A 113,797-nucleotide genomic window follows, 5' to 3' on the forward strand; every position below is an offset into this window, starting at 1 on the left:
CTCGCCGACCGTACGGCGGACACACACCTCGCTCTGGTGCACGGCGACGTCAGCCCCAAGAACATCCTCGTCGGCCCGTCCGGGCCCGTACTGCTGGACGCCGAGTGCGCCTGGTACGGAGACCCGGCCTTCGACCTGTCCTTCTGCGTCAACCATCTGCTGCTCAAGAGCCTGGTGGTGCCGGAGCGCCGGGAGGATCTCCTTCGCTCGGCCCGGGTGCTGGCCGAGGAATACGGCCGGTGCGTCGACTGGGAGCCCCGGCCGGCCCTGGAGTCACGGGCCGCGTCACTGTTGCCGGCGCTCCTGCTCGCGCGCGTGGACGGCAAGTCCCCGGTCGAGTACCTCACGGACGAACGGCACCGACTGTTCCTACGCACCGTGGCATCGGCCCTGCTCCGCGCGCCCGCCGCCACGGTGGCAGACGTCCTGGACGCCTGGGCGACGGCACTCGGGGCCCCGACCGGGGCCGGCCGCGGCCGACCCGACTGACCTACCGACCCGACCGACGCCCCACCGACCGACTGGTTGGACGGAACGACCGAGGAGAGACGAATCATGCGCAGAGTCGTCACGGGCCATGACGAGAGCGGCCGGTCGGTCATCGTAAGCGACGGCCCCGTCCCACGCAGCCGGGAGTTCACCAGCCTGCCGGGCTGGGTGTCCCGACTGCCCTGGGCCACCGAACCCGGCGAGCCCATCAGTCGGAGCGGAGAGGACCCGACGCCGAAGGTCACCAGCCTGCTCCCGGCACCCGGCGGCACACGGTTCGTGGTCCTGACCTTCCCGCCGGACAGCGCGATGGCCGACCCGGCGTTCGACCCCGTCGCCTTCGACCGCGAGCAGCGGGCCGATTCACCGGGCATCGCGGACCTCATGGAACCCGACGGCATGCACACGACGCCGACGGTGGACTACGGCATCGTGCTCCAGGGCGAGATCGTCCTCGAACTCGACGACGGCCGCTGTACACAGCTCTCGGCAGGAGACCTCGTGATCCAGAACGGCACCCGGCACGGCTGGCGCAACCGCAGCGACCAGCCCGTCACGATGGCCTTTGTCCTGGTCGGCACGGAAAGTGACGGCTGAAACGCTGCTGGGCCGCCATCGAAATGCTGGTGTCGCCCGCCTCATGGGCCATGTCTTCCGGGTGAAGCGTGAGGACCGAGAGCTCCCGGGGCGCTGGAACCCGAGAAGCTGACGCAGGTCCTCACCTCATGGCTGCCTTGAACGAAGACGTCGTGCCTCTGATCCGTCGGCCGGTCAGCTCAGGTCGTCCGGCGCGGAGCAGGCGTGTAGTCCCCGATGGGCTGCCCGCAGTAGTCCAGATTCCGGTGGTTGCCAGCCCCCAGGTGTTCCAGAACGGCTGTCTGCATCGGGGTGGTGGGGGTGAGGCGGAGGGCTGTCCGACGGTCCGCAGGCGATTGGCCGAAGACGTGTTCCAGGGCGTCCCGATCGCTGGGTGTGAGGCCCGCCTTGTCTGCCGGGCCGCCTTGTCTGCCGGGCCTGGGCCGTTGTGGTTGATCTGTTATCAGTGCAAGCACGACCAGGACGCGCTCCAGCCGGCGGATGCGTGGCCGGAGATCGGCAGGATCTGCGTGGCGAAGATACTCGGCGTAGAGGCCGTGGCGCCGCTGACCGCGCGGCGCCGGCGTCACGGTCGTTCGCGCATCCTGGGAACGTCGTGCGGCTGGCCAAGCCGAAACCGCGCACCAGTCGGTACATCAGGCGCCCCAGCGAAATCCTGGTCGGCCTCCGCCTTCTTTCGTGCACGAAGGGTACCTGCCACACTTTTTGTGCAGTGCTGATGCCGTGTACGTATCCCCGTGACGGCATCAGCACTCGCCTCGCGATACAGGGGAGTGCCTTGCCGGTCACCAGTCCCGTCTGGATCGGATAGCCACCTCTGACAACGTCCCCTGGCATTGCAGCGACACTGCTGGCGAATCTGGTCGGCGGCCAGCATTTGGGTGCCCCGCAGCTGAGGGATCGGGACCGGCCCCTGCTCAATAACTGGCAGGGCCGAGGCGGGGAGCGCGTTGGTCAGGCGGGGAGGAGGGAGTCGTCCTCGGTGCGGACTCCGGGCAGTTGGTGGCGTGCGGCGATGAGGGCGGCGTCGATGTCGCGGGTACCGGTCGATACACACCGGGGGTAGGCGACGTCGTCCATCCGCCGGTGGGCCTCCTCGCTGCCGTTCTCGGCGTGCAGGACGCGCAGGGTCTCGTACTGCTCGATGAGGTTCCTCAGTACGGCCGGGTGCGCCATGAGCATCGGGAGCCTCCCAGGTCGCCACTTTTCGCATGGGTCATACACGCACCCGTCTGCCCCAGGTCCTGGCGGCCATTCCCCCGTCTTCGGCGGGCAGCCGGGACCACGTCCGGGGCGGTTGTTGGCGGTACGGAGCGGGAGTGGGAGCGGTCGTGCGGGCGACTCGGTGGGTGAGGGGTTGGGGCGACAGCCGGGCTCTTCGTCGACGACGTACGGGGAAGAGCCCGCCCACCCTTCATGTGATCTTCTTACCAGCGTCGGGCGTGTCTTGCCGTTGCGGTCCGGGGCAGGCGTACGGGAAATGTCCGCCCCCGTATGGAGTTCCGGCCATGACGACCTCGTCCCGTGTACCGCGGCACCTGCCCGACGACGGCACGCGCAACGCCGCGGTGGCCGGCTGTCTGGAGCAGGAGAATGCGCAGCTGCGGCACGCGGTTTTTTCCCACGCGACGGTCGACCAGGCCCTCGGTGTCCTCATAGCGGTCCACCGGATTGCGCCGGCCATCGGGTTCGAGGTGCTGCGTGAGGTGTCCCAGCACACCAACATCAAGCTGCACACGGTCGCCGAGATGGTGATCGGCTGGGCGCTGGGGCAGCAGCCGCTGCCGGAGCTGGTGGGCCATGAGCTGGGTGAGGCCGTGCAGCGCCGCTCGCGGCACGACGATGCCCCGGACCCGCCTCAGTAGGACCCTCAGGGGTTGAGGGCCTGCTCGAGGGTGGTGTGGCAGGTGATGACGGCGTCGATGCCGACCAGCTGGAGGACATGGAGGACGGGTTTCTGTGCGGCGGCGATGCGCAGCCATCCCTCAGTGCTGCTGACGGCTTGGTGGGCGGTGACGAAGACGTTGATGCCGCTGGAGTCCATGAAGGTCACGCCGCTGAGGTCCACCACGATCCGCGACGCCTGTGCCACGCCGTCCTCTGGGAGCAGGGCGTTGCTGAAGGCGTTTTTGACGTCGTGGTCGATCTCGCCCTGCACGGTGACGACGCGCACGCCGTCGACCGTGCGGTGTGCGACGGAGAACCGGTCGGGCCGGTCCGCTTGCTCGATGCCGCTCACCGTCTCCTCGAATGCGCTTGGGCCTGCCCCGGGACGGGGCGTGCACGGACGATTCTGCCCCACCTCCAACACCCCATGCCCCCGGATGGCCACGACGAATAACATGGCTCAGACATGTAGGACGGGATCGGGGGTAGTGGCGCGCTCGTGAAGAGTGAATGAGGGCGCGCCCAGAGGCATCCCATAACGGCGGCTACGGCTGTCCGGCGCCGGATGAGTACCTGATCCGCGCCGGCTACGCCCTCGGTGGTGGCGACGGCTGCATCGCCGACGCCCGCCGGCACGCCCTTGCCTTCCTCGACCAGGCCGCAGCCGACTATCCCCTGTCGGTGCCCGCCCCCACGAGGGACCTGACCCAGCTGGTGGTCAGCGAGCTGGTCACCAACGCCTGCAAATACGCCCCCGGCCCGGTCCTGGTGGAACTGCGCATCAACACCTACGCCGTGGACGTCGTCGTGTGGGACAGCGACCCCACCGTTCCCGCGGCCCGGGCCGCCGACCCCGGCCGGATCGGCCAGCACGGCCTGGAGATCGTCAAAGCTGTCGCGAAGGACCTCGTCGTCGAGCAGCAGCCGGTCGGCAAACGCATCACCGCCCGCATCCCCCTGCTCGGCCCGTCGGCAGCGAGCCCGGGGCCCTCCGTCTGACGGGCGGAGGCAGGGTGGCCGGGGTGATCCGCCCCGGCCGGCCTGAGGCGGTGCCGCAGGGGAGGTGCCATGGGTAGTCCGGTGCCGTGCGGGTACCCGCGGCCGGAAGCCCGCCGCCGGCGGCGGGCGCACGCCGGAAGCGTCCGTCAGAAAAGTGGGAGAAAAACATTGGGGTTCCGCGAGTCGGGTTTCGCACTGGCTTCTCGGTGCTCCGCCCGGATACTGGCCGGCCGGTACCGCCTGGACGCGCTCATCGGTTCGGGTGGTGCCGCGGACGTCCATCGTGGCTTTGACTTGAGACTGCGTCGGCCGGTGGCCGTCAAACTCTTCCGGCCCGACACCGGGTTCGACACAGAGGAAGCCTTCCTGAGCGAGGCCATGATTCTGGCCCGGTTGCAGCATCCCGGACTGGTGACCGCCTATGACGCGGGACGGCACGACGGTGACGCATATCTGGTCATGCAACTGATCGAAGGCCACACCCTCAAGGCGCGTATCGCCGAGGGCCCTCTGTCTCCCGGCGCCACCGCCAGGGTCGGCGCCGGTCTCGCCGATGCCCTGGCCCACGCGCACGAGGCGGGAATCGTCCACCGCGACGTCAAGCCGTCCAATGTCATCCTGGACGCATCCGGTCATGCCCATCTCACCGACTTCGGTATATCCCGGCTGCTCGACACCACCACATGCACCGCCACCGGCACCCTCATCGGCACGGCGGCCTATCTCTCGCCCGAACAGGTCCTGGGCCGGCCCGTCGGCCGGCCGGCCGACGTCTACGCCCTGGGGCTGGTACTCCTCGAATGCCTCACCGGCAGGCTCGAATACGACGGCGGTCCCCTGGAAGCGGCGATAGCGCGGCTTCACCGCGCCCCCCGCCTCCCGGACTTCCTCCCCACGGAACTCGCCGCCCTGCTGCGGGACATGACCGCCCTGGACGAGCAGACACGCCCCACGGCACCCCACTGCGCCCGGACACTGACCGCCCTGTCCACCCTGTCCACCGGCACGGACCGCACAGACCTCACGCCCCGCCTGCCCGCAGCCCGTGTCACGAGCATCGCTGCGGGCCGGCAGCCTGCCGATGGCACCACCGGTACCCGCAGGAAGCCGCTGCCCGCCCCGGAGCAGCCCCTAGCCGAAGCGGCCCCCCGAGCCGCTTCGGCACCTGCTCGCACCCGGAGCCGCTTCCTGATGGCCGGGGCAACTGCCGCACTAGCCGCCGCCATAGCCGCCACCCTCGCCGTAGCTGACGGTTCCTCGCAGCACGGCGCTGACAGCAAGGCTGCCCGCCCCGCCGACGGTCCGGCCGCGACCTCCCCTTCCCCCGGCACCCCAGAAGACGGCAACGGCACCCCCGTCACACCGGCGCCACAGCCGTCCGCCGGCCACACCAGTTCCGCCCCCGCACACAGCGTCCGCCCGGTACCGGGAAACCTCACCGCGACACCGGGCACCGCCGCCGACACCACCGTGAGCCCCGGGACCAAGGCCGTGAGCGGACCGCCCGGTCAAGCAAAGAAGGAGGCGACCACAGGTCAGGACAACGCACAGAGCGCAAAAAAGGCGACGAAGAACAAGAAGCGGTAACTGCCCACCGGCGCCCCCCCCGCAGGGATGCTCCCCGGAGGAGCTGTACGCTCCGGCGGCCGGGTATTTGTTTGAGTGCACCGTGTTGGTCGGCTTGAAGTACGGCAGTACACAGGCCGGAGCCGATCCGGCCGCCCGGTCGTCGCAGCGCGGCGCGCTCTTCTGCACCGATGTACCTCTTGTGGTGTACGCCATACAGCTTTGACCTGCGCCTGAGTGCTGGTCATGCGCCCACTGGACGGCGGGCTCAGTGTCCAGTCGTGCAGACGCGACTCCATCCGCTGTTGACACTTGCCGATGAACCGGTGGTGATCGCGCCTACGGATCGTGACCCGTGCCCACACTTGTACCTGCTGCGGGCCGGCTATGCCCCACCTGCTCGCCCCCAGAGACGCCTGCCGCTGAAACGTCGCCGCCCGGCAGAGCGGGGCCGTTCGGGTGACGGGGTTCGTGTCCAGGACGCGTGGCTGCTCACTCGCCGCCGGGGGGATGATCCATGCGGCCCTGGGAGGAAGGGGGTCAGCCTTCGCGGCTGGGGAGCATGGCCAGGGCCTGGGAACGCTGTGCGACGAGGTCGTCATAGGTGCCGTCGCGCTCGGCCCAGCGGTGCATGAGGACCCCCTTCACCAGGATTTCGCGGGGGGTGGGGTCCTCTGAAAGCAGTTGCATGACCTCGGTGGCGAAGTCGTCGAGCGGCAGCGCGTGCGGGTTGACCTTTTCCTGGCCTGCTGTGGCGACGGCCGGCGGGACGAGTTCGACGACGCTGACGCCGGTGTCGTCGAGTTGCGCGCGCAGTGCCTCGGAGTAGGCGTGCACCGCGGCCTTCGAGGCGGCATAGGTGGGCATGGGCGGGAAAGGCAGGAAGGCGATGCCGGAGGTGACGGTGATGAAGGTGCCGGCGCCCCGCCGGACCAGGTGCGGGGTGAAGGCGTCGATCACCCGGATGGTGCCCACCAGGTTGGTGTCGATCGTCTTCTCTGCCGCCTCGAAGTGCGCGGGGTCGCGCAGGTCCTCCAGGAGCATGACGCCCGGCATCGTCACCACGGTGTCCAGCTCGGGGTACCGGGCGAGCACAGTGTCACGGGCAGATGTGACGGAGGCACTGTCGGTGACATCGATGCTGATCGTGCCGAAGCCCTCTTCGGCGAGTTCCGATAGTGCCTCCGGGCTGCGGCCGCCAACGGCCACGGTGCTGCCCGCTGCGGCGAACCGGCGGGCCAGCTCTCGCCCGATACCGGAGGTCCCGCCGACGATGAGAACGGTGCGGTTGGAGAGATCCACGAGATCTTCCTTCAGTCCAGGACGCCGACGGCGTTCAGGCCCGCGGCGCATTCAGTGATGTTCTCTGTCCTTTGTGAACAGTGCTACCGCAGTCTTGGCGGCATCCGCGGGGTGCAACAGTGCCCCCGTCTTCCCTGGTCCTGCCAGGGCCCCCTCTGAGTCCCGCACACCGCATTACGGTGTCGGTATGAAGGATGAGGAATCCGGCAACCGGCTCGGCAGCTACCTGCGCGCCCGGCGCGAGCTGATCTCACCGGCACAGGCAGGAATCCCGCCCGGCGGCAACCGCCGCGTGCCCGGCCTGCGCCGTGAGGAAGTCGCCCTGCTCGCCGGAATCAGCCCCGACTACTACCTGCGACTGGAACGCGGCCGCGACAAGAACCCCTCACCTCAGGTCCTCGAAGCACTCGCGCGTGTCCTGCGCCTCGACGACGTCGAGCGGACGTATCTGCTCGGCCTCACGGCAGCACGCCCCAGGGCTCCGCGCCGCAAGCGACCCGAGCACGTACCGGCACGGGTGCACCAGCTCCTCGCCCACCTTCAGATTCCCGCGTTCGTCGAAGGGCGTGCGTTCGATGTCCTGACCTCCAACCCCATGGCCGTCGCGCTCTCCCCGCGCCTGCGGCCCGGCCAGAACCGGCTTCGTTCCCTCTTCCTCGATCCCGAGGAACAAGCCTTTCACCAGGACTGGGCCAAAGCCGCCGCCAGCTTCATCGCCGCTCTTCGCACCACCATCGGGGACGACATCGACAACCCCCGGTTTGTGGAACTCGTCGGAGAGCTCGCACTGTCCAGTCAGCGGTTCCGCACCCTGTGGGCCCGACACGATGTCCGCAACCTCGACGGAGGCACCACCACCGTCCACCACCCCATCGTCGGTGATCTGCGGCTCCACCGCGACAAACTCCCCATTGACGACGTCATCCTCGTTGTCTACTACCCCGACAAGGACAGCGACAGCGACGAGAAGCTGCAACTCCTTGCCGCACTCGCACAGACCGAACCCGCCGACACAGCACACAGCAGTCCGGCAGACGCCCCGCACCCGAAAACACCCTGACGAACACCGGCCTCCCGGCAGTACAGCCAGAACGGCCGGGCCACGATGTCCGCCATCCGCGGACCGCCTCGGCGCCCGGTCAGTAGTCGTCGGTGGGGGCCGCCTTGCGGGCGGTGGCCTGAAGGCGGTCACCGGCCGCGCTCACCGGCCCGCCCGCGTGCCGGTGCCGTAGGTGTGCGGGTCGACGGGCTGCTCGGCCTTGGGCAGGTGGGAGACGACGAGCAGGTAGGAGTCGGTGACGAGTTCCCTGACGAGCTCCTCGTCGACGCCTGTCCCGCCCTCCAGCGTGATCCAGTGCTTCTTGTTCATGTGGTAGCCGGGGGTGATGTGGCTGTTGTGTTCCCGGAGAGCCTGGGCCTCGCCGGGGTCCGCCTTGAGGATCACGACGGGGCGCCCGGGGACGTCGGTCATCAGCATGAACACCTTGCCGCGTACCTTGTAGACCTCCCAGTCGGGGCCGAAGGGGTGCTCCAGCTTGGCTCGGGAAGTTCCTCCGCGCACTCGGCGGCGAACGTCTGGTCCAGGAGGGGTAGGCCCGAGGCGTCCTGGTCAGGCCGCCTCGGGCGGCGAGGGGCGGGACGCGGGCCTGTCACCGGTGCTGTGCGGTGCGCAGCTCGTCGGTGAACCGGGCGAGGACGTCCTTGGCCGTGGGGACGGGGCCGAACAGCTGCTCCTGGCGGCGGGAGTCGGCGACGTAGCGTCCGGTCTCGAACCAGCCGAACATCGCGGCCATGTCCTTGACGACCGGATAGAAGCGGCCGACGACGGCTCCTACGGCGCGGACGACGACGGAGGGGACGGCCCACACCTTGATCTTCTTTCCGGCCCGGTGGCCCATCACGTCGGCCACCTCGCGCATGCTGACCGGACGGTCCCAACCGATGTCGATCCGCTCACCGGCCTCGGCCTCGGCGTCGACCGCGGCCGCCAGGTACGCCGCGAGATCGGAGGTGCGGACGAAGGTCAGCGGAACGGTGGCCTTGGACATCCAGATCAGGCGGCCCTTGTCGAGCGGGTTGCCCGCCATGGTCGCGACCTGGTCGAGGAAGGCCCCCGGACGCAGGGCGACGAACGGGACGCCGAGCTGTTCGAGTTTGTCTTCGGCGAGCTTCTTGTGCCAGAAGTGCGGGACTTGGGGCGTCTGGTCGCTGGTGAGGATGCTGGTCAGGACGAACCGCCGGATGCCGGTGCGGTGGGCGGCCTCGGCGAGGTTGGCGTTGCCGATGGTGTCGATGTCGTTGGCGTTCTTGCCGCCGCGGGTGTAGCCGGCGGCGGTGGTGATGACGGCGTCGGCGCCGTTCATGGCGGCCACGAGCGAGTCGACGTCGAGCATGTCGCCGCGGGCGATCTGAACGCCCCGGCTTTCGAGCCGGCTGGCGTCGCTGGCCGGCCTCACCAGGGCGCGGACGTTCTTGCCGCGCCCCAGGAGTTCGTCGACGACCTTGCTCCCCAGGGAGCCGGTCGCCCCGACGACGAGGACCGGGAGAGTGGTTGAGTCGGTGGCAGGCATAGGGGTTTCACTTTCCGTCAGGTCGTCAGCGAGGGGTTTGGTGGGCGGGGCGGGAGTGGCCGCAGACGTAGGCGTCTGAGTGCTGGGCGGGCGAGTGGAGGCGGGCCGTGGGGGAGGATCCGCAGTGCGCCTCGCCGCCGGAACGTGCCGCGTCCGAAGGCAGCCGGAACGGGGTGGGTGAATGGCCGGCCTGGAGGTGGTCGCGTGGCCTGCGGGACGGTGTGCCCCCGGTTCGCATGCGCCTTTTCACGTGTGGTGTGGCGTATGGGGGTCTGGGGTGCACACCGGGGAGTCAGGCGGACTCTTCTTCCGGCAGCGCGCGGCTGCTGATCGCCTCGGTGATGGCGTACGCGGTCTCGACGAAGGACTCCGCCTGCTGCTCCGACAGATTCCGGGCAGTGGTCTCCTCCAGGGCCTGCCACAGGGCCGCGATGGGCTCGCGCATCGCCCGCCCCTTGTCAGTGAGGTGGACCACCATGACGCGCCGGTCATGTGCGGCCGGCTCGCGGATGACCAGGCCGGCGTCCTGCATGCGGCGTAGTGCCTTGGAGATGGTGGAGTGGTCCACGCCGAGGCATTCGAGCAGCTCGGACTGGGACTGGCCGTCCCGGTCGAAAAGGTGCATCAGCACCAGTTCCTGTCCGGGATGCAGGTCCATCTCGCGCAGCAGGGCGGCGGCGAAGGCGCGGTGGGCGCGGGCGAGTTGGAAGATCGCGTAGCTCATCGGTCCTGCGTCAGCCGTCGTGGGGATGTGGAATTCGGGGGTGGGCATGGTTCGGTTCCTCAGCCAGTGGGGGTGGGGTAGTCGGTGTAGCAGGCCGCTCCGCCGCCTGGGGAGGCGGCGGGCAGCCGTGCTCAGGCGACGGTCAGGACCGCGCTTGCCCCGCACGTGCCCGGCGTCGCTGACCTGCTGGGCGGTGGCCGCTTGGTCGAGCGGGCAGGTGGTGACGGTGGTGACGGTGGTGACGAGCTTGCCGGCTCTGGGAGCTTGCGACTCAAGCCGCTCACTGTGCGGGGAGTCGGACGATCGCCTGGCTGCACGGCTTCCGCCGGCTGCGGATCCGCGGGGGAACGACGCGACGACATCCAGGAAGCCTTGCTCGGCCTCGCCACCTGCCTCATCACCCACCGCCACGTCCAACGCCCAGCTCCGTGAGATGTCCTTGTCAGGACCTCTTGAGCCAGCGTTGCAGCGCCTCGGGCACGTTCGTTGGATGTGAGCTGAAACTCAACCGGATGTCGGGCTGGAGGTCGATGAGCACGTTGACGATCCGTTCGAACAGGACGGTGTACTCCGGGACATTCTTGATGCCGCCGCCGATGAGCACCACCCCGAACGAGTGCCCGTCGAACAGTCGGCGCAGCTCGGCCTCAGCCTCGTCGGGGTCCAGGCTGACATAGCCCGCCTCGCCGTCGACACCTGTGGCCTGAAGCGCAGCCCAGCTGCGCTTCCTCATGGCGACCAGCTCCTCGAGCGTCTCAACCCCCGGGGGAAAATCGTCCGGCGAAAGCGCATCAGGGGTGATGCCGAGGGTCAGCACGCGTTGATTGATCGGAGGCTTCACTTGAGAGTTCTTGTGGGACATGAGGTCGCTCCTCCAAGGCAATACGGCCCCTCTGATGGCACACCCATGGGGTCTCCTCAGTTCTGTGGGGGAAGTTCAAGAGAAAATGTGGCTGGCCACATGAATAACGTAGCACCAATCATGTGGCCAGCCAAGTATTCGCGGACGTGGGGGCGAAGGTAGCCACCTCGGCTCGCTTCGGGGTGCGGCGACCACTTGCGTGGCCGGCCAGGCAAACGTGCGCGGCGACCGCCAGGGTGTGCCCGTATCGCTCGGCCGTGGCCTTCTCCAGGGCGGTGAGGACGTCCTGGTCCAGGTGGATACCAGCGGGGTCGTGGTGAGCGCGCGGTGGTGGAGTCGATGCTGACCAGGGATAGGTCCACCTCGCCCCGCTTCACCGCTTCCGCGATCTGGCCCTCGAGCAGGGCCTCGAAGACGCCCGTGTCACGCCGCTGCCGGAAACGGTTGTGCACAGTGGACCAGGCGCCGAACTCCTGCGGCACCTCCCGCCACTGCCTGCCGGTCTTGAACCGCCAGATCGCGCCTCGAACTGCTGTCGCAGCCGCTCCGGGTACGGGCCGTACTCTCCGATCGGCAGGGACGGCTCGATGAACTCCCATTCCTTGTCAGTCAGTTGCGCTCGCGTATGCAAGGAGATCTACCGGTGCTGGCTCCGCCGCGAGGGCGATTCCCGCAGATGGATCACGGCCCGATATGCGCGATCAGCCGAGACCACGATGGGCGGCCCACAACGCCCCGGCACGGCTGGCAGCGTCGGAGACCAGGGCCGCCAGTTCGGGCTTCGGTCCTCCACAGAGGAGGTCATCGAACCGCGGCGCCGCCCTGCCTGCCGCCTCTGCATGGCCCGGCGGCACGTCCACGGGCTCGTCGTCCGCAGCACCCCGCACCACGAAGGTGTCTGCCACCGGCACAGCCGATGGCTCCTCGGAGCAGAGCAACACGATCTGACGCTGCTGCCCGAGGGTTCTGCGGGCCAACCTCCGGAACCACCGGATCGTCCGCCGGGGCGCCCATCCCTTCACCGAGCCGGCCTTCATCGACGCCCGCGACTGCCTGACCGGGTGGTTCACCGGTGAGCAGAGCGGAGAGCCTCTTCGGCAGAGGTGGAACCGCCGACTCGAAGTGCTGGGCGAGGACCCGTTCGGTGATCCCCACCGCGCCTCCGAGCCCCGAATCGAAGTGGCCACCCACCCTGAAGTCATCGTGCTCACCGGCCTGCTCACCTCCCCGTACTTGCGCGACCACCCCCAACTGCCTGCGGAAGCACGCCGTTTTGGCGTTGCTCAGACCCAGCTCGGGCCGGGACTGGTCCGGAAACTGCCACCTTCACTGCGAATCCTGGAGCAGGGCGTCTCACCACCCTGACTTCAGTGAAGATCCGACTGGACCTCGGTCAGTCGATGCCTTCGACGATGCGGAAGTCGCGCTCGACGCCGTCGGAGAGGGCGACCAGCGCCTCCTGGTAGGCCGCACTCTCGTGCGCCGCGACGGCCTGCTCGAAGCTGTCGAACTCGATCAGGACGGTGCGCTCGGCGATTCCGGCGTCATGCGCCACGACCCGACCGCCACGGGCGAGGACCCGACCGCCCCCGGCCTTGACGGCCGGAGCGGCCAGCTTGTTGTAAGCAGCCAGCTTCTCAGGGTCTGAAATGGTGCGGTAGGCGCTGACCCAGTAGCCCTTGGGCATGGAACCTCCAGTGTTGGGATGAGTGCATCTGACTTACGGGTTGGTCTCGGACGAGCGTCGGCGGGCGAGAGCGAGGCTTGTCAGCGTCGTGATCGCCATGGCGCCGATGCCGATCAGCGCCGCGGTGGTGTAGGCGCTGTCGTCGGGGAAGAGGTGGCCGGGGCCGGTGCCCGCGGCGAGGATCAGGCCGCCGATGGCGCTGCCCAGGGAGTACCCGACGCTGCGGACGACGTAGTTGAAGCTCATGGCGCTCGACGTCTCGCTCTTGGGGGTGACGGCCAGGATGACGCCGGGCATCGCGGCCGAGAAGCCGCCGACGCCGAAGCCGAGCACGCCCATCGCCGCGAACAGTTCGGCCAGGTCCGACCGGGCCGCCGCGAACAGGGCGAACCCGCCGCCGACCACGACGGCGCTGCCGGCCAGGAGCAGGGGGTCGGCGATCCGCGTCCGGACCCGCGGCGTGAGCTTGCCGGCGACGAACCCCAGCACCGAGAACGGGATGAGGACCAGCCCGGCGACGAAGGTCGTCAGCCCGAAGCCGTAGCCGGCGCCGTGCGGCGTCTGCGCGTACCGGGTGATGAGCGTGAGCAGGAGGTACATGCCGATCCCGCCGACGAACATGGCGAGGTTCGCCCCGGCGACCGCCGGGTGCCGCACCGCCCGCACATCGACCAGGGGCTTCGTGCTGCGCAGCTCGATGACGGCCCAGACGCAGAGCAGCACCACCGCGACGACGGCGAGGCCCGCCGCCACGGCGAGGTGCCGGCTCCACAGATTCCGTTCGCCGGCGAGGAACAGCACCAGGAGCAGCGCAGCGGCCAGGACGACCGCGCCTGCCACGTCCACGTGGGCGGAGCGGCCTTCGGGGGCTTCGGGCATGGAGCGCCACGCGGTCAGGAGGGCGGCGGCGGTGACGACCAGGCCGAGGCCGTAGGCGGCCCGTACCCCGCCGAGCTCGGCGAGCAGTGCGGCCAGCGGGTAGCCGACGCCGGCCCCGATGATCGAGACCACCGAGATCAGGGCGATCACGGCCGCGCTGCGCTCCTCGGGGAGGTGGTCCCGGGCCACGCCCATCATCAGCGCCGTCAGCCCGAGCCCGACGCCCTGGGCCGCCCTGCCGACCAGCAGCCACGCGAACGGCAGCGGCAGCACGGTGAGCGCGCTGCCGGCGACGACGACCGCCAGAGTGGCGAGGATCGTGGCCCGCCGGTGCGGGCCGGCTCCGAGCCGGCCCAGGACCGGCGTGGCGACGGCGCCGCTGAGCAGTGCGACGGTCAGCGTCCACTGCGCGCTGCCGAGCGAGACGTGGAACGAGGTCGCCACGCTGGTGATGAGCGGCGTCCCGAGGCTGGCGACCGCCGCCACGACCAGAGCGATGAACATCAGGGCGGGGACCAGCAGCCGCGCCTCGGAACGCGCCACCGGGAACGCCTTCACCGCGACCCCGCCGACCGGCTGCCCGGTCAGCGCTTCGGCCCTTCCCGGTCCTGGCTTTCGAGCTCTGCCAGATGCTTCAGCGCCGGAAGGGCCGCCACCAGCGCCTCGACCTCGTCGCCGGTGAGCTCGCCGATCAACCGCTCGAACGCGTGGACGCCCGCCTGGCGCCGCGTCCGGACATAGGAGGCGCCGGCCTCGGTCAGGCAGACCATCGTGACCCGCTTGTCGGACGCGTCGCCCCGCCGCTCGACCAGGCCGGACTCCTCCATCACCCGGACCAGGGCGGTCATCGCGGGCTGGGTGACGCCCTCGACCGCGGCCAGATCGGTGATGCGCCGCGGGCCGGTCCGGTCCAGGGTGGCCAGGGTGGCGGCGGACGTCAGGCTCATGTCCCGGGGCAGGCGTCTCGCGGCCCTGGTGGCCAGGCCGTAGAGGGCTGCCCCGATGGCGGCGGACGCGCCAGGAGCGGTGTCTTGACGACTCATGCTCGAAGCATAGCAATTTTATATTCATAGTTTATGGAAATGGTCGACTGCGCTGTGGTGGCGCCAAGGAAAGTGACCCCGGATCTCAAGATTCCCGACAGGGTCGCGGAGAGCCTCTTCGGCAGAGGTGGAACCGCCGACTCGAAGTGGCCACCTACCCCGAAGTCATCGTGCTTACCGGCCTGTTCACCTCCCCGCACTGGCGCGATCACCCCCAACTGCCTGCGGAAGCACGCCGTTTTGGCGTTGCTCAGATCCAGCTCGGGCCGGGACTGGTCCGGAAACTGCCACCTTCACTGCGAATCGTGGAGCAGGGGCGTCTCACCACCCTGACAATGCCCAGCTCAGGAACCACCGGTCTCGCCATGATCGATGAGACGCGAACCCGGCACCGCGCTCAGCCCGCCCCGAAGCCCGGGCCTCCGTCACCCGCGGGGCATATGGCCCGTGACTCCCGGACGGGCGCTCAGCGCCTCGTCTCGTACCTGGTCAGGATCACGCCGCAGGGAAACGTCCGCGTCTCCACCAGGTTCAGGTTCACCCAGTTGTCCAGCGCGGTGAAGAACGGCGTGCCGCCGCCCACCAGGACCGGCGCGGTGGCCAGCACGTACTCGTCGATCAGCCCGGCCCGCATGGCCGCCCCGGCCAGCGTCGCGCCGCCGATGTCCATCGGGCCGCCGTCCTCGGCCCTGAGCCGGGTGATCTCGGCGACCGCGTCGCCGGTGACCAGGCGGGTGTTCCAGTCGACCTTGTCGATCGTCGAGGAGAACACCACCTTCGACATGTCCCGCCAGCGGCGCGCGAACTCGATCTCCGCCGGGGTGGCGTCGGGCTGCTGGTCGCCGGTCGGCCAGTAGGAGCTCATCGTCTGCCACAGCTTGCGCCCGTACAGCGACAGGTTGGTCGCCTGCAACTGGTCGGACCAAAACTGGAACAGCTCGTCGCTCGGCACGCTCCAGCCGATGTCGTCGCCGGGCGCGGCGATGTAGCCGTCCAGGGTCAGGTTCATGCCGTAGATCAGTTTCCGCATGGCGCCAGCCTTCCGTGAGTCGGTCTCACGCGTACAGACCGGCGCGGCGCGGGAAACTCATCGGTGCGCGATCTGAGCTCACATGTAGTCCTCGTGCTCGGTGGCTCAGCCGCAGACTCATCGTTCCGCCGAGGAAATGGCATCGATCTGAGACTGATCTTGGGTGGGATCACCTGGGGGCGGGGCTCGGAGACGAGGGCCGCCCGAGCGGCCGCCTGCGCGAGGGATGCGGGAAGGCGGCATGCTCCTGAGCCCCCGTGCACGGCGGTGTATCGGGGGCTCAGTCTGGTGGCAGCCGCTCAAGGTCTTGCTGTCACAGAACAGGCGTCATGGAGGGGGAGTGGGAGGTTCGGCCGGCTGTTGTGTCTGTGCCGGGCCGCGGGATCCGGTGGCGGGGGAGGGGCCGCGGCCTGCCGGATGCGGGTGATGTGGTTCAGACCTGCCGTCGAGCTCGACACCGCAGCGACTGCCTCCCGGATCGCCGTTCTGGACGCACGCGCGGTACCAGCGGGCCGACGACCCCCGGCAACGGTCGCGCGGGGTGCGCTGTGGAAGAACATGAGTGCCGCTGTCGATCCATTCCCGTCCCGTTCGACATCCTGGTGGAGGACGCATCGCCTACGAGGATGCGACAGGACCTGATGAGGGAACTCATGGATCAGCTGCTGCGAGTGCAGAACTTCACGATCTCCAGCGATGGTGTCGCCGCTGGCGAGGACCAGAGCCTGGAGCGGCCTTTCGGCCACCACATCGATCCGGGAAAGCTCTTCGCCTGGGCCGGCGCCACGGCGAGCTGGCCCAACCGCACCGAGCCCGGAGGAAGCCGGGGCCTGGACGACTACTTCACCCGGGACTTCAGCCACAAAATCGGCGCCGAGATCATGGGCCGCAACAAGTTCGGACCCCAGCGCGGCCCGTGGCACGACAACGAATGGCGCGGCTGGTGGGGTGACGAGCCGCCCTTCCACACGCCGGTGTTCGTCCTGACCCACCACAAGCGTCCATCCTTCAGGCTCGGCGACACCACATTCCATTTCGTGGACGGCGACCCCGCCACCGTTCTCGCGCAGGCGCGAAAGGCCGCGCAGGGCATGGACGTCCGGCTCGGCGGCGGCGTGAGCACCATCCGGGAGTTCCTCGACGCCGACCTTGTCGACACCCTCCATGTGGCCGTCGCACCGGTGAAACTCGGATCCGGGCTACGCCTGTGGGACTCGCCCGACCAACTGCTCGACCGGTTCCACATGGAGGTCGTGCCCAGCTCGAGCGGTGTGACACATCACCTCTTCTGGCGCAGATGACACAAGAGACGACCCGGGACCCTCAATACGGCCGACGCGAGCGTGCGACTGTGCCGGCGGTGCAACGCGCCCGCACGAGAAGGCTGGGGACTGGTCGTCCGCTTCAACGGCACCCGCACACAGGCCGGCTGACGGGGCGGAACCTGCTGTGCGCTGTCCTCGGGACCCACGACGCCAGCCCGGATCTTGTCTGGCTTGCCGACGGCGGTCACCCCCTTGCGTGACCGTCAGCGTGTGGCTCACCCGCAGCCGCGCCGTGACCGGACCGCCCGCGCAACTCCGGCCACTCTGGCAACCCGTCGCTGGATTCGACGCCTTTGCGTGCGAAATATGCCCCCGCCCGGTATCCCCCGGGCGGGGGCATGGCACGGCCGGGCCACATCACGGGCCGCGATAATTGATGGTTACCGCGTTGCGGTGACCAGTGCACCGCGGATGGCGTCCTCGCCGACCTAATGCGGCACGAGAGGTGGTAGCAGGGGTGCGCTCAGCCGAGAAAGGTGATGCCGAGGGAGAAATTGGTGTGCTTGACGGAGTGGCTCATGAGGCCCAACTCCAGCAGGCCGACGTTCTCCAGTGCCCGCGCCATGGACAGCTCCCCGGTGTCCCAGGGGCGCAGCCCCAAGCTCTCGACGAACGCCGACACGCGTGCCTTCGCCTGCGCGTCGTCGCCGGCGATGAACACGTCCAGAGGGCGGCCCTCGACCGGGCCGGCCGCCAGAACGTGGGAGAACACAGTGTTGAACGCCTTGACGACATGCGCGTCGTCGGGAGCCGCCTTGGCGATCTCCTGCGCGCCGGAACTGCCGTCGGGGACGACGAAGCCCCGCAGGTCGGGGGCCACGGGGTTGGTGATGTCGACGATGACCTTGCCGCGCAGTGCGTCCCCGTACTCCCTCACCACCGCCCCCGCGCCGGCGTACGGCGCGGCGGGGATAACGATGTCCCCGGCCGGGGCGGCCCCGGCCGTGCCGTCCGTGGCGCCGCCGAGCGTGGCGGCCAATTCCTTGGCCTTGGCCGGGTCGCGGCCGATGATCTCGACGGCGTTACCGCCGACGAGGGCCCGGCCGGCCAAAGCACGGGCCATGTTTTTCAGTCCGATAATGCTGATGCTGCGGGGCCGGCACCCGGACGTGGTCGTGGACGTGCAGCGGATCGAAGGGAACGACCAGGCTGCGATGCTGCTCGACGGCCGCATCGACGTCGGCTATGTGCGGCTGCCCATCGACGAGGCCGGCCTGCGCGTCACCCCGCTGTACACCGAGCCGCGGGTAGCGGTACTGCCCGCCGGACACCGGCTTGCCGGCAAGGAGGAGGTCACCGAGGCCGACCTGGCCGGCGAACCGCTGGTCTGGCACGGTGGCCCGAGCACGCAGCCCACCAAGCGCCCGCTGCGCAATGCCGGGTACCCGGTGCTCGGGGTGGACGAGACGCTCGAGCATGTCGCGGCCGGACGGGGCATCTCCTTCCTGGCCCGTTCGGCGTCCGTGTTCTACTCGCATCCAGACGTCGTCTATGTGCCCATACCGGATCTGGCGCCCGCCCAGGTGTGCCTCGCGGTGGCGGCATCGCACACCTCGCCGGTAGTGGATGACTTCGTCACTGCGGCTCAGTCGACGGCCGAGATCACGGCAGAATGTGGAAACCATGAGATGTGGCAGCTTGGAGGCGATGCCGTCACAAGGCACGCTTGAGCAGTTCGACTGACCCCCGTTCATCATGCGCTGAAGAGTGAAATGGCCTGACGGAGTGGTGCTGTTGCGGCTGACCTCTGAGACGGTTCCGTTCTTCGGCCAGCAGTTGTCTGGGGCCCGGAAGCACCTGAGACCGACTGGAAGTACGTGCTGCGGACGCGGCTCACGTCGGCTGATCGCTCTGTCGTCGGAGCGGAGCCGTTCACCGACGGTCTGCCGTTCGTAGCGTCGGGAGTCGGTCCCTGGGATCCAGAACCCGACAGCGGGTTTCAGCCGGACGTGTTGGCTGCCCGCCTGTTGGCCTTCGTTTCGGGCTGGCGTGGCCGAGATGGCCGGCGTGAATGGTTCAGCTGGCTCGGTCCAGGAGTCAACGCCGTGCGGCCCCGCGAGGAGAGCGCCGCGGTGGAGTGGATGAGGGGGTGGCAAGTCTCCGGCTCGTAGAGGTTCTGAAGCTGCGTACGAGTTCTTCGGGCGCCACCGCGTACGGACGTATGCGATCAGCCGTCTGTTCGAACCGGCGGCGCGTCAGCACCCTGGGCCGAGACGACGGCCTCGAACCCCTGCAACTCTTCGAGGGTCGCCATCCTCCCCGGCGGCTTCTGCTGCGGCCTTCAACGGGCGGGCGGGGCGGCCAGTTCCGTAAAGCCTGCAATGCCAGGTGCCGGGCGGCTGGTATCGCGTGCCAGCCGGCGCAGCCGCGTGACCGGTCTCCGCGCGGACTGCTGGTCGCCGCTCTGCGAGCCACGGGCCGCAAGGTCCATGCGATCAACCCCTTGGCCGCCGTCCGCCATCGGGACCGCGGCAGCGTCTCCCGGGCCAAGTCCGACGCCGCTGACACCCGGGTAGGCCAACATTCTCCGCACCGACCGGCACGCCCATCGCCCACTGCCCGCGGACAGCGAAGCCGGGCAAGCCGTTGCCGTCCTCGCCCGCGCCCACCAGGACGTGATCTGGGATCGACAGCAGGTGGTCAACCGGCTCCGCTCCCACCTGCGCGAGTACTACCCGGCCGCCCTCACCGCCTTCCACGGATCGGGCAAGCCCGGACTCGACACACGGGCGGGCCGCCTGCGCCGCGGCATTGCCTGACTAATTGTCGTCGCGACACAGGCAGAAGGGGTGCCCAGCAGGGTCGAAGAGCACTCGTACGTTTTCCTGCGGCTGGAACTCCGCCACGATGGCGCCCAGGGCGACCGCCTCGGCGACCGCCGAGTCCAGGTCGCCGACCTGGAAGTCGAAGTGCATCATCGGGCGCTGGTCACCGTCGGCCGGTGGCCACACCGGAGCCCGATAACCCTCCGCCTGCTGGAACACGAAGAACGGCCCTTGCGGGGAAGCGGCCACGATGGCTGTTCCCGGCTCTTCGTGCGCGATGTGCCAATCGAGGAGCTCGGCATAGAACCTCGCCAAGCCGCTGGGATCAGGCGCTTCGATCGTGGTCCCCCACCACATGCCGCCTGTTCGAGATCGCATGCTTGAGCCTATCCGAGGCCCCAGACACCGATGCCACCCGGAAGCGTCGCAGTGACTCAGCCCGCGCAACACGACCGGGCACGTTGCCTGATGCGGCACTAGCCGAGATCGGCGACGACCGCTCCCGGTTCTCCGACGCGCGGGTGGTGAAGGCATACGCCGGCGCGGCACCCGTCACACGGGCGTCAGGCCGCAGCCACGTCGTCGGGGCCCGGACCGTCAAGCACCAACGACTGGCCAGCGTCGGCTACATGCGGGCCTTTGTCACCCTCCGCACCGACGCTCCACGCGCCCACCACGACAGGCGACGAGCCGGCGGAGAACGCCACACCGCCGCACTGCGGAACCTGTTCAACAAGCTCCTGGGCTGCCTCCTCCACTGCCTCCAGAACCGAACGACATACGACCCCGACCTAGCCTTCCCGGCCTGCTCGACCCTCGCCGCCTGAGTACTGGCCTGACCCCTCAACGACATGAGATGTCTTGGACTGCTCGGCCGCCGTGTGGTCGCGGGTAGGCACCAGGGTGCCGTCCACGACGAGGACGGTGTCCTTACGGAACCGTCGACGCGGCCGAAGCGCGAGAACGGGCCCAAGATGGTCGATGACGCGGTCGGCGGCAGACTTCGATATCCAGAAGAGTGGGCCGAGCTGACGCAACGTCAAGTTCGTCCGCCAGTAGGCCGCGACCAGCAGCACTCGGTCGTGCTGGACGCCCTCGACGTTCCGGAAAAGGCGCGCTTCGACGCGGCCGGCACGCTCGTGAACTATGTCCTCGGTGTCGCCGCGCAGAACGCCGCGAACGCACGGCTCCGCGCAGGCAGCGACACGGACCGGGAAGCCTTCCTGAAGAACGCTGCCACGCAATGGGCGCAGCTCGATCCCGGCCGGTACCCGTTCGTGCGCGCGGCGGCGACTCGGCTGGGCGAGCACGACGACCGCGAGCAGTTCCTCGTCGGGATCGACATTTTCCTCGCCGGTATCTCTGCCTTGGGCTAGGTGTTCTGCCCACAGAGGTTCGTGACAGGACGCAGTTCCAGCGGGTCCTGGAGGGTGCTCAGTGAGCGGTCGGGGCCCGGCTGTGCCATCGGGGCAATGGGGGTCGTCCGCACGGCAAAGGGCGAGACCCGGGGTGCGGCATGGGCCGTCTACCCCATCGCAACACTGTCTCGATGAGGCGGCAGCCCGCTTCCATCACAGCCCGGGCTTGATCACTGATGTTCCCGGAAGGCCCGCAGGCTCGCGGTGGCGTACCCGTTACCCGTCGGCCGCGATACGGCCGAGCCATTCGTTGAGCAGGTGCTGCTCTGCGCTGCTCAGGGCTGTCTGTTCGGGCAGTGCGGCGCGCAGGGCCCGGGCCGCACCGGCCGCGCCCGGGTCCTGTACGTCGGGCTTCTGGTTGGTGACGGCGGTGACCATGGCCTCTCGCAGAGACGTGAGCAGGGTCGGGTCGCGTTGATCGTCGGACATCGACAGCCAGGTGAGCACGGCCCCCCGCGCGGTCGCGTGGATGATCGCGGCCGCGAGGTGCTCCTCGACGCGTAGCCAGCCGGCCGCGGCGAGACGGCGAATGCGGCCAAGCAGAATCTCCATGCCTGCCTGGAAAGCGGCAGAGGTCGTGCCGCGCCTGGGCTCGCCGTACATCATCGCGTACAGCGCGGGGTTCGCGAGCCCGAACTCGACGGCAAGGTCCCAGCCGGCGCGCAGGTCCTCGAGCGGGTCGCTGGGGTTGGGCTCGGCGTGCTTGGCCGCCAGGAACGTGGCGTAGCCGTGCTCGGCCACCGCATCGAGCAGTGCGTCCATGTCAGCGAAGTGGCGATAGATCGCCGGGGGCTGCAAACCGGCCGCCGCTGCGACCGCACGGGTGGTGACCGCTTCGCGGCCCTCGCGCCCCAGCAGGTCCGCGGCGGCCTCGATCACGCGGCGGCGGGTGAGCTCGCGCCCGCCGGGGCCGGGGGTGACGTCGTCCTTTGTTCCTCGAGGCATGAATCGATGATACCGCGGCGATGGATCGGTGCCAGTATCAATGATACCGTTTAGGTGTTGCCGATGGAATCCATCGAATGGGCGCCGCTTGGCGCCCCAAGCCGGCGAGCAGTCCGGGCCACGGATTCGGCGAACACCGGCGTACGCGGCAGCACGTACCGCGAGTCGTCTCGGCAAGGCCCCAGGCCCGGAGGGCATCGGCCGTCCGTGCCCGCCCGCGCTTGCCGCGAAAGACACCACTGACAACAGGAGTACGCAATGCCGGACAAGATCAAGATCGTGGCTCTCGAGGAACACGTCGCCCTGCCTGGGCTGCTCGACGCGTGGGCCAAGGCGGGGGTGCCGCAGATTCCGCAGCTCGGGTTCGGCGACGAGCCGTTCGCCCGGCGGTTGCGGGACTTCGGCGAGCAGCGCCTGGCCGACATGGACGACCAGGGCATCGACGTCGCGGTCCTGTCCCTGGCCTCGCCGGGCGTGCAGAACCTCAGCGCCGCAGACGCCGTCGTCGCGGCCCGCGAGGCCAACGACACGCTGGCCGACATCGTCGCCGGGCGGCCCGACCGCTTCCAAGCCTTCGCCGCCATCCCCACCGCGGCGCCCGAGGCCGCCGCGGCCGAACTGGAGCGCGCGGTCACCCAGCTCGGGTTCCCCGGCGCGATGCTCTATGGGCGCACCGGCGACAAGCTCGCCGACGCCCCGGAGTTCGACGACCTCTACGCGGCCGCCGCGGGACTGGGAGTTCCCCTGCACTTCCACCCGCAGACCCCTGTCAAGCCGGTCCTCGACGCGTACTACTCAGGCTTCGACGACGGAGTCGGGATGGCGCGCAGTACGGGCATGGGGCTCGCGACGGCGGGGCTGGGCTGGTACTTCGACCTGGGCATCCAGTACCTGCGGATGATCTTCTCCGGGGTGTTCGACCGGCACCTCGAGTTGCAGGTGATCGCCGGACACTGGGGCGAGGTCGTCCTGTTCTATTTGGACCACACCGGGATCATGGCGCACAACGCGAAGCTGGAACGCCCGCTGGCCGACTACTTCACGCAGAACTTCTGGGTGTGCGGCAGCGGCACGGTCAGCGAGCGCTACATGCGGTGGACCTCGGAGGTCGTCGGGACCGAGCGAATGATGTACTCCACCGACTACCCCTACACATTCGGGACCCGGCCCGGCGGATTCCCCTTCCTCGACACCGCCAACGGGGTCGCCCGCTCGTTCCTCGAGCAAGCGCCGTTCAGCCACGAGGAAAAGGCCGCCATCGGATCCGGCAACTGGGAGAAGCTAACCGGGCACGTCACGGCCAACCGCTGACCACAGCGATCGGCTGGATGTTGCGGGTCAGGACGTTGGTGACGGCGCATAGTGGTGGGCAAGACTGGTGGCGAGGTCGCGGAGGTGAGCCCTGGCTTCGGTGGGGCCGTGCACAGTGATGGCACTCCCGAACGGCAGTAGTGCTCGCACGTCCTCCAGATGCAGGAAGCGGATCGTTACCTTGCGGCCAGTGGCGGAGTCTTCGTGGTCGTCCGGGACGAGTCGTAGGCCAAAGATCCGTTGCGCTCGCTCGATCTGGGCCTGGTCGATGGTGGCGCTGACCTCTATCGCGTGGTTGTGCTCCCACTGATCAATGAGCGCGGCAGCGACGGTGGCCAGGGTCTGACTCTCGCGGATCCGTCGTGGCTGGTCGACTTCTTTCCACGTCGTGATCCGTTCGAGTCGGTACATCCGTGGCACTCGGGCACGGTCGGCGACGAGATACCAGATGCCGGCCTTGGCGAACAGCCCGTAGGGATCCACGACCAGGTCGCGTGGGCATGACTCGCGTGGGCTGTCGTACTCGATCCGTAGCCGGCGACCTCGCCGCACTGCGCCGATCAGCGAAGCCGGAGTCGTGCCGCAAGCTCGTGCCTGACGCCAGGGACGGCTGTCCACGTGCACTACGTCGGTGAGCGGCAAGAGCTCATGAACTCGACGTGGATGTGTAGCGACGATCTTGGAGAGCGCGCGCCGGCTTTCGACCGATGCGTTGAGCTCCGCACGTTGCTTCTCATCCAGCCCGGTGAGCGACAGATGATCACGCTCGCCCGGTGTGAGTCGCGTGAGGTCGAGCCCGGACCCGGGCAGCATGGCCACGCCTCCGAGGCGGCCCCGGTGTGCAGTCACCGGCAGACCGGCGTCGCGGAGCCAGTTCAGGTCTCGGGTGATGGTTCGAAGGGACACTCCGAGCGCTGAGGCAAGTTCCTGTGTGGTCACGGCATCCCTCGATTTGAGGAGCAGCATCAGGGTGAAGAAGCGATCTGGGGTCACACACCAATTTTTTCAGGAATTGCGACACGATGCGGCGCATATCCCGGTCAGGCTGGTGGACGCGTACCTACCACCTGGGAGAAGGAACAACCATGACCACATCCGTCGTGTCCATCGTCTACGTGAACGACGCTCCCGCCGCAGCTCGTTTCTACGGCGACCTCCTCGGCATGAGCCCCTCGGTCGAGACTTCGGGATACATCACCTTCGACCTCGGGCCGGGCGCTGACCTCGCTCTGTGGTCTGGCCAGTTCGAGGATCTGTCACCGGACGTCCCGCGCACCAGCGAGGTGTGCCTGGCCATCGACGGTGGACCCGACGAGCTCAACGCGACCTTTAGGCAGTGGAATTCCAAGGGGGTCACGATCCTGCGCGAGCCTCATGATGAGGGGTTCGGGCTGACCTTCCTCGCAGCCGATCCTGACGGGAACCGTATTCGTGTCGCACCGCAGGACTGAAAGGCCGCAATGCGGCAGGCGCGCACGACAGGTGTCGCGCCTGCCGTCGTCTGACTTCGAGAGGACGACGAGTGCCCCACGCGATGCGCCCCTGAGCGTCGAGGGCCGTAGGTGGCTCGTGAAGCGGTGCCAGACACGTCCCGTCGCCCACGTCGCCACTGAGATGGGCATCTCTCGCGCATGCGCCGGCAAGTGGGTAAATCGCTGGCGGCTACACGGTGACGCGGGATTGCAAGACCGGCCGTCGAGTCCGCACCGGAGTCCGAACACGACTCCAGCATGGGTCATCGAGCAGATCGACTCCTGGCGCCGCGAGCACAAGTGGTCCGCGCAACGGATCACCGACGAACTTGTGAGTATCGCTTCTGTGATCAACCGGCGAACTGTCAGCCGACACCTGACCCGGCTCGGCCTCGGCGAACGCCGCTTCATCGACCCAGGCGGTGAGAACAACCGGAAGCCGGGGAAGATCATCGCCCGCTGGCACGGACACACAGTAGGGGAGCCCCCTGTCTGCCCCACCACCGGGCAACTCGCGGCCCGGTACCTCGCGCGCTGCGGCTGGCCCCTGACGACCGCGAATCGAGCGACGCGCTCGCCCGGCGCGGTCACAACGTCTCCGCCGCACAGTTGGAGCGGGACATGCAGGACCATGCCGCGTTTGTCCGCGCCTCCGGAGACCTGCGGACCATCCACCGCCCAGCGGGCTCGCCGCACGGTCGCCGGGCTGTGGTGCTGCCTTCTGTAGGCACTGGTCGGCAGTCTTGTTTCAAAGGCAAAAGGTAGGGAACCGGCACAATAGAAATATATGGTGCACCCGTGAGGGGGTTGCTCATGTCGACAGGGACACTTCTGGCAATCATCGTTGCCGTCGTGGTGGTGATCGCCCTAATAGTCGTCGCGGTTTCGCTCCTCAGGCGCCGCCGGAAGCTGCGTGAGCGCTTCGGCCCGGAGTACACGCGCACGGTGGAGGACGCCGACAGCCGCATGGCCGGCGAGCGGGAGCTCCGTGCCCGTGAGAAGCGGCATGACGCACTGGACATCAAGCCGCTGGACAGCAGTGTCAGGGATCGGTACACCCGGGACTGGACCACTGTGCAGGACGAGTTCGTGGACCGCCCGGAAGACGCTGTGCACGACGCTGACCGCTTGGTGACCTCTCTGATGCACGAGCGCGGCTACCCGACCCAGGACTTCGAGCAACAGCTCAAGGACCTCTCGGTCGAGCACGGCCGCACACTCGAGCACTACCGGGCCGCCCACGATGTTGACGCGCTCAGCACCCGCCACGAGGCGACCACCGAACAGTTGCGGGGCGCCATGGTGCATTACCGCGCCCTGTTCGACGAGCTGCTCGCCGACGGCGGACAACCCCGCCACGCCCGGGCCTGAACGGCTCGGCGAACAGCCCGCCACCTGCACCGGGACGCCGCCCAGGCGTCCGGGAACGGAGGAGACATGCGACGCGAAGACACACCGGGCACCGCCGCCGCGAGCGGCCTGTCCACCGACGACCTCGCCCGGCCGCGCGACCGGTCCACGCAGGAGGGCGCGCCCGGCCCGCAAGCCGATGTACCGACCTTCCCCGGTGAAAGCACGGCCACGCCGAGCAAGCCGGCTGAAGAGGAGCCCGTGGAAGCCGCCGCAGCAGGCACTCCAGCCCAGACCACGGGCCAGGACGCCCAAGGCGAGGACGACGTCCCGCAGCTCCTCACCACAGAGGACGAGGAAGGGTTCCGCACCCGCTGGCAGGAGGTGCAGGACAGGTTTGTGGACGACCCGCGCGACGCCGTGCACACCGCCGACGCCCTCGTCGCCGACGTGATGCAGAGGCTGGCCGCCACATTCGCCGACCACAAACAAGAACTCGAAGGACAGTGGAACAGGGGCGAACAGGCCGACACCGAAGACCTGCGCCAGGCACTGCGCCACTACCGTTCCTTCTTCAACCGCCTGCTGGTCACCTGACACAACACGGCGGCACGGCGACAGAGGACCGGACTGCACACACCCAATCCGCCCTGCTCATCCGGCCGCGGCAACCACAACGGACCGAGCGCCGCCCAGGACCAGCTGGCACCACAACCAAGCGATGATCGGCATGGTCAAGCTCGATCCGCACGACGCGGAGAGTCCGGGGCACGTTCGTCCGGATGTCGCATGACGCTGCCCTGACTGACCACAGCCTCAAGGAGATCCTCGCTGTCGCCTCGGCGGATCGGCTCCATCACAAGCCTCTGGGTAGACAGAACGGGTCCACTTATAGACCGCAAAGACTTGTTCGCGAAGACTCCTTTGCGAACAAGTCTTTGCGGTCTAGGCGGCCTTCGCTGTGCCACTGCTCATATACGTCCTTGAGTCATCGGCGACGAACGTGCCTCGTCTACCGAGCTGCGCCGCCTGAGACACCTTGGGGCTGAGACACCTGTACAGGTCGCATAACCCCGTCCAGGCCGGTGTCGCCGGGCAACTGTGCGGCCGCTGCCCGGATCTCGGGGAACGACGGCGTCATGTCGGCGCCGCGGCGGGAGCGCAGGCGCGCACGCGGCCGTCGGCGTAGCAGGCAGGCGAGCTGGGCGCGGTAGCCGTCCCACTTCGGTTATGCGCTGTTGAGCTGTCCGCGGGATGGGTTGCTGTTCCACGACACGGTCGCAGGGCGCAGGTCTCCAGCTCCAGTTGCTTGGCTTTGATACGGCGAGGTGCGGCTGGAGAGCTTGTATGCCTCATCGCCACCGCGTCACATCGAGGGCGAGCGGGCGCGGTGGCGAGAGGGTGGTCAGGCGGCGAAGGAGGCGAGCAGTTCGTTGTACTGCTTGGCGGCGGTGTTCAAGTCCTCGTCGGAGAGGCCGAAAGCCGTGCCGTACACCTTGACCATCGGCTGCTGGATGTCGAACTGGCACAGCCGCAGGGTCGCGTGCCAGTTGCTGAGGAGGGTCTCGATGGTGGCCTGGTTCGAGCCTTCGGGGGTGTAGTGGTCGGCGGGGACGCCGGCGGTGACGGCGACGACGGCCTTCTTGCCGGCCAGCTGCGAGGCAGAGCCGTCGATGGTGAAGGCCCAGCCGAAGGTGAAGACCTTGTCCTGCCACTGCTTGAACAGAGGAGTGGTGTTGTACCAGAACACCGGGTGCTGGAAGACGATCACGTCGTGGTCGGCCAGCAGTGCCTGCTCGGCGGGGACGTCGATCTGGAAATCGGGGTAGGCGGCGTAGAGGTCGTGCACGGTGACATGGGGCAGATCGCGGACAGCGTCCACGAGCGCCGCGTTGGCCTTCGACTGGGACAGGTCGGGGTGGCCTACGACAAGGAGAACCTTGGACATGATGAAGAGCCTTTTCAAGTGATCAATGAGTTGGGTGGATGGTGCGGTTGGTCGGGTGTGACGGGTCTGGACTCCGCCGAGGGTCATTCGCGATGTCCAGATGTGCGGCCGCCGAGCCGGGCTCAGCGGCGTCAGCGGCGTCAGCGGTCGATGCTGGCCATGTTCGCCTCGTCGTGGCGCTCGCCCGCGGCCGGTGTGAGGTTGTTGAGTCGGTCGAGCTGGGCGGCGCTGAGTTCGATGCCGTCGGCGGCGGTGTTCTCCTCGACGCGCGAGACCCGCCGAGTCCCGGGGATGGGGGCGATGTCGTCGCCGCGGGTCAGCAGCCACGCCAGCGCGGTCTGGGCCGGAGTGGCGCCGATCTCGGCGCCGATGGCCTGCACTTCGTCGACGATGCGCAGGTTGCGCTGGAAGTTCTCGCCGGTGAAGCGCGGGTTGGTCTTGCGCCAGTCGTCGTCGGCGAAGTCGTCGACGGTGCGGATCTGCCCGGTCAGCAGGCCGTGCCCGAGCGGCGAGTAGGGAACGAACCCGATACCGAGCTCGCGCAGCAGCGGGAGGATCTCGGCCTCGACGTCCCGGGTCCACAGGGAGTATTCGGTCTGAAGCGCGGTCACCGGGTGCACGGCGTGCGCCCGGCGGATCGTCTCGGGGCCGGCCTCCGAGAGTCCGATGTGACGTACCTTGCCTTCGGCGACCAGATCGGCCAGCGCGCCGACGGTCTCCTCGATGGGCGTGTTCGGGTCGACGCGGTGCTGGTAGTACAGGTCGATGTGGTCGGTGCCGAGCCGCTTGAGCGAGCCTTCGACCGCGACCTTCACGTTGCCGGCGCTGCTGTCGACGACGCCGGGGCCGTCGCCTGCGTGGGAGACGAGACCGAACTTCGTCGCCACGACGACGTCGTCCCGGCGGCCCTTGATGGCCTTGCCGACGAGTTCCTCGCTGTGGAAGGGCCCGTAGATCTCGGCGGTGTCGATGTGGGTGACCCCGAGGTCCAGGGCCCGGTGGACGGTGCGGATCGACTCGGCGTCATCCAGCCCCCCGCCCGTCGTGTAGACGCCTGCCATGGTCATGGCTCCCAGGCCGATGCGGGAGACATCGAGCCCGCCCAGGGATACGTGCTTCATCAGGTACTCCTTGTTGTCGTGGCCGTCAGGCCCGGCAGGCGGTCATGGCCTACGAGCGCCATGACCACGCCGCTGGCCAGCGGACCGCTTTGAGGGGGACTTCGGACACCGAAGTTGGTAAGCGACCGGGCGCGCAGTGGACGTTCAGAGGGATTCGAGCTGCCCGCTGCCCGCCGGGGATCGACTGGGGAGATCCGTAGGCTGGATCGGCTGTGCTGTCAGTGCTCCTGGGCCGCCGACTCCAGAACGAGGACCGGGATCTCACGGTCTGTGTTCTTCTGGTACTCGGCGTAGTCGGGGAACGCCTCGACGGCTCGGGCCCACCACAGGGCCTTCTCGTCCCCGGTCACCTCGCGTGCCAGCATGTCCTGGCGCACCGGGCCGTCCTGGAGTTCGACTCGGGGGTCGGCCACCGCGTTGTGGTACCAGACCGGGTGGTTGGGGGCTCCTGCCATGGAGGCGACCACGGCGTAGGAGCCGTCGTGCTCCACCCGCATGACCGGGGTCTTGCGGATCTTGCCGCTCTTCGCGCCCAGGGTGGTCAGGATGACGACGGGCAGGTCCCGGAGCTTCTCGTCTTCTTCTCGTGCGACCAGGACACTCAGCGTCGTTCCCTGCGTACCGCCGGAGCTCTCGTACAACTCCACCTGGTCACGTACAAACTGCGCCTTGCTCGGCTCGTACTCGCCTTTGAGGGGCATGTTGATTCTCTCCGTGCTGTCGAAAACGCACCCGGCAGCGGTCCTCCGTCCCGGGCGGGGCGTGGTGGTCAGGCGTGGGCGTCGTCGTAGGCCAGGCTGTCGCCCAGTTCGCGGGAGGCGTCGGCCTGGGCGAGGAGTTCCTTCGCCTTGGTCTCGGCGGCCTCGATGGCGTCCGCGCCGGCGACGAAGCGCTGTAGGGGCTTGTCCTGGCCGGCGATGGTGAGCAGGGCGCGGGCGAGCTTGGCCGGGTCGCCGGGCTGCTTGCCGTTCATGCTCTTCATGCCCTCGATCCTGGGGGCGGTGCGCGGTGCGTAGTCGTCGATGGACAGCTCGGGCCAGTTGGTGGAGCCGTCCACGAGGAGTTCGGTGCGGAAGTAGCCGGGCTCCACGATCGTGGTGTGGATGTTGTACGGCTCGACGTCGTAGCGCAGGGACTCCATCCAGCCCTCTTCGGCGAACTTGGAGGCGGCGTAGGCGGAGGTGAACTCCATACCGACCAGCCCGGCGGTCGAGGTGATGGTGATGACGTGGCCGGCGCGCTGCTTGCGCATGATCGGCAGGACGGCGCGGGTGACGTTCATCGGGCCGAAGAGGTTGGTCTCGAACTGTCGGCGCATCTGCACGGGCGAGATCTCCTCGAAGTAGCCGGTGAAGAGATTCCCGGCGTTGTTGATCAGGACGTCGATGCGGCCGAAGCGGTCGACGGCGGCCTGCGCGGCGGCCTCGGCGTCCTCCAGGCTGGTGACATCGAGCCTGGTGACCAGCAGATTGTCCTGCGGCCCGCCCAGGGTCTCCTCGACCTCTTCGGGACGGCGGCCGGTGGCGACGACCTGGTAGCCGGCGGCGAGGGCCTCGCGGGCGATGTCCGTGCCCAGACCGCGTCCGGCACCGGTGACGAGAATGACCTTGCTCATGAGGGGTTTCCTTCCAGGCGCCGTGATCCGGCACCCGCTGTGTGCGGGGGGAAGCATGCAGCACCGACGGCGCCGCAGAGGGGGCTGGGACCGGCGGCACAAGCGCCGCCCTGTCCGGGCCACTCACACCGCGGGGCGGTGCACCACCAACAAAAGCGGCTGTCACGCGAGGGTGGGAGTCCCTGATGAGGGGGTCACTGACAGGGACCCCCAACCCGGCGAAAGCGCTCGTAGAGTGAAGCGCATGGCAGGCAGAAACGACCCCAACGGCAGAAACCGCGACATCCGTGACGATTTCCGTACGGAGATCCGGGAATTCCTGGGCACGCGACGGGCCAGGGTCACCCCCGAGCAGGCCGGACTGCCCCTCTACGGCGGAGAGCGCCGACGGGTCACCGGGCTGCGCCGCGAGGAGGTCGCCCTGCTCGCGGGCATCTCCAGCGAGTACTACACCCGGCTGGAACGCGGCAACGCCACCGGAGTCTCCGAGAGCGTCATCGACGGCATCGCTCAAGCGCTCCAGCTCGACGAGGCCGAACGAATCCACCTGCTCGACCTCCTGCGCGGCGCCGGCACAACCCGCCCGCCACGCCGCCGCCCGGCCCAGCAGCGCGTGCGCCCCGCGGTGCAGCGCGTCCTCGACTCGATGAGAGGTACACCCGCGTTCATCCTCAGCGGACGCGGGGACATCCTGGCCGCCAACCACCTCGGGCGCGCACTGTTTGCCCCCGTCTACGCCGACCCGGTACGGCCGCCGAACAACGCCCGGTTCGTCTTCCTCAGCCCGCACGCGATCGAGTTCTTCCGTCACTGGGACGAAGTCGCCAACGACACGGTCGCCATGCTGCGCGCCGAGGCCGGCCGCGATCTCTACGACCGGCGACTGACGGACCTGATCGGGGAGCTGTCCACCCGCAGCGAGGCATTCCGGCACCGCTGGGCGGCCCACAACGTCCGGATGCACACCACCGGCGTGAAACTCCTCCACCACCCGGTCGTCGGCGACCTCGACCTGCCCTTCGAAACCTTCCCGCTCCCCGACGGCCCCAGCCAGTTCCTCCTCACCTACACCGCCGAGCCCCACTCACCCTCGCAGGACGCCCTGAACCTGCTGGCCAGCTGGGCCGCGACCAACGACGACATCGAGCGGTCCGCGCCGGCCGACGACTCCCAGCCCGCCGACTCGGGCGAGACACCCGACTGACCGACGAGCCACACGAGTCGATCTGCGGCAACTTTTGCGAAGTAGCGGCAGCATCCGCCACCGATACGTCGAGGCCAGGAACGGCGCAGCCGTCTATGCGAGACCGCTGGGGTGACGTTGCACTCCAGCTTGCGGCACTGCGGAGAAACGGACAACTGCCAACCCCCGCCATAACTTTGGCTCACCCGCCCACCCCGGCAGCAGCGCAGGGTCGGGCACAGGGGCGGCGAGCATCGGTTCCGGCAGTGCCCACGTCACAGCCAAGGCCTTCCACCCAGCCCGCCCGTCGGCGAACCGAGTGCGCGTACGCACCCGACCACCGGCCCGACCACGGCAGGTCAGCCCACTACAACACCGCGCCGGGGGCTGTGTGCCGAGCTCCTGGCGCACGTCCAGGCAGCGCAGCCGGACACCGGGCTGCCCGGATCCCGTGTCGTACGGTCTGCTGTCGCGGCCGCCCACCGTCCGCAACGGATCTCACCGAAACCGGCGGTGCCGCCGGTACGGCCGAAGATCTGAATCAATACCGGGAATCAGGCCGCGACGAGCTCCTGCTCGCGGTCCGGCGTCTTGACCTTGGGCTTCTTGTTCGGCAGCGAGAGCCGGAAGACCTTGTGCCACGCGGAGAACACCTGCTTGGGCAGCGGCCCGGTGACGTACTCCAGCTCGTACTTCTCGAACAGCGCGCGTACCTTCACCGCGACCTCGGCGTACCGGTTGCTCGGCAGGTCCGGGAACAGGTGGTGCTCGATCTGGTGCGACAGGTTGCCGGTCATGAAGTGCATGGCCTTGCTGCCGCTGATGTTCGCCGAGCCCATCATCTGGCGCAGGTACCACTGGCCGCGCGTCTCGCCCTTGATCGACCGGCGCTCGAAGACCTGCACGCCCTCGGGGAAGTGCCCGCACATGATCACCGAGTGGGTCCAGATGTTGCGGACCAGGTTCGCGGTGAACGTGGCGGCGAGCGTGGTGAGGAACGACGGGCCCGACAGCAGCGGGTGGATCACGTAGTCCTTGAGGACCTGCTTGCGGATCTTGCGGCCCACGGCCTTGGCCCGCGCGCGGAACTCCGGGTTCTTGCGGCGGCGCTTGTGCAGGTTCTTGCCGAGCTCCAGGTCGTACGCTGCGATGCCGTACTCGAAGAAGCATGCGTTGATGAAGTTCCACAGCGGCTGGCCGAGGTGGAACGGGTGCCACCTCTGGTCCTCGTCGACGCGCATGATGCCGTAGCCGAGGTCGTTGTCCTTGCCGATCACGTTGGTGTACGTGTGGTGCAGCTCGTTGTGCGAGTGCTTCCACTGCTCGGACGGCGAGACGTGATCCCACTCCCAGGTGGTGGAGTGGATCTTCGGGTCCCGCATCCAGTCCCACTGGCCGTGCAGGATGTTGTGGCCGATCTCCATGTTGTCCATGATCTTCGCCACGGACAGACCGGCGGTGCCGATCAGCCACGCGGGCGGGAAGAACGAGAACAGCAGCACGCCCCTGCTGACCAGCTCGAGCTTGCGCTGCGCCGAGATGACCTTACGGATGTAGGCGGCGTCCTTCTCGCCGCGGTCGGCGATCACCTCGTCGCGGATCGCGTCCAGCTCGCGGCCGAGCTCCTCGATCTGCTCCGCGGTCAGGTGGGCGGTGGGGTCGATGGCGGTCAAGGTGTTCCTACCGTTCGATGTCGCAGGGGCCCGCGGCGGCGGACACGCAGGTCTGGATGAGGACGCCCGGCTCGGCCTCGGTGATCTCGCCGGTGCGCAGGTCGCGGACGGCGCCGGCCTTGAGCGGCGTGATGCAGCCGAAGCAGATGCCCATGCGGCACCCGGAGGGCATGAGCACGCCGGCCTCCTCGCCGACGTCCAGCAACGGCGTGGCGCCGTCCGCGTCGACGGTCTTGCCGGTGGCGCTGAACGTGACCTCGCCGCCGTCGCCGGCGACGACGATGCTGGGGCGGAAGCGTTCGGTGTGCAGGCGCTCTTGTACGCCGTGCTCGGTCCAGTGCTCTTCGGCGGCGTCGAGCAGGCCCGCGGGCCCGCAGGCCCAGGTCTCGCGCTCGGCCCAGTCGGGCACGAGTTCGTCGAGACGGGCGATGTCGAGCATGCCGTCCGTGGCGGTGTGCACCTCGGTGAGCCGCAGCTTCTTGTCCGCGACCAGGTCGTGCAGTTCGTTGCGGAAGATCACGTCTTGCGGCTGTGGCGCGCAGTGGACCATGACGACATCGTCGAACTCGGTGTCGCGCAGCATGCCCATCACGGGCGTGATGCCGCTGCCGGCCGTCAGGTAGAGCACCTTGGCGGGCTTGGCCTGCGGCAGCACGAAGTCACCGGTCGGCTGGTCGAGCTGGATCAGCGTGCCCGGTTTCGCCCTGCGGACCAGGTGGTTGCTGACCTTGCCGTCCGGGAGCGCCTTCACGGTGATCGTGACGCGGCCGTCCTGGCGGTTGGTCGGCGAGGTGAGGGAGTAGGCACGCCACAGGCGCACTCCGTCGACGTCGACCCCGATCCGCACGTACTGACCGGCCGTGTGGCCGCGCCAGCCCCGTCCCGGCCTGATCACGATGGTCGCGGCGTCACCCGTCTCGGGGTGCACGGCCTCGATGCGCCCACGCAGGTCAGCGCCCGCACGCAGCGGGCTGACCAGGTCGAGGTAGTCCGACGGCAGCAGCGGCGTCGTGACCATCTCCAGCAGTTTCCACGCCCTGCTGCGGAGGGCTGTACTCGTCATGACTCCAGCTTGCTGTGCCTCAGGGCGTAAAGTCCTGACCGCAGGACGTGAATTTGGTCGGCTGAATTGTTCGCAGGGAATAGAAACGTGAGCCATGCAATCCGGAGGGCCAGCGAACTGGCCCTGGACGAGACGACGGTCACCGCGCTTCGGGCCGCGCTGAAGACCACCGCCGACGAGGTCGTCGAGGCGATCATCGACGAGGTCCCTCCCTACGCCAACGCCCTTTCGGGCCACATGGGCGCCACCATCCGCCGAGCCGTCCGCACCGCCCTGGGGCACTACCTGGACCTCGCGAGCGGGCACGCCACAGGCGGCGACGCCGGTGACGCAGCCTACGAGCTGGGCCGCGGCGAGGTGCGCGACGGCCGTTCGATGGACGCCCTGCTCAGTGCCTACCGCGTCGGCGCCCGCGTGGCCTGGCGATGCCTGGCAGCGGGTGCCGTACCCGCAGGTCTCCCCGCCGCCGAGGTCGCCAAGTTCGCCGAGCTGACCTTCGCCTACATCGACGAGCTCTCCGCCGCGAGCGCCGCGGGCCACGCCGACGAACTGGGCGCCCGGGGAAGAGCCCACGAGCGCCACCTGGAACACCTGGCCCGCGAACTCCTCGCCGGCGCGAGCCCGGACGTGCTGCTGGCCTCTGCTCAACGGGCCGGGTGGCAGCCTCCGGTTTCGCTGACCGCGGTCCTGCTGCCCGCCACCCAGGCCCGGACTGCCTACCGCGCGCTCGACCCGAGCACCCTCGTCCTCGACGATCTGCCGGACGCCACCGGCGTGCTGCTCGTCCCCGATGCCGACCGATCACATCTCTTGAGGCAGCTGACCGACCGCACCGCCGTGGTCGGCCCGGCCCGGCCATGGACTCGTGCGTCCGCCTCGTACGCACGAGCCGTACGCGCGCGCTCCCTCTCCTCTGATATTCGCGACACGGAGGACCACCTGCCCGAGCTGGTGCTGAGCGCCGACGCGGACGCGTTCGCAGACCTGCGTGCCCGAGCCCTCGCACCGTTGCGGACCTTGCCTGTCGCGACCGCACGGCGGCTGGAGGAGACGTTGCGGGAGTGGCTGCTGCACCAGGGCAGGCGGGACGAGGTGGCGGCGGCGTTGTTCGTTCATCCCCAGACGGTCCGGTACCGGATGTCGCAGTTGCGGGAGCTGTTTCCGGATCTCGCATCGCCACACCGGGTCCTCGAACTGACGCTGGCGGTCGGTCTTCGGGTCAGCTGACGCGTACGTCGACCGTCCACGACCGTGTCCGCGAGCGGTCCAGGAATCGTGCCTCGTTCCTGGTGCCATCAGCTGGCTCACGCGGCCCGGGGAAGAGCAGCATTACTGACCTTTTCGGGTTGCCTTCGGGGGGTGACGTTGGGTGATCCCTACGGTATGCGGTATGCGGCATGAAGGAACTCTCAAGCCGGAGGGCAGGTCGTTGGGTCGGGCCCCGCGTGTCAGCTCCGGATGCGCCGGTTGCCGTCGCGCGGCTCGATGCGGCCGCCCGACCCGAAGGCGTTCGACACCAGCTCCGTCAGTGTGCGGCGGCCAAGACGGTCGTAGGCGACGGCGATGTCGCCCGGGGCACGGGAGCGGCGCTCGACGCTGGGCAGGGCCACGCAGTACAGGGCCCGTTTGGCGGCATTGGGGCCCAGCCGGTGGGTGCGGGGCGGGTCAGCAGCGGGCCAGGGTGTCGGGCAGGGTAGAAGCGCCTGGCGTCGGTGGTGCTTTGCTCCAGTGGAGGGCCGCGGCGAACGAGGCCGACAACCGCGCGGTTTGCGTCTCCTGACGGTCCTGACGGTCCTGACGGGCTGGCGGGCTGGCGGGCTGACGGGCTGGCGGAGCGTGGACGGTCCGCGTAGGTCGTTGTGTTCGCGGATGTCCTTAAGTGAGTGTCAGGTCCATCATGGCTGTTCGGAGGCGGTTTCGGTAGGACTCAACGCACGTCCGTTCGGCCTTGTGACAGCTCGTGTCGCGCGCCAGACTCGTCGTCATCCACTCTCCGGCCAACGTGTCGGCAGCCGCCATCGGCTGTCGGCGCGTTCGCCGTGCTGTCTCGCCGTGTGACGTGCACCGGCCGGGGGGTGGCGGGACGAAGGGGGATCGATGGATCAGGACATGGTGGTGCTGGCGAGGGTCAGGCTTCTCAGCGCCAACCGGCGGGTGGTGCGCGGTGCAGAGGGGCTGTGGATCTACCGCGTGCTGGCACGGGTCGAGCCGGAGGCGTACGGGTCGAAGCTGGTGTACGTCTTGGTGGAGGCGAGCGCGTCGCCCCTGGTGCGGGAGTTGCCTGAGCGGCGGTTGGCCCTGTTGGACGAGGCTGTGGAGGTGGCGAAGGCCCTCGGGACGTCGAACCCCTACGGGGCGAAGATGCTGGCGAGGGCCCTCGCCGCCAGGCAGCGGGAGTCGGAGGGTCGTCCGGCGGAGCCGCTCGCGTCTGATGAGGGGGAGGATCGGGTGGCCGGTCTGGAGAAGCCGGAAGGACACGCATGACTTTGCGGTTGCCGGGCGTTCACTTCCTGGACGGCGACGAAGATGAATGCCCGGTCCCGACGGAGACGGGTTGAGACAGCGGGCGCTGACGACCGCGCAGGCTTCGTAGGCGCCCGCTGACCTGGCTACCGAGGCCCACGTCAACCTGGGCCTCGGCCACCTGGCGGGCCGGCCGTACGCCGAAGCGGAGCGGCCGGCCGCCGAGGCGGGTCGGGAACTGGGCGGCTGGCATGCCGGACCCTTCGTCGAAGAGCTCCCGCACGAGTCGATCGGCGACACCGCCACGAAGTCGTACATCCCCGTGCCGACGACACCCACTGCGCCACACCGACAAGGCGGGCAGGACCTGCCACTGGATTCCGGACATCCATCTCGACTACCGGGAGCGGGAGTTCGGTGGGTTCTATGAGGAACTGCCTACCCTCTGACATCGCACCGACGTGCCCGTCACCGGCCGGGCTCCTCTGATACTTCATCCATGGGGACTGTGGCAGCGTTGTACCGGTATCCGGTGAAGTCGATGCTGGGCGAAGCCGTGAGGACCGTGGCGGTCACGGAAGGCGGATTGTCGGGGGACCGCGGCTACGCCGTTCTCGACGAGACGGGCGCGGTGGGCAGCGCCAAGCACCCGCGTAAGTGGGGGGCTTTGCTGCGTTGCCGCAGTCGCCTGGAGGAGTCCGGCGTGGCCCAGGTCGTGCTGCCGGACGGCACCGCCTTCGCGGTGGAGGATTCCGAACTGGACGCGCGGCTGTCCAAGTTGCTGGGCCGGCCGGTGTTCCTCTCGGCCGCCGTACCGGAGCACAGCAGGCTGGAGCGTGCCGTGCCCGAGTACGAAGGCGGGGTACCGGACTCGGTGCGGGAGACGGCGGCCGTCGATGACACCGGGGTGAGCATCACGACCGGCAGCGTCGCTCGGGGGACCTTTTTCGACTTCGGCCGGGTCCATCTCGTCACCACGGCGTCCCTGGCCCGGATGCGCGGGCTGTATCCGGCCGGGGACTTCGACGCTCGCCGCTTCCGGCCGAACCTCGTCGTGGACACCGATGGCGGGCCCGGTTTCCCGGAGGATGCCTGGCTTGGATCACGACTGCGCGTGGGGGAGGCGCTGTTCAGGGTCTTGGTACCTACTCCCCGCTGTGTGATCCCCACGCTCGGCCATGACGAATTGCCGGCAGATCCCGGCGTCATGCGAGCGGTTGCCCGCGTTCACCGCGTACCCGTGTTCGACCTGGGACGGCTCTCGTGCCTCGGTGTGTACCTGGACGTGCTGGAAGCGGGAACGGTCCGGGTGGGCGACGCGATCACTCTGGATGCGACCGAGTAACCCGTACGGGCGGGGAGCTGGGGGCGGGCGAGGCCGATGGCCTGGAGGGCTTCGTCGACGAGGAGGGAGCCGATCGAGGCAGCACGCGCGGGGTGTGCCTGCCGGTCGATCCGGACGTCACCTTGGTCATTCCGCCGGAGAAGACGGTTTGGGGGTGTTTGGCTGTGGACCGAGCACCAGACGCTGGACCATCGGCCGTACCCCACCAACCGCACCCCTACTGACCGCGAGCGTCAACAGGCGCAACCGACAAGGCAGTTCGTGCGTCAGTCATCGGCAGGACGGGTAAACCGGCGCCTACGGAAGGTGTTCGTGGAGGCGGACAGTTCGCTTCTCTTCCTCCGCCGTGCCACCTGACGGGTTGTGAGTGATTCCGGGGGGAAGCATGAACAGACGCACGGGTGAACGAGGGCCGCGCAGGCTGCCGTTGCTGGTGGCCACCGCCATGGGACTGGTGGCGATACTCGCCACGTTTCTGGTGACCCGGGAGGTCTCCGGCGGCTCCGGGCCGGACTGCGGCGTCCGGCTGGAGGTGAACTCCTCCACGGAGAAGGGCGATCTTCTCGCCGAACTGGCGAAGAAGTACAACACCTCGGGGCGCGAGCTGACGGACGGCAAGTGCGCCCGGGTAACGGTGTCCGAGACGAGCTCGGGCGTCGCCATGGACGCGCTCGCGCAGGGCTGGGACGAGAAGCGTGACGGCGCGCCCGAGCCGCAGGCGTGGACGCCGACCTCCTCGCTGTGGCTGACGCTGCTCACCGAGAAGGGCACCGCGTCGGACCGTACCGTTCTCACCGGTGACGAGCCCGTCTCCCTGGCGACCAGCCCGCTGACCATCGCCATGCCCCGGCCCATGGCCGAGGCGGTGGGATGGCCGGAGAAGAAGATCGGCTGGCGGGACATCCTGTCGCTGACCGAGAAGGGCTGGGGCTCGCTAGGCCACCCCGAGTGGGGCCGATTCTCCCTGGGCAAGGACAACCCGCACACCTCCACCTCGGGCCTCGCGGCGACCGTGGCCGCGTTCTACGCCGCCACCGGCCGATCGAGCGATCTCACGCTGGACCAGGTCAAGGACCCGAAGTCCCGGGCGTTCGTATCGGGAGTCGAGGCCGGTGTGCTCCACTACGGTTCCGACGCGACCGCCTACATGGCCAACCTTGCGGAGGCAGACGCGAAGGGCCAGGCCCTTTCGTACGCCAGCGCCGTCACCGTCCAGGAGCAGCTGATCCACCTGTACAACCAGGGCAGCCCCACCGGCGACGTGAAACTCCTTGGCAAGGGCAAGAAGCCGAAGGTGCCGCTGGTGGCCGTGCACCCGGACGACGGCACCCTCATGCTCGACCACCCCTTCGTCGTACTGCCCTCGGCGGGCGGGGAACAGCGTGCGGCGGCCGCGGACTTCAGCGCTTTCCTCCTCGAAGCCGCCCAGCAGCGCCGCTTTCAGCAGCTCGGCTTCCGCGACCACGAGGGCAACGCGGGGCGCGAACTGGCCGCCTCGGTGAGCTTGCCCGACGAGGGGAAGCGGAAGCTGTCCCTCATTGACCCGCCGTCCCCGCAGGTGCTCGGCGCGATCCTCGACAGCTGGGACGAACTGCGCAAGAAGGCCAGGGTTCTGCTGGTGATGGATGTCTCCGGCTCCATGAACCAGTCCGCCGGAGGCGGGCAGAGCCGGATGGAGGCCGCCAAGAAGGCCGCCGTGGCCGCGCTCGACCTGTACCACCCGGACGACGAGGTCGGACTGTGGGCCTTCTCCACCGAGACCGCCGACCATCGCGAGCCCTACCGGGAGATCCTGCCGCCTCGACCCATCAAGGCCGGCAAGAGTCAACTCACCACCTCCATCAACGGGTTGAGCGCCGAGGGCGGCACAGCCCTGTACGCCACGGTGCGCGCCGCCCAGCAGGCCGCCCTCTCCGGTCTCGACACCGATCGGATCAACGCAGTGGTCGTCCTGACCGACGGCAAGAACGAATACCCGGCCGACAACGATCTCGACGCCCTGCTGCGCGATATCGACGCCACCCAACTGGAGCGCTCGGTACGCGTGTTCACCGTCGCATTCAGCGACCAGGCCGACTTCGACACCCTCAGCGAGATCTCCGCAGCCACCAAGGCCACCTCGTACGACGCCCGTGATCCCGCCGTCATCGACAAGGTGATGGTCTCTGTCATCAGCAACTTCTAGCCATCCGACAGGAGTTGAGCACCCGATGAACGGCAGACACCTTCCGGCCGCCGCCGCGGCCACGCTCCTGGGCTCGGCGGGCGCCGCGGCAGCCGCCCTGGCGGGGGCCGGGCCCGCGGCGGCCCTGCCCGCTGGCGCCGCCATCGGTCTGCTGGTCTGGACGGCCCACACCGTCACCGACCGGCTGACCCGCCGGCCCGGCACCGAGACCGGGCGACCGACCGCGTCCGCGGGGTCGGGCCCGGCACGGCCCGCGCGGCAAGGTTCCGGCTCCGAACGGCCCGAGCCCCCTCCCGACGCCCGGCTGTGGCTGGAACGCGCCTCGGCCGCCGTCGGCAGACTCGACCGCCACCGGAGCGACAGCACCACCCCCACCCTGACCGAGGCGCTGACCGCGGCCGTCGCCTTCGTAGGGACCGCGGCCGACGAACTCCATGCCCGCGCCGAGGCCGTCCGCGTCATCGACACCACCACCGCGGGCACCGACCCCCAGGCGCTGCGTGACGACCAGCGCAGGCTGGAGAAGGAGGCTCGGGCCTCGCAGGGAGCGATGAGGGAGGCCAAGGAGGCGTCCGCCCGCGCGACCGGTGAACGCGCCGCCTCCCTGCAACGCCTGGCGGAACTACGCGAACTCCTCATGGCTACATTGGAGTCGACCGTGCTGCGCCTGGAGGCCGCCGCCGAACGCGGTTCCCTGTTGGTCTCCCTCCATGCGGTCGGTGACGCCGCCACGGACGTCCCGGACCTCACCTCCCTCGAACACGAACTGGAGGCCGTGCAGGCCGGGCTCGACAGACTCGACGAGATCAGCCGCTCACTCCACGACCCCGGACGGCCCGACCCCGGCCCGGCTGCCGGGAAGCCGCATGACCCGCAAGAGTAGGACCGGCCTGCTGTCGGCCGTGACGATCTGGTCTCTGATCGTCACACCCGCCGCGCTGTTCGTCGGGGGGCGTGGCGCCATACTGGGGCTGGTCTCCGTCCTCACCGGACTCGCTTCGCTGGTCATGGCGCTCACGATTCCCGCCGGCTGGGACTTCGGATCGCGCACTGCGAGCTTCAAGGAGCGGCTGACCGCGGCGCCCCTGTTCACGGCCGCTGCTCTGCTCCTCGCGGGTCCCTTCGTGCTCCCGTGGGCCCTGCACGACGCGGTGGGGCAGCCCGCGAAGGCCCGGATCGCGAAGGTGACGGAGGAGGGTTCGTACGGGCTCGCCGATCCCGGGACCGAGAGGGAACGTGGACCGCACGGGCGGGCAGTGGCGCTACCTCCCGCACGATTCGCCGCACTGGAACACGGTCTACGGATACTTCGCGAAGTGGCAGCAGGAAGGTGTGTTCGCGCAGCTCAACGGCCTGCTCAGGCAGCAGCTCCTACGGCAGAGGGAAGGCCAGGACGCCGAGCCGTCGGCCTGCGTGATCGATGCGCAGAGCGTCAAGACTTCTACCGGCGTCCCCGCCTCAAGCCAGGGCATCGAGGCCGGCAAGAAGATCGTCGGACGGAAGCGGAGCATCATCACCGACACCCTCGGCCTTCTGCTGGCCGTCCTGGTCACCGCGACCGGCGTCCAGGACTCCGCCGCAGGCCAGACCCTCCTCGATCAGACAGCGGCCGCACATCCCACGATCCGCAAGGTCTGGGTTGACGGCGGCTACCCCAAACACTTCCTCGAGCACGCCGCCACCTTCGGCATCGACCTCGAAATCGTCCAACGCACCCCGGGACCAGGGGATTCACCCCTATCCCGAAACCCTGGACCGTCGAGCGAACCTACGGCTGGCTCATGCTCCACCGCCGCCTCGCCCGCGACTACGAAAACCCTCCCCGAACGCTCGGAAGCCATGATCCACCTCGCCATGACCGACCTCATGGCCCCCCGTCTCACCGGCGAGACCACCATCTCCTGGCGCGACCCGACATCACCGGACCAAGCCCACATCACGGGATGAAACAACGGGGGAAAACGACCTCTGACCAGTCGAGCAGGACGACCGCCTCGCCAGTCACCCGCCGGGCAGGAAGGCGCTTTCGCGCTTCCGTATCGACAACGGCCGCATCCGCACGAAATGGCAAGGCTAAGGGAGCTGCTTCAGTTGGTCGACGATCGCCCAGTCCACCACGTGCGATACCTGGATGTACGTCTTGTCGCCGGACGCCGAAGTCCGCTCGTCCCGGAAGCCCAGGAACTCGTAGGATTCCGGGTCGAAGATGAGGTACTTGCCCTTGGCGAACGGACTCTTGGGGTAGGAGATCCCCACGCCCGTGCGCCCGGCGGAGTCCTTCACCCCCGGAATCGCCTTGACCCCTGGCACCAGGGCCAGCGCCTTGTACGCGGCGGGGCGCAGTCCCTGGGGCAGCACCGGCCACTTCAGGAGCTCACCGAGCATGAAGTAGGCGTTGAACCATTCTTCTGCGGTGAAGTCGCTGATCGGCATGTTGGAGGTTCCGAGGCCGATGCGCGGGATGAGCTGTTGCGGGTCGGTGGGCAGCTTCTTCAGCTTGCTCCATTCCCGAGGCGGCCACACACTCTCGCCCTTCTGCATGGGCTCTTCCCAGATCACTCGGCCTAGTTCCATGGTCAGGGAGCGCTTGGAGCCGTCCACCGAGTCCCAGTTCACGTCCTCGTAGGTCTTGACCGCACCGGTCTTGCGCTCGGTCTCCTTGATGATTCGCTTCGAGTAGATGAACTGGTCGTCGCGCGGAGCCACGGTCTTCTCGTGCCTGCCCGTGTACACCGCCGCCCCGTTCAGTACTGTCACGGCGCTGACGTTGCTCATCCGCGGGGTCGCCGTGCCCGATACGCGGTCGGCGCGGTCGGCGCGATCGCCCTCGTCGGCGCCGCCCTCAGTGATCAGGACCGCCGTTCCCGTCACCGCCACAGCAACCGCCCCGGCGGCCGCGAAGCGCAGTACGTGGCGGCGGCCGGGGGCAGCGTTGGGGTGCCGCTGCGCGCGCGCCATCGTGTTGAGCAGTCGGTGGCGGGCCCTCGCTCGGGCCGATTCGGTGAGCGGGGCCGCGTCCGCGTCCCAGTCTCGCAGGAGTTCGAGTTCGTCAGTCATGGCCGGGTACCTCTCGCAGTGTCGTCGGATCGGATCCGCCCAACGCTTCACGCAGCTTGCCGCGGGCCCTGTACAGCCGTGATCTCACTGTGCCGATGGGGACATCGAGGGCCTGGGCCACCTCCTCGTAGCCGAGACCGCCCCACGCCACCAGCAGCAGCACGTCCCGGTGCCGCGCGGACAGTGCAGCCAGTGCCGCTGCCAGCTCGCGGCCCACGGCTTGCGCCCCCACCCGGGCCGCAGCACGGTCGGCCAGCGGCTCCTCGTGATCGGCTGGCGCCGGGATGCGGGCCAGAGCTTTGAAGCGGCGGGCCTCGGCCCGCCGGTGCCGGCCGACCAGGTTGGTCGCTATGCCGAACAGCCAGGGCCGGGCGCCATCACCCGTGGCCCGCAAAGGGTCGTACCGGTGCCGCTGCTGGAAGGCGGTGGTGAAGGTCTCTGCCACGAGGTCTTCGGCCGGCTCGCCACCGAGCCTGCGGGCCAGATATCGGTGTACCGCATCCGCGTACCGGTCGAAGAGCACGGCGAATGCCTCGGGCTCATCCCGGGACCGCGCAATCACCGAGGCATCACTCTCCGCCCCCGCGCGGACGCCTGGCTCGGCGGTCATCGGGGCTCCTCTCATTCAAGGGAACAAGCTTCGAAGGCTTGGGCTTTCACCTCTCCTTCGCCGCTCGCCCCCAGCGAGTTCCCTCAAGACCCTGACCACTGGAACGACTATCGAAAGCAGACCCCGAGCAAGAGATCATCTTCTCGCATGGCGTGCGGAGTCTCATGGCCGAACTCGCTGCCACGCTGCGCAGCCGGAACCAGGTCGCCACCCACGGCCTCCCCCTGCAACTCGACCTCGCCGCCGGAGCAAAACCCCTCCGCGTGCCCGAAGCCAGCGCGAGGCGATCAAGGAGGCGCAGCCCGCGAAGAAGGCGGGCGGCGGGAAGCCGGCCGCGAAGAAGACCGTGGCGAAGAAGGCGGTGCCGCTGCCACGCGGCTCGGTCCGGGCTGCGTACCCGGGCACCTGCCCGGCCTCCTTCAAGGACTACGACAAGGGCACGGTCATCACGAAGGTGGGGGAGAACTGGGGACGCCCCGGCTGCGCTCCCCGCCAGCCGTGAGCCGCGGAGCGGGAGTTCGAGCGGAACAAGGCCAGGATCGAGAGCGGCGAGACCTTCCGATCCCGCAAGCCCTCGGACTGGCGGCGCGGCGCCTCGGTCTCCAGCACCCGCCCCGCCCGCTGAACCGTCTGCCGGGCGGTGTGGCATCGGCCACGGGCGGCTGCGTGCGGGGCGTGGTCGGCCTGGTGGTCGCACCCGACCATGAGCCCGACCACGGCAAGTCAGCGTGCGGCTGGCCTGCCGACCACCTGAAACAGCACTTCCCGCCGGAACTCCCCGACCCCGGCCACACCACCGACTAGGCACCCGCGGGCCCGACCACGGCGGCGGACACCTCGACCACGGCAGGTCAGCGTGCTGGCGTACCGCGCCGACTGCCCGCGCGCCCGGCGGTCCTCGAGGAAGCCCTCTGGGAGGGCGTCTTCTTCGCAGGCTCGGCCGGCACCTCGGGCACCTCGGGCACGTCGGTGTCGCCCGTCTCGCCGCGCGCCGCCCGGGCCTTGCCGACGGACTCCTGTAGCACGGCCATCAGGTCCACCAGTTGCCCCGGCCGGACCGCCAGTGCCGAAGCCTCCGGCAGCTGGCAGTCTTCCTGCCTGGCCTCGAGCACCGCGCGCAGCGCGTCGGTGCACCCGTCGGCGAACTCCGGGCCTTCGAGCCTGTCGAGCGTCATGGCCTCGATCAGGGCCAAGCTTCGTCGATCTCGCCTTCGTCCAGCTGCACCGGAGCGGGGAACACGTCGGAGAGATCGCGAACTTCGTCCGGCCAGAACAGCCCGTGCAAGGCGATCACCTTGCCGCGGATCCGGAGCAGACCGAGCCGCTCAAGCCCGTGCCACGCGAACCGGACGACCGCGACCCGGGACGCGCGCTCCAGGGCCATCCGCAGCAGTACGTAAGCTTGTGCTTTATCTTCGGATGTCACGCAGAGTAATAGCTTGCTCGTCTGCGTCAGGCACGTAGTTTGTCGCGGCCGGAGCGGACCGGATGCCGCACGCAGCTCGTGTGGGACGGGGTTCAGAAGGTATCGCGATGAGTTCTGGCACCCCTTCGAGTGTCCGGCCAGCAACGAGACGAGACGATTCGTATTGCATCACTCCAGGGGTGTGCATCATGATGATGGCGCAAGATTGCGAGACGGCCCGTCTCGTCTTAAGGTCGTGGATGTGGGGAGCGGTGCCATGAATCAGCGGTTCGTCCAGGTCGATCCGGCGGTGCAGCTGTGGTCCGAGGTGCGCGGCGACCCCCGGGATTCCACCCTGTTGCTGATCATGGGGGCCGGGGCGTCTGGGCTGGGCTGGCCGGATGGACTGGTTGATGCCTTGGCCGTGCGCCACCGCGTCATCCGCTACGACCACCGGGACACCGGCCGCTCCAGCTTGAGTTTCGACACGCATCCGTACCGCATCGTCGACCTCGCCTCGGACGCGATCGCCGTCCTCGACGCGTACGAAGTGGAGCGGGCGCACATCGTCGGTCACTCCCTGGGCGGCATGCTCACCCAACTGCTGATCGCAGATTTCCCCGAACGGCTGCTCAGCGCGACAGTGATGGGCGCCGGCGCTCTCAGCAGCACCCCGCTGTCGCACCCGGACGGCTCCCGAACTCCCGTAGACCAACTCCCGCCCATCGACGCACGGGTGCTCGAACTGTGGTCGCACCCCCACGAGGACCGTGGCCTGGAGGCCGAGCTGGACCACCGCGTGGAGCACTGGCGGCTACTCAACGGCGATCAGATCCCCTTCGACTCCGAGGAGTTCCGGGCCTCGGAGCGCCGCATCATCGAGCACGCCGGGCGCTACGAGGCGCCCATGACCCACGGGCGCGCAGACCACTCCGGCATGGACCGCACCGAGGAACTTGCGCGCACCGAGGTGCCGACCCTGGTCATCTCCGCCCCGGCCGAGCCCGTCTTCCCACCGCCGCACCCCGACCATCTCACCCAAGTGATCGCCGGGGCACGGCTGATGGAGATACCGGGCATGGGGCACGCCCTGCCCCGCGCCGTCCACGCACCCCTGGCCGCGGCCGTTCTCGACCACACCCTGGCCACGGACGCCGGCGCCCGACCAGGGGCGGGGACGTGACCTCGATCTCCTGGTCGGCGAAGCGCGGCACCTGGCGAGGAAGATCCAGGCGTGTTCAGCTGGCGGTGCCTGGGTGCTGGCGGCGGATGGTGTGCCGTCACTAACTTGAACTTAACGTCTGGGTCGTTGGTCAGCTGCTGAAAAGGGTCGAGGCGGCCTCAGGGTGCGTGGGAGCATTTCGGCATGCGCTTGTCAGCTGACGGAGCCACGCCGACCTCGCGGTTGGTGCTGGTGAAGAACCTCGAGACTGACGACGGGTATGCCTTCGAGCTGGCGAGCCCGATCTTCCTGGCTATCGGTGATCGAATCGCTATCGAAGACGGCAGGCTTGTCGTCGTGCGGGCAGGGGGAGTGCGGCTGTCGCCGACCGGCGACTGGTCCACTCGTTGCGAACCCGGATCTCCGCGCCGCCGGTAGAAGCCGCTACTCGAACGATGCGTCGTATTTGATCACCCGGTTCGGTAACCGCCGTACACGGAAGCGGCCTTCGTCTGAACATGTGCTCCGACCAAGGAACACACACGTCCAGCACGAAGGCCGTGAGGATGAGTCTGCCGCATCACGATGCCCGGCGAGAGGTCACCCTGCCGAGGTCCACCACGATCCGCGACGCCTGTGCCATGCCGTCCCCGGACAGCAGGGCGTTGCTGAAGACGTTTCTGACGTCGTGGTCGATCTTGCCCTGCACGATGACGACGCGCACGCCGTCAACCATGCGGTGGACGACGGAGAACCGGTAGTTTGCCACCGTGCGCTGACCCGCACACCGAACGGGGCGAGCGGTCGCGGCCTGTCTACGGACTGGGTACCGACCTTTTCGGCTGGCTGCCTGCCGCGAGATGCGTCATCGCCTCTGCCAACCAGACGATGCGGAAACCGGGCGAGCCCCGCGTGGCTTCGTCCTGGAGGCTGGACCTGCACTCCACACCACCCCCGGCCTGAATTCCGTTCTCACCGGGGTACTGCAAGCACCTCGGCAGCTCCTGCTGCCTGCCGCAGACTCTCGGTGGGGTGAGGCAAGCTGTCGAGCATGGCTTTGCCCGTCTTGAAGGCTTCTTGGGCCACCTCGTGAAGACCGAGCGGCACAGCAGCCTGTGTGATGAGGAAATGTTCCTCGGTGATCCGCAGCCCCAGTCCGAGATCTCGCCAGGTGGTGGTCGGGCAGAGTGGTTGCGGCAGACCGAAATCGAGCGCCAGCTGATCGGTAGGCGGCGGTGGCGGCGGGCCGTCGAGTACGGTCACTGCCTTCTGAAGGGACTGCCAGGCTGCCTCGACCTTGCCGCTGCGGCGTTGCAATGAGGCGAGGTCGGCAAGGGCCGTGCCGCGCATGCCGGTGTCCTCCTGTAGGGATGCGTACAGGCGGCGTGCCCGGGTGGCCTGTCCGAGGTCTCCGAGGGCTTCGAGTTCGCGGGCCAGAGCCCCGAGCAGGATCGCATCGCGTGGGCCCGTGTTGTCGAGCATGCGTATGAGCGCGGAACGGGCCAGTTCGTTCATCCCCTGGCGGCGGGCCAGCGCCGCCCAGGTGAAGTCGTCCTCGTCGTCGGGATCCTGGCCGTAGTTCGACGAGTCGAAGTCGGCCGCCCACTGGGAGAGTGCTCGTGAGGAGCCAGGGAAACCGCCGAGCAAGAAGTGGACATCGGCGTTGGCTTCCCGCAGGGCCTGAAGCAGGAGGTAGTCCTCCGTCTTGCCGTGCAGGGCGACCAGGACGGCGACGAGGCGGAGTTCCTCGGTGGCGCCGCTGCGGGCCTCGTGCTGCAGGAGTTTGCGCAGGAGCTGCAAGTCCCCCGACTGTCGGTCGTACTGGGCTGCGCGCAGGACGGCGGCACGCCGTATCGGGTCGGTCGCGATCTCGTCCCAGCAGGAGTGGTCGGCCCGCATCCGGACCAGATCAGCCCGGCCTTGAGCGAGGACCGCTTGCCAGAGCGGCGGACGCCGAAGGCGGTCCAACAACTCGTACGCACAGCCTTCGTCCGCGTTCAGCAGGAGGAACTCGGGCTCGGTCCGCAGAAGGGATTTCTGGAGCCTCCGCAGGATTTCCCGCCTGGGGAGCTGGCGCAGACCCAGTTCGCTGAGCAGCCTGCTGCGATCAGCGTCGAGTTCGGGGCCGTAGGAGCTCCGGATCTCGTCCTCGGTCCGGGTGAAGAGCTCTTCCAGCACGTCGTCATCGGCCTGGAGATCGAGATCGGTGTAGTCGTGCCAGCCGGGCAGACCGAAGAGGATCTCCAGAGCCTCGTCCATGCTGGTGCCGATGAGGCCGGCTTGACCCTCGGAGCTCGCATACAGCACCGCCCCGCCGGCACACGCGAAATAGGTTCCACCGGTGTCATCGCCCGCCACTGCCTCCAAAGGCGCTCCGCTCGCCAGACGGACCGCCTCAACGTGCTCGGCCCGGTCAAGATCGAAATCGAAGGATCCCGCGGCCAGTCGCGCCAGATCAGGATGCCGGCGCAGGACAGTGAGTACGTGGTCGGGGCATTGCATGGCCGGACCGTAACAGCCGCCGCTGACACGAGATGGTGCACGGCCTCAGCAACGGAGGGCTTCCTCAGCAGAACTGGCGGGACACCGAACACCACGAAACCCCGCCCACAACTTCGGCTCCGCGGCTCAGCCAGGCGGCAGGTTCGGGCGGGGCCCGGCTACTCAGGACGATCTGGGTACTCGCGCCCAAGCGGAACACGGTGCCCGCTGCCTAGCATCCGGAGTATGAGTTCCGTTGAGCAGACAGCCGGGTCGAGCGAACAGCTGACGGCACGTCAGCAGCACAGAGTCACGACATCGTTTGTGCTGGGCGCTGCCGCCGTCGCGATGATGATGTGCCCGTTTCTGCCTGCCTGGGTCCCGAACGGGGTGCGCTTTTTTCCCGTGTACTTCATCGTGCCCGCGGGGATCGGGGCGGTCGTCTCCGGCCTCGTCGCGCTGAGCGGGGCGCGGGGCCAGGAGGATGCGGCTCCCTCCCGGGTGCGGGCGGGAGCCGCACTCGGCACGACGGCCGTTGTGCTGTCGCTGGCCGTGATCGTCTGGGCGGTCTGGGCGCTGAACCAGGCTTACCAGTAGAGGCCGAGTACGCAGCCCGGGAGCTGGCGGGCTACTACAGGCCGGGGCCGCAGGCGTTGTCCTGCCGTGTCCTGCCAACGGTCTGTGACGTTGCCTTGATCATGGACAGCTACGAGCACCTTGACCTTGATGAGATCGACTTCGCCCGTGGAGCACGACACCGAGCGGTTGCGCCTGCTGACGCTGGACGAGGCGTACGAGCTGATCCAAGTGCTGCGCACAGCCGCTGAGGAAGGTGCAGTACGACTCCCCGGGGTGCGACACCCGCTCCAACCGGTCGCTGAACAGCGAGTGGGTGGAACTGACCAACACCACCCGCAACGCCGTCAACCTCAACGGCTGGACCCTGAGGGACGAGTCCGGGCACAAGTACACGTTCGACCACTACCGCCTGGCCGGCCGCGCCACGGTCCGGATTCACACCGGTGAGGGACGTGACACCCGCACCGACCTCTATCAGGACCGCCGTGCCTACGTGTGGAACAACGACCACGACACCGCCACCCTGCGCAACGACCACGGCCGCTTCGTCGACGACCAGTCATGGGGCCATCGCCGCGGCGGCCGCCACTGACCCACCACACATCCTGCTTGCGGTTGGATGCCGCGCGGCGGCTGCGGCAGACAGGACACTCGGCGGCGCGCCCACCCCTTCCAAGGGTGGGCGCGCCGCCTGGCGCTATGTGCCGGCCGGGGTCACTGCGGTGCCTGCTCGTAGGTGACGGTGGCGTCCGGGCAGACTTCCGTGAGGTGGGTCAGGGCGTCGCGTTCGGCCGGGCCCGCGCAGCTGCCAGCGCAGCTTGGTCGCCACCCAGGCGGTCGCGTACTCGCAGCGGAAGGCTTCGACGGGCAGCCAGTCCGCGGGGTTCATCCCCAGCGACTGACCGAGCCACCCCCGGCCGCCCCCTGAACGACGCCCTAGTGCTGAACGCCCTTCGGCGGAGCGACGAGATCCGCTCCACCGAAGGGCCTCGTCCCCTCCCCCCGCCGAGGTCGACGAGGAGGAACTCGCCGCCGCCCTCCACCTCATCGAGGCCCGCACCGTCGACATGCTCGACGACGTCCCCGACCACTACGCACAAGCCCTCGCCGACGTGGTCGACGCCAAGCTGCACGCCCGCGACCTCGCCGGGCCGCCCGAGGTCTGGCGCCCCCAACTGGTCGACCTGTGTGAGCCGCGCGAAGCGTTCAGCGGTAGAGCACCTTCGAGGACGTGTAGTTCATGCTTCCGACGCCGGTGTAGTTGCCGACGTGGGTCCAGCGCTCCTGGCAGTTGGACCAGCGCTGGTAGCGCTTGACGGCCCAGGTCTGCTTCCAGATGCCGCGCTTGGCGATGAACATGCTGCGGGCCGGGATGGTGTAGGTGATGGCTTCGGCGGTGCTGATGCTGGCGGACAGCTCGAGCTCGAAGCCCTTCATGGTGGAGCTTTTCTGCTTGTTCTTCTTGTTGATCTTCGCCCTTGCCTTCCTCTGAATGCTGGGCAGGGAGGGCAGGTCGCCGGTGAGCATGCCGCGGGCGGAGTAGATCTGGGTGAAGGTGAACTGGTGCTGCTGCTGGGTGGATGCGCCGTTACGCCAGGTGATTTTCTCAGGGGCGCTGTTCCAACCCTCGCGGATCAGGATGGGTGTGACGCGGTCGACGGGCTGGCACGTGTCCCCGCTCTTTGTCTTCGTACCGGCGAGGGCGACATGGTCGGAGGTGCCGCCCTGTTCGGAGGCGGCGGTGAATACGTCGGTGACGGAGGTGCCGGCGACGACGCCGGCAACCAGACCGCCAGCGAGTACGGCGATGATCAGTGGCCGGGTCTTGCGGTCTTTGACAGCAGACATGCGGATGCTCCCTCAAGGAATGAGTTGGTGATGCGGCACCCCTGGGCTGGCGCCTCGGGGTGGGCCGTGTGAACGGCTGCTCGCCGCGGTCGTCGACACCGGCAAATGGCGAGAGAAGACGTGGCGGCCCCGGATGCGCTTCGACGTCTGGCGTCATCCCGGTGGGCCGGTCGATGGCAAAAGCGTGCCGGGCGGGGTCAGCGGTGGGCAACGTATTACGGCGTCTGGGACAGTCCCGAGTCGTCTATGCAGGTCATAGGCGGTTCCCGGGGGCGGGACACCGCCCTTTCACCAAGGCGCCGCGGGGCGTGGACAGGCCGGGACTGTCCTGGACGCCCGAAGATCTAGCGGGACACCGACACAGCGAAACAGCCTCCTTTCAGGGCCGCGAAATCCCGGCCCACGAAGGAGGTTGTGATGACACTGCCTACCCTGCTCCCGTCTCAGCGGCAGACCGCCAAGAAGCAGGCCCCCAGGAAGCAGACATCGAAGAAGGAGCCCCGGCCCGCGCCGGCGTCGCACCGCAGGCCGCGCACCCCCGGCCCGGGCAGGAGAAAGACCCACCGCGTCGTGTCAGGCGTGGCGGGGCTGGCCGTGGCGTTCGTGCTGTCGCTGCTGGCGGGCATGCTGCTGGCCGTGCACGGTCCGTCGGGATCACCGGCGGCCGACGGGCCATCGGTCACGCTCCAGCCGGAGACGCCTGCCGCGCCCGAGCCCACGCCGGCGAAGCCGGCCGAGCCGACGAAGCCCGCCGAGAACGGCACGGCGGAAGCCAGGCCCGTGAAGGCCAAGAAGGTCGCGCTGCGGTCCGGTGACACGCTCTGGGAGCTGGCCCGCACGCACGGCACGAGCGTGAAGGTACTGCAGCGGCTCAACGACCTGGGCTCGTCGACGCTGATCTACGCCGGGCAGGCGCTGAACGTGCCCGCCACACCGGACTCCGCCGGCTCGGCGCGACGGCCGTCGGCGGCCGCGCCCGCAGAGGACGGGCAGCCCAGCGCGACGCCCGCGGACAACCCCGCCAAGACGGACAAGACCGCTAAGACCGCCAAGCGGGACCAGTCGGCGCCGAGTGCCGTCATCGCCTACGCCCGGGCGCAGGTCGGCAAGCCCTACATCTGGGGCGGCACCGGCCCCGGCGGCTTCGACTGTTCCGGCCTGGTGATGCGGGCCTGGGAGACGGCCGGGGTGAAGCTGCCGCGCACCACCTGGAACCAGATCCACGCCGGCAGCGCCACCACCCGGAACCGCTTGGTGCCCGGTGACCTCGTCCTGTCCTACAGCGGTGGCCACGTCGGGCTGTACATCGGCAATGGACAGATCATTCACGCCCCCAAGCCCGGCACCACCATCACCGCCGCTCCCCTGCCCGACCCCAGCGTTGTCACCGCCTACCGCCACATACATCTGTGAACGATTCAAAAGGCAGTGCAGATGACGCGACTCAAGCGGCTGACAGCACCCTGTCCGCACAGGCGGCCGAACAACGACGGAGAACAGCCCTCATGCACACATCAATGACCTTTAAGCTTCCTTGTACACACGGGACAAGGGAGCGGTGATGGGACGGGGGCCGGATCCGGCAGCGGCGCACAGCCCTGCGGAGTTCATGGAATTCATGCGGCAGTTACGCCGCTGGGCGGACCTGAGCTACCGACAGCTGGAGCGCAACGCCACCGACGCCGGCGACGTCCTGCCGCGCGCGACGATCTCCGCCGCCCTCGCCCGCGACGACCTCCCCCGCGAGGAACTCCTGGGCGCCTACGTGCGGGCCTGCGGCGGTGACGACGGCACGGTGTCCGCCTGGCTGGAGGCCCGCCGACACCTGGCCATGTTCGGCGCCGGAACACCGCCGCCCGTCTCCGAGGACGTCCCGCAGACCACTGCCCTCCAGGCGGATGACGACGCTCCGCAGGAAACACCGCAGGGCGGCAAGGAAGCCGCCGACGAGAAGCAGGGCACGGACACCGGCCCGGCTGACGAACCGAGCCCTGTCCCGACCAGTGCATCGGCCACCGGCCCAGCCGACGACAGCCCTGGTCCCCCGCATGCTCAGTCGAACTGGCGACGGCAGGGCCCGATGGTCGCGATCGCTGCCTGCACCGTCGCCGGAATACTGGCCCTGGCCTTCTGGCCGCACGACAACGGCTCCGGTGACAACCGCGCGGGCGGCGCGCCCACAAGCACCCCGCCTCCCAGCACCGCGCCCAGCGACGACGCAAAGCAGCCCAGTTCCTCGCCCACTGCGAGCCGCTCGGCCACCGCCGATCCTGCGGCCTCCCCTCTCGCCTCGCCGATCGAGCAAAGAGAAACGACCCCCAGCTTCAGCCACCCCACCCCCACGCCCAAGCAGACGGGTGACTCCGCCCAACTTCCGACGGCTGGATGGACCAGCATCCACCCCGCCTCCGCCCCCTCCCGGTGCCTGACCGAGGGCCGCGAACGCAACGGCCGCACCAACCGCGAAATCGCCGTCCAGCACTCCTGCGCCGACGCCCCCCTGCCCCGCGTCTACCTCGAGAAACTGGGCGGGCAGACCTACCGCATCCAGTGGCACCACCCCGACGCCGACAAGGGCGTCGGCTGCCTCGCCGTCGACGGAGCCTCCACCTCCCCCGGCGCCCTGCTCGCACCCAGAGAATGCGCGGACAGCGACAGCCAGACGTTTCGCCTGGAAGCCGCCAGCGGCGGCTTCCGGCTCCGGCCGCTCCACAGCGGCCTGTGCATCGGATTCCTCCCCCCGGTTACCGACGGTGCCGAGGCCATGCAGACCGCATGCACCGGCACCTCCGGCCAGGCATTCAGCTTCACCGCAAGCTGAGGCGCGTGGGCTCGCGGATTCGGGGAGGCAGACAGGTGGCGAACCCACGCGGGCCTGCCGGACTCCCGGGACGTGCGGGGACGGGTTCGAGGTAACCGACTGGCTGACGAGCGTTTGCAGGCGCGTGACGGCTTCGCGCTGTTCAAGAAGGCCGGGGACCCCCGGGCCGAAGAACGTCCCCAGGTCGGAACATGACGGCCGTTCCGTGACGCCCGATTCGCCCTGGCTACCGGCCGGTCAGTTGCCCTCTGGTGTCCGAGCTGGGATTCCGGGGCCCACTACGGCTGTTCGTCCGCCTCAGACGGTCGCGGACGGTCGCGGCGGCCGCGAAGGCGCGCGGCACCCCAGGCAGAAGCGGTGGGGACCAGAGCAGCGCCGAGACTGCCGAGGAATTCGGGCAGCGAGGCGCGAAGGAGCTCGTACATGAAAGACCGGGACACGCCGAAGGACCCCCGAGCGCGCCCGTCTTCTCTCTGTACGAAGTGGTGTGCGTCCGACCGTGTTTGCCCCCGGGGTCTCGGGGCGTTTGTGGGTGTGTATGTGGGTGGGTGGCGGCCCGGACTCTCGGCTGGGACGGCGTTCCAGCCGAGAGTCCGGGTGAGGTCGGCCGTATCGGAGTATGCCGCCCCACCGGACCAGCCAGACACGCCCCCTCTCCCGCCGGGCCCTCCGGCGGCCCCGGCTCACTCCCCAGCCGCAGCGCCGGCGAACCGCCTGTCGGACCGCACGGAAGATTTCAGTGAGTGGGGCTGTGAGCTGGGCACTGAAATCCTCCCTGCGGCGACTCATGGCGGTTCGGACGCACCGGTTGCTTCAGTAGTCCGGTGGCTGCGGCGTTCTGTCGGCCCTGGCCGTGGGAGTGCTGGGTCAGCGTTTGACGCGGTTACGAACGGCCAGCACCGCCAGGCCCAGGAGGACGGGCTCGGCAATGCGGGACGCCATCTCGATGTAGGTGCCGGCGGTGGTCAGGTCCTGGCCGGAGGAGCGGAACACCACCGAGTTGAGCGTCACGTTCAGGGCCTTCTCGAAGCGCTCCCCGGTATACCTCTTCCCAGTGGGGTTCTGGGGGTCAGCCTTGTCGATCTCGAAGGTGACCCTGCCTCCGCCGGGCGGCACGGTGCCGGTCGCCTCCTGCTTCGGGGAATCCCGGGGGAGCCCCAAGCCCATCAGAAGCACGACGGTGACGAGCATCGCGGCAGCGAGCCAGCCCAGGGCCCGGGAGGCGCGCAGGCCATAGCCGGACAGCAGCCAGTAACCGTCCGCCGCGCTGGTCGTCGTGGTGGGCCTCAAGCGCGCACACACCGCGTTCCAGCGCGGGTCGCGGGCGGCGGCCCGGCGGGGGCACGAGGTCGCCCGCCGCGAGGACCAGTGGCACGTCTCGCGCGGGGACGCCTACCGGACGGGGTGGAGGCGATCGCGCCGAAGGCTGGTGGCCGGGTAGCCGGGAGTCGTTGACGCTGTCGCGGCCTGCGGTGCGGCTGCTGAAGCTCCCTTCGCGCACCGGGTGCCGCGCACGGTGCGAACCTGCCATGACCGGTTCCCGCAGCTGACCCGGTGGCTGAACTGCTTGACCGGCCAGGGCGTGACCTCACTGGAGGAGGTGACCCAGCATCACTGCACCGTGCACCTCACACACCGGTGCGCCGGCCGGAATACCGACGAGATCACCCGGTCCGGAGAGGGATCCTCACAACTGGACGTGGTGCAGGTGTTGCAGGAACTCGCGGACTACGGCGAGTTGTTCACCACGGACCGCTACCCGAGCGGCTTTCGTCCCTGGGGAGGGCAACTCGCCCACGTGGTCGCCGGGGTGTCGAAAAACAGCGGAGAGAACAAGACACCTCCGGCCCGCGCCGAAGTCATGAACCCCCTGCTGACCGCCACCCTGTTCCTCATCCACATCATCGCTCCGCCGGCGCTCGCCCTGTGCACGACGTGCGATACCTCGCAGCCCCAGTTGCCGGGGCCGGTCCGCACCGCCACAACGGCCCGGTTCGAGCAGGCCGTTCGCGCCCACCTGGCCTCCGGGGAGCCTATCGAACAGGACGAGGAGCGGGCGGTCCGCTCCAAACTCACCCACGGCTGGAACCCCACGGACCCGCTGCTGCGCGTCTACTTCGCGGCGCTTGCTCTGGAGGGCGGTGTGTGGACGCGCAGTGGCAATCCCTTCCGGCCGGGCCCCGGCTTCTTGTACGACCCGCGCACCGCCGCCGTACGCCCACTGCTGGAGCAGGCCATCGCCCAGGTGGGCATCGAGCCGCGCTGGGGGCCGGCAGGCGGACCTGGTCGCCCGCGCCGACGGCACCGGCGCGGTTCCCTGGACCCTGCCGATCACCCATGACGGGCTGGCGCGGCTGCTCGGCCACATCCGCACGGCCTGCATCCTCACGATCGCCGCGCTGAGCGGCATGCGGACCAGCGAGCTGGTCGAACTGCCCCTGGAGCCGAGGCATACGAGGCCGCCGGCGTTGCCTGCCAGCTCGCGGATCCCGGCGCCACGCATCTCTTTCCCGTCCACCTCGACCTGTGCCGCCGTTACCGGGACCTGCGGGGGTGGGCCAACAGCAACGAGGGACCGCGCCTGGGCCTGCCCCTCCTGCCCGACGACGCCATCACCCCGCGCATCCTGCGCCGCACCCTGGCCGTCGAACTCGCCCACCGGCCCGGCGGCCTGTTCGCGGCGAAGTTGCAGCTCAAGCACCTGTCCGTCACCACCACCGAGGGATATGCCAACCGTCCTGTTGGCACCCAGGCTCTCTTCCTGGCCGAGATTGGCAAGGAAGAAGAGTCCCGCAACCTGTCCCTGACCCTGCGGGCGTTCCGCGACTACCAGGGCGGCCGTCGTCCTTCCGGACCCGGCGCCCGGGACCTGCTGGCGTTCTTCGCCAGCGTCGAGCGCCAGCTGGAGGAACTGGACGTGACCGCTCCGGTGGTCAAACGCAGCGACCAAGAAGTGATCAACTTGCTGGCCCATCGGGCGGGCGCCCTGCACCTGGGGCTCGCGAACTACTGCTGGTTCCTCGACCCGGACAAGGGCCTGTGCCTCAAGCTCGCCGACAGTGCCGACCGCAGTCAGCCGCTGGCCGGCATGTGTGACTCGGCCCGCTGCCCGCAGGCCACCCACCACTCCTGTCACCGCGACACATGGGCGACCGCGGCCCTCAGCGGACGGGCCTTCATCAGCAAGATCGGACGAGGGCAGAAGACCGAACGAGCCCGGCTCATGGCCGAAGCCGAACGCGCCGAGCACATCGTCGCAGCGATCGACGCCGCAGCTCACGGAGGACCGCGTGGGACAGATCAGTAGTGCCGAACGCCGCCGCAACAAAGAGGCCATCCGGGTCGCGATGGACCGGCTCTTGAAGGGTGACCTCCCGCCCGGCGGCAGCTGCGACTTGAAGACGCTGGCCACCGAGGCTGGTGTAACCCGCACCGCGTTCTACCCGAAGAAGAACCGTGACGGCACCACCCGCCCCGGCCCCTACCAGCACCTCGCCGAAGAGTTCCAGCAGCGCCTTCGTGGTCTGCGGGAGGCAGGAAAGGTCGTCGACCCGCGGATCGCGCAGATCGAACGGCTCAAGGCCAAGGTCGCCGAGCTCAAGGAACGCCTGGCCCAGCGGGACGAGACCGTCGCCGAGCTCACAACGTTCAAGGAACTCGCTGTCTCGCGCTTGGCCGCACAGCACGACGAGATCGTGCGTCTACGGGAACAGGCCGCAGCCCTCGGCAACGTCCGCGGCCTGCCCGCCCCCCCCGCCCTGCAACAGCCCCGTACGGATCGTGCAGTTGAGCCCGACGTCTACCGGCAGTTCGAGTACGAAGAAGGAGTCCGTCAGGATGCGTCAGGCGGCACGCAGCGTGCCGAAGGTCGTGGCGAGCGTGCGGGCCTTGTCGTGGGCGGCTGTCATGGACGCCTCGTGCAGGGGAAGGAGCGGGGTCAGGGCCGGAGCCACAGGGGCCATGGTCAGCTCAGGTATCACGGTGGTGACGTCCAAGCCGAGGAGGTTCTCGTGGCCCAGGACGGCCTCCAGAGTGGGCACCACGTAGTCGAGGCCCTCGTTGGTGCCGGGGCCGTAGCCGCCGCCACGGGCGGAGATCAGCACGGCCGGACGGCCCGCGACCGGGGAGGGGCCGTTGAAGATCAGGGTGCGGTCCGTGACGATGATCTGGTCCAGCCATGCCTTGAACACCGACGGCATCGAGAGGTTGTACATCGGCACGGTGAACAGGTACGCGCCGGCGCCGAGGAACTCCTCGATCAGCTCGTCCTGGAGCGCGGCGGCCTTGGCCTGCTCGGGAGTGTGCTGGGCCGGGTCGGTGATGCGGGCGGTGATGCCCGCGGCGCTCAGGTGCGGCACAGGCGAGGCGGCGAAGTCGCGGTGGACGACCGGGCCCTGCCACTGGTCGCGGAAGGACTGGGCGACCTGATGGGAGACGGACGCCTCGCCGAGCGAGGAGGAGTCGATGTGCAGCAGGTACGACATGGCGATTGTGCCTTTCACAGAGATGTTGGCGGGGATGGGGTGACGGGTCAGGGACGGGCCGGGACGGCGCAGCCATCGGGGCCGCAGCCCGGGGCGTCACCTGCGGGGGCGAGGGTGACCGGGTGGGTTTCGTCCCAGGTGGTACGCAGCAGGTCGAGCAGGGTGTCGCTGTCCTGCGCGCCGGGGACGCCGTAGCGGCCGTCGACGACGATGAACGGGGCACCGGTGGCACCCAGGCGCTGAGCGCGGCGGGCGTCGTCCTGGACCCGGGCGCGGTAGCGGCGCTCGGTGAGCACCTGGCGCGTCAGGTCAGGGTCCAGGCCCAGCTCGTCGGAGAGCCGGAGCAGGTCGTCCAGGGCGAAGACGGGCTCGGCCTTGCCGAAGTAGGTGCGGAAGATCGTGTCCCAGGCTTGGCGGTTCTTACCCTGCACGGAGGCGTGGGCCAGGAACTCGTGGGCCAGCTCGGTGTCGCCAACGACGTTGTCCAGCACCCGGTAGGGGTTCAGTCCCTCGGAGGCTGCCAGCGTCTCGATCTGCCCGGTCGCCGTCTTGGCCTGCGCGTCGCTGATGCCGTGCTTGCTCAGCAGGGCCTCACGGACGCTGACCGTCCGGTCGGCGGGGAAGCCACTGCCCAGGGGGAACGAGCGGTGGACCACCTCCACCTGATCGCTGTGCTCGAACCGCTCCAGGGCCCGGTCCACACGGTGGCTGCCCAGCCCGCACCAGGGGCAGGTGACCTCGGCCCATATCTCTACCTTCATGGCCTGACCTCAAATTCCTCTCATTTGTTCGTAGCGCCATGATGCGCCAGTATGGAAGCCGGTACAAAAGGCACACCGGTGTGCGTGACGGAGAGGAATGGGCGCCATGCAGGACAGCGCTGGTATGGAGATGGCGGCTGCGATCGGGCCGTGCGCGAGCATCCCCGCCGACCACATGGCTTTCATCCGGCAGGTCCTTGACCGGGTCGGCGACAAGTGGAGCATGCTGATCACCGCCGTCCTGGAGGACGGCCCGTTGCGCTACACCGACCTGCAGCGCCAGATTCCGGGCATCTCCCAGCGCATGCTCACCCACACGCTGCGCCAGCTCCGGGACGACGGCCTGATCACGCGCACCGCCTACGCCGAGGTGCCGCCACGTGTGGAGTACGCCCTCGCCCCGCTCGGCCGCGGCCTGCACGAGATCGTCATGCAGTTGATCGGCTGGGTCGCCGACCACCACGACGAGATCCGCGCCAACCGCGCCCAGGCCGGTACCGCCTCCTCCTCCCGGTCCTGAGCCGCGGCACTCACCGACACTCAGAGGTGTCGGACGGCACGCGCGAGGGAGCGGCTCGGTCCGCTGCTACACCGAGTCGCCGTCGTCCTCGTCGAGGCAGTTGAGGTTGACGTGCTTGAGCGGGGAGATGCGAGCCACGTCCTCGTCCAGGACGTCGTGCTCCCGCTCGTGTGCGGGAAGGCCCCGCAGGTGCTTGACGGCGGCGTCCAGGTAGGGACACGACGGGTCACCGCAACGCGACACGAGCCGTAGGCCCAGACCTGGTGTAAATGCAACACGACCTGCGCGGGACACGGTCTCTGCCGACACAAACACGGCATGGAAGGTGTGGTGGCCAAGCTGGGCTCTTCTCCGTACCGGCCGGGGCAGTCCTCGGCATGGAAAGAGATGCGGAACGCCGAGAGGGCACCGCACTGCCCAAATCGCTGAGCCGCTTGAACGCTGAGAGCGCGCGACACCCGCCCTCGCACAAACGCCGGCGAAATACACTGGCGCCCCATTTGCGATCGTTCGCCATCAGGCGTAGGAATGAAGTGAGAGTGATTTGCCCCCCGCGCGCTGGGGAGGAGCCCCATGCCTGTCGCAGGCCCTTGGCAGTGGACTCTTGTCGCCATTCTGGTCGTCCTCGGAATGCTGTTTGCCCTGCTCGCATGGAGGATGGCCATAAAGGAGCGAGAGAAAGAGCCAAGAATCGAGGTTCTCTCCGCAGTGGGCGGCGGTCTGATCACAGGGCTCGCCGTTGGTTTGGCTGTTCTTTTTCTTCAGAAATCATTTGAAGAGTCACAAAAGTATGCCACGTGGCGAGCCAGTGTTGAAGTCGCCGAGAGCATCCCGGGGTTCGCCCCGAACGGGCGGGACATCCGGGGGATCAACTTCAGCGGCAAGCGTCTGCACGCCGCAGACTTCACCGAGGCCGATTTGGAAGATTCCAAACTTAGAGATGCCGATCTCGACGGAGCAGTGTTCAACAATGCCAATCTCCGTGGCGCAGACCTTATAGGGGCCAACCTTAGAGAAGCCAGCCTCGATGGTGCAGACCTCGAGGGGGCCCTCCTGCAGGATACGAACTTCGCCTACGCAATCGTGTCTCCTAAGATCGAGAAAGCTCAGGTAAATGCGCGCACATGCTGGCCTCCTACCATGAGAAGCGAAATGCTTGAAAAGGTAATCGTGATGCCCGCCTATGACAAGAACGGCGTGAAGATAGATGACATGAAAGATGGCTTGAAAGGAGGCCAGAGATTCCCGTGCCCACTGAGGAAAGAGTAAGGCGACCGACAAGCGGCAGTGTCGCCCGTGGCACGGGTCTACGCGAGGCCACCGATGAGTTGAGCACGCCAGCGATCCGTGTTGGCCCGCGCGCGGGCCGGAGTTGGATCGCCGGATCAGTCACAATCGGGTGGGGGCGGGGGCCCGGAGGTGCGGGCGCTGCCGTTATAGCGGGCCCGGACACACATTGGCCCCCACGCTGCTCGGGAGCGGTGGGGTCGTGGCGCGGGCTGCCGCACGGAGCAATGCGCTTCAGCGGTTGGGCAGTTACAACGGCTAACACAAAGAGGTGGATCGGTCCTGGCTGCCGTGACTGGCGCGGGAGTTGAGCGTTCGGTCTGGTGTGGGGACGTCGCCGTGGATTGTGTCGGATGAGCTGTGGGATCGCCTGGAGCCGCTGTTACCGCAGCGTGAGCGGCGCTTTCGGTATCCCGGCCGCAAGCCGTTGCCGGACCGGGACGTGCTGTGCGGGATCTTGTATGTGCTGCATACCGGGATCCAGTGGGAGTACTTGCCGCAGGAGCTCGGTTTCGGCTCGGGCATGACGTGCTGGCGGCGGCTGCGGGACTGGAACGAGGCCGGCGTGTGGCAGCGGCATCGTGTCCGCGATCGCCCGCCGCGGCACCCTGCACGGCACAGGACTGGGCACCTACCGCTGGGTCGTGGAGAGGAGCTTTGCGTGGCTGCACGGCTTCCGACGTCTGCGGATCCGATGGGAACGGCGAGCCGACATCCACGAAGCATTCCTCAAACTCGCCTGCTGCCTCATCACTCACCGACAACTCAGCTCATTGTGTTAGCCGTTGTTGAGTGAAGTGGTTGTGGTGGTCGGTTCGGGGAGGTTCTGGGCCTTTTTTATCGCGTCGGGTGGTTGGTGTGTGGTGGGTGGTGTGTGGTGGGTGGTGTGTTGGTGGTCTGCCGTTTATGTGGTGGGTTGTGGTTGGGGTGTGTTCTCGGTCTGCGCCTCGCCCGCCGGGGGCTCGTCGTCGACCGGGGTCTTGACCGACTCCAGCAGCAGCTGGGAGACGTCCACGACCTGGATGGACTCCTTGGCCTTGCCCTCGTTCTTCTTGCCGTTGACCGAGTCGGTGAGCATGACGAGGCAGAAGGGGCAGGCGGTGGAGATGATGTCGGGGTTGAGGGAGAGGGCTTCGTCGGTGCGTTCGTTGTTGATGCGTTTGCCGATGCGTTCTTCCATCCACATGCGTGCGCCGCCGGCGCCGCAGCAGAAGCCGCGTTCTTTGTGGCGGTGCATCTCCTCGTTCCGCAGACCCGGGACATTGGCGATGATCTCGCGCGGAGGCGTGTAGATCTTGTTGTGGCGGCCGAGGTAGCAGGGGTCGTGGTAGGTGATGAGGCCCTCGACCGGGGTGACGGGGGTGAGTTTGCCGTCGTCGATGAGGTGCTGGAGCAGCTGGGTGTGGTGGATGACCTCGTAGTCGCCGCCGAGTTGGGGGTATTCGTTGCCGATGGTGTTGAGGCAGTGCGGGCAGGTCGCGACGATTCTTTTCGCCGATTTCGGCTTGCGCGAGGCCTCGGTCACCTTGCCGTCGTCGCCGGTCTCCTCGCCGAACGCCGTGTTCAGCGCCATGACGTTCTCCATGCCGAGTTCCTGGAAGAGGGGCTCGTTGCCGAGGCGGCGGGCGGAGTCGCCGGTGCACTTCTCGTCGCCGCCCATGATCGCGAACGTGACGCCGGCGATGTGGAGGAGTTCGGCGAAGGCTTTGGTGGTTTTCTTGGCGCGGTCTTCGAGGGCGCCGGCGCAGCCGACCCAGTACAGGTAGTCGACGTCGGTGAGGTCTTCGATGTCGCGGCCGACGACGGGGATGTCGAAGTCGACCTCCTTGAGCCACTCCAGGCGCTGTTTCTTCGCCAGCCCCCAGGGGTTGCCCTTCTTCTCCAGGTTCTTGAGCATGGTGCCCGCCTCGGACGGGAACGCGGACTCGATCATGACCTGGTAGCGGCGCATGTCGACGATGTGGTCGATGTGTTCGATGTCGACGGGGCACTGCTCGACGCAGGCGCCGCAGGTGGTGCAGGACCACAGCACGTCCGGGTCGATGACGCCGTTCTCCTCGGCGGTGCCGATCAGCGGGCGTTCGGCCTCGGCCAGTGCCGCGGCGGGCACGTCCGCGAGCTGCTCGGCGGTCGCCTTCTCCTCGCCCTCCATGTTCTTGCCGCCGCCGGCGAGGAGGTAGGGGGCTTTGGCGTGCGCGTGGTCGCGCAGCGACATGATCAGCAGCTTGGGGGAGAGGGGCTTGCCGGTGTTCCAGGCGGGGCACTGGGACTGGCAGCGGCCGCACTCGGTGCAGGTGGAGAAGTCCAGCAGGCCTTTCCAGGAGAACTGCTCGACCTGGGAGACGCCGAAGACGTCGTCGTCGCGGGGGTCGGTGAAGTCGATTCGTGTGCCGCCCGATGTCATCGGCAGCAGGGCGCCCAGGGCGGTGGCGCCGTCCGGGTTGCGTTTGAACCAGATGTTGGGGAAGGCCAGGAACCGGTGCCAGGCGACGCCCATGTTGGTGTTGAGGGCGACGACGATCATCCAGATGAACGAGGCGGCGATCTTCAGGCCGGCGAAGAAGTAGGTGAGGGTGTGCAGGGTGGAGGTGTCGAGCTCTTCGAGGCGGGTGAGCAGGGGGTAGGAGATGAAGAACGAGGCCTGGTAGCGGGGGATGTGGTGCTGGGCGCCTTCGAGGGCGTGCAGGACCACGATGCAGATGCCGACGGTGAGGATGACGGCTTCGACGAAGTAGGCCTGGCCGGTCTTGGAGCCGGCGAAGCGTGACTTGCCGTCCGGGCGGCCGGCCCGGTTCAGCTGGCGGACGGTGATCAGGGTGATGATGCCCAGTGCCGTCATCGTGCCGAGGAACTCGACGAAGACGTTGTAGGGGGTCCAGTCGCCGATGACGGGCAGGAGCCAGTCGGGCCGGAAGAGCTGGCCGGCGGCGTTGACGATGGTCAGCAGCAGTGTGTAGAAGCCGACCGCCACGAACCAGTGCGCCACCGCGATGACGCCCCAGCGGTTCATGCGGCTGTGGCCGGCGAACTCGCGGACGACGGTGAGGGTGCGTGTGAGGGGGCGGTCGGTGCGGGTCCGGGCGGCGGCCGGCTGGCCGAGCGTGATGAAGCGGTAGATCGCCAGGACGGCCCGGCCGAACAGTGCGACACCGACCACGATGAGGACCAGCGACACGATGATCGCGGCGAGTTGCATGGGCGGACTCCTCGAACCTGCGAAAACGGGACTACCGAGCGGTAACATATGTGGTCGGTCCGAGACTACCCATTTCCCGGGCCGTGCTGTAGCCGGGGGGCAGGGTGATCTGCGTCGCTGAACGGCTTGTCCCGCCCGCCGTCGCGGCCCGGTAACGGGGCTTGTGCGGCTGGGGAGTTGGCGGATCGTGGCCGGGCGGGCGCCGGTATGCGGCGGGGTCCGTGCGCCGGGGTGGCTCGAGCGGCTGTGGAGCAGATTTGAAGCGCGCGCCGGGCCCCGCCCCCTGTCCGCCTCGCCGGCCCTGTATCCGTGCCCGCATGCCCGCATGCCCGCATGCCCGCATGCCTGTACGGCTGTACGTGCCTTCGGCCCGGCCGGTGCCTACGCCCGCCCTTCCGGCTCCGCCTGTGTCCTGCCGGTCTGCGCCTGCCCGTGCCTCCGGCCCCGTGCCTGTGTCTGTGCCTCCGGCCCCGTGCCTCCGGCCCGCCCGGCATGCCGTCCCGGCCCTGCTGGGGTTGGGCCGCGAGACGATCTCGATCACGAGAGGGGAACGGCGGGGGTCGATCGCGTCACCGGCGGCTGCTGCTTCCTCCTCGTCGGTCACGATGAGGTCCGGGACCCTGAGGACTCCCAGTGCGGCGTCCTCCGCGTCGGTCTCCAGCATGAGGACCAGATCCGCCGCCAGCTGAGGCTCCAGCCGGGTGCGCAGCCGGTGCGCGACGGGCTGGTGCTGCTTTTCCGGCTCATCACCAAGCAGCTGGCCTCGGCTGATTTCGGGCCAGGCCAGGGGGGCGGGCTTGTCGAAGGGCTCACGGAACTCACGCAGGTGGTGGTAGATGTCCTGTTCCGTCATGCCTGCCACCGTGCATGACGGAATCATCATCGTGCGTGCTGTGCGGACCTCGTGCCGGACCGTCTGAGCTGTTGAAACGAAGCCGTCGGCGGGCGCGGGTGGTGCCGCCCGCGACGCGGTCCGCCGGGCCGCAGGAGGTGTGCAGGTCAAGGCCGGAGGCGACGGTGTGGGTGCCGGCGGTGCCCGCTTGCCGGGGCTGTTGCCGGTCCGGGCCGAGGCGGCCGGGACCGGCGGTGGGAGGCGCGGGCGGGATGGCCGGTGGGGTCCCTGATGTGCTCCGGGCGGCTGTGGGGCAGGGGTGGTAGTGAACCGTCCGTCCCGTATATTTTCTGTCCTGTTCGTGTGCCGTGGGCGGCCCGGTCGGTGGGGCGGGAAGCTCGTGCGGGCCGGGCGGGGGCCCGGGCGGCCTGGGAGCGGCTGCGGGTCCGCCGGCCTGGCCCGCGGCTGCGGGAGCGCCGGCCTGGCCCGCGGCTGGGGGGCTGGCGGCCTGGGCAGGCGCTTTGCTCCGCCGCCGGTCCGCCGGTCCGCCGGTCCAGGGCCTGCCGGCCTGGCGGCCTGGCGGCCTGGCGGTGGCGTGGGGGTGTGCCGGGTGTGGTGGTGGCGGGGTATCCGGCCCCGTCCGGATCATCCGGTGCGTCCTGCCTCCACGGCCGGGCAGTCCCTGGTGGTGGGTGGTGTTTTTCTGCTCTCCGGCTGCTGTCCGGTCGGTGATACTGGCTCCCGGCGTGGGCCGGGGACGAAGGAGGGGGTCCGGGGTATGGCGGGGGATGTGCGGGCGCAGGTGGTGGTGGTGGGTGGGGGGCCGGTCGGGCTGCTCCTGGCGTGTGAGCTGGCCGGGTACGGGGTGCGGACGGTGGTGGTCGAGGCGCGGGGGGCGGTGAGCGGGCAGCCGAAGGCGACCACGCTGCATGCGCGGACCGTGCAGTGTCTTGCCCGGCGCGGTCATCTCGGTGTGCTCGCGGATGCGGGCGCGGATGTGGGCGCGGAGGCGGGGGAGGGGCCGGGGCCGGGGGAGGCCGCGGGCGTGACTGTAGGTGCGGGTGCGGGTGCGGGTGCGGGTGGGGTGTCGGGGGGGAGTTCTTTTCATTTTGCGGGGATCGGGGGGCTGGTGATCGGGGCGCCGGCGGGGGAGCCGCGGGCGGTGGTGAAGTGTGCGCAGGAGGATCTGGAGCGGTCTTTGGAGGAGCGGGCCAGGGCTGCGGGTGCGGAGGTGCGGCGTGGGTACCGGGTGAGCGGGGTGTGGCAGGGGCCGCAGGGGGTGCGGGTCGAGGCGCAGGGGCCGCACGGGCCGGTGTGTTTCGTTGCCGGGTATGCGGTGGGGGCGGACGGTGCGCGCAGTGTGGTGCGTGAGCTGGCGGGTTTCGGCGCGCGGACGTATCCGGCGACGGTGTCGGCGATGGCGGGGGATGTCCGGCTGGGGCAGGCGGACGCGCTGCGGCCGGGCTGGCACCGCAGCGGGCGCGGCTGGATCCTGGCCAAGGACGCGGGCGGCGGTGTGATGCGCCTGCGCACGCTGAACTGCTCGGGCGCGCACCCGGCCCGGCATGCGCCGCTGGATCTGGAGGAGCTGCGCCGGGAGGTGTCCTTCATCGCGGGGCGTGACATCGCGATGGACGGCCCGCGGTGGCTGAGCCGGTTCAGTGACTTCTCCCGGCTGGTCTCCTCCTACCGCAGGGGGCGGATCCTGCTGGCGGGGGACGCGGCGCACGTGCATTTCCCCATCGGCGGCCAGGGCTTGAGCACGGGTCTGCTGGACGCGCTGGGCCTGGGCTGGAAGCTGGCGTTCACGGTGCGCGGCAGGGCGGGCGAGGACCTGCTGGACACCTATGGCGCGGAGCGCCGGCCCGCCGCGCAGCGGGTCATCGACCACACGCGCGCCCAGCTGGCCCTGATGCGGCCGGATCCCGGACTCGACCCGCTGCGCGCGCTGTTCGGCGAGCTGATGGCCCGCGGCGGCGCGGAGGGCACGGTCCTGGCGTCCATGGTCAGCGCCCAGGACACGGTGCTGCCCGCGCGCGGCGCCGGCTCCTCGCCCTGGGAGGGGCGTTTCGTGCCCAACGCCGCGCTGAGCACGCCGCAGGGCCGCACCGATGTGACGGGCCTGCTGGCCGCGGGCCTGCCGCTGCTGCTGCTCTTCGGCGAGCGGGCCGGCCGCTATGCGCGCCAGGCGCGGCCGTGGGCACAGCTGGTGCGGGTGGTGCGGGCCGCCCCGGTGCCCGCGCTGGACTGCGAGGCGCTGCTGGTGCGCCCCGACGGGTATGCCGGCTGGGCGGCGGGGGGCGGCGCGCTGGCCCCCGCCCTGCGGGCGTACTGCGGCCCGGGCACCCCGCCCCCCGGGGACACGGCGTCCGGGGACACGGCACCCGGGGACGCGGCGTCCGGGGGTGCGGCGTCCGGGGGTGCTGCGGACTGCGGGCAGGCCGGGGGTGATCCGGCGGCCGGCGGGCAGGTGGCAGGCGCGGCGGGCGGCGGGCAGGTGGGGGATGCGGCGGCGGGCGCGGTCAGCTGACGGGCGCCGGGTGCTGCGGGGTGCGCAGGCTGTCGAGTTCGGCGTGGACGAAGGCTCCTCTGCCCTCGGTGATGTCCACCGCGGCGAGTACCGAGGGCACCACGACGCTGGGCAGCACGTGCCGCAGCAGGGCGGTGACCCGGTGCGGCAGGTCCTGGTAGTTGGACATGGCCTGGGACATGGCCTGCACGCCGGCGAACGCCCCCACCAGGACGTCGGCGGTCTCGGCGGGCACGATGTGCGGCATCAGCTCGCCCTGCGCCTGCGCCTGCTCCAGCAGGGCGATACCGACATCGCTCCAGCGCAGGAACGGGCCGCTGCGGTCCAGTCCCTGGGTCTGCTGGTCGAGCGCGAGGCGGACACCGGCCCGCACCAGGGGGTCGGTGCGCAGGCGGTAGGCGTGCAGGACCACCGTGTCCACCAGCTGCTGGACCTTGCAGGCGCGCAGCGGGATGGGCAGGTCGTGGTCCTGCTCGTGGATCACCCCTTCGGCCAGGTCCTCCTTGGAGGGGAAGTGGAAGTACAGGGCGCCCTTGGTCACCCCGGCGGTGAGGAGGATCTCGCTGATCGTCGCGGCCTGGTAGCCGCGCTCCTCGAAGACCTTGGCCGCCGCCGTCAGGATCGTCTGCCGGGTGCGGATCGCCCGGTCCTGCTTCACCAATTCCCGGCCTCCTTCTCGTCGATGAGCCCGGAGACCCAATAAAAAACCGTCCAGTTCGTACATTACAGGGGGTGTGTTTCGAACAGCACCCCCGGATGTACTGGATTCAATGGAACCGCGCAGAGATCGCGGCGGGAGCGGGGAGGACCGGGCGTGCGGGACGACGGGGCACAGGCGCCGCAGGCGCTGCGGGCGGCGGGGGCGCGGCAGGGGCTGCGGGTGCTGTGGGCGGCGGGGGCGGGGTGGGCGGGATGATCCTGGTGACGGGTGCCACCGGGACGGTGGGAGGGCAGGTGGTGCGCCGGTTTCCCGCCGGGGTGCGTCTGCGTCTGATGGCCCGGGACCCCGCGAAGGTCACGGGCGCGCCGGCTGCGGCCGAGATCGTCGCCGGCGATTACGGGGACCCGCTCTCGCTGGCCCGGGCCCTGACGGGGGTGCACGCCGCGTTCCTGGTGACCACCCGCGCCGGCGGCGGCGACGACGCGGCGTTCGCGGCCGCCGCGCGGCGGGCCGGTGTGCGGCGGCTGGTGAAGCTCTCCGCGGCGGCGGTCCTGGACCCGGGGGCCGACGATTTCATCACCCGCTGGCAGCGTGCGGGCGAGGAACAGCTGCGCGGCTGCGGCCTGGAGTGGACCCTGCTGCGTCCGCGCGCGTTCATGTCCAACGCCCTGGGCTGGGCGGCCTCCGTGCGCGGCGAGCGCACCGTGCGCGCCCTCTACCCGGCCTCGCCCAACGCCTGTGTGGATCCCCGTGACGTCGCGGAGGTCGCCGTGCGGGCCCTGACCGAGGAGGGACACGCCGGACGCGCCTACACCCTGACCGGGCCTCAGACGCTCACCGCGGCCGGGCAGTGCGAGCAGCTCGGCCGTCTCCTCGGGGTCCCCCTGCGGCTGGTGGAACTGAGCCCCGCCCAGGCCCGCGCCGCCTGGGCCGCACGCTATCCGGAGCCGGTCGCCGACGCGCTCCTGCACAGCGCCGAACGGCAGCGGGCGGGCGCCAAGGCCCAGGTGGAGGACACCGTCCGCGCGGTGACGGGCCGTCCGCCCCGCACCTTCGCACAGTGGGCCGAAGATCATCTGGAGGCCTTCGCCCCGGCCGGGCAGCAGCCCGCGGCGCCCGCCGCGCCCGCCGGGGACCGCCTCGCACGCCCGGTACGCCCCGGCAGCCCCGGCACGGCGTGACACGGCACCGGCCCCGCAGGACACGCCCGGCACACCGGATCCCCTCTCCCGGGGCAGCGTCTGCCGGGGCACGGCCCGCCGGGGCACGGCCCGCCGGGGCACGGCCTGTTGGAGCACCCTCTGCGGGGGCACCGTCCGCCGGAACACCGTCCCGCGGAACACCGCCCGCCGTGACGCCGTCCGCCGCAGCAGCACCCCGCGGGGTGCTGCCCGCCGGAGCACGGCCTGCCGGAGCACGGCCTGTTGGAGCACCCTCTGCGGGGGCACCGTCCGCCGGAACACCGTCCCGCGGAACACCGCCCGCCGTGACGCCGTCCGCCGCAGCAGCACCCCGCGGGGTGCTGCCCGCCGGAGCGGCCCGCCGGGGCACGGTCCCCCGGGGCACGGCCTGTTGGAGCGCCGTCTGCCGGGGGGGGTGCTCCCCGGAACACCGCCCTGCGGAACACCGTCTGCCGGAACACTGTCTGCCGGAGCGCCGCCCTGCGGAGCGCCGCCCTGCGGAACACCGTCTGCCGGAGCGCCGTCCGGCCGGGCGCCGTCCGGCGGGGTGCGGTGTGCCGGGGTGGTGCTGTGCGGGGCGCGGGCCGCGGGGGGTCATTCGGCGGGCGGCGCCATGGTCACGGTGGACCGGAACACCGGGGTGCCGTCCTGCTGGGCGGTCACCAGGACGCTCTCCTCGTGTTCGGGGCGCGGCGGCGCGGTGCGGTGGGCCTCGACGGTGCAGGGCGTGTCCAGCTCGACGTAGCGCAGGAACTCGCTGGTGATGCCGAGCGGCAGGCAGGCGCGGCCCAGTGTCGCGGCCGTGGCCTGGCGGGCGGCTTCGAGCAGCACCATGCCGGGCACGTGGTCGACGGGGTGGTCGAAAAGCACGGGATGGCGGGTGTCCACCCGCAGCTGCCAGCTCCCGGGCCGGCCGGCGGGGGACAGGACGACGTCCACCGGTGACATCCGGCCGACGCTCTGCGGGGGTTCCGGCGCGGTCAGGGCCAGCACCCGGGGCCGCCCGCCCGCCGCGAGCCGGGCGGCGCGCAGCCGCCGGTAGACGGCCGGCGCGACACAGGTGAACGAGCCGCCCCCGGTCGCGGCGAGGTGGCCCTCACGGTAGATCTCCACCGTGATGCGGCAGCCGGTCAGGGCGCCGCCGCGGCGCCGTTTCACCTGCGAGCACGTCACGTCGACGTCCAGCGAGGCCGGCGCCAGGCCGACCCGCACGTGCGGGGGCCGCACCTGCACGTCCAGGTCCTCCACCAGGAGGTGATGGCCCAGCGGCACACCGAACTCGGCGTGCGCGAGCAGGATTCCGGTCTGCCGGATCGTCTCGGCGGCGATCAGCGGATCGTGGCAGCCGTCCACGGCGGCGAAGAAGCTGTGCCCGCGGGGCCACTGGGCGGCGACGGTGAAGCGGGACTCGTCCACCCGCGCCCAGTCGGTGAGCAGGACCTCGGCGACGCTGGCGCGGTGGACGAACTCCTTGGGCACGGTGGTGGTCAGGGACGGCGGGAGGGTGTCACCGGCCCCCATGGGCACGGCCGCGCCGGCCTGTGTGTGTGCTGCGCCGGATATCGCGCGGTGTATGCGGAACGCGCTCGCAGACATAGCTCCCCCTGAGCCGCCTCGGCCTTGAATTCCGAGGGGCAGCCCCCTCGGAAAAACGAAGATACATACCAGCCGGTTTACTTTCCACCGGGAAGGCGCGGCTCCGCCCGCACGATAAATGGAGTGATGTATTCCCGGATTTTCAAGTGATCATCTGCCAGGCCGTGAGGGTCCGGGAGCTGCGGGTCTCGGCGGCCGTGTTCTCCATGGCCCGAGGCCCGCCCGTGGCCGGCCGCCGGATGAGGGGTCCCGCCGGGTGCCGCAATCTCGAGCGATCCCGGAGCCGTTCTTGAGCGGGGCGGTGCGCCCGCCCCCGGGGGCGGGAGAAAGGAAAGGGAAGATCGCGTCAAACACCGGCCGGGCCCGGACTCCTCGTCCCCGGGCGGGCACTTCGGGCGCGGGCCCGGGGATGAGGCATTTCGCCCCGGGCGGTCACCACGGGGGCCGTGATCCGTCAGGGAGGTGAGGACGCATGAGGACACACCGAAGAGCGGATCACGCTCCGTGCCGAGGAGGAACCCGTGGGATCACGCATGCCCGACCCCGTTACCCTCGTCCCCGAACTGGCAGAGGTGGCGGGCGCGTTGTGCCGGGCCGGTGCGAACGGTTCGGTGCCGCAGGCCACGATCGGCCTGATCCGCCTGCGCACCGGCCGGCTCCTGGGCAGCACCTACGCGGCGCTGCGCGACGCGGCCGCCCTGCGCGGGGGAGTTGCCGGAGCGGATCGCGGCCGTGGCCACCTGGTGGGACGCGCCGTACTTCACCGATGCCGAGCGGGTTGCACTGGAGCTGGCGGAGGCGGTGCTCCAGCCGAGCACCTGGGGCGAGCGGGTCTCCGACGAGCTGTACACGGAAGTCGCCCGGCACTACGGCGACAAGGCGATCGCCACGCTGGCCCTCGTCATCGGACAGGCCGGTTTCTGGGGGGCGTTCGCCCTCATCGGCAAGCCGGTACCCGGCGCGGGAGCGGCCGGTCAGTGGCCCTGACCCCCGCCCGGGCCCCGAACCCCTGCCCGGGCCCCGAACCGCTGCCCCCGGCCCCCCGCCGCCCCCGGCCCGCCGCCCCCGGGCCGGAGCTCCCCGCGCCCGTCGCACCCGCCGCCTGCCGCCCGCGCCCCGGGTGGGGCCCGCAGGCCGTTCCCGGCACGTGGGGGCCCGGCACGTGGGGGCCCGGTTCGTGCGGGGCCGGGGGCGGGGCGGGGTCCGGCCCGGGGGCGGGCGGGTGGCGGCGTGCAGGTGGTGAGTGCACGCCGGGCGGGCGGGGGCCGGGTGCTGTTCCTCCGGGACGGGCAGGGGAGTTCGCCCGTCGCGTGATGCGGCGGGCGACGGCCCGGTCCGTCTTTGCCCGGTGCGCCCGCTCCTGGCCCCCGGTGGGAGAACCGCGCCCGGCAGGCAGGCAGGCACGTACCGGCCGTGCGGGGCGCGTATCCGGCCGCGGCCTGCCACGAAACGCTGGTGCTGCGGTGATCGGGCGGCGCGCCCGGGGGCGCCCGGTGTCGGCGGCGGACGGCACCGCCCCTTGCCTGCCGGAGCGATGTGCAGGGGCATCGGAGCGTTTCGGGCCGGGCCGGGCGCCCCCGGGTGTGCGGGGGCCCCGGCCCCGCCTGTGCGGACCCCGCGCACGCTGCGGGCCGCCGGGCCGCGGAGCGGGCGCGTGCCGCCAGAACGCCCGCTGCCGTTCGGGGCGTTCGGGGCGTTCGGGGCGTTCGGGCTGTCGGGCTGAGCGGTTGAGTCCTGGCGGCAGGACTCAACCGTGCTGGGTGCCTAGGGGCGGTCGGGGGAGCCGAACCAGCGGTGCAGGGCGGCGGTGAGGGTGTCCGGGTCGTCGCCGGCCCAGGCGATGTAGCCGTCGGGGCGTACCAGCAGTGCCGCGGCCTTGCCGAAGGTCTCGGGGGATTCGGGGGTGGCGGTGACGGAGGTGACCCGGTCCTTCCAGCCGGCCGCGGCCGTCCGCAGGGCGGGCGTGCCGTCCAGGTCGAGCAGGACTCCGAGTGCCGGGTGCAGCAGTTCGGGGGTGCGCACCGGGCCGCCCCCGGTGGTCAGTGTGCGCGGCGGCAGCCGGCGGCCGGCGAGCGGGTGGGCGTCCTCGCCGAGGTCGTAGCGGATGTCGATGTGGCTGACCGCGCCCGCCAGATGCCGCTGGACCTCGTCGAGGGTGAGGAGTTCGGCATACAGGTCGCGCAGTGCCTGGGACTCCTCGCCGCCGAAGATGGCCATTCCCTGGGCGCGGGTGTTGGCCAGCAGGCGGGCGCCGACCGGGTGGCGTTCGCCGTGGTAGGTGTCCAGCAGGTCCCCGGGCGCGGTGCCGCGGACGGTGGCGGCGAGTTTCCAGCCCAGGTTGACCGCGTCCTGCACGCCGGTGCTCATGCCCTGGCCGCCCACCGGCAGGTGGATGTGCGCGGCGTCCCCGGCGAGCAGGACCCGGCCCTGCCGGTAGTGGGCGGCCTGGCGGGTGGCGTCGGTGAAGGAGCTGACCCACAGGGCTTCGCCGGCTGAGATGTCCTCGCCGGTCACCCGCTGCCACGCCGCGGCGACCTCGGCGAATCCGGGGGCCCCGCCGTGGGCGTCCGGCGACGCGCCGTACTCGGACAGGATGATGCGGGCCACCCCCTCGGCCATCGGGAAGACCTGCACCAGGCCGCCCGGCAGCCGCTCGCCGAAGGGACGCGGACGCACCCCGGAGCCGGCCACGTCGGCGAGGTGCATGAGCTGGCTGCCCGCGGCGCCGGGGAAGTCGATCCCCGCGGCCCTGCGCACCGTGCTGCGTGCGCCGTCGGCGCCCACCAGGAACGCCCCGCGCAGCCGGCGCTGCTCGCCGGAGGGGGTGGCCACGGTGACGGTGACGCCGTCCGCGTCCTGTTCCAGGGCGAGGAACTCCAGGCCGCGGCGGATGTCGGCGCCCAGCTCGCGGGCCCACTCCTGCAACACCGCCTCGGTCTGGGACTGCGGGATGCCGCGGGCCCCGAAGTCGGCGTCCTCGAGGACGGTGTAGTCGAAGGGGATCCCGCCGAAGTGCCCCATCGGGCTGGTCTCCAGGCCGCCGAAGCGCGGCACGAGACCGCGCTGGTCGAACGACTCCAGCGCCCGGGTGGTGAAGCCCAGGGCCCGCGACTGGCCGGTGGGCTGCTCCAGGGCCTCGGCGACGATGACGCCCGCCCCGCCCAGGCGCAGTTCCCCGGCCAGCATCAGGCCGGTGGGACCGCCTCCGACGACGATGACGTCCGCGTCAAGCGTGGTGTCCATGTGAGTCCTCTCCTCGTGCGCTGCGGCACGGCGTTGTCACGTCGGTTGGTCGGTGTCGTCTTCGGACGGTCGCAGAGGGGCCGGTGACCTCACGGGAGGCGGGGCGGGCCGCGGGCGGTCCCGGTGCGGCGGATACGGGCGCCCGGCCCGGTGCCGCGGGGGCCGGGCCGGGGTGAGCCGGGGTGGGGGAGGAGGCCTTCGGCGTCCGCGGTCCCGCCACACCCTGCCCCATGATCCGCCCCGGGGCTCGAAAAGGGCTCAGGTCCGCCTGGAGGGGCCGCAGTTGCGCCCCGCGCCGCCCGTGCCCCCTTCCCGGCGCGGGAGGGACGGGGCTTGCGCCGGGACACCCCGCCCCGCCCGGGCGGCGGCGGGCGGGGCGGGGGCGGGGCGGGGGCGGGCGCAGCAGGCCCACCAGGTGCAACAGGCGCAGCAGGGGCGGCCGCACGAGGCCGGCGGGAGCGGGCGCGCGGACACCTCCCGGCGCTCTCGCGCCGCGGACGGCCACGTATATTGCCCCGGGCCGGCGGGGCCGCGTCCTGGCCGGATCCGGACGTGCCGGCGCGGACGGCACGGTCTGCGGCGGGCCTGCGGCGGGAAAAGAAGGCGCATGTTTCCAGCCGCACCGTTTTGGACTTCCGGTGGCTCCTTGTTTTCGCTGCTGGGTGCACCGCACAAGCGGAACTAGAGCCTCACCCTGCGGTTTCTCCTGGCGGGGGCAAGGTGAGGTGAACGTCAGTTTGATATGCGGCTGGCTGGATAGCGTCGCCACAGGGGGGCGACAGTCGTATCGCATTGACAAACCGACTGTGCTGTTTTTTTATCTGGGGGTTCGAGTGGCATGCAGAGCACCGGGTCTTCGGGTGGCGGGTTGTGAGCCGGCCGGAGATGGAGGTGTCGGGCCTGGACTCATGGGGGAGACCGTGGACATCGAAGTACTGGGTGCATTGTCGGTACAGGAGAACGGGGTGTCGGTCGTGCCGACGGCACCCAAACCGAGACAGGTTCTGGCGCTGCTGGCCCTGAACGCCGATCAGGTGGTTCCGGTGTCGGCCCTGGTGGAGGAGTTGTGGGGGGTGCTCCCGCCGCGCAGTGCGCGCACGACGTTGCAGACGTATGTGCTGCAACTGCGGGAGCTGATCGGGGTGGCGCTGGCACGCGGCGGGGACGAACGGTGTTCGGCCAAGGACGTGCTGGTGACGGTTCCCGGCGGGTACCGGCTGGTGACCCGGTCGGGCAGGGTGGACTTCCGGGAGTTCGAACGGCGTGCGGGTGCGGGGTACCGGGCGATGGACGGTGAGGACTACCGGGCCGGGGCGCGGTTGCTGGCCGAGGCGCTGTCGCTGTTCCGGGGGCCCGCGCTGGCGGATGTGCAGGCGGGCGCGCGCACCGAGATGGAGGGGCGGCGGCTGGAGGAGGCGCGGCTGTGCGCGCTGGACCAGCGGATCGAGGCGGATCTGCGGCTGGGCCGCCATCGTGAACTGCTGCCGGAACTGACGGTGATGGTCAATCAGTACCGGATGCATGAGAGCGTGCACGGCCAGTTCATGCTGGCGCTGCACCGCTCGGGGCGGCGCAGCGAGGCACTGGACGTCTATCAGCGGCTGCGGGCGACGCTGGTGTCCGAACTGGGTCTGGAGCCGTCGGCGGCACTGAGCCGGCTTCAGCGTTCGATCCTCATGGCACGCGCCGAGACCCCCGCACCGACGGGGGCGGCGGCGGAGGCCGCGGACCGCCGGCTGGTCGCCCGCCCCCACTGACCCGCGCTACGGCCGGACCGGGACACCCCGGCCCGGCCGTACCCCCGCGACACCCCGGAGCGCCCCGCGACACCCCGGCGCCGCGCGCAGCCCGCCGCCTTTCCGCTCACGCCTCCCGCGCACCGCGCTGTGCGGCTGCCGGCCTGCCGGGCCCGGAGCGCCGGGCGTTCGCGCGGCCGCCCGCGTGGAACCGGTCCAGCCCGGTCCGGTCCGCAGCGCAGCGGACGGCGCCCCGGTGCCGTCCCGGGAAAGGCCTCCGCAAGAGCGCGAGGCCCGCGGGAATCCGGCCGCCCGCCGCGGCAGGACCGGCAACCGTTCCTAGGGACTGAGCGGGAGTGAGTCCTGTTTCCAGGATTCATGTTCAGCCGAACGCCCCGGACGGTGTTGGGCGTTCTGGTTGCCCGCGTTCGTTCCGCGTCCGGCGCCGACGGATCGTGTCCGTGGTCCGGGGATGCGGGGGCGGGTTCCCTCACGCCCAAGGAATCCTGGTCCGGCCCGGACGGTCCGATGCCCCACCGCATCACTCCGGTGCTGTGGGGGCGGTGTCGTCCGTCGCCGGATCGGGTGTCCCTGGGCGCGCCTTCCGATCGCCACGGCGGCAGCATCGTGGCGGGTGGTTGTGCGGGTGGTGCTGGTGAGGGGTTTCTGCCAGTGCTGGGCGCCCCACCGGCTGGTGTAGGCCGGGTCCACGGCGATGACCGCGATCCCCGTCTGATCCGCCATCGAGGCCAGCCGGGCACGAAGCTTGGCGGTGGGCATACCGGAGATCAGCCGGCGGAAGCGTTTCCTGCGGCCGTGTTTCTCCCGGGTCTTCTCGGTGGTGAAGTCCAGGTCCTCCACCGCGACCGCCTTCACACCACAGACTCTGCTCCAGTGCAGCAGGCGGGTCAGGGCGTGGCGGATCTGGGCGTCACGGTGGTGGGCGGTGCCGGTCAGGTCGTAGAAGAAGCGGCGCGGGCTGCCGGTCGGGTTGCCGTGCACGTCCAGGCGCCAGGCGGCCAGGTGATCGGCGTTCATGTCGACACCGATCACGCCATGGGCGAGGGCGGCCTCGATCGGGATGGCCGGGGTGGGCGGGATCTGCCAGGACGCGGTCAGATACCAGCGCTCCCGGCCCGTATCCAAGTGAATGCGGTAGGCGACCGCCCGGCCGGCCGCGACGCGGTCCGCCCACTCCACGCCCCGGTGCGCGAACACGACCCGGCACGCCAGGACGTAACGGCCGTGCGGAGCGTTCGCCAGATACGCCAGCGGCGCGGGCAGTCTGATGCTCACCTCGCCGTCGGGGCTGATACGGATCGTCTCGTTGCCGTAGTGCTTGCCACGCGCCACGGGTTACGGGAATGAGGCCTCGCCCGGTCCGGCAGGCGGGTCCGCCCCAACCGGCCGCCGGGCAGCCGGAGTCGAGATCTGCTGGAGAATCGGTCCACGCGGGCCCGCGGCCCGCCGCCCGCTCCTGTATTCGCCCGGCGCGCCGACTACCCTGCCGGGAATCTCGTCGGACGTTGCGGTGCGAGGACGGCATGGAGTTTGGGATTCTGGGTTCCGTGCAGGTCTGCGACGCCCGCACCGGCCAGCGGATCGTGCCCGTGGGCGCCAAGCAACGCGCCCTGCTCGGCGCCCTGGTGGCGAAGGCCGGCCAGGTCGTGCCCTGCGAGCGCCTCGTCGACGAGCTGTGGGGCGAGCACCCGCCGGCGAACGCGGCCAACGCCCTGCACGCCCATGTGGCCCGGCTGCGCCGGCTGCTGCCGGTCCCCGCGCCCGGCCCGGGCACACGGCGCCACGAGGGGCTGGTGACCCGCCCCACCGGATACGTCCTGCGGCTGGGCGGCACCGACACCGACGCACGCCGCTTCACCCGCCTGGCCGCCGAGGGCCGGGCGCTGCTCGCCGCCGACCCCGCCCGCTCGGCCCGCCTGCTGCGCGAGGCCCTCGCCCTGTGGCGGGGCGCGGCCCTTCAGGGCAGCGGCCGCGGCGCCATCTGCTCGGCGGAAGCCGCCCTGCTGGAGGAGAGCAGACTCGTCGCCCTGGAAGCCCTGTACGACGCGTGCCTGCGCGCGGGGCACGGACGCGAGATCACCGGCGAGCTGGAGGAACTGACGATCGCCCACCCGCTGCGCGAACGGTTCTACGAGCTGCTGATGACCGCGCTGCAACGGTGCGGCCGGCAGGCGGAGGCCCTGCTCACCTACGAACGGGCGCGCCGCACGCTCGTCCACGACCTGGGCATCCAGCCGGGACCCACGCTGCGCCACCGGATGCAGGCCATCCTGCACCACCACGACCCCGACGGCAGCCTCGACCTTGACGGCCCCGGCCCCCACCCCGGCCCCGGCGGCAGCCTCGGCCTGCCGGTGCGGCCGGAGCCGGCAACCGGCCCTGCCGGCGGCGTGCCGGGCCGCGCCCCGGGCGACGACAGTGACGTGACGCTGCTGCGGGAGGAGATCGCCTGGCTGCGCCGGCGCGTCGAGCGGCTCGCCCAGGAGCAGCAGGACCTGCTCGGCCGCCTCGACCGCCTCATGCTGCGCGAGGCGTCCGGCCTGACCTGACCCTCCGCCACCTGCACCGGCCCGGCGGACGCGTGACGCTCCGGCACAAGACCCGCCCCCGGCTCCCGGCCTCCGCCCCCTCCGGCCTCCGCCCCCTCCGGGCCCTGGCCCCTGGCTCCCGGCCTCCGCCCCCTCCGGCCCCTGGCCCCTCCGGCCCCTGGCCCCTCCGGCCCCTGGCCCCTCCGGCCCCTGGCCCCTCCGGTCCCTGGCCCCCGGCTCCCGGCCTCCGCCCCCTCCGGCCTCCGCCCCCTCCGGCCCCTGGCCCCTCCGGCCCCTGGCCCCTCCGGCCCCTGGCCCCTCCGGCCCCTGGCCCCCGGCTCCCGGCCTCCGCCCCCTCCGGCCTCCGCCCCCTCCGGGCCCTGGCCCCTGGCTCCCGGCCTCCGCCCCCTCCGGCCCCTGGCTCCCGGCCTCCGCCCCCTCCGGCCCCTGCCCCCTCCGGCCCCCTGGCCCCTGGCTCCCGGCCTCCGGGCCCTCGCCCCGGCCCCGGCTCCTGGCCCCGGGGCCAGGAGCAGATGGGCTGCTCGGGCCGGCCGGTTCGCCGCCGGCCGGCCACGCGCCCGCCGCTCCGGGCGCGGGCACAGCGCCTCACCCGCGCCCGGCCCGCAGCGGCGGCCTGGAACCGGCGCCCGGCACCTGCGCGACACACCAACCCGGGTACACCAGCCCACCAGCCCACCAGCCCACCAGCCCACCAGCCCACCAGCCCACCAGCCCGGCGGGCGCGGCGGGCGCGGCGGGGCGGCGGGGAGGCCGCCGCCCCGGGCGGCGCGGGCGCGGCAGGGCCCGCCGGGACGCCCTCGCCGTCCGGCTCCAGCCGTCCGCAAGGCGTTCACGAGTGGTCCTCGAGCCGTGTCGCCGTGCCGTCAGGGCGCTGACGGGGGAGTCCTGCATGATGCGCCCGGGAGTGCCACACCCGGGTATGCCGCTTTCCGGGAACCCTGTGACCTGCGGTCCTGGCCCGGGTGCGGCAGTGACTGCGAGGAGGACGAGACATGGCGAGGTCGAGCCGCCGGCGCCGTGCATGGATCCGTACCGACCGCCGCCCCACAGCGCTCGCCCGCACGGCACGGCCGCCCGCGCCGGCGGCCCGGCACCAGTGCGACGCGCTGCTGGACTCCGTCGTGAACCGGTCCACCGGACGCCACGTGGAGCAGGCCTGGTGGCGCTGGTACGGGCCGCTGGACACCGAGCGGTTCACCGCCGCCTGGCAGTCCGTCATGGACAGAGAAACGATTCTCCGTGCCGCCTTCGAATACGCCCCGAAGCCACGCGTCGTCTTCCACCTGCACGCACGCGCCGAGGTCGTACGGCACCGCGCGGGCACCGTCGACTGGGACGAACTGCTGGAGCAGGACCGGCTGCACGGCTTCGACCTGAGCCGGCCCGGCCCGCTGCGCGTCACCCTCGTCGACACCGGCACCCCCGGCATCACCCGGGTCCTGCTCACCTTCCACCACGGGCTGCTGGACGCCCTGAGCGTGTCCGTCCTGCAGAACGAGTTCAGCCGCGCCTACCTCGGGGGCGGCGTGCTGCCCGGCGGTGAACGCCGGCCGGACGTGCGCGACTGGATGCACTGGCTGGAGTGCCAGGACGCCACCGCGGCACAGGACTTCTTCCGCCGGGCCCTGCCCGCGGACCCCCCCGCCGTGCTGCCCGCGCTGCCCGGCCCGCCCACCCGCCAGCACGGCCACGGCCGCGCCGAGGCCCGGCTGGCCGCCGCCGAGGCCGCCCGGCTGCACCGGTGGGCGGCCGGCCGGGGCCTGCCGGACTCCAGCGTGCTGCACGCCGCGTGGGCACTGCTGCTGTACCGCGCGGCGCAGGAGAGCGGACCCGTCCCGGTGGGCTTCGGCATCACCGTCTCCGGGCGCGGCATCCCCCTGGACTGCGCCGAGCGGCTGGTGGGACCGATGCGCGGCTGCCTGCCGATGACCGTCCCGGTCGAGGCCGGCCGGCCGATCGGCCGGCTGCTGGCGGCCCTGCGCGACCGGGCGCTGGACATGGCCGCCTACGAATGGGTGTGCGCCGGGCAGATCCAGGAGTGGACCGGCCGCCCGGCCCGCCAGCTGGAGAGCCTGGTCTGCCTGGAGCCCGCCCCCCGCCCGCTGCCCGCCCTGCAGGCCCGGCTCGCCGACGCCGGCATCCGCTTCGGGCACCGCCACGCCCGCGGCTCGCACTCCCTGCTGCCCCTCGCCCTGCTCGTGCGGGAGGGCGCCGACGGCTCACGGCTTCTCACCGTCGTCCACGACCGGGCCCGCGTCTGCGACGCCGACGCGGCCCTGCTGGCCGGCCAGTGCGCCCGGCTGCTGCGCCATCTGCCCACCCTCGACGGCGCCGAGACCGTCGCCGAGGTGCTGGAGCTGCTCGGCGAGGACGAACTGCCCCGGGCCGCCCCGGCCCGCCGCGCCGCCGGGCACTGACGGACCCGCGCGCGGACCGCCGCCCGCACACCCGCCCCGCCCGGGCAGGGGACGCCGCACTCCCGGGCGGGGCGCCCCCTGCCCGGCAGCGCCCCGGGGTGCCCGGCGGCGCCCGTCCCCGGGCACCCCGGGGCGCTTCGCCGTGTTTGACGACGGAAAGTCCACCTGATATGTGACCCGCGTCACTAGCGATGTTCCTGGCGTGGGGGCTTCACCCGTGTCACGATTTCCGCACGCCTTTCCTGCCCAAAAACAGTCGCACGGCAGGGAATTGGGCGCCGTGCCCGCCCCGCCCGTACGGGCGGAGCGAGCCCCCCCTTTTTTTTTCCGACCCACGCCGCCGGCGGCATCCCCGGCGGCCGGCGCCCCCTCCCGCACGATCGAGGCGGACAGACCGGCTGCCCTCCCGCGACCGCCCGCCCGCCGCCCGCCCCCCCCGTGCGGACACCGTGCGGACACCGTCCGCCGGCGGTGGACGCCGCCCGGCAGGGGCGTGAACGCACCCACCACCCGCCACCCGGCGCTGCCGAAGAGCGCCGGGCACCACCCGCCGGGCACCTGTCCGGCAGCCGGCTGCTCATCCCGCATGCCCGGACGGCCCCGCCGGCGCACCGCACACCCGCACACCCGCGCACCGGACGCCGGTCCGCCGCTGCCCGCTCACCACGCCCGCCGCCGCTGCCGCGTACCGGCCGGCACGCGGCCGGTACACGCCTGCCGCCTGCGCCCGCCCTGACGAGGCCCCGGAAAGGAGCATCCCCCCGTTTCTGGGCCCGTGGGCCCGGCGCACCCGCGGCGTGACGCGACGGCCCGCCCCCCGACCGGAGGGGACACCGCGGGCGCACCGCCCGAGCCCGTCAGCGGCCACAAGCCTCGCTGACGGACCGGGGCCAGCTCACCGTCCTCCTGCCCCTGCTGCCGAGACTCCGAAAGAAGTGGATTCCAGATATGGCGAGGCTATGCAAACCGGCGATGAGCGCGCCGGAACATGTCATCACAGTGGAAGAGACTCTGGAATTTGCCGAAAAGGCGCATGCCGGCAAGCCGCAGCTTCCCTTGGCACTGCGCCTGATCCGCAACACGGGTGTGAGGAAGCGGCACATCGTCCAGCCCATCGAGAAGACGCTCCACCACCCGGGCTTCGAAGAGCGCAACCGGATCTACGAGATCGAGTCGAAGAAGCGCTGCCCCGAGGTCATCGAGCAGGCCCTGGCCAACGCCGAGCTGACGGCCCGTGACATCGACGCGATCATCTACGTGTCGTGCACCGGGTTCCTGATGCCGTCCCTGACGGCATGGCTGATCAACAAGATGGGCCTGCGCTTCGACACCCGGCAGATCCCCATCGCGCAGCTGGGCTGCGCGGCGGGCGGAGCGGCGATCAACCGGGCCCACGACTTCTGCCTGGCCCACCCCGGCAGCAACGTACTGATCGTCTCCTGCGAACTGTGCTCACTGTGCTACCAGCCCAGCGCGGACGACATCGGATCGCTGCTGTCCGACGGCCTGTTCGGCGACGCGGTCGCCGCCGCCGTCGTGCGGGGCCTGGGCGGCACCGGCATCGAGCTGGAACGCAACGCCTCCTACCTCATCCCCAACACCGAGGACTGGATCTCCTACGCCGTACGCGACACCGGCTTCCACTTCCAGCTGGACCGCCGGGTGCCCGGGACGATGGAACCCCTCGCCCCGGTCCTGCGCGAACTGGCCAAGGACCACAGCTGGGAGGCCGGCAGCCTCGACTTCTACATCGTCCACGCCGGCGGCCCGCGCATCCTCGACGACCTCGCCAAGTTCCTCGAAGTCGACCGCAAGGTGTTCCGGCACAGCTGGGCGACCCTGACCGAATACGGCAACATCGCCAGCGCCGTCGTGCTCGACGCCGCCCGCCGGCTGTTCGAGGAGGACACCCCGCTGCCCGGCGCGACCGGTCTGATCGCGGGTTTCGGTCCCGGTATCACCGCCGAGATGGCGCTGGGCACCTGGGCCGACGACAGCCCGCAGAGCGCCGACTGACCCCCCGGCACGGACCCAAGGAAGCGAACCGTATGACCGACCTCATCGTTCCCCCGGGTGCGGGGCGCAAGCTGATCACCCCGGCGCAGGAAGTCACCTTCAAGGCCACCGAGGCCAAGGGCTCCTCCATATCGATCTTCGAGGTGGTCGTGCCGCCCGGATTCGACGTCGGGGCGCACGTGCACAGCCACTCCCAGGAGTTCTTCTACGTCCTGGAGGGAGAGCTGGACCTGCTGGCCTTCGAACCGGCCCGGCGCACCGGGGACAGCTGGCACGACTGGGAGTCCCCCGGCGGCGACCGCGTCGTCCGCGCGGGCGAGGGCGCCTGCATGTTCGTGCCCCCCGGCACCCCGCACGCCTTCCGCAACGCCACCGACAGACCGGCCCGGATGCTCTTCCAGAGCTACCCCTCGCCCGACCACGAGCTGTACTTCGAGGAGATCGCGCAGATCTGGTCGCGCGGCACCTCGGTGGACCCCGCGGCCGTGGAAGAGATGCGCAAGCGCTACGACGTCAGCCAGATCACACCGCTTCGCTACACACCCCCCACGCTCCTGGCCGCCGAACCGGCCGCAGAGCCCGGCGCCTGACGGGAGACGACCGACGATGGAATCGATTCCCCTGGTCCACGCGAGTCTGGGAGAACAGGAACTGGCCGCCGTCGCGGAGGTGTTCGCCTCCGGCTGGCCGGCCGGCCAGGGCCCCCGCGGCAAAGCCCTGGAAGCCCAGCTCACGCAGAAGTACGGCGTCGGCGACGCCGTCGCGGTGAGCAACTGCGGCGCCGCACTGCACCTGGCCCTGCTCGCCCTCGGCGTCAAACCCGGCGACGAGGTGATCGTCGCCGACTACACCTTCCCCGCACCCGCACAGGCCGTGCGCTACCTCGACGCGGTCCCGGTCTTCGCCGACGTACGCCCCGACACCGGCACCATCGACCCGCAGGCGGTCGCCGACCTGGTCACCGCCCGCACCGTCGGCATGATCGCCGTCGACACCGTCGGCCTCCCCGCCGACTACACGCAGCTCCAGCAGATCGCCGACCGCCACGGCCTGTTCGTCGTCGAGGACGCCGCCTGCGCGGTCGGCGCGACCTACCAGGGCCGCGAGGCGGGCGCCCTCGCCGAGGTGGGCTGCCTGTCCTTCCACGGCCGCAAGGGCGCCACCAGCGGCGAGGGCGGCGCCCTGCTCGCCGCCGACGCGAAGATCGGGGCGGACGCGCGGCTGCGCTCCTCCTTCGGCATCGGCAGCATCTTCGACATCAGCGAGGTCGTCGGCCTGCCCATCCCCGAATTCACCGAGATCGGCTACAACTTCAAACTGTCCGACATCGCCGCCGCGATCCTCCAGGTCCAGCTGGGCCGCATCGGTGAACTCCTGGCCCGCCGCACCGCCGTCGCCGCCCGCTACGGCGAACTCCTCGCCGGTGAGGACCTCCTGACGGTCCCGCACGTGCCCGAGGACCGCACCCACGCCTGGCAGTCCTACATGGTCACGCTGGACGCGGGCGTGGACCGCGCCGCGGTCGCCGCCGAACTGCGCGCCCAGGGCATCGGCTGCGGACACGGCACCTGGGCCACCCACGTACAGCCCGTGTTCGAGTCGAAGCAGACCTGCCCGGTCTCGGCGGACCTCTTCCGCCGCAATCTCGCCATCCCCATGCACGCGGAACTCTCCGCGGACCAGGTCGAACGGGTCGTGACCGCCCTGCGCAGCGCGGTCCGCACCCACTCGGCCTCCTCCAAGGCCCTAGGAGGGGCAGCATGACCGACAGCGCACCGTCACCGGACAACGTCCTGCGGCTCATCAACGGATACTGGGCCACCGGCGTCCTGGGCGCCGCGGCCTCCCACTTGCTCTTCACCCACCTCGAGACCGGCGCGGACACGGCCGCCCTGCTCGCCGCCCGCGCCGAGATCTCCGAACGGGGCGCGCAGACCCTCCTCGACGGGCTCGTCGGCATGGGCCTCGTCGAGCTGCACGCGGGCCGCTACCGCAACACCCCCGAGGCGTCCGCCTACCTGGTCGAGGGCAAACCCGCCTCGCTGAGCAGCTTCGCCCAGCTCAAGCTGAAGCACATGGGCAGCCTGCGCCACCTGGCCGACGTGGTCCGCGCCGGGGGACCGGTCAGCGACCCGGCCACCGAGGTGGCCGACAACCCGCACTGGGAGGAGGTCGTCCCCGCCATCGCCGCACAGTCGGTGCCCGCCGCCACGGTCGCCGCCGAGGTGCTCGGGCTGGCCGGGGCCGGCGAGATCTCCATCCTCGACGTGGGCGGAGGCTCGGGCATCTACTCCGGCGTCTGGCTCCAGGCCAACCCGGCCGCCCGCTCGACCCAGCTCGACTGGGAGCCGATCAACGCCATCGCCCGCCGGCTGCTGGCCGAACGCGGCGTGGCCGACCGGTTCACCTGCATCGACGGCGACTTCCACACCACCGACTTCGGCACCGCCGCCTACGACATCGCGCTGTACTCCCACATCGCCCACCAGGAGGGCCCCGAGGACAACGTCGCGGTCTTCGCCCGGCTGCGGCAGGCCCTCAGGCCCGGCGGCGCCCTGGTGGTCTGCGACTACGTCGTCGACGACGACCGCAGCGGCCCCGCCTTCCCGCTGATCTTCGCCTCGGAGATGCTCCTCAAGAGCAAGCAGGGAGGCACCTGGCGCCAGGCCGACTACCGCGACTGGCTCATCAAGGCCGGCTTCACGGACGTCTCGTTCCACTCCGCGCCGCCCGCCACCCTGGTCGTCGCCCGGTAACAGCAATCCGGCTCCGGCACCCGCCGGGACCGCCACGGCGCGCGCAACCGGCGCGCTCAGCCTGAACGCCTCGCCGCGCGCCCCGATGCACACCGTGCCCGTAACCGAATGTGGGGATGTATGTCGGAAAACACCGAGCTGGCAGGTCTCTACGCAGTCATCGAAGAATCGTCCCGGCTGGCGGGCGTCACCTGCTCGCGTGACACGGTCTGGCCGATCCTGACCGCGTACGCAGACACCCTCGCCCAGGCCGTCGTGGCCTTCAGGGTGGCGACGGGGGAGCGCAACGCAGGAGACTTCGACTGCCGCTTCACCATGCTCCCCAAGGACCTCGACCCCTACGCGGTCGCCCTGTCGAACGGCCTGACCCCCAAGACGGCACACCCCGTCGGGAGCCTGCTGCAAGAACTGCACCGGGAATTCCCCGTCCAGAGCAGCGGCATCGACTTCGGCGTCGTCGGCGGCTTCAAGAAGACCTGGTCGTTCTTCCCGACCGACGACCTGCAGTCACTGTCCAGGCTGGCCGAACTGCCCTCGCTGCCGGACAGCGTGGCCGCCAACCTCGACTTCTTCACCCGGTACGCACTGGCCGACCGGGTGAGCCTGGTCGGGATCGACTACCCCAACCGGTCGCTGAACCTGTACTTCGGCGCGGCGCCCGCCGACGTCTTCCGGCCCGAGGGAATCACCTCCATCCTGCGCGACGCCCAACTGGGCGAGCCCAGCGAGCGGCTCCTGCGGCTCGGCGCGCAGGCCTTCGGCATCTACGCCACCCTGAGCTGGGAATCGGCGAAGGTCGAGCGGATCACCATCGCCGCCATGACACCGGACCCCACGACACTTCCGGTGCGCATCGAACCGAAGATCGAGCACTTCGTGAAGAACGCGCCCTACAGCACCGACGACCGCCAGTTCGTCTACGCGATCACGTCGTCACCCAAGGGCGAGTACCACAAGCTCCAGTCGTACTACCGGTGGCAGCCCCGGGTCGAGAACATCCTGCTGGTCTCCGACCACCAGTAGCGGCCCCCACCCGGCGGACAGCCGAGAGAAGGAACCGATTGTGGAACCCGTCAACGTCGCCGTCATCTACTACAGCTCCACCGGAACCGTGCACGCCCTGGCGCAGGCCATCGTCGAGGGCGCGCAGAAGGCCGGCGCCGGCGTGCGCCTGCGCAAGGTCCGCGAACTGGCTCCGCCGGAGGCGGTCGAGGCCAACCCGGCCTGGGCCCAGCACCTGAAAGACAGCGCCGGCGTCGCCGAGGCCACCCTCGACGACCTGGGCTGGGCGGACGCGGTGCTGTTCGGCACCCCCACCCGCTTCGGCAACGCGGCCAGCCAGCTCAAAGCGTTCATCGACACCGCCGGCCCCCTGTGGCAGCAGGGCAGGCTCGCCGGCAAGGTGTGCTCGGCCTTCACCTCCAGCGGCACCGCCCACGGCGGCCAGGAGTCCACCCTGCTGGCGCTGAGCAACACCTTCTACCACTGGGGAGGCATCATCGTGCCGCCCGGCTACACCGACCCGATCCAGTTCCGGACGGGCAACCCCTACGGCACCTCCCATGTGGCCGGGGCCGGCGCGCCCGGCGACGAGGTGCTCCAGGCCGCCCGCCACCAGGCCCGGCGCGTCGTGGACACCGCGGCGGCGCTCAAGGCCGGCCGCGCAGCCTCCTGACCCGCCGCCACAACAGCAGCGGCGGCGGCGGTCTCGGCGCCCGCGCCCGCGGCCGGGCACTCCAGGGCGGCCCTCAGGAACACCGCCCGCCGCAGGCCGCGGCCCCGGCACGAACGGGCCGCCCGCGGCCGGAGCCAGGGGCGCAGGACGTCCGCGCCGGCACCGGCAAGGGCCGCCGACGCCCCCGGGATCCCTGCCCGGTCAGAGGCCGGCCCTGCCCGCGGCGCTCAAGCACCCGGCACCCCACCCGCACCCGTGCCGGCAACGGCGCCGCCGGCCACCGGTGCAGGGACCACCCCCGGGTGCCGTCACGAGAGCCGGCGAACGCGGCGGCCGCGGGCCCGCCCGCCGTCGCCGCCCCCCGGCCCCGCTTCGCCCCCGGCCCCGCTTCGCCCCCGGCTCCCGGTCCCGCGTCACCGCCGGCGCGCCGCGGACCCGGCGGCCCGCGGCGCGCCGGACACCCGCCGTGCCGGACACCCGCCGTGCCGGACACCCGCCGTGCCGGACACCCGCCGTGCCGCGCCCGGTACGGCCCCGCCGTACGGGTCCGTGCATCCCGCACCGGGCCGCGACAGCCCGCATGTCCATCGCCCACCGCAAAGGAGACAGTCCCGATGAAGGGCTCTGTGGCCTATCAATCGATACAGAAGCGCGGCCTTCACATCGGCCTGCTGCCGGCGTTGGCCGCGGCCGTCAACGGGTCGACGCCGATCACCCTCGACCATGATCTCGACGTCCTGCCCGAGGCGGGCCGCCACCTGACGGTCTCCCGGCTCGCCGACCTGGTGGACGACCTGGCGGCCCGTCTGTGGGCGGCCGGGGTGCGCCCCGACGAGCACATCGTGGTCCACAAGCGGGCCAACGCCGATGTGTGGGTGCTGGCCTGCGCCGCGTCCCGGATCGGCGCGGTGCCCGTGATGCTGTCGCCCGGCCTGGACCCGGCGACCGTCGCCGCCCTGCTCGAGCGGGTCGAGCGGCCCAGCCTGCTCACCGACGGGCACAAGCTGGACGCGCTGGCCGAGGTGCCGCTGGCAGAGCTGACCCGGCGGGTGCTCACCGTCGGCGGTGCGCGGCCCGGGGCGCACTCGCTCGGCGAGTTCGCCGGGGCGCCGCGGGTGAAGCCGGTGGTGCGGCCGATCGACGAGGCCGCCGTGATCACCCACACCTCCGGCACCACCGGACTGCCCAAGCTGGTCGTGCACACGCCCCGCACCCAGGGCATCCGCCTCAAACCGCAGTGGCGGCTGCTGTCCCTGATGCGCAAGAAGGAGACGGCCGCGATCCACATCTCCTTCGTGCACTCCCGGATGGTCGCGGCGATGGCCCTGGCACTCCTGCGGGAGATGCCGGTGCTGCTCATGAACGAGTCGGACCCCGCCACGGTCGCCGAGCTGTTCCTCACCCACCGGCCCGGGCTCATCGAGGCACTGCCCAACTCGCTGATGGACTGGGAGGGCCTGACCGAGGACGCCCGCAGGCCGTTCGCCTCGGTGAAGTACTTCAGCAGCACCTTCGACGCCATCCACCCCCGCACGATGAGCCGGCTGCTGAAGTCCTCCGAGCGGCGCGGGGCCCTGTTCTTCCAGATCTACGGGCAGAGCGAGGTCGGCCCCGCCGTCGGCCGCGCCTACTTCCGCGGCTCCGCCCACAAGGTCGACGGGCGCTGCGTCGGCTGGCAGATGCCCCGGGGCGCGGCGAAGGTGCGGGTGGTCGGCCGGGACGGCAGACCACCGTCCGAGAAGAACCCCGGCTTCATCGAGGTTGCCTGGCCCGGCCTGGCCAAGACCTACTTCGCCGAGCAGGAGCGCTACGACAGCAACCGCGACGGCGACTGGTGGCGGACCGGCGACGTCGGCTACCGCACCAGGTTCGGCTGCCTGCACATGCTCGACCGCGAGGTCGACATGATCGCCGGGGTGCGCAGCTCCCTCGAAGTCGAGGACCTCGTGCTCGGCCGGCTCGACGAGCTGAGCGAACTCGTCGTGATCCAGGGCCCCAACGCCGAGCCGGTCCCGGTGATCTGCACCCACGACGACCGGCCCCTGGACCGCGACCGCTGGCGCGCGGCCGTCGCCGCCTTCCCCCAGCTGGCCGACCCGATCCAGATCCCGCAGGCCGAACTGCCGCGCACCGCCACGCTGAAGGTGCAGCGGCTCGCACTGGCCAGCCGGCTCCAGGACCAGCTCGAGGACCGGACGTGACCCGCGGCCGGCAGACCGCCCCTGCGGTGCAGACAACCAACGCGAAAGAGACGAGTGCAATGACACCGGAAGCCACACTCGCACGACTGCGTGAATACATGGTGGGCCCCTCGCGGTTCATGACCGTGCTGTCCTGCTTCGAGCTGGGGATCGTCGACGCGCTGCGGGACAGGCCCGGCCTGACGGCCACCGAGCTCGGCGACACCGTCGGCGCCAAGCCGGACGCCGTGCAGCAGCTTCTGCACCTCCTGGTCAAGGAGGGCTTCGTCGCCCGGGACGAGGAACTGGGCACCTACCGCCTCGACGCCCTCGCCGGCGTCGCCGAGAGCGACCTGCGGCGCGCCCTCGCCTACATGAACATGATCAAAGTGGTGGCGCTGCGCCAGCTCTTCTACCTCACCGAGAGCACCCGCACCGGCACCATCGTCGGACTCAAGGAGCTGTACGGGGTGGACGAGGGCACCCTGTACGGTGCGGTCGCCGACCACGCGGACCTGCGGGACGCCTGGGCGAACCTGATGAACACGGTCACCGCCAACATCGACCCCTGGTTCTTCGCCAACGTCGACATCCCGGCCGGGGCGAAGGTGCTCGACCTTGCCGGCAACACCGGGCTCGGCGCGATCCACACCTACCGGCACAAGGCCTCGCCCGGTCTTCACGTCACCACCTTCGACCTGCCGGAGAAGGAGAACGAGGCCCTGGAGAACTTCAGGACCCACGGGGTGGCGGAGCACTGCTCGTTCATCGGCGGCGACGTCTTCGACGGCGTCCCCGAGGGCTTCGACATCGTCCTGATCAAGCACTTCCTGGACATGTTCGACAAGGACGACGTCTTCAGGATCCTCAAGGGGGTCAACGCGTCCCTGGAGGTCGGCGGCCAGGTCAACATCATGGTGCCGGTGTACCCGGAGGACATCACCGACACCGACAACTACAACGTCGACTTCTTCCCGGCCTTCTTCATCGGCTGCGCCATGGGCCAGGGCGGCCCGCAGCAGCTGTCGGTCTACCAGAGCTGGCTGGAGGAGTGCGGGTTCAAGGTGACGAAGGCCGTCACCAAGGCCCCCTCCGAGATCCCGCCGGACGTCATCCCGGTCCAGGCCATCCTGTCCGCGACGAAGGTCGCCTGACCGGCCGAACCGCCGGCCCCCTGGCGAAGACGGCGGCCCGGACCGGTCCGGGCCGCCGCTTGAGGACCCGTCACCACTGGGAGCACTCGTGAAGATATCCGTATCCGGCACCTACTCTTCGGGCAAGACCTCCACGGTGATGGCCTTGTCGCACTACACCGGCGTTCCGCGCAGCCTGGCCCGGACGATCCGCGGGATCATGCCCGAGGCCCTCCCCGGCCTGAAACTCGCGGACGTGACGCCGCCCCAGTTCCTTCAGCTCACCCTCCGCCGGCACACCGGCCGCGCCGTGCAGGAAGCGCTGCTGGGGGACAACTTCATCTCCGACGGCTCCTCCCTGCAGGAATGGCTGTACGGGGCGGCCCGGGTCAGGTACGGCATGAACCCGAACGCCACCGCGGACGGCCAGGACCGCCGAACGGCACACGACTCCGAGGAGATGGCCTTCTTCGCGCAGGTCGTCGAACAGTACGGACAGGCGTTCAAACAGCACGTCAAAAGCACCTACGACGCCTACGTCCACCTGCGCCACGAACTGCCGATCGCGGCGGACGGCCACCGGCCGATGAACAACGAGTTCCGCGCGACCATCGACACGATGCTGCTGGCCACGCTCGACGAACTGGAGATCCCCTACCACGTGGTCGGCGGCGCGATGGCGCAGCGCCTGGAGACCATCGCGGGGATCTTCGACCTGAAGCCGGTCATGAGCACGGCGGAAGCCATCGAACTGGCCCGCCAGGAGTACGGCCGGCAGGACTTCCGCATGGAGACCGAGCGGATTTCCGCCCGGGCGTGAGCCCCCTGCCATCGAGGAGAACACCGATGCACAAGCCGCCCAGAATCGCCGTTGCCTACCACTCCGGCAGAGGCCACACCGAGGTACTGGCGCAGGCCGTCCGGACCGGCGCGCAGGCCGCGGGCGCCGAGACGACCATGGTGATCGTCGACGCCATGGACGACGCCAAGTGGGAGATCCTCGACACGGCCGACGCGATCGTGTTCGGGGCGCCCACCTACATGGGGTCGGCGTCGGGGAAGTTCCACGCCTTCGCCGAATCGACCAACAAGCGCTGGGCACGCCAGGCCTGGAAGGACAAACTCGGCTCGGGGTTCACCATCAGCGCCTGCAAGGCGGGCGACAAGGACTCCAGCCTCGGCTACTTCGCGACCCTGGGCGCCCAGCACGGAATGATCTGGGTCAGCCTCGGCCTGCTCCCGGGCTGGCACCTCAGCCACGAGAGCGAGAACGACCTGAACCGGCTCGGGTACTTCAACGGCGCCGCCGCAACCCTGCCCGGAGACCTGCCCCCCGACGCCGTGCACAAGGCGGACATCGCCACGGCCGAGCACCTGGGCCGGCGCGTCGCCGAGCAGACGGCGGCATTCCTCACCGGACGCGCGGCACTGACCCACCGGTAGCGCACGAGCAGAGAGACAGCGACATGACGACACAGCAGCGGTCCACCCAGGCGGTCCTGGACTCGTTCTTCGAGAAGTTCGGGGCCGGCGACCTGCCGGGCCTGCTGGAACTGTTCGCCGACCACGTGGACTTCCGCGTCCAGGGAAGCCCCCGCGTGCCGTGGACGGGCACCCGCACCACCAAGGCGGAGATCTCCGAATTCTTCCAGATCTTCCCCAAGGTGCTGACGGGCCCGCAGAGCTTCACCCTCACCGCGCGCATCGTCGACGGGCAGGACGCGGTGGTGACGGCCGACTCCGTCTTCGGTGTCCTGGCCACCGCAAAGAGCTTCACCAACAGCTACGCCCTGCACGTGCGCGTCGAGAACGCACGGATCACCCGCTACCACATGTACGAAGACAGCTACGCCATCGCCGAAGCCTTCACCGAATGACCCGCACCGTGCGCTGAGCGGCACGGGGCGGACAGCGGCTCTTCGGCGAGACAAGGAGCGCCTGTGCCATCCCTGGAACTTGCCTCCATAGACGACTTCCTCGGCCCGCGAGACAGCCGGTTCCTCGGCGAGGGTTTCAAGCGTGTCGAGCACTCCCTGAGCGATCTCACCGTATCGCCGGGAGACGAAGGCGTCGGAGGGATCCGAGCCACCGCCCGTATCGCCATACCGGGCCTTTGGTCGCGCAAAGGAGAACAGAGCCCCAAACCCCATCTGAGCACCATCGACGCCATGCTCTTCGGCGCCCAGCTCACCGGCCTGTACGCGGCCCACACCCTCGGGCTCACCCCCGACTCCCGCTTCACCGTGCAGCGCGTCGACCTGAAAGCCGGCTCGCGCCCCGACGAGGACGACCTGGCGGCGCTGCCGGTGAGCGGCCGGCTCGTGGCCGCGCAGCGCAACGGCGAGGAGTGGTCCACCACACTCGACTGCCGGATCGGCTCACTGACGGCCAGGGTGCACGCCCGGCACAGCCCGGGCCGCACCCCGTCCGGCGCCGACCGCGTCTACGCCTGCGAGCAGGAACTGGCCGGCCCCTGGAACAACACGCCGTACGGCATCTCGCACCGCGCCCGCCGGCAACTGCTCACCGGAGTGCGCGTCACCGCGGACGGCCCGGACGACCTGCGGGCCCGCGCCCGCGTCACGCTGGCCTCCGACCCCGCACATGCCGTCCCGCCGGACGCCCCGGCCACCATGATCGACGCCTTCGTCGCCGCCCTGCAGCTCGGCCAGGTCCTGCTGTACGCGCTGGACGACATCGACCGCGCACACAGCAACAACCTGTGGATGCGGCGCACCCGCGTCACGGCCGGCACCCCGTCCCCGCGGCCCGCCGACGAGGTGAGCGCCGCACTGGAGCGGACCAGGCTCCTGCCCTCCCCGGCCGGCACCTGGCGGACGGCCGAGGTGGTCGGCAGCCTGCACGGCGTCCAGGCCCGGGCCGGCGTCGGCCACCTGCTGCCGGAACCCTCCCTGACCAGCGCCCCCTCGGGAAGGAGCAGCCGATGACCGCACGCGCCGCCGTCCTGAGCGGACTGGGCGGCTATCTGCCGCCCCGCACGGTCACCAACGAAGAACTGTCCGCCCGGATCGACACCAGCGACGAATGGATCCGCCGGCGGACCGGTATCCGCCGGCGGCACGTAGCCGACCCCGGAGTGAGCACCGGCGACCTCGCCGTCGAAGCGGGCCACCGGGCACTGAAGTCGGCCGGCCTCGGCACGGCGGACACCGTCGACATGGTGATCATGGCCACCTCGACCCCCGACCACCCGCTGCCCGCCACCGCGCCGGACGTCGCGGCCCGCCTCGGCCTCGGCCCGGCCGCCGCCTTCGACATGGCAGCCGGATGCTCGGGATTCGTCTACGCGCTCGCCACCGCGACCGCCGCGCTCGTCGCCGGGCACGCCGAACGCGTCCTCGTCATCGGCGCCGAGGTCTTCTCCACCGTCCTCAACCCCGCCGACCGCGGCACCGCCGTCATCTTCGGCGACGGCGCCGGCGCCGTCGTCCTGCGCGCCGGAACCACCGACGAGCCCGGCGCCGTCCTGGCCGTCGACCTGGGCGCCGACGGCACCGGCAGGGACCTGGCCACCATCCCGGACGGCGGCTCCCGCCAGCGCGCCACCGGCCGCGAACCGCACCCGGACGGCCACTACATCCACATGCGCGGCAAGGAGATCTTCGTCCAGGCCGTCCACGGGATGGAACGGTCCTCGGCCGCGGCCCTGGACAAAGCGGGCTGGAACGTCGGCCAGATCGACCATGTGGTCGGCCACCAGGCGAACCTGCGCATCCTGCACAGCCTGGCGCAGCAACTGGGCGTGGACAGACAGCGCGTGGTCTCCCACATCGAAGAAGCGGGCAACACCGCGGCCGCCTCCATCCCGCTCGCCCTGGCCGACGCCGCCGCCCGCAACCGGTTCCGGCCCCACGACCGGCTGCTGCTGACCGCCTTCGGCGCCGGCCTGGCATGGGGCTCCATCGCCCTGACCTGGCCGCCGATCACCCCCGCCTGACAGCACCGACGACGCCTGGAAAGGAAATCCCATGACGATACGGACCGGCATACAGCCCGAGCCCGTACTCGACGTTCTGAAGACGCACTTCGACGTCCCCCCCGAAACGACGGCCGACACCGATTTCGAGAGTCTCGACCTGGATTCCCTGGTCCTCATCGAGTTCGCGGTCATCCTGGCGAAGCAGTACGACATCGACGTGGCCGCGGACGAACTGGCCGCCGCCGGCACGGCGGCCGAGGTCGCCGGACTGCTGTCGGCCAAGGGCGCACACACCTGATCCGGCACCCCGACGGCTGCGCGTGCCCGTCACCGGCGTGTGTCCACCACCCCAGTCTCTTGGAGCTGTCATGTCCCGCCGCCTGTTCACCTCGGAATCCGTGACCGAGGGACACCCCGACAAGATCGCCGACCAGATCAGCGACACCGTCCTGGACGCACTGCTGCGCCAGGACCCCGCCTCCCGCGTCGCGGTCGAAACCCTGATCACCACCGGCCAGGTGCACATCGCCGGCGAGGTGACGACCTCCGCCTACGCCGACATCGCCACCCTGGTCCGCCAGAAGATCCTCGACATCGGCTACGACTCCTCGGCCAAGGGATTCGACGGCGCCTCCTGCGGCGTCTCGGTCTCCATCGGCGCCCAGTCGGCCGACATCGCCCAGGGCGTCGACACCGCCTACGAGGTCCGCGTCGACACCGGCCGCACCGAGCACGACGAGGACGACCTGGACCGCCAGGGCGCCGGCGACCAGGGCCTGATGTTCGGCTACGCCAGCGACGAGACCCCCACCCTGATGCCGCTGCCGATCGAGCTGGCCCACCGCCTGGCCCGCCGCCTGACCGAGGTCCGCAAGGACGGCACCGTCCCCTACCTGCGCCCGGACGGCAAGACCCAGGTCACCGTCGAGTACGAGGGCGCCCGCCCGGTCCGCCTGGACACCGTCGTGGTCTCCTCCCAGCACGCGAGCGACATCGACCTCGACGCCCTGCTCACCCCCGACATCCGCACCCACGTCGTCGAACCCGTCCTGGCCCGCCTCGCCGACGACGGCATCAAACTCGAGACCGACGACTACCGCCTCCTGGTCAACCCCACCGGCCGCTTCGAGATCGGCGGCCCGATGGGCGACGCCGGCCTCACCGGCCGCAAGATCATCATCGACACCTACGGCGGCATGGCCCGCCACGGCGGCGGCGCCTTCTCCGGCAAGGACCCCTCCAAGGTCGACCGCAGCGCCGCCTACGCGATGCGCTGGGTCGCCAAGAACGTCGTCGCCGCCGGCCTCGCCACGCGCTGCGAGGTACAGGTGGCGTACGCGATCGGCAAGGCCGAACCGGTCGGCCTGTTCGTGGAGACCTTCAACACCAGCACGGTCGCCGCCCGGAAGATCGAGGACGCCATCACGGCCGTCTTCGACCTGCGCCCCGCCGCGATCATCCGCGACCTCGACCTGCTGCGCCCGATCTACGCCCAGACCGCCGCCTACGGCCACTTCGGCCGCGAGCTGGCGGATTTCACCTGGGAGCGCACCGACCGAGCCGACGCCCTGCGCGCGGCGGTCGCCGCCGGCTGACCGGACAGCCCCGCGGAACACCGCGGCGCCCAGACCGGCGGGGAGCGGTGGCACCCCCCGTCCCACCGCTCCCCGCTTCCTCCACTCCCGCTTCCTCCACTCCCGCTTTCCCCTTCCCGTTTCTCCGTTCCCGTTTTTCTCCGCTCCCGCTTTCTCTGCCCGCCGGCCCACTCGCCGCCCCGGACACCGGCCGGACCGCCCCGCCAGGAGCCCAAGGAGCACGTGCCGTGCGTATCGCCGTGACCGGATCGATCGCGACCGACCACCTGATGGTGTTTCCCGGACGCTTCACCGAACAGCTGATCAAGGATCAACTGGAGCGGGTCTCCCTGTCCTTCCTCGCCGACCGGCTGGAGGTGCACCGCGGCGGCGTCGCCGCCAACATCGCCTTCGGCCTCGGCCTGCTGGGCTGCGACCCGCTCCTGGTCGGCGCGGCGGGCACGGACTTCGCCGAGTACGGCGCCTGGCTGCGGGCCGCCGGAGTCGACACCTCCGCGGTGCGGGTCAGCGACACCCTGCACACCGCGCGTTTCGTGTGCACCACCGACGCCGACCAGAACCAGATCGCCACCTTCTACGCCGGCGCCATGGCCGAGGCCGCGGACATCGACCTGGCCGACACCGCCCGCCGCACCGGCCTGGCACTCGTCCTCGTCGGCGCCGACGACCCCGCGGCCATGCTGCGGCACACCGCCACCGCCCACCGCCTGGGCATCCCCGTCGCCGCCGACCCCTCCCAGCAACTGGCCCGCCTCGACCGCGAACAGGCCCGCCGGCTGGTCGAGGGAGCGACCTGGCTGTTCACCAACGCCTACGAGGCCGCCCTGCTGAGGGAACGCACCGGCTGGAGCGAGGAGGACCTCCTCGAGCGGGCCGGCACCTGGATCACCACCCTGGGCGCCGACGGGGTGACCCTGGCCCGCTCCGGCACCCCCCGCCTGCACATACCGGCCGTGCCCGCCGAGAAGATCGCCGACCCCACCGGCGCCGGCGACGCCTTCCGGGCCGGATTCCTGGCCGGACTGGCCTGGCAGTGGCCGCCCGAGCAGGCCGCCCGGCTCGGCTGCGCCCTGGCCACCACCGTGCTGGAATCGGTCGGCACCCAGGAGTACAAACTCCTCGCCGCCGACCTGATCGACCGCATCGGCCGCACCTACGGAGACGACGCCGCCCGCGCCGCCGAACCCCGCCTGGCAGGCGTGTCATGACCCCCGGCCGGCCCCGCCCCGCCGCAGGCGCGAGAGGCGCGAGGGGCACGGGCGTCCGGGAACAGGCCCCCGCGCCACGGCACCTGCCGCAGCCGGCCGCCCCGCAGCCGGACCGCCCCGGCGGCGCAAGGCCGCCCGCGACGACGTTCTCCTTCGAGTTCTTCCCGCCGAAGACGGCCGCCGGGGAGCAGACCCTGTGGAAGGCGATCCGCCGGATCGAGCCGCTGCGCCCGGACTTCGTGTCCGTGACCTACGGCGCCGGCGGCTCCTCCCGGGACCGCACGGTGGCCGTCACCCGGCGCATCGCCGCCGAGACGACCCTGCGCCCCGTCGCCCACCTGACCGCCGTCGGCCACCCGGTCGCCGAACTGCGCCACATCATCGGCCGCTACGCGGACGCCGGCATCCGCGACGTCCTGGTGCTGCGCGGCGACCCGCCGGGCGACCCCAAGGGCGCCTGGACGGCGCACCCGCAGGGCTTCGCCTACGCCAGTCAACTGGTCGAACTGGTCCGCTCGCTGGGCGACTTCAGGATCGGGGTGGCCGCGTTCCCCGAGCGCCACCCCCGCTCGCGCGACTGGGAGTCCGACATCCGGCACTTCGTCGCCAAGTGCCGGGCGGGCGCCGACTACGCGATCACGCAGATGTTCTTCCACGTGGAGGACTACCTGCGGCTGCGCGACCGGGTCGCGGCCGCCGGCTGCGACATCCCGATCATCCCGGAGATCATGCCGGCCACCGACCACCGGCAGATCGCCCGCTTCGCCGAACTCTGCGACGCGGCCTTCCCCGAGGACCTCGCCGCCCGCCTGCACGCGGCCCGCGACGACCCGCGAGACGCGCACCGCATCGGCGTCGAGTACGCCACCGCCATGGCCGAACGCCTTCTCGCCGAGGGCGCACCCGGCCTGCACTACATCACCCTCAACAAGTCCACGGCGGCACTGGACATCCACCGCAACGTCCTGAGTTCGCCGAGCGCAAGGATCCTCCATGCCTGCTGAGCCCACCGACTTCAAGGTCGCCGACCTCTCCCTGGCCGCGTTCGGCCGCAAGGAGATCACCCTGGCCGAGCACGAGATGCCCGGCCTGATGTCGATCCGCAAGGAGTACGCCGCCACCCAGCCGCTGGCCGGCGCCCGGATCATGGGCTCGCTGCACATGACCGTGCAGACCGCCGTCCTGATCGAGACCCTGGTCGCCCTGGGCGCCGAGGTCCGCTGGGTGTCCTGCAACATCTTCTCCACCCAGGACCACGCGGCCGCCGCGATCGCGGTGGGCCCGAACGGCACGCCCGAGAACCCGCAGGGCGTCCCGGTCTTCGCCTGGAAGGGCGAGACGCTGGAGGAGTACTGGTGGTGCACGGAGCAGGCCCTGACCTGGCCGAACAGCCCTACCGGCGGCCCGAACATGATCCTGGACGACGGCGGTGACGCCACCCTCCTGGTCCACAAGGGCGTCGAGTACGAGAAGGACGGCAAGGTCCCGGCCGTCGACACGGCGGACAACGACGAGCACCGGGTCGTCCTCGAGCTCCTGCACCGCACCATCAGTGACGGCTCGCAGAAGTGGACGCAGCTGGCCTCGGAGATCCGCGGCGTGACCGAGGAGACCACGACGGGTGTGCACCGGCTGTACGAGATGCACCGTGACGGGAGCCTGCTGTTCCCGGCGATCAACGTCAACGACGCGGTCACCAAGTCGAAGTTCGACAACAAGTACGGCTGTCGGCATTCCCTGATCGACGGCATCAACCGTGCCACCGATGTCCTGATCGGCGGCAAGACCGCGGTCGTCTTCGGTTACGGCGATGTGGGCAAGGGCTGTGCGGAGTCGCTGCGCGGCCAGGGCGCCCGGGTGATCGTCACGGAGATCGACCCGATCTGCGCGCTCCAGGCGGCGATGGACGGCTACCAGGTGACCACGCTCGACGAGGTCGTCGAGACGGCCGACATCTTCGTCACCACGACCGGCAACAAGGACATCATCATGGCCGCCGACATGGCCAGGATGAAGCACCAGGCGATCGTGGGGAACATCGGCCACTTCGACAACGAGATCGACATGGCCGGCCTGGCGAAGATCGACGGCATCGTCAAGGACGAGGTCAAGCCGCAGGTCCACACCTGGAAGTTCCCCGACGGCAAGGTCCTCATCGTGCTGTCCGAGGGCCGCCTGCTGAACCTGGGCAACGCCACCGGCCACCCGTCGTTCGTGATGTCCAACTCCTTCGCCGACCAGACGCTGGCCCAGATCGAGCTGTTCACCAAGCCCGAGGAGTACCCGACCGACGTCTACGTGCTGCCCAAGCACCTCGACGAGAAGGTCGCCCGCCTCCACCTGGACGCACTCGGCGTCAAGCTGACCACCCTCCGTCCCGAGCAGGCCGCCTACCTCGGCATCGACGCCGAAGGCCCCTACAAGCCGGACCACTACCGCTACTGAGCCGACCGCCGGCGGGACGCGCCGCCCCGCGTCCCGCCGCCACGGCTCGCCCCACCCGACGAGGAGGGCGGACATGACACCGCGGCGGCACGGAGTCCGGTGGACACCGGCCCACTGCCTGCGCACGCTCCTGCACTGCCTGACGGTCTTCGGGGCCCTCTACGTCGGCCCCCTCGCCCACCAGTACGCGACTCCCGCACCCGCGCAGCGCCTTCCCGCACGCGCGGCCGGGACACGCGCCGGGCCGCCGCCCGCCCACCCCGAACGCCTGCGCGCGGACATCCCGCTGTCCGAGGAGGAACGCCGGCACGCCCGGGAAGTGTGGCCGGCACGCTCCTCGGCGCGGGCGCGCCTCGCGGCCTGGCGCAGCCCCGGCGCCGGCAGGCGTCGAACGGACGGCCGGCGGGGATGAGCGACCGGGCACCCGCCCCCTCACAGACCCCGCCCCCCGCGGGACCCCTGCTGCAAACAGCAACCCATGGGCACTTGGAGGATGAATGTCCAAAGCCACTGTGGCCGAAGACGTGTACGCGGCCATCGAGGAATCGGCTCGGCTGGCGGGAACGCCCTGCTCACGAGAGACGGTCTGGCCGGTCCTGAGCGCGTACGAGAAGGCTCTCCCGCAGGCCGGGATCGTGCTCAGCGTGTCGACCGTCGAGCACCCTCCCGCAGATCTCGACTACACCATCACGGTGCCTTCCGGGACCGTCGACCCCTACGCCGTCGCCGTGGCGAACGGCTTCGTCACGGACACCGACCACCCCGCCGGCACCCTGCTCGCGGACATCCAGGCCCGGGTCCCCGTCACCGAGCACCTCATCGACTGCGGAGTCGTCAGCGGCTTCAGCAAGATCTACGCGCACTTCCCCTTCGACCTGCTGGGGCTGTCGCAGCTCGCGGACATCCCCTCCATGCCGCCGGCGCTGGCCGACAACACAGACCTCTTCGCCCGCCACCACCTCACCGACGTGGCGATGATCGGGATCGACTACCAGCGCAAGACGGTCAACCTCTACTTCGCCCACCTTCCCGAGGAATTCCGCACCGCGCAGAACATCTTGGAACTGCACCGCGAGCTCGGCCTGCCGGAACCGAGCGGGAAGATGCTGGAGTTCGCCCAAAAGTCCTTCCGCGTCTACGTCACCCTCGGCTGGGACTCCTCCCGGATCGAGCGGATCTGCTACGCCCCTTCACCGGTGCGCGGCTGGGACCCCTCGCACCTGCCGGTCCCCGTCGAGCCGGAGGTCGAGAAGTTCGTGAACGGTTCCCGGCGCACGTACGCGGGCCCGCCCATCGTCATCGCGGCCGTCAAATGGACCGCCGACGGGCAGTACCTGAACCTCGGGCCGTACTGCCGGCTCTCGCCCCTGATGCGCAAGCTGCTGCAGCAGCTCACCGGGCAGCCCGTGTGAGCACCGCCCGCCGGTGAGTTCCCGCAGCCCGTCCCGCCCGCCGCACCGCCCCGGCGCCACCACCGCAGGAACCCCAAGCGCAAGTCAAGCGCAGGTCAAGCAGACGGCAAGCGGGCATGCGTGACGATGGTGTTCCACGCCCCCACGATCGGCGGCGTTGCGGAAGTCCTTTTGTGTACGAGGCTCCTGTCGACATGACACTGGAGGGAACTGTGTCCGAAACCACTGAGATCGACGCGGGGTCGGCCGCCCTGACCGCGCTGGGGGGCGCACTCGCGCAGGCCGGGGCGGCGTCACTCACCGGGCAGCGCGAGCGGATGGCCGAGGGACTCCTGCGGGCCTCCCTGAAGCAGTGGGAGGACCCGCAGATCAGGCCGCGGCTGCTCGAGGGCCTGCTCGCCGCGCTGACCAGCGAGGCGGGCGCGGCCCAGATGCGCGACTTCATGTCCTCCCAGTCCTCCCAGATCTTCACCCAGCTGGGCAAGGCGCTCGGGGTGTCCCAGGCGATGGACATCAACCAGGTCGCGGAACTCCTCGAGGTGCCGGCGCTGAACATCAACGCGGCACAGGCACAGGTGTGGGGCCTGGTCGTCCTGCGCTACATCGTGGAACTCGAGCCGGTCGCGTCGGCGACGGCGGACGACATCGTCGACGTCTTCGCCCCCACGATCCAGCGCTACCTGGTCGGCTAGGAGGCGGCGCCGGGCCCGGCGCCGCGGAGCCGGAAACGGCCCCCGGCGCCCCCGCCCGCCCCTCCTCGCCCCCGCGTTCACCGCCCGCCCGCCTGCCTGCCTGCCCGCCTGTCCGCCCGCCTGTCCGCGGCAGCCGCCCGGACGGCCCGGCCCGCAGCCCGGTGAACGCCCTTCCCCCTTACCCGCCCGACCCGCAACACCTCGGCCGTGCACCGCGGATGCTCCCGGCGCGGCCTTTCGCAGCATGTCTCAGGCGCCGGGCCGGCGGGGTGGACCGCCGGCCCGGCCTTCCGGCCCCGGACCTGGTGCGCGCCGCCCGCGCAGAGCGGGAAGAGGGCCCGTGCCAGGGGCCTTCTGCGGCCGTCCCGGGCGGCGCACCGGCCACCGGATCGGCGCGGGGCCTCACATTCCGGGGCGCAGCGTCGTCGTAGTACAGACCCCTGCCGGCGCGCGCACCGGCACGGCGGTCGGCAACGTCCACCCGGCGGCCCCCCTTTCGGCCGCTGATCATTCGAGGAGACGCAAGGCAGTGACTACCGTGGGCAAAGAATCACAAGGCGGGGCCGGCAGCCCCGCCGGTGCCGACCCCCGGCGTTGGCTGGCGCTGACCGTACTGGCGGCCATGCAGTTCATGCTCGTCATGGACATCACCGTGGTGAACGTCGCCCTCCCCGACATCCAGAGCGACCTGGGCTTCTCCCACGGGGGACTCGCCTGGGTGGTCAATGCTTATGTGCTGGTGGCCGGCGGGTTCCTGCTGCTGGGCGGGCGGCTGGCCGACATGTTCGGCCGCCGGCGGATGTTCATGGTCGGCGTGCTGGTGTTCGGCGTGTCGTCGGCCGTCTGCGGCGCCGCCACCGAGTCCTGGATGCTGGTCGCCAGCCGCTTCGTCCAGGGCCTGGGCGAGGCGCTGGCCGGCCCGGCGGCGCTCGGCCTGATCCCCGTGCTGTTCTCCGACCGCAAGGAGCGGATGCGGGCCCTGGGCATCTGGGGCGGCCTGTCGGCGGTGGCCGGGTCGGTCGGCTCGGTCGTCGGCGGAGCCGTGACCGACCTGGTGAGCTGGCGGTGGATCTTCTTCATCAACGTCCCCATCGCGGTGGCCGCGCTGATCATGGTGGGCCGCGTGATGTCGGAGAAGGCGGTGGCCCGCGACGGCCGCCGGCTCGACGCGGTCGGAGCGGTCACCGCCACCACCGGCCTGGCCGCGGTGGTGTACGGCCTGCTGCAGGCCGCCGACCATCCGTGGGGCTCCGGGCGCGTGCTGCTGCCGCTGCTGGGCGGGATCGCCCTGCTGGTCTTCATGGTCGTGTGGGAGGCCCGTACCGAGGACCCGATGATCCCCCTGCGGTTCTTCGGCAACCGCACCCGGGTGACGACCAACGTCGTGACCGTGGCCATTTTCGCCGCGTTCTTCACCTACATGTTCCTGTTCACCCTGTACGTCCAGCAGGTGCACGACTATTCCCCGATGAAGACCGGGCTGGCCTACATCCCGCTGACCGTCACGGCGCTCGTCGGCGCGGGCGTGTCCACCGTGCTGATGCCCCGCGTCGGCGTGAAGGCGGTGATGGCCACCGCGTTCCTCGGCGGCGCCGTGGCCCTGTTCGTCGCCGCCGCCGGCTTCGCCCCCGACGCCTCCTTCGTCAGCGGGTTCATGCCCGGGCTGCTCCTGTTCGGCTTCTGCAACGGCCTCGCCTACCCGGCCCTGATCAACGGAGCGCTGCACGAGGTCACCGGCCAGGACTCCGGTCTGGCCTCCGGCGTCCAGACCGCCATGCAGCAGGTCGGAGCGGCGCTCGGCCTGGCCACCCTGGTCCCCTTCGCCTTCCGCTACGCCGGCGACCACATCGAGGACGGAACACTCCCGCAGGTCGCGCAGACCGACGGATACGCGCTGGCGTTCCGCATCGGCGCCGGCGTACTGGCCGCCGGAGCGCTGTTCATCCTGGCGCTGCTGGAGAAGGTGGACGCCGAGATGCGCGACCCGATCGCCGAAGCCGCCGAAGCGGCCACCGGCCAGGCGGCGGCCGAGCCCACCGCCACCGGCGCCGCCAGGTGAGCCGCACGCGGGCCGGGGCACGGCGCCCCGCCCCCGCCCGGCCGCCGCAGCGGTGCGCATAGCACCCCACGCACAGCCGGAGCCGGACGCGGCGCACGCCAGGCGGCGTGCGCCGCGTCCGCGCTGCGCCCGCCCGCCGCGGCACCGCGGGGGAGTGACCCGCGTCACTTTCAGGGGCCCTTGGCGCGGGGCCGCCACCCGTGTCACTATTCCCGTACGTCAGCCCTGCCTGGAGACCGCTCCAAGCCGGCGGGCTGAGCACCGTACCGGCCGGTCGCTGTAGGCGAGACCGAGTCCATGCCCGTACGGCACCGGATTTCCTCCCCTTTCCTCCCCGCATGCCGTGGTGCTCTCTGTGCCGCCGTCCCCGGGAGCGGGGGCGTGCCCTGATGCCCTGAGCGGCCGTGCGGGGGCCGGGCACGCCCTGGCCCTGCCGTGCGACCCCGCGGCCTTCCGCACCCGCACCCGCACCCGCACCCGCACCCGTATCCGGTCACCCGTATCCGGTCACCCGTATCCGGTCACCCGTATCCGGTCACCCGTATCCGGTCACCCGTCCGGGCCACCCGCCTTCGGTGCCCCGGCACCGCGGGACCGCCCACCAGGTCCCCCCGGGCGCCGCCCCGCCCGCCACGCCCCCACCGCCCGGCGCCCGTGCAACAGGCCTGCGCGGACACGGAGTTCACCGCGGCGGGCCCGCAACAGTGCCCTGGCCACGCAGCACACGTCCCCGACCGGCGCCTGCCCGGCAGCCACCCCGACACGACCGACCGCGCGGCGCGCCTTCTGCGCGAACGCGCCGCACGCCGACCGCTCAGCAGGCGCCTCTTTGACCGAAAGGCAGTACGCCGATGGCAGACCGAACCGCCGCATCGACCGTCAGCGGCCCACCACAGCGCAGGGAATCGCTCCCCTCGCTCACCGGCCTCAGGTTCCTGGCCGCCATGCTCGTGTTCCTCACCCACGCCACGCTGCTCGCAGGCCCCCTGCGGCCGACCGCCCCGATCAGCTTCTTCAACGACCAGGACATCGCCAAGCCGCTGGCCGACTTCTTCCAGTTCGCCGGCCCCATCGGCGTGTCCTTCTTCTTCGTCCTCAGCGGCTTCGTCCTCACCTGGTCGGCGACCCAGGGGGACCCGGTCACGGGGTTCTGGCGGCGCAGGGTACTGAAGATCTACCCCAACCACATCGTCACCTGGGCGCTGGCGATGTGGCTGTTCGCCTCCTCCAGCCCGGTGCACGCCTGGCTGCCGAACCTCCTGCTGGTGCACAACTTCAGCAACCGGCCCGAGACCGTGTCCAGCGTCAACCTCCCGGCCTGGTCACTGTGTTCGGAAGTGCTCTTCTACGCCCTGTTCCCGCTGTTCATCATCCTGGTGCGGCGGATCGCGCAGCGCAGGCTGTGGCTGTGGGCCGCCGCGATGGTCGCCGGCGTGGCCGGCGTGACGCTGGTGACGCGGTTCATCCCCGGCGGTGTCCCGGTGCCGGGATACGGCCTGACGACCAACCAGCTGTGGTTCAGCTACGGGTTCCCGCCGCCGCGCCTGTTCGAGTTCGTGCTGGGGATGATCCTGGCGCGCATCGTCGCCGCGGACCTGTGGCCGCGGATCGGCCTGCTGCCCTCGGCGGCCCTCTTCGCCGGCGGATACTGGGTCGCGCTCGTCGTCCCGAGCCCCTACAACTTCAGCCTCGCCACGATCGTCCCGGTCGGCATGATCATCTGCGCCGCGGCCACATCGGACCTGCGGGGCAGGAACGGCTGGCTCAGCAGCCGGACCATGGTCTGGCTGGGAAGCGTCTCCTTCGCCTTCTACCTCGTCCAGGGACTGGTGATCTTCTACGGCCGGCCCGAGGTGTTCGGAGCGCGTACCTACGACACCCTGCCGGCCCTCGGCATGCTGAGCGTGCTGTTCGCGGCGAACCTGCTGGCCGCATGGCTGCTGTTCAGCCTGGTGGAACAGCCGGTGATGCGCCGCTGGAGCCGCAGCAGGAAGCGGCCCGCGCCGGTCGCACCCCGCAGCACCGAATCCGTGCCGGCCGGCGGATCCGTCTGAACCGCGCCCGGCGTGCCGGCACACCTCGGGCACCGGCACGCCGCGGCGCCCGCGGGCACGACGCACGGCCGCTGCCGCTGCCGCCTCCCGCGCGGCGCCGGCCACCGCTGAACGCTCCCGCCGCGCCCCCCACCGCCGCACGAGGGGCCACGCCCTCCTGCTCCGCGGCGCGCGCAGCGACGCGGGACCCGGCGCGGACGGCCTGCGCCCGGCACTCCCGGACCTGACGTCGTGCTTCATTCCTTTCCAGAACTGGATACCGCGATCTCCATGCAGAACCGACCAGGGGAGCTGAGCGCGTTGACCCTACCGACCTCAGCGGAGGGGGTGTCAGAAAACCACCGGGCTCGCTCGGTCGGCATCGGCCGCGCCCACGCCAAGGCCATTCTGCTGGGAGAGCACGCGGTCGTGTACGGGGCGCCGGCGCTCGCGCTGCCGGTACCGCAGCTGACGGTCACGGCGAGCGCCGGCTGGTCCTCCCACGCCGGCGACGATCCGGGCGATGTCTCCTTCACGATGACCGGCTCCCCGTCGCGGCCGATGATGACCCAGGCCTCCGACAGCCTGCGCCGGCTGACCACCGAGTTCAAGGCGGCCATGGACGTGGCCGGCAGCCCGCACCTCGACGTGATCATCGACGGCGCGATCCCGCACGGCCGGGGCCTGGGCTCCAGCGCGGCCTGCGCCCGCGCGGTCGTCTTCGCCCTCGCCGACCTCTTCGGCCGCGACCTGACCGAGGCCGCCGCCTACGACCTGGTGCAGACGGCCGAGAACGTGGCCCACGGCCGCTCCAGCGGCGTCGACGCGCGGGCCGTCGGCGCGCTGGCCCCGCTGCTGTTCCAGGCGGGCCGCAGCGAGGAACTCAGCATCGGCTGCGACGGCTTGTTCATCATCGCCGACAGCGGCGTCGTGGGCAGGACCAAGGACGCCGTCGAGCTGCTGCGCGAGGGATTCCAGCAGCACGCCGGAGCCCAGGAGCGTTTCGTGCGCCGCGCCTCGCGGCTGACCGACGAGGCCAGACACGCCCTCGCCGGCGGCCGGCCGGAACGGCTGGGCGCACGGCTGACCGACTACCACGACCTGCTGCGCGCGGCCGGCCTCAGCACCAAGAGGATCGACGCCCTGGTCGAGGCCGCGCTCACCGCGGGCAGCCTCGGCGCCAAGATCACCGGAGGCGGCCTGGGCGGCTGCGTGATCGCCCTGACCCAGCCGGTACAGGCAAGAGAGGTCACCCGGCAGCTGCACGAAGCCGGCGCCGTACAGACCTGGGTCGTACCGCTGAGAGGGCTTGCCGACCATGCGCGCTGAACACCGCACCACGACCGCCCCGCCGCCGCAGAGCGGCCCGGGAGACGCCACCGCCGTCGCGCATCCCAACATCGCCCTCGTCAAGTACTGGGGCAAACGCGACGAGCAGCTGGTCCTGCCACGGGTCGACAGCCTGTCGATGACCCTGGACATCTACCCCACGACCACCCGCGTCCGCCTCGCCCCCGACGCGGACCACGACCACGTCACACTCGGCGGCGTACCCGCCGAAGGCGAGGCGCTGCGCCGCGTCGTCTCCTTCCTCGACCTGGTACGGGCCCGGGCCGGCCGGCCGCTGCGCGCCGTCGTGGACAGCCACAACACCGTCCCCACCGGGGCGGGCCTGGCGTCCTCCGCGAGCGGCTTCGCCGCCCTGGCCGTCGCCGCCGCCGCCGCGTACGGCCTCGACCTGGACGCCACCGCGCACTCGCGCCTGGCCCGGCGCGGATCCGGCTCGGCATCCCGGTCGATCTTCGCAGGCTTCGCGCTGTGGCACGCCGGCCCACCCACCGCCACCCCGGCACAGGCCGACCTCGGCTCCTACGCGGAACCGGTGCCCGCCCCCGGCCTCGACCCCGCCCTGGTCATCGCCGTCGTCAACGCGGGCCCCAAGGCCGTCTCCAGCCGTGAAGCCATGCGGCGCACCGTCGACACCTCCCCGCTGTACGAACCGTGGGCGCTCTCCAGCAGGGACGACCTGAGCGAGATGCGCGCGGCGCTGGCGCGGGCCGACCTCGACGCGGTGGGGGAGATCGCGGAACGCAACGCGCTCGGCATGCACGCGACGATGCTGGCCGCCCGCCCGGCGGTGCGCTACCTGGCACCGGCCACGCTCACCGTCCTCGACAGCGTGCTCCAGCTGCGCCGCGACGGCGTCAGCGCCTACGCGACCATGGACGCCGGGCCGAACGTCAAGGTGCTCTGCCACCGCGCGGACGCCGACCGGGTGGCCCACACGCTGCGCGGCGCCGCCCCGGGCGGCCCGGTCCTCGTCGCCGGGCCGGGCCGGGGCGCCCGCCTGCTGCCCGAGGACACACAATGACCCCTGGGGGAACGGTCGTCCGGCGCGCGCCGGGCAAGCTGTTCGTCGCGGGCGAGTACGCGGTCGTCGACCCCGGCAACCCGGCGATCCTGGTTGCGGTCGACCGCTACGTCACCGTCACCGTCACCGGCCTGCCCGGCACCGGCATCGAGTTCACCTCCGACCTCGGCCCGCGAGCGGTACGCCTGCGATGGCACGGCGCCCGGCTCGGCACGCACGACGGGCCCGGCGCGCCCGCCGGCCTGGCCCACGTGGTCTCGGCGACCGAGACGGTGGCCCGGCTGCTGACCGAACGCGGCCTGCCCGTACCGGGATTCGGCCTCCGCGTCGAAAGCGGCCTGCACGACAACGGCACCAAGTACGGGCTGGGCTCCAGCGGCGCGGTGACCGTCGCCGCCGTCGCCGCCGTCGCCGCCTTCTGCGGCCTACAGCTCCCGCCCGAGGACCGCTTCCGGCTGGCCCTGCTCGCCACCGCCGAGATCGACCCCCGCGCCTCCGGAGGCGACCTCGCCGCCAGCACATGGGGCGGCTGGATCGCCTACCAGGCACCCGACCGGGCCGCCGTGCGCGACCTGGCCCGCCGCCACGGCGTCCAGGAGGCCCTGCGCGCACCCTGGCCGCACTTCGCGGCGCGCCGGCTGCCGGCGCCCGCAGGACTGTCGTTGCAGGTCGGCTGGACCGGGACACCCGCCTCCACCGCCGCCCTCGTCTCCGACCTGGACCGGCGGACCTGGCGCGGCAGCGCCTCCCACCGCACGTTCGTCGAGACCACCACCGACTGCGTGCACGCCTGCGCCGCCGCACTCGAACAAGGAGACCGCCGAAGCCTGCTGGAACAGATCCGGCGGGCCCGCCGCGAGCTGGCCCGACTGGACGACGAGGTCGGCCTGGGCATCTTCACGCCCCCCCTGACAGCGCTGTGCGACGCCGCCGAAGCCGCCGGCGGCGCGGCCAAGCCCTCCGGGGCCGGCGGCGGCGACTGCGGCATCGCCCTGCTGGACGCCGAAGCCCCGCGGGACATCGATCAAGTGCGGGAACGGTGGGCCACGGCCGGGGTGCTGCCCCTGCCGGTCCGTCCCGCCGCGGAAGGGAACGAGGAATGATCGCACAACGCAAGGACGACCACGTCCGGCTCGCCGCCGACCAGCAGCGCGAGCACAGCGGACACAACCAGTTCGACGAAGTGTCGTTCGTCCACCACGCCCTGGCCGGCATCGACCGGCCGGACGTCTCCCTGGCCACGACCTTCGCCGGCATCTCCTGGCCGGTACCGCTCTACATCAACGCGATGACCGGCGGCAGCGAGAACACCGGCCTCATCAACCGGGACCTGGCCATCGCCGCCCGCGAGACCGGCGTGCCCATCGCGTCGGGATCCATGAGCGCCTACTTCAAGGACCCCTCCTGCGCCGGCACCTTCAGCGTGCTGCGCGAGGAGAACCCCGACGGGTTCGTCATGGCCAACATCAACGCCACGGCCTCCGCCGACAACGCACAGCGCGCCGTCGGCCTGCTGCGGGCCGACGCCCTGCAGATCCACGTCAACACCGTGCAGGAAACGGTGATGCCCGAAGGAGACCGCTCCTTCGCCTCCTGGGCCGGACAGATCGAGAAGATCGCCGCCGCCGTCGAGGTTCCCGTGATCGTCAAGGAGGTCGGATTCGGGCTGAGCCGGGAGACCGTCGCGACGCTGAAGAACCTGGGCGTGCGGGTCGCCGACCTCGGCGGCCGCGGCGGCACGGACTTCGCCCGCATCGAGAACGGCCGGCGCCAACTCGCCGACTACGCCTACCTCCACGGCTGGGGACAGTCCACCGCCGCCTGCCTCCTGGACGCCCAGGGCTGCCTCCTGCCCGTCCTCGCCTCCGGCGGCGTGCGCAACCCGCTCGACGTCGCCCGCGCCCTGGCGCTCGGCGCCGCCGGCGTCGGCGCGTCCGGGGGATTCCTGCGCACCCTCCTCGACGGCGGCGTGTCCGCGCTGATCGCGCAGCTCGCCACCTGGCTCGACCAGCTGGCGGCGCTGCAGACGATGCTCGGCGCGCGCACCCCGGCCGACCTGACGCGCTGCGACGTGCTCCTCCACGGCGACCTGCGGTCCTTCTGCGCCGACCGGGGCATCGACACCCGGCCGCTGGCCCGGCGCTCCGGCAGCCCGGCCGCCCTCCACGAGATGACGGGAAGCACACGATGACTGAGGCGCACGCGATCGCCGGGGTCCCCATGCGCTGGGTGGGACCCGTACGCATCTCGGGGAACGTCGCCACCACCGAGACCCAGGTCCCCCTGGCCACCTACGAGTCGCCGCTGTGGCCCTCCGTGGGCCGCGGCGCGAAAGTCTCCATGCTGGCCGAACAGGGCATCGTCGCCACCCTCGTCGACGAGCGGATGACCCGCTCGGTGCTCGTCGAGGCAGCCGACGCACAGACCGCACTCACCGCCGCACGGACCATCGACGCCCGCATCGGCGAACTGAGCGAACTGGTACGCACCTCCAGCAGGTTCGCCGAACTGATCGGCATCCGCCACGAGATCAACGCCAACCTGCTGTTCATCCGCTTCGAGTTCTCCACCGGCGACGCCTCCGGCCACAACATGGCCACCCTCGCCTCCGACGTGCTCCTGGGACATCTGCTGAAGACGATCCCGGGCATCTCCTACGGATCGATCTCCGGGAACTACTGCACGGACAAGAAAGCGACCGCGATCAACGGCATCCTCGGCCGCGGCAAGAACGTGGTCACCGAACTGCTCGTGCCGCGTGACGTGGTCGAACGCGTCCTGCACACCACGGCCGCCAGGATCACCGAGCTGAACATCCGCAAGAACCTGCTCGGCACCCTGCTCGCCGGCGGAATCCGCTCGGCCAACGCCCACTTCGCGAACATGCTCCTCGGGTTCTACCTGGCGACCGGCCAGGACGCCGCCAACATCGTCGAAGGATCGCAGGGCGTCGTCCTGGCCGAGGACCGCGACGGCGACCTCTACTTCGCCTGCACCCTGCCCAACCTGATCGTCGGCACGGTGGGCAACGGCAAGGGGCTCGGCTTCGTGGACACCAACCTGGCCCGGCTCGGCTGCCGGGCCGAACGCGCCCCCGGGGAGAACGCCCGCCGCCTCGCCGTCATCGCCGCGGCGACCGTGCTGTGCGGCGAACTCTCCCTCCTCGCGGCCCAGACCAACCCGGGCGAACTCATGCGCGCACACGTCCAGCTGGAACGCGACAACAAGACCGCAAAGGTTGGTGTTTAGGGCATGGCCAGCGATTCCGCCATAGGCATTCACGATCTGTCGTTCGCGACCACCGGGTTCGTCCTGCCGCACACCGCGCTCGCCGAACACAACGGCACCGACATCGGCAAATACCATGTGGGCATCGGCCAGCACTCGATGAGCGTGGCCGGCGCCGACGAGGACATCGTGACCATGGGCGCCGCCGCCGCCGCGCCCATCATCTCCCGGCACGGCGCCGACCAGATCCGCACACTCGTCTTCGCGACGGAGTCGTCGATCGACCAGGCGAAGTCGGCCGGCGTGTACGTGCACTCCCTGCTCGGGCTGCCGTCGGCCACCAGGGTCGTCGAACTGAAGCAGGCCTGCTACGGAGCGACGGCGGCCCTGCAGTTCGCCATCGGCCTCGTCCACCGCGACCCCGCGCAACGGGTCCTGGTGATCGCGAGCGACATCTCCAAGTACGAACTCGACAGCCCCGGCGAGGCCACCCAGGGCGCGGCCGCCGTAGCCATGCTGGTCACCGCCGACCCCGCGCTGGTACGCATCGAGGAACCCTCGGGCCTGTTCACCGCCGACGTCATGGACTTCTGGCGGCCCAACTACCGCGACGCCGCACTCGTCGACGGACAGGAGTCCATCACCGCCTATCTGCAAGCGGTCGAGGGCACCTGGAAGGACTACCAGGAACAGGGCGGCCGCTCACTCGAGGAGTTCAGCGCGTTCTGCTACCACCAGCCGTTCACGAAGATGGCCCACAAGGCACACCGCCACCTGCTGAACACCTGCGGCTACGACACCGACGAGAGCGACATCAAGCGCGCCATCGGCCAGACCACAGCCTGCAACACGGTCGTCGGCAACAGCTACACCGCATCCGTCTACCTCGCACTCGCCGCGCTGCTCGACCACGCGGACGACCTGAGCGGCCGGCCCGTCGGCTTCCTCAGCTACGGCTCCGGCAGCGTCGCCGAGTTCTTCGCCGGCACCGTCGTGCCCGGCTACCGCGCACACCTGCGCACCGAGGCGCACCGCGAGGCGATCGAGGGACGCCGGCTGCTCGACTACGCCGCCTACCGCGAGCTGCACGAGTGGTCCTTCCCCACCGACGGCGGCGACCACCCCACCCCGGCGCAGACCACCGGCCCCTTCCGGCTCGCGGCGCTGCGCGGCCACAAGCGCATCTACGAAAGGCGCTAACTGTATTGACCCGCAGGGTTGTTCACGCGGCTGATCGGTGGCCGGCCTGCGTGTGCGGTG

The 113,797-nt window shown here is 70.5% G+C and carries 104 protein-coding genes and 10 pseudogenes (2 of these 114 only partly in view); 72 read left to right on the forward strand and 42 right to left on the reverse strand.

Annotation, left to right across the window (positions count from 1 at the left end; all coding sequences use genetic code 11):
- Positions 1–489 carry the end of a phosphotransferase family protein gene (locus G9272_RS43645; RefSeq protein WP_171401702.1) on the forward strand. Its footprint begins 564 nt before the window's first position, so only the last 489 of its 1,053 coding nucleotides appear in the window; its start codon lies off the left edge, out of view; it ends in the stop codon at positions 487–489.
- Between the two features lie 66 nt (positions 490–555).
- Positions 556–1,086, forward strand: a complete 531-nt coding sequence (locus G9272_RS43650; RefSeq protein WP_171401703.1) for a cupin domain-containing protein — start codon at positions 556–558, stop codon at positions 1,084–1,086.
- A 954-nt stretch (positions 1,087–2,040) separates the two neighbouring features.
- On the opposite strand, the gene G9272_RS43655 is transcribed toward G9272_RS43650, so the two are convergent.
- Complete coding sequence (locus G9272_RS43655; RefSeq protein ID WP_171401704.1) at positions 2,041–2,268, reverse strand: DUF5133 domain-containing protein; 228 nt, start codon at positions 2,266–2,268, stop codon at positions 2,041–2,043.
- Between the two features lie 326 nt (positions 2,269–2,594).
- On the opposite strand from G9272_RS43655, the gene G9272_RS43660 reads away from it, so the two are divergent.
- Positions 2,595–2,951, forward strand: coding sequence for an ANTAR domain-containing protein (locus G9272_RS43660; RefSeq protein ID WP_171401705.1), 357 nt, complete (start codon positions 2,595–2,597; stop codon positions 2,949–2,951).
- 5 nt (positions 2,952–2,956) lie between these two features.
- On the opposite strand, the gene G9272_RS43665 is transcribed toward G9272_RS43660, so the two are convergent.
- Complete coding sequence (locus G9272_RS43665; RefSeq protein WP_171401706.1) at positions 2,957–3,325, reverse strand: STAS domain-containing protein; 369 nt, start codon at positions 3,323–3,325, stop codon at positions 2,957–2,959.
- Between the two features lie 158 nt (positions 3,326–3,483).
- Between G9272_RS43665 and G9272_RS43670 the strand changes: the two genes are divergently transcribed.
- Together G9272_RS43670 and G9272_RS43675 are read left to right on the forward strand one after the other, a co-directional pair.
- On the forward strand, positions 3,484–3,972 hold the full coding sequence (locus G9272_RS43670) for an ATP-binding protein (protein WP_171401707.1): 489 nt from the start codon (positions 3,484–3,486) through the stop codon (positions 3,970–3,972).
- Positions 3,973–4,140: 168 nt separating this feature from the next.
- The gene (locus tag G9272_RS43675) at positions 4,141–5,559 is read left to right on the forward strand and encodes a serine/threonine-protein kinase (RefSeq protein WP_253268136.1); all 1,419 of its coding nucleotides are present in this window, start codon (positions 4,141–4,143) and stop codon (positions 5,557–5,559) included.
- 519 nt (positions 5,560–6,078) lie between these two features.
- On the opposite strand, the gene G9272_RS43680 is transcribed toward G9272_RS43675, so the two are convergent.
- Positions 6,079–6,840 carry an SDR family oxidoreductase gene (locus G9272_RS43680; protein WP_171401709.1) on the reverse strand — a complete coding sequence of 254 codons (762 nt, stop codon included), beginning with the start codon at positions 6,838–6,840 and terminating at the stop codon, positions 6,079–6,081.
- A gap of 187 nt (positions 6,841–7,027) precedes the next feature.
- On the opposite strand from G9272_RS43680, the gene G9272_RS43685 reads away from it, so the two are divergent.
- Positions 7,028–7,900, forward strand: a complete 873-nt coding sequence (locus G9272_RS43685) for a helix-turn-helix transcriptional regulator (protein WP_171401710.1) — start codon at positions 7,028–7,030, stop codon at positions 7,898–7,900.
- A 141-nt stretch (positions 7,901–8,041) separates the two neighbouring features.
- Here G9272_RS43685 and G9272_RS43690 read toward each other — a convergent pair.
- The 9 genes and pseudogenes from G9272_RS43690 to G9272_RS43730 all read right to left on the reverse strand — a co-directional run bounded on the left by G9272_RS43690 (position 8,042) and on the right by G9272_RS43730 (position 15,635).
- Positions 8,042–8,424: pseudogene (locus tag G9272_RS43690) on the reverse strand (MmcQ/YjbR family DNA-binding protein).
- A gap of 65 nt (positions 8,425–8,489) precedes the next feature.
- A complete protein-coding gene (locus tag G9272_RS43695) occupies positions 8,490–9,410 on the reverse strand; it encodes an SDR family oxidoreductase (protein WP_171401711.1) in 921 nt (306 codons plus the stop codon).
- 292 nt (positions 9,411–9,702) lie between these two features.
- Positions 9,703–10,182: a MarR family winged helix-turn-helix transcriptional regulator gene (locus tag G9272_RS43700; protein WP_171401712.1), complete on the reverse strand. Its 480-nt coding sequence runs from the start codon at positions 10,180–10,182 to the stop codon at positions 9,703–9,705.
- Between the two features lie 394 nt (positions 10,183–10,576).
- Positions 10,577–10,996, reverse strand: a complete 420-nt coding sequence (locus G9272_RS43705; RefSeq protein ID WP_171401713.1) for a hypothetical protein — start codon at positions 10,994–10,996, stop codon at positions 10,577–10,579.
- A 247-nt stretch (positions 10,997–11,243) separates the two neighbouring features.
- Positions 11,244–11,627 (reverse strand): annotated as a pseudogene (locus G9272_RS45785) (transposase); the annotation flags it as partial.
- A 762-nt stretch (positions 11,628–12,389) separates the two neighbouring features.
- Positions 12,390–12,683, reverse strand: a complete 294-nt coding sequence (locus G9272_RS43715) for a DUF1330 domain-containing protein (protein ID WP_171401715.1) — start codon at positions 12,681–12,683, stop codon at positions 12,390–12,392.
- 33 nt (positions 12,684–12,716) lie between these two features.
- Complete coding sequence (locus G9272_RS43720) at positions 12,717–14,150, reverse strand: MFS transporter (protein WP_171402434.1); 1,434 nt, start codon at positions 14,148–14,150, stop codon at positions 12,717–12,719.
- On the reverse strand, positions 14,147–14,509 hold the full coding sequence (locus tag G9272_RS43725; RefSeq protein WP_171402435.1) for a MarR family winged helix-turn-helix transcriptional regulator: 363 nt from the start codon (positions 14,507–14,509) through the stop codon (positions 14,147–14,149). The genes G9272_RS43720 and G9272_RS43725 overlap by 4 nt, the downstream gene beginning before the upstream one ends.
- Positions 14,510–15,071: 562 nt before the next feature.
- Positions 15,072–15,635, reverse strand: coding sequence for a dihydrofolate reductase family protein (locus G9272_RS43730; protein WP_171401716.1), 564 nt, complete (start codon positions 15,633–15,635; stop codon positions 15,072–15,074).
- A 653-nt stretch (positions 15,636–16,288) separates the two neighbouring features.
- On the opposite strand from G9272_RS43730, the gene G9272_RS43735 reads away from it, so the two are divergent.
- Complete coding sequence (locus tag G9272_RS43735) at positions 16,289–16,936, forward strand: dihydrofolate reductase family protein (protein WP_171401717.1); 648 nt, start codon at positions 16,289–16,291, stop codon at positions 16,934–16,936.
- A gap of 487 nt (positions 16,937–17,423) precedes the next feature.
- Here G9272_RS43735 and G9272_RS43740 read toward each other — a convergent pair whose 3' ends face one another.
- The gene (locus tag G9272_RS43740; RefSeq protein WP_253268139.1) at positions 17,424–18,023 is read right to left on the reverse strand and encodes an NADPH-dependent F420 reductase; all 600 of its coding nucleotides are present in this window, start codon (positions 18,021–18,023) and stop codon (positions 17,424–17,426) included.
- A gap of 16 nt (positions 18,024–18,039) precedes the next feature.
- Here G9272_RS43740 and G9272_RS43745 point away from each other — a divergent pair, with 16 nt between their 5' ends.
- Positions 18,040–18,630, forward strand: coding sequence for a LysR family substrate-binding domain-containing protein (locus G9272_RS43745; protein WP_253268140.1), 591 nt, complete (start codon positions 18,040–18,042; stop codon positions 18,628–18,630).
- Positions 18,631–19,346: 716 nt separating this feature from the next.
- Positions 19,347–19,656 (forward strand): annotated as a pseudogene (locus G9272_RS43750) (IS110 family transposase); the annotation flags it as partial.
- A gap of 63 nt (positions 19,657–19,719) precedes the next feature.
- Here G9272_RS43750 and G9272_RS43755 read toward each other — a convergent pair.
- Entirely contained in the window at positions 19,720–20,103 is a 384-nt protein-coding gene (locus G9272_RS43755; RefSeq protein ID WP_367398578.1) for a VOC family protein, read from the reverse strand.
- Between the two features lie 83 nt (positions 20,104–20,186).
- On the opposite strand from G9272_RS43755, the gene G9272_RS43760 reads away from it, so the two are divergent.
- A complete protein-coding gene (locus G9272_RS43760) occupies positions 20,187–20,552 on the forward strand; it encodes a transposase (RefSeq protein ID WP_367398579.1) in 366 nt (121 codons plus the stop codon).
- A gap of 33 nt (positions 20,553–20,585) precedes the next feature.
- Here the strand turns inward: G9272_RS43760 and G9272_RS43765 are convergent.
- A pseudogene (locus G9272_RS43765) lies at positions 20,586–20,894 on the reverse strand (helix-turn-helix domain-containing protein); the annotation flags it as partial.
- Here G9272_RS43765 and G9272_RS43770 point away from each other — a divergent pair.
- Positions 20,865–21,101: a hypothetical protein gene (locus G9272_RS43770; RefSeq protein ID WP_437184355.1), complete on the forward strand. Its 237-nt coding sequence runs from the start codon at positions 20,865–20,867 to the stop codon at positions 21,099–21,101. The pseudogene G9272_RS43765 and the gene G9272_RS43770 overlap by 30 nt on opposite strands.
- A 258-nt stretch (positions 21,102–21,359) precedes the next feature.
- Here the strand turns inward: G9272_RS43770 and G9272_RS43775 are convergent, their stop codons facing one another.
- Complete coding sequence (locus G9272_RS43775; protein ID WP_171401719.1) at positions 21,360–22,088, reverse strand: TetR/AcrR family transcriptional regulator; 729 nt, start codon at positions 22,086–22,088, stop codon at positions 21,360–21,362.
- A gap of 258 nt (positions 22,089–22,346) precedes the next feature.
- On the opposite strand from G9272_RS43775, the gene G9272_RS43780 reads away from it, so the two are divergent.
- A complete protein-coding gene (locus G9272_RS43780) occupies positions 22,347–23,399 on the forward strand; it encodes an amidohydrolase family protein (RefSeq protein ID WP_171401720.1) in 1,053 nt (350 codons plus the stop codon).
- A gap of 27 nt (positions 23,400–23,426) precedes the next feature.
- On the opposite strand, the gene G9272_RS43785 is transcribed toward G9272_RS43780, so the two are convergent.
- Complete coding sequence (locus G9272_RS43785; protein ID WP_171401721.1) at positions 23,427–24,392, reverse strand: helix-turn-helix transcriptional regulator; 966 nt, start codon at positions 24,390–24,392, stop codon at positions 23,427–23,429.
- Positions 24,393–24,484: 92 nt separating this feature from the next.
- Here G9272_RS43785 and G9272_RS43790 point away from each other — a divergent pair, with 92 nt between their 5' ends.
- The 4 genes and pseudogenes from G9272_RS43790 (at position 24,485) to G9272_RS43805 (ending at position 26,818) form a co-directional block, all read left to right on the forward strand.
- On the forward strand, positions 24,485–24,850 hold the full coding sequence (locus G9272_RS43790) for a VOC family protein (protein ID WP_171401722.1): 366 nt from the start codon (positions 24,485–24,487) through the stop codon (positions 24,848–24,850).
- Between the two features lie 40 nt (positions 24,851–24,890).
- A pseudogene (locus G9272_RS45790) lies at positions 24,891–25,349 on the forward strand (helix-turn-helix domain-containing protein); the annotation flags it as partial.
- A gap of 335 nt (positions 25,350–25,684) precedes the next feature.
- The gene (locus G9272_RS43800; protein ID WP_171401723.1) at positions 25,685–26,242 is read left to right on the forward strand and encodes a hypothetical protein; all 558 of its coding nucleotides are present in this window, start codon (positions 25,685–25,687) and stop codon (positions 26,240–26,242) included.
- Between the two features lie 66 nt (positions 26,243–26,308).
- Positions 26,309–26,818 carry a hypothetical protein gene (locus tag G9272_RS43805; protein WP_171401724.1) on the forward strand — a complete coding sequence of 170 codons (510 nt, stop codon included), beginning with the start codon at positions 26,309–26,311 and terminating at the stop codon, positions 26,816–26,818.
- Between the two features lie 808 nt (positions 26,819–27,626).
- Here G9272_RS43805 and G9272_RS43810 read toward each other — a convergent pair.
- The 4 genes from G9272_RS43810 to G9272_RS43825 form a co-directional block, all read right to left on the reverse strand.
- The gene (locus tag G9272_RS43810; protein WP_171401725.1) at positions 27,627–28,169 is read right to left on the reverse strand and encodes an NAD(P)H-dependent oxidoreductase; all 543 of its coding nucleotides are present in this window, start codon (positions 28,167–28,169) and stop codon (positions 27,627–27,629) included.
- A gap of 140 nt (positions 28,170–28,309) precedes the next feature.
- On the reverse strand, positions 28,310–29,290 hold the full coding sequence (locus tag G9272_RS43815; protein ID WP_171401726.1) for an aldo/keto reductase: 981 nt from the start codon (positions 29,288–29,290) through the stop codon (positions 28,310–28,312).
- A 218-nt stretch (positions 29,291–29,508) separates the two neighbouring features.
- On the reverse strand, positions 29,509–29,991 hold the full coding sequence (locus G9272_RS43820) for a nitroreductase family deazaflavin-dependent oxidoreductase (protein ID WP_171401727.1): 483 nt from the start codon (positions 29,989–29,991) through the stop codon (positions 29,509–29,511).
- Between the two features lie 68 nt (positions 29,992–30,059).
- Complete coding sequence (locus G9272_RS43825) at positions 30,060–30,905, reverse strand: SDR family oxidoreductase (RefSeq protein WP_171401728.1); 846 nt, start codon at positions 30,903–30,905, stop codon at positions 30,060–30,062.
- Positions 30,906–31,149: 244 nt separating this feature from the next.
- On the opposite strand from G9272_RS43825, the gene G9272_RS43830 reads away from it, so the two are divergent.
- Positions 31,150–32,109: a helix-turn-helix domain-containing protein gene (locus G9272_RS43830; RefSeq protein ID WP_171401729.1), complete on the forward strand. Its 960-nt coding sequence runs from the start codon at positions 31,150–31,152 to the stop codon at positions 32,107–32,109.
- Between the two features lie 533 nt (positions 32,110–32,642).
- Here the strand turns inward: G9272_RS43830 and G9272_RS43835 are convergent.
- Positions 32,643–33,761, reverse strand: coding sequence for a fatty acid desaturase family protein (locus G9272_RS43835; RefSeq protein WP_171401730.1), 1,119 nt, complete (start codon positions 33,759–33,761; stop codon positions 32,643–32,645).
- 7 nt (positions 33,762–33,768) lie between these two features.
- Positions 33,769–34,824 (reverse strand): ferredoxin reductase, encoded by a 1,056-nt coding sequence (locus G9272_RS43840; protein ID WP_171401731.1) that lies wholly within the window; start codon positions 34,822–34,824, stop codon positions 33,769–33,771.
- 87 nt (positions 34,825–34,911) lie between these two features.
- Here G9272_RS43840 and G9272_RS43845 point away from each other — a divergent pair, with 87 nt between their 5' ends.
- Positions 34,912–36,051, forward strand: a complete 1,140-nt coding sequence (locus G9272_RS43845; protein ID WP_171401732.1) for a PucR family transcriptional regulator — start codon at positions 34,912–34,914, stop codon at positions 36,049–36,051.
- 221 nt (positions 36,052–36,272) lie between these two features.
- On the opposite strand, the gene G9272_RS43850 is transcribed toward G9272_RS43845, so the two are convergent.
- Complete coding sequence (locus tag G9272_RS43850; protein ID WP_171394580.1) at positions 36,273–36,434, reverse strand: hypothetical protein; 162 nt, start codon at positions 36,432–36,434, stop codon at positions 36,273–36,275.
- A gap of 487 nt (positions 36,435–36,921) precedes the next feature.
- Between G9272_RS43850 and G9272_RS43855 the strand changes: the two genes are divergently transcribed.
- The 5 genes and pseudogenes from G9272_RS43855 to G9272_RS43875 form a co-directional block, all read left to right on the forward strand.
- Positions 36,922–37,308 carry a hypothetical protein gene (locus tag G9272_RS43855; RefSeq protein ID WP_253268142.1) on the forward strand — a complete coding sequence of 129 codons (387 nt, stop codon included), beginning with the start codon at positions 36,922–36,924 and terminating at the stop codon, positions 37,306–37,308.
- A 478-nt stretch (positions 37,309–37,786) separates the two neighbouring features.
- On the forward strand, positions 37,787–38,632 hold the full coding sequence (locus G9272_RS43860) for an MOSC domain-containing protein (protein WP_171401733.1): 846 nt from the start codon (positions 37,787–37,789) through the stop codon (positions 38,630–38,632).
- Between the two features lie 385 nt (positions 38,633–39,017).
- Positions 39,018–40,817, forward strand: a complete 1,800-nt coding sequence (locus G9272_RS43865) for a vWA domain-containing protein (protein ID WP_171401734.1) — start codon at positions 39,018–39,020, stop codon at positions 40,815–40,817.
- Between the two features lie 25 nt (positions 40,818–40,842).
- Positions 40,843–41,700 carry a hypothetical protein gene (locus G9272_RS43870; protein WP_171401735.1) on the forward strand — a complete coding sequence of 286 codons (858 nt, stop codon included), beginning with the start codon at positions 40,843–40,845 and terminating at the stop codon, positions 41,698–41,700.
- A gap of 353 nt (positions 41,701–42,053) precedes the next feature.
- Positions 42,054–42,764: pseudogene (locus G9272_RS43875) on the forward strand (IS5 family transposase); the annotation flags it as partial.
- A 126-nt stretch (positions 42,765–42,890) separates the two neighbouring features.
- On the opposite strand, the gene G9272_RS43880 reads toward G9272_RS43875, so the two are convergent.
- The gene (locus tag G9272_RS43880; RefSeq protein WP_171401736.1) at positions 42,891–43,874 is read right to left on the reverse strand and encodes a CU044_5270 family protein; all 984 of its coding nucleotides are present in this window, start codon (positions 43,872–43,874) and stop codon (positions 42,891–42,893) included.
- The gene (locus G9272_RS43885; RefSeq protein ID WP_171401737.1) at positions 43,867–44,484 is read right to left on the reverse strand and encodes an RNA polymerase sigma factor; all 618 of its coding nucleotides are present in this window, start codon (positions 44,482–44,484) and stop codon (positions 43,867–43,869) included. Before G9272_RS43885 ends, G9272_RS43880 begins: the two co-directional genes overlap by 8 nt.
- 346 nt (positions 44,485–44,830) lie before the next feature.
- On the opposite strand from G9272_RS43885, the gene G9272_RS45800 reads away from it, so the two are divergent.
- Both G9272_RS45800 and G9272_RS43895 read left to right on the forward strand, forming a co-directional pair.
- Complete coding sequence (locus G9272_RS45800) at positions 44,831–44,986, forward strand: hypothetical protein (RefSeq protein WP_253268143.1); 156 nt, start codon at positions 44,831–44,833, stop codon at positions 44,984–44,986.
- A 140-nt stretch (positions 44,987–45,126) separates the two neighbouring features.
- A complete protein-coding gene (locus G9272_RS43895) occupies positions 45,127–45,288 on the forward strand; it encodes a hypothetical protein (RefSeq protein ID WP_171401738.1) in 162 nt (53 codons plus the stop codon).
- A gap of 47 nt (positions 45,289–45,335) precedes the next feature.
- Here G9272_RS43895 and G9272_RS43900 read toward each other — a convergent pair whose 3' ends face one another.
- Both G9272_RS43900 and G9272_RS43905 read right to left on the reverse strand, forming a co-directional pair.
- A complete protein-coding gene (locus tag G9272_RS43900; protein WP_171401739.1) occupies positions 45,336–45,677 on the reverse strand; it encodes a hypothetical protein in 342 nt (113 codons plus the stop codon).
- Positions 45,668–45,910 carry a Ku protein gene (locus tag G9272_RS43905; protein WP_171401740.1) on the reverse strand — a complete coding sequence of 81 codons (243 nt, stop codon included), beginning with the start codon at positions 45,908–45,910 and terminating at the stop codon, positions 45,668–45,670. The genes G9272_RS43900 and G9272_RS43905 overlap by 10 nt, the downstream gene beginning before the upstream one ends.
- 256 nt (positions 45,911–46,166) lie before the next feature.
- On the opposite strand from G9272_RS43905, the gene G9272_RS43910 reads away from it, so the two are divergent.
- Entirely contained in the window at positions 46,167–47,072 is a 906-nt protein-coding gene (locus tag G9272_RS43910) for an alpha/beta fold hydrolase (RefSeq protein WP_171401741.1), read from the forward strand.
- A gap of 559 nt (positions 47,073–47,631) precedes the next feature.
- Here the strand turns inward: G9272_RS43910 and G9272_RS43915 are convergent.
- Complete coding sequence (locus tag G9272_RS43915; protein ID WP_253268144.1) at positions 47,632–47,775, reverse strand: hypothetical protein; 144 nt, start codon at positions 47,773–47,775, stop codon at positions 47,632–47,634.
- A 248-nt stretch (positions 47,776–48,023) separates the two neighbouring features.
- Positions 48,024–49,553 carry a hypothetical protein gene (locus tag G9272_RS43920; RefSeq protein WP_171401742.1) on the reverse strand — a complete coding sequence of 510 codons (1,530 nt, stop codon included), beginning with the start codon at positions 49,551–49,553 and terminating at the stop codon, positions 48,024–48,026.
- A gap of 225 nt (positions 49,554–49,778) precedes the next feature.
- Here G9272_RS43920 and G9272_RS43925 point away from each other — a divergent pair, with 225 nt between their 5' ends.
- From G9272_RS43925 to G9272_RS43930, 3 genes and pseudogenes are all read left to right on the forward strand, one after another.
- Positions 49,779–50,129, forward strand: coding sequence for a hypothetical protein (locus tag G9272_RS43925; RefSeq protein WP_253268145.1), 351 nt, complete (start codon positions 49,779–49,781; stop codon positions 50,127–50,129).
- A gap of 129 nt (positions 50,130–50,258) precedes the next feature.
- Positions 50,259–50,321 (forward strand): annotated as a pseudogene (locus tag G9272_RS46305) (hypothetical protein); the annotation flags it as partial.
- Between the two features lie 34 nt (positions 50,322–50,355).
- Complete coding sequence (locus tag G9272_RS43930; protein WP_171402438.1) at positions 50,356–50,703, forward strand: lamin tail domain-containing protein; 348 nt, start codon at positions 50,356–50,358, stop codon at positions 50,701–50,703.
- 614 nt (positions 50,704–51,317) lie between these two features.
- Here the strand turns inward: G9272_RS43930 and G9272_RS43935 are convergent.
- Positions 51,318–51,959, reverse strand: coding sequence for a hypothetical protein (locus G9272_RS43935; protein ID WP_171401743.1), 642 nt, complete (start codon positions 51,957–51,959; stop codon positions 51,318–51,320).
- A gap of 417 nt (positions 51,960–52,376) precedes the next feature.
- Between G9272_RS43935 and G9272_RS45805 the strand changes: the two genes are divergently transcribed.
- Together G9272_RS45805 and G9272_RS43945 are read left to right on the forward strand one after the other, a co-directional pair.
- Entirely contained in the window at positions 52,377–53,372 is a 996-nt protein-coding gene (locus G9272_RS45805) for a C40 family peptidase (protein ID WP_253268146.1), read from the forward strand.
- Positions 53,373–53,577: 205 nt separating this feature from the next.
- Entirely contained in the window at positions 53,578–54,780 is a 1,203-nt protein-coding gene (locus G9272_RS43945; protein WP_171401744.1) for an RICIN domain-containing protein, read from the forward strand.
- Positions 54,781–55,647: 867 nt separating this feature from the next.
- Here the strand turns inward: G9272_RS43945 and G9272_RS43950 are convergent.
- A pseudogene (locus tag G9272_RS43950) lies at positions 55,648–56,034 on the reverse strand (pentapeptide repeat-containing protein); the annotation flags it as partial.
- Positions 56,035–56,362: 328 nt separating this feature from the next.
- Here G9272_RS43950 and G9272_RS43955 point away from each other — a divergent pair.
- Positions 56,363–57,121 (forward strand): hypothetical protein, encoded by a 759-nt coding sequence (locus G9272_RS43955; protein WP_171401746.1) that lies wholly within the window; start codon positions 56,363–56,365, stop codon positions 57,119–57,121.
- Between the two features lie 345 nt (positions 57,122–57,466).
- Complete coding sequence (locus G9272_RS43960; protein WP_171401747.1) at positions 57,467–58,087, forward strand: hypothetical protein; 621 nt, start codon at positions 57,467–57,469, stop codon at positions 58,085–58,087.
- Between the two features lie 535 nt (positions 58,088–58,622).
- On the opposite strand, the gene G9272_RS43965 is transcribed toward G9272_RS43960, so the two are convergent.
- Both G9272_RS43965 and G9272_RS43970 read right to left on the reverse strand, forming a co-directional pair.
- Positions 58,623–59,264, reverse strand: coding sequence for an FMN-dependent NADH-azoreductase (locus tag G9272_RS43965; RefSeq protein ID WP_171401748.1), 642 nt, complete (start codon positions 59,262–59,264; stop codon positions 58,623–58,625).
- A gap of 47 nt (positions 59,265–59,311) precedes the next feature.
- Positions 59,312–60,025 (reverse strand): DsbA family oxidoreductase, encoded by a 714-nt coding sequence (locus G9272_RS43970; RefSeq protein WP_171401749.1) that lies wholly within the window; start codon positions 60,023–60,025, stop codon positions 59,312–59,314.
- Positions 60,026–60,122: 97 nt separating this feature from the next.
- Between G9272_RS43970 and G9272_RS43975 the strand changes: the two genes are divergently transcribed.
- Positions 60,123–60,545 carry a winged helix-turn-helix transcriptional regulator gene (locus G9272_RS43975; protein WP_216377870.1) on the forward strand — a complete coding sequence of 141 codons (423 nt, stop codon included), beginning with the start codon at positions 60,123–60,125 and terminating at the stop codon, positions 60,543–60,545.
- A 66-nt stretch (positions 60,546–60,611) separates the two neighbouring features.
- Here the strand turns inward: G9272_RS43975 and G9272_RS43980 are convergent, their stop codons facing one another.
- Complete coding sequence (locus G9272_RS43980) at positions 60,612–60,788, reverse strand: hypothetical protein (protein WP_171401751.1); 177 nt, start codon at positions 60,786–60,788, stop codon at positions 60,612–60,614.
- Between the two features lie 330 nt (positions 60,789–61,118).
- On the opposite strand from G9272_RS43980, the gene G9272_RS43985 reads away from it, so the two are divergent.
- Both G9272_RS43985 and G9272_RS43990 read left to right on the forward strand, forming a co-directional pair.
- Entirely contained in the window at positions 61,119–61,814 is a 696-nt protein-coding gene (locus G9272_RS43985) for a pentapeptide repeat-containing protein (protein ID WP_216377871.1), read from the forward strand.
- A 361-nt stretch (positions 61,815–62,175) separates the two neighbouring features.
- Positions 62,176–62,614: pseudogene (locus G9272_RS43990) on the forward strand (transposase).
- Between the two features lie 122 nt (positions 62,615–62,736).
- On the opposite strand, the gene G9272_RS43995 reads toward G9272_RS43990, so the two are convergent.
- On the reverse strand, positions 62,737–65,028 hold the full coding sequence (locus G9272_RS43995) for a (Fe-S)-binding protein (protein WP_171394682.1): 2,292 nt from the start codon (positions 65,026–65,028) through the stop codon (positions 62,737–62,739).
- Positions 65,029–65,740: 712 nt separating this feature from the next.
- Between G9272_RS43995 and G9272_RS44000 the strand changes: the two genes are divergently transcribed.
- Together G9272_RS44000 and G9272_RS44005 are read left to right on the forward strand one after the other, a co-directional pair.
- Positions 65,741–65,899, forward strand: a complete 159-nt coding sequence (locus G9272_RS44000; protein ID WP_171394681.1) for a hypothetical protein — start codon at positions 65,741–65,743, stop codon at positions 65,897–65,899.
- Between the two features lie 739 nt (positions 65,900–66,638).
- Positions 66,639–68,390, forward strand: coding sequence for an FAD-dependent monooxygenase (locus G9272_RS44005; protein WP_171394680.1), 1,752 nt, complete (start codon positions 66,639–66,641; stop codon positions 68,388–68,390).
- Here the strand turns inward: G9272_RS44005 and G9272_RS44010 are convergent.
- On the reverse strand, positions 68,383–69,051 hold the full coding sequence (locus G9272_RS44010) for a ScbR family autoregulator-binding transcription factor (RefSeq protein WP_171394679.1): 669 nt from the start codon (positions 69,049–69,051) through the stop codon (positions 68,383–68,385). The two genes, G9272_RS44005 and G9272_RS44010, sit on opposite strands and share 8 nt — an antisense overlap.
- A gap of 251 nt (positions 69,052–69,302) precedes the next feature.
- Here G9272_RS44010 and G9272_RS44015 point away from each other — a divergent pair, with 251 nt between their 5' ends.
- Entirely contained in the window at positions 69,303–70,232 is a 930-nt protein-coding gene (locus G9272_RS44015) for an NAD(P)H-binding protein (RefSeq protein WP_171394678.1), read from the forward strand.
- On the opposite strand, the gene G9272_RS46310 is transcribed toward G9272_RS44015, so the two are convergent.
- A complete protein-coding gene (locus G9272_RS46310; protein ID WP_367398532.1) occupies positions 70,124–70,738 on the reverse strand; it encodes a pentapeptide repeat-containing protein in 615 nt (204 codons plus the stop codon). The two genes, G9272_RS44015 and G9272_RS46310, sit on opposite strands and share 109 nt — an antisense overlap.
- 88 nt (positions 70,739–70,826) lie before the next feature.
- Entirely contained in the window at positions 70,827–71,828 is a 1,002-nt protein-coding gene (locus G9272_RS44020; RefSeq protein WP_171394677.1) for a ScbA/BarX family gamma-butyrolactone biosynthesis protein, read from the reverse strand.
- Positions 71,829–72,539: 711 nt separating this feature from the next.
- Between G9272_RS44020 and G9272_RS46315 the strand changes: the two genes are divergently transcribed.
- Positions 72,540–72,815: a carboxymuconolactone decarboxylase family protein gene (locus G9272_RS46315; RefSeq protein WP_367398531.1), complete on the forward strand. Its 276-nt coding sequence runs from the start codon at positions 72,540–72,542 to the stop codon at positions 72,813–72,815.
- A 777-nt stretch (positions 72,816–73,592) separates the two neighbouring features.
- Here the strand turns inward: G9272_RS46315 and G9272_RS44030 are convergent.
- Complete coding sequence (locus G9272_RS44030; RefSeq protein WP_171394676.1) at positions 73,593–75,071, reverse strand: FAD-dependent monooxygenase; 1,479 nt, start codon at positions 75,069–75,071, stop codon at positions 73,593–73,595.
- 920 nt (positions 75,072–75,991) lie between these two features.
- On the opposite strand from G9272_RS44030, the gene G9272_RS44035 reads away from it, so the two are divergent.
- A complete protein-coding gene (locus G9272_RS44035) occupies positions 75,992–76,828 on the forward strand; it encodes an AfsR/SARP family transcriptional regulator (protein WP_171401759.1) in 837 nt (278 codons plus the stop codon).
- Positions 76,829–77,146: 318 nt separating this feature from the next.
- On the opposite strand, the gene G9272_RS44040 is transcribed toward G9272_RS44035, so the two are convergent.
- Entirely contained in the window at positions 77,147–78,160 is a 1,014-nt protein-coding gene (locus G9272_RS44040; RefSeq protein ID WP_367398530.1) for an IS200/IS605 family accessory protein TnpB-related protein, read from the reverse strand.
- Between the two features lie 191 nt (positions 78,161–78,351).
- Here G9272_RS44040 and G9272_RS44045 point away from each other — a divergent pair, with 191 nt between their 5' ends.
- From G9272_RS44045 to G9272_RS44195, 31 genes are all read left to right on the forward strand, one after another.
- Positions 78,352–79,377: a BTAD domain-containing putative transcriptional regulator gene (locus G9272_RS44045; RefSeq protein ID WP_171394675.1), complete on the forward strand. Its 1,026-nt coding sequence runs from the start codon at positions 78,352–78,354 to the stop codon at positions 79,375–79,377.
- A gap of 992 nt (positions 79,378–80,369) precedes the next feature.
- Entirely contained in the window at positions 80,370–81,794 is a 1,425-nt protein-coding gene (locus G9272_RS44050; protein ID WP_171394674.1) for a condensation domain-containing protein, read from the forward strand.
- Positions 81,795–82,742: 948 nt separating this feature from the next.
- Entirely contained in the window at positions 82,743–83,810 is a 1,068-nt protein-coding gene (locus tag G9272_RS44055; RefSeq protein ID WP_171394673.1) for a type III polyketide synthase, read from the forward strand.
- Positions 83,811–83,842: 32 nt separating this feature from the next.
- Entirely contained in the window at positions 83,843–84,400 is a 558-nt protein-coding gene (locus G9272_RS44060) for a cupin domain-containing protein (RefSeq protein WP_171394672.1), read from the forward strand.
- A 16-nt stretch (positions 84,401–84,416) separates the two neighbouring features.
- Positions 84,417–85,574, forward strand: a complete 1,158-nt coding sequence (locus G9272_RS44065) for a DegT/DnrJ/EryC1/StrS family aminotransferase (protein WP_171394671.1) — start codon at positions 84,417–84,419, stop codon at positions 85,572–85,574.
- Positions 85,571–86,566 (forward strand): class I SAM-dependent methyltransferase, encoded by a 996-nt coding sequence (locus tag G9272_RS44070; protein ID WP_171394670.1) that lies wholly within the window; start codon positions 85,571–85,573, stop codon positions 86,564–86,566. Before G9272_RS44065 ends, G9272_RS44070 begins: the two co-directional genes overlap by 4 nt.
- Positions 86,567–86,686: 120 nt before the next feature.
- A complete protein-coding gene (locus G9272_RS44075; protein ID WP_171394669.1) occupies positions 86,687–87,589 on the forward strand; it encodes an aromatic prenyltransferase in 903 nt (300 codons plus the stop codon).
- 37 nt (positions 87,590–87,626) lie between these two features.
- A complete protein-coding gene (gene wrbA / locus G9272_RS44080) occupies positions 87,627–88,241 on the forward strand; it encodes an NAD(P)H:quinone oxidoreductase (RefSeq protein WP_216377872.1) in 615 nt (204 codons plus the stop codon).
- A gap of 614 nt (positions 88,242–88,855) precedes the next feature.
- Positions 88,856–90,442, forward strand: a complete 1,587-nt coding sequence (locus tag G9272_RS44085; RefSeq protein WP_171394667.1) for a class I adenylate-forming enzyme family protein — start codon at positions 88,856–88,858, stop codon at positions 90,440–90,442.
- Positions 90,443–90,501: 59 nt separating this feature from the next.
- A complete protein-coding gene (locus G9272_RS44090) occupies positions 90,502–91,575 on the forward strand; it encodes a methyltransferase (protein WP_253267632.1) in 1,074 nt (357 codons plus the stop codon).
- Positions 91,576–91,663: 88 nt separating this feature from the next.
- Positions 91,664–92,374, forward strand: a complete 711-nt coding sequence (locus G9272_RS44095) for an AAA family ATPase (protein WP_171394666.1) — start codon at positions 91,664–91,666, stop codon at positions 92,372–92,374.
- Between the two features lie 26 nt (positions 92,375–92,400).
- Positions 92,401–92,997 (forward strand): flavodoxin family protein, encoded by a 597-nt coding sequence (locus G9272_RS44100; protein WP_171394665.1) that lies wholly within the window; start codon positions 92,401–92,403, stop codon positions 92,995–92,997.
- Positions 92,998–93,020: 23 nt separating this feature from the next.
- Positions 93,021–93,431 carry a nuclear transport factor 2 family protein gene (locus G9272_RS44105; protein ID WP_171394664.1) on the forward strand — a complete coding sequence of 137 codons (411 nt, stop codon included), beginning with the start codon at positions 93,021–93,023 and terminating at the stop codon, positions 93,429–93,431.
- Positions 93,432–93,494: 63 nt separating this feature from the next.
- On the forward strand, positions 93,495–94,502 hold the full coding sequence (locus G9272_RS44110; protein ID WP_171394663.1) for an AvrD family protein: 1,008 nt from the start codon (positions 93,495–93,497) through the stop codon (positions 94,500–94,502).
- Entirely contained in the window at positions 94,499–95,512 is a 1,014-nt protein-coding gene (locus tag G9272_RS44115; RefSeq protein ID WP_171394662.1) for a beta-ketoacyl-ACP synthase III, read from the forward strand. The genes G9272_RS44110 and G9272_RS44115 overlap by 4 nt, the downstream gene beginning before the upstream one ends.
- 31 nt (positions 95,513–95,543) lie before the next feature.
- A complete protein-coding gene (locus G9272_RS44120) occupies positions 95,544–95,792 on the forward strand; it encodes an acyl carrier protein (RefSeq protein WP_171394661.1) in 249 nt (82 codons plus the stop codon).
- Positions 95,793–95,862: 70 nt separating this feature from the next.
- Positions 95,863–97,089: a methionine adenosyltransferase gene (metK, locus tag G9272_RS44125; RefSeq protein ID WP_171394660.1), complete on the forward strand. Its 1,227-nt coding sequence runs from the start codon at positions 95,863–95,865 to the stop codon at positions 97,087–97,089.
- Between the two features lie 227 nt (positions 97,090–97,316).
- The gene (locus G9272_RS44130) at positions 97,317–98,297 is read left to right on the forward strand and encodes a carbohydrate kinase family protein (protein WP_171394659.1); all 981 of its coding nucleotides are present in this window, start codon (positions 97,317–97,319) and stop codon (positions 98,295–98,297) included.
- Positions 98,294–99,301, forward strand: coding sequence for a methylenetetrahydrofolate reductase [NAD(P)H] (gene metF, locus G9272_RS44135; RefSeq protein WP_171394658.1), 1,008 nt, complete (start codon positions 98,294–98,296; stop codon positions 99,299–99,301). Before G9272_RS44130 ends, metF begins: the two co-directional genes overlap by 4 nt.
- A complete protein-coding gene (ahcY, locus tag G9272_RS44140; RefSeq protein ID WP_171394657.1) occupies positions 99,291–100,742 on the forward strand; it encodes an adenosylhomocysteinase in 1,452 nt (483 codons plus the stop codon). The genes metF and ahcY overlap by 11 nt, the downstream gene beginning before the upstream one ends.
- 73 nt (positions 100,743–100,815) lie before the next feature.
- Positions 100,816–101,154, forward strand: a complete 339-nt coding sequence (locus tag G9272_RS44145; protein ID WP_171394656.1) for a DUF6059 family protein — start codon at positions 100,816–100,818, stop codon at positions 101,152–101,154.
- 85 nt (positions 101,155–101,239) lie between these two features.
- A complete protein-coding gene (locus tag G9272_RS44150; RefSeq protein WP_171394655.1) occupies positions 101,240–102,154 on the forward strand; it encodes an aromatic prenyltransferase in 915 nt (304 codons plus the stop codon).
- A gap of 212 nt (positions 102,155–102,366) precedes the next feature.
- Positions 102,367–102,846: a hypothetical protein gene (locus G9272_RS44155; RefSeq protein WP_171394654.1), complete on the forward strand. Its 480-nt coding sequence runs from the start codon at positions 102,367–102,369 to the stop codon at positions 102,844–102,846.
- A 529-nt stretch (positions 102,847–103,375) separates the two neighbouring features.
- Positions 103,376–104,905 carry a DHA2 family efflux MFS transporter permease subunit gene (locus tag G9272_RS44160; protein ID WP_171394653.1) on the forward strand — a complete coding sequence of 510 codons (1,530 nt, stop codon included), beginning with the start codon at positions 103,376–103,378 and terminating at the stop codon, positions 104,903–104,905.
- 851 nt (positions 104,906–105,756) lie between these two features.
- On the forward strand, positions 105,757–106,959 hold the full coding sequence (locus G9272_RS44165) for an acyltransferase family protein (protein ID WP_171394652.1): 1,203 nt from the start codon (positions 105,757–105,759) through the stop codon (positions 106,957–106,959).
- Between the two features lie 327 nt (positions 106,960–107,286).
- Positions 107,287–108,267 (forward strand): mevalonate kinase, encoded by a 981-nt coding sequence (mvk, locus tag G9272_RS44170; protein WP_253267631.1) that lies wholly within the window; start codon positions 107,287–107,289, stop codon positions 108,265–108,267.
- Positions 108,257–109,309, forward strand: coding sequence for a diphosphomevalonate decarboxylase (gene mvaD, locus G9272_RS44175; protein ID WP_171394650.1), 1,053 nt, complete (start codon positions 108,257–108,259; stop codon positions 109,307–109,309). The genes mvk and mvaD overlap by 11 nt, the downstream gene beginning before the upstream one ends.
- Entirely contained in the window at positions 109,306–110,412 is a 1,107-nt protein-coding gene (locus G9272_RS44180; RefSeq protein ID WP_171394649.1) for a phosphomevalonate kinase, read from the forward strand. Before mvaD ends, G9272_RS44180 begins: the two co-directional genes overlap by 4 nt.
- The gene (gene fni / locus G9272_RS44185) at positions 110,409–111,500 is read left to right on the forward strand and encodes a type 2 isopentenyl-diphosphate Delta-isomerase (protein WP_171394648.1); all 1,092 of its coding nucleotides are present in this window, start codon (positions 110,409–110,411) and stop codon (positions 111,498–111,500) included. Before G9272_RS44180 ends, fni begins: the two co-directional genes overlap by 4 nt.
- Positions 111,497–112,558, forward strand: a complete 1,062-nt coding sequence (locus G9272_RS44190; RefSeq protein WP_171394647.1) for a hydroxymethylglutaryl-CoA reductase — start codon at positions 111,497–111,499, stop codon at positions 112,556–112,558. Before fni ends, G9272_RS44190 begins: the two co-directional genes overlap by 4 nt.
- Positions 112,559–112,561: 3 nt before the next feature.
- Positions 112,562–113,737 (forward strand): hydroxymethylglutaryl-CoA synthase, encoded by a 1,176-nt coding sequence (locus G9272_RS44195; RefSeq protein ID WP_171394646.1) that lies wholly within the window; start codon positions 112,562–112,564, stop codon positions 113,735–113,737.
- Here the strand turns inward: G9272_RS44195 and G9272_RS46545 are convergent.
- A pseudogene (locus tag G9272_RS46545) lies at positions 113,734–113,797 on the reverse strand (integrase core domain-containing protein); its annotated part runs 152 nt beyond the window's last position; the annotation flags it as partial. The gene G9272_RS44195 and the pseudogene G9272_RS46545 overlap by 4 nt on opposite strands.

Source organism: Streptomyces asoensis (genome assembly GCF_013085465.1).
Taxonomy (GTDB): Bacteria; Actinomycetota; Actinomycetes; order Streptomycetales; family Streptomycetaceae; genus Streptomyces; species Streptomyces cacaoi_A.

What these genes read in the sequence shown, in the direction of transcription:
- G9272_RS44055 (WP_171394673.1), top strand. Translation starts at nt 82,743, where the DNA reads ATGGCGAGGCTATGCAAACCGGCGATGAGCGCGCCGGAACATGTCATC.
- G9272_RS43855 (WP_253268142.1), top strand. Translation starts at nt 36,922, where the DNA reads ATGGATCAGGACATGGTGGTGCTGGCGAGGGTCAGGCTTCTCAGCGCC.
- G9272_RS43880 (WP_171401736.1), bottom strand. Translation starts at nt 43,874, where the DNA reads ATGACTGACGAACTCGAACTCCTGCGAGACTGGGACGCGGACGCGGCC.
- G9272_RS43650 (WP_171401703.1), top strand. Translation starts at nt 556, where the DNA reads ATGCGCAGAGTCGTCACGGGCCATGACGAGAGCGGCCGGTCGGTCATC.
- G9272_RS45805 (WP_253268146.1), top strand. Translation starts at nt 52,377, where the DNA reads ATGACACTGCCTACCCTGCTCCCGTCTCAGCGGCAGACCGCCAAGAAG.
- G9272_RS43830 (WP_171401729.1), top strand. Translation starts at nt 31,150, where the DNA reads ATGGCAGGCAGAAACGACCCCAACGGCAGAAACCGCGACATCCGTGAC.
- G9272_RS43925 (WP_253268145.1), top strand. Translation starts at nt 49,779, where the DNA reads ATGAGTTCCGTTGAGCAGACAGCCGGGTCGAGCGAACAGCTGACGGCA.
- G9272_RS44090 (WP_253267632.1), top strand. Translation starts at nt 90,502, where the DNA reads ATGACACCGGAAGCCACACTCGCACGACTGCGTGAATACATGGTGGGC.
- G9272_RS43700 (WP_171401712.1), bottom strand. Translation starts at nt 10,182, where the DNA reads ATGCCCACCCCCGAATTCCACATCCCCACGACGGCTGACGCAGGACCG.
- G9272_RS43655 (WP_171401704.1), bottom strand. Translation starts at nt 2,268, where the DNA reads ATGCTCATGGCGCACCCGGCCGTACTGAGGAACCTCATCGAGCAGTAC.
- G9272_RS43740 (WP_253268139.1), bottom strand. Translation starts at nt 18,023, where the DNA reads ATGGCCCGTGCTTTGGCCGGCCGGGCCCTCGTCGGCGGTAACGCCGTC.
- G9272_RS43805 (WP_171401724.1), top strand. Translation starts at nt 26,309, where the DNA reads ATGCGACGCGAAGACACACCGGGCACCGCCGCCGCGAGCGGCCTGTCC.
- G9272_RS43735 (WP_171401717.1), top strand. Translation starts at nt 16,289, where the DNA reads ATGGATCAGCTGCTGCGAGTGCAGAACTTCACGATCTCCAGCGATGGT.
- G9272_RS44105 (WP_171394664.1), top strand. Translation starts at nt 93,021, where the DNA reads ATGACGACACAGCAGCGGTCCACCCAGGCGGTCCTGGACTCGTTCTTC.
- G9272_RS44060 (WP_171394672.1), top strand. Translation starts at nt 83,843, where the DNA reads ATGACCGACCTCATCGTTCCCCCGGGTGCGGGGCGCAAGCTGATCACC.
- G9272_RS44045 (WP_171394675.1), top strand. Translation starts at nt 78,352, where the DNA reads ATGGAGTTTGGGATTCTGGGTTCCGTGCAGGTCTGCGACGCCCGCACC.
- G9272_RS43730 (WP_171401716.1), bottom strand. Translation starts at nt 15,635, where the DNA reads ATGCGGAAACTGATCTACGGCATGAACCTGACCCTGGACGGCTACATC.
- ahcY (WP_171394657.1), top strand. Translation starts at nt 99,291, where the DNA reads ATGCCTGCTGAGCCCACCGACTTCAAGGTCGCCGACCTCTCCCTGGCC.
- G9272_RS43745 (WP_253268140.1), top strand. Translation starts at nt 18,040, where the DNA reads ATGCTGATGCTGCGGGGCCGGCACCCGGACGTGGTCGTGGACGTGCAG.
- G9272_RS44030 (WP_171394676.1), bottom strand. Translation starts at nt 75,071, where the DNA reads ATGGACACCACGCTTGACGCGGACGTCATCGTCGTCGGAGGCGGTCCC.
- G9272_RS43965 (WP_171401748.1), bottom strand. Translation starts at nt 59,264, where the DNA reads ATGTCGTACCTGCTGCACATCGACTCCTCCTCGCTCGGCGAGGCGTCC.
- G9272_RS44005 (WP_171394680.1), top strand. Translation starts at nt 66,639, where the DNA reads ATGGCGGGGGATGTGCGGGCGCAGGTGGTGGTGGTGGGTGGGGGGCCG.
- G9272_RS44075 (WP_171394669.1), top strand. Translation starts at nt 86,687, where the DNA reads ATGTCGGAAAACACCGAGCTGGCAGGTCTCTACGCAGTCATCGAAGAA.
- G9272_RS43660 (WP_171401705.1), top strand. Translation starts at nt 2,595, where the DNA reads ATGACGACCTCGTCCCGTGTACCGCGGCACCTGCCCGACGACGGCACG.
- G9272_RS44180 (WP_171394649.1), top strand. Translation starts at nt 109,306, where the DNA reads ATGACCCCTGGGGGAACGGTCGTCCGGCGCGCGCCGGGCAAGCTGTTC.
- G9272_RS43810 (WP_171401725.1), bottom strand. Translation starts at nt 28,169, where the DNA reads ATGTCCAAGGTTCTCCTTGTCGTAGGCCACCCCGACCTGTCCCAGTCG.
- G9272_RS43970 (WP_171401749.1), bottom strand. Translation starts at nt 60,025, where the DNA reads ATGAAGGTAGAGATATGGGCCGAGGTCACCTGCCCCTGGTGCGGGCTG.
- mvaD (WP_171394650.1), top strand. Translation starts at nt 108,257, where the DNA reads ATGCGCGCTGAACACCGCACCACGACCGCCCCGCCGCCGCAGAGCGGC.
- G9272_RS43775 (WP_171401719.1), bottom strand. Translation starts at nt 22,088, where the DNA reads ATGCCTCGAGGAACAAAGGACGACGTCACCCCCGGCCCCGGCGGGCGC.
- G9272_RS43755 (WP_367398578.1), bottom strand. Translation starts at nt 20,103, where the DNA reads ATGCGATCTCGAACAGGCGGCATGTGGTGGGGGACCACGATCGAAGCG.
- G9272_RS43780 (WP_171401720.1), top strand. Translation starts at nt 22,347, where the DNA reads ATGCCGGACAAGATCAAGATCGTGGCTCTCGAGGAACACGTCGCCCTG.
- G9272_RS44085 (WP_171394667.1), top strand. Translation starts at nt 88,856, where the DNA reads ATGAAGGGCTCTGTGGCCTATCAATCGATACAGAAGCGCGGCCTTCAC.
- G9272_RS44145 (WP_171394656.1), top strand. Translation starts at nt 100,816, where the DNA reads ATGACACCGCGGCGGCACGGAGTCCGGTGGACACCGGCCCACTGCCTG.
- fni (WP_171394648.1), top strand. Translation starts at nt 110,409, where the DNA reads ATGATCGCACAACGCAAGGACGACCACGTCCGGCTCGCCGCCGACCAG.
- G9272_RS43885 (WP_171401737.1), bottom strand. Translation starts at nt 44,484, where the DNA reads ATGACCGCCGAGCCAGGCGTCCGCGCGGGGGCGGAGAGTGATGCCTCG.
- G9272_RS44195 (WP_171394646.1), top strand. Translation starts at nt 112,562, where the DNA reads ATGGCCAGCGATTCCGCCATAGGCATTCACGATCTGTCGTTCGCGACC.
- G9272_RS44070 (WP_171394670.1), top strand. Translation starts at nt 85,571, where the DNA reads ATGACCGACAGCGCACCGTCACCGGACAACGTCCTGCGGCTCATCAAC.
- G9272_RS43695 (WP_171401711.1), bottom strand. Translation starts at nt 9,410, where the DNA reads ATGCCTGCCACCGACTCAACCACTCTCCCGGTCCTCGTCGTCGGGGCG.
- G9272_RS43920 (WP_171401742.1), bottom strand. Translation starts at nt 49,553, where the DNA reads ATGCAATGCCCCGACCACGTACTCACTGTCCTGCGCCGGCATCCTGAT.
- G9272_RS43800 (WP_171401723.1), top strand. Translation starts at nt 25,685, where the DNA reads ATGTCGACAGGGACACTTCTGGCAATCATCGTTGCCGTCGTGGTGGTG.
- G9272_RS44050 (WP_171394674.1), top strand. Translation starts at nt 80,370, where the DNA reads ATGGCGAGGTCGAGCCGCCGGCGCCGTGCATGGATCCGTACCGACCGC.
- G9272_RS43685 (WP_171401710.1), top strand. Translation starts at nt 7,028, where the DNA reads ATGAAGGATGAGGAATCCGGCAACCGGCTCGGCAGCTACCTGCGCGCC.
- G9272_RS43860 (WP_171401733.1), top strand. Translation starts at nt 37,787, where the DNA reads ATGGGGACTGTGGCAGCGTTGTACCGGTATCCGGTGAAGTCGATGCTG.
- G9272_RS43865 (WP_171401734.1), top strand. Translation starts at nt 39,018, where the DNA reads ATGAACAGACGCACGGGTGAACGAGGGCCGCGCAGGCTGCCGTTGCTG.
- G9272_RS44020 (WP_171394677.1), bottom strand. Translation starts at nt 71,828, where the DNA reads ATGTCTGCGAGCGCGTTCCGCATACACCGCGCGATATCCGGCGCAGCA.
- G9272_RS43945 (WP_171401744.1), top strand. Translation starts at nt 53,578, where the DNA reads ATGCGGCAGTTACGCCGCTGGGCGGACCTGAGCTACCGACAGCTGGAG.
- G9272_RS44120 (WP_171394661.1), top strand. Translation starts at nt 95,544, where the DNA reads ATGACGATACGGACCGGCATACAGCCCGAGCCCGTACTCGACGTTCTG.
- G9272_RS44015 (WP_171394678.1), top strand. Translation starts at nt 69,303, where the DNA reads ATGATCCTGGTGACGGGTGCCACCGGGACGGTGGGAGGGCAGGTGGTG.
- G9272_RS43725 (WP_171402435.1), bottom strand. Translation starts at nt 14,509, where the DNA reads ATGAGCCTGACGTCCGCCGCCACCCTGGCCACCCTGGACCGGACCGGC.
- G9272_RS43995 (WP_171394682.1), bottom strand. Translation starts at nt 65,028, where the DNA reads ATGCAACTCGCCGCGATCATCGTGTCGCTGGTCCTCATCGTGGTCGGT.
- G9272_RS43935 (WP_171401743.1), bottom strand. Translation starts at nt 51,959, where the DNA reads ATGTCTGCTGTCAAAGACCGCAAGACCCGGCCACTGATCATCGCCGTA.
- G9272_RS43840 (WP_171401731.1), bottom strand. Translation starts at nt 34,824, where the DNA reads ATGACGAGTACAGCCCTCCGCAGCAGGGCGTGGAAACTGCTGGAGATG.
- G9272_RS43975 (WP_216377870.1), top strand. Translation starts at nt 60,123, where the DNA reads ATGGGCGCCATGCAGGACAGCGCTGGTATGGAGATGGCGGCTGCGATC.
- G9272_RS43985 (WP_216377871.1), top strand. Translation starts at nt 61,119, where the DNA reads ATGCCTGTCGCAGGCCCTTGGCAGTGGACTCTTGTCGCCATTCTGGTC.
- G9272_RS43910 (WP_171401741.1), top strand. Translation starts at nt 46,167, where the DNA reads ATGAATCAGCGGTTCGTCCAGGTCGATCCGGCGGTGCAGCTGTGGTCC.
- G9272_RS44065 (WP_171394671.1), top strand. Translation starts at nt 84,417, where the DNA reads ATGGAATCGATTCCCCTGGTCCACGCGAGTCTGGGAGAACAGGAACTG.
- G9272_RS43820 (WP_171401727.1), bottom strand. Translation starts at nt 29,991, where the DNA reads ATGCCCCTCAAAGGCGAGTACGAGCCGAGCAAGGCGCAGTTTGTACGT.
- G9272_RS44150 (WP_171394655.1), top strand. Translation starts at nt 101,240, where the DNA reads ATGTCCAAAGCCACTGTGGCCGAAGACGTGTACGCGGCCATCGAGGAA.
- metF (WP_171394658.1), top strand. Translation starts at nt 98,294, where the DNA reads ATGACCCCCGGCCGGCCCCGCCCCGCCGCAGGCGCGAGAGGCGCGAGG.
- metK (WP_171394660.1), top strand. Translation starts at nt 95,863, where the DNA reads ATGTCCCGCCGCCTGTTCACCTCGGAATCCGTGACCGAGGGACACCCC.
- G9272_RS44115 (WP_171394662.1), top strand. Translation starts at nt 94,499, where the DNA reads ATGACCGCACGCGCCGCCGTCCTGAGCGGACTGGGCGGCTATCTGCCG.
- G9272_RS43705 (WP_171401713.1), bottom strand. Translation starts at nt 10,996, where the DNA reads ATGTCCCACAAGAACTCTCAAGTGAAGCCTCCGATCAATCAACGCGTG.
- G9272_RS43815 (WP_171401726.1), bottom strand. Translation starts at nt 29,290, where the DNA reads ATGAAGCACGTATCCCTGGGCGGGCTCGATGTCTCCCGCATCGGCCTG.
- G9272_RS44100 (WP_171394665.1), top strand. Translation starts at nt 92,401, where the DNA reads ATGCACAAGCCGCCCAGAATCGCCGTTGCCTACCACTCCGGCAGAGGC.
- G9272_RS43670 (WP_171401707.1), top strand. Translation starts at nt 3,484, where the DNA reads ATGAGGGCGCGCCCAGAGGCATCCCATAACGGCGGCTACGGCTGTCCG.
- G9272_RS43870 (WP_171401735.1), top strand. Translation starts at nt 40,843, where the DNA reads ATGAACGGCAGACACCTTCCGGCCGCCGCCGCGGCCACGCTCCTGGGC.
- G9272_RS43825 (WP_171401728.1), bottom strand. Translation starts at nt 30,905, where the DNA reads ATGAGCAAGGTCATTCTCGTCACCGGTGCCGGACGCGGTCTGGGCACG.
- G9272_RS43715 (WP_171401715.1), bottom strand. Translation starts at nt 12,683, where the DNA reads ATGCCCAAGGGCTACTGGGTCAGCGCCTACCGCACCATTTCAGACCCT.
- G9272_RS44190 (WP_171394647.1), top strand. Translation starts at nt 111,497, where the DNA reads ATGACTGAGGCGCACGCGATCGCCGGGGTCCCCATGCGCTGGGTGGGA.
- G9272_RS44165 (WP_171394652.1), top strand. Translation starts at nt 105,757, where the DNA reads ATGGCAGACCGAACCGCCGCATCGACCGTCAGCGGCCCACCACAGCGC.
- G9272_RS43790 (WP_171401722.1), top strand. Translation starts at nt 24,485, where the DNA reads ATGACCACATCCGTCGTGTCCATCGTCTACGTGAACGACGCTCCCGCC.